The following is a 115,343-nucleotide window of genomic DNA, read 5'->3' on the forward strand; positions in this document are numbered from 1 at the left end:
CGGTCATCGAGCGACTGGACGTTGGCCGGCAGGTGCAGGCGCGGCACGCCAATGCCGGAGAGCGGCGTCGTGCCAACGACTTCGACGGTGGCGGTAGTAACGACAGTCTCGGCGGCGAAGACGGGAGAAAAGGCGGCTGAGATGGCAATGGCGACCAGCGAGCGCTGGGGAATTTGTCTCTTCATGTTGTTTTTTTGAGTTTGTAGTTGATGGGTACGACGACTTGAATTTCGTTGCTATCGAGCGCCTCAGGCAGCGGTGGCAGACTGGCCAGTGTTTCGAGCATGGCCATAGCGTGCTGGTCGAGGACATCGAAGCCGCTTGAGCGGTCGAGCACGACGCCGAGCAGGTTGCCCTTGCGGGCGACTTTCAGGCGCAGGCGGACTTCGCCTTCCCAACCGCGCATGGCGGCAACACGCGGGTATTCATGCTGACGGGCGAGCAGGTCGCCAAGGCGCTGCCGATAGATGTCGAGCAACTCGCTTTGCGGGCGCTGCGCTGCGACAGGTGCAGCCGGACGCACTACTTCAGCAACCGGCGCCGGGTGGATGGCGGCAGGCGCCACGGCTGCTTCACTCGCCACGGTCGCGGTCGGCGAGGGCATGGTAGCCGGCACATTGGCTGGCCCGGCAGTCTGAATTACGCGTGGCGCCAAGGGGCGTTCCGCACGTGGAGGGTTCTGCCGGGCCTTCTGGGGAACGGCTGCCGGCGCCGGTGTTGGGGCTGCGGCAGCAACGGGTTCGGATGCGGAGACATTGATCAGGCGGATCGAAGCAAGAATGGGTGGCAAGCTCACTGGCGACTGGCTGCGCTGCCACGACACGAGGGCAAACAGCGTCGCGTGGAGCAGTAGCGAAAATCCCAGAATTGCCCAGAATTTCCGGTCGACCGCGGGAGGCAGGAAATACCCTTGCTTGTCGAGCGTCATCATTTGTCCGCCCCCAGCGCGTCCTGCTCGGCGGCTGGAAAGAGATGGCCGACCGAACGACGATATTCCGCGGCGGCTACCGGCAAATTGGCAAACTCGGGCGGCAGCGGGCGGGCCAGCACGTCGTTCATGTCCAGCCCGGCCTTGGCCGAGTCGCGCATGGTAGCGGTCAGCCAGTTGAGCCAGGCACGCGTCTGGCGAATTGGTGCAGCATCACTTGTCGGCGCGCCGTGCCCGGGCAGCAAGGTCTTGAAGGAGGATTCGCGGGTCAATGCCTCAAGCTGATCAAGCGCCTTTAGCCAGTGCGCGACATCGGCGTGTGGCGTGGTCGGGGCACGGCCGTTGAAGACGAGGTCACCTGAAAACAGCACGCCGCTCGCTTCGTCGATGATGACGAGATCGGCGCCGGTATGACCGTCAAGCGCAACGAGACGCAGGCTGCGACCGGCGACTTCGATGCGGCCAGCTGTCAGTGTTTTGGTCGGCAGCTGGACTTCCGTGCCCTTCATCCAGTCGCCGCTCATCCGGTAGAGGTTTTCGGCAAAGGCGTTGCCATCGGCAGCGATACCGCTCCGCGTCTCGGCCAGCGCCGCGATCGGCACATCGGCAAAGGCCTGGTTGCCAAGGAAATGATCGGGATGGTGGTGAGTGTTGATGACCAACACGATGGGCTGGGCGGTGATCGCGGCCATTGCCCGGCGCATTTGCTGGCCGTAGCGCAGCGAAGGGCCACTATCGATGACGATGACGCCTTGCGCTGCGACGATGAAGGCGGTGTTGACGATGTTGCCGCCGTTGTCGGTGTTGAAATCCTCGGTCTTGCCGATGAAGGTGTAGACGTCCTTGGCCAGCGGCCTGGCGGCGAGGCGGTAATCGAAATCTGCGGCGCTGATCAGCGGCGAGGCTGCGAGCAGCATCAAAAACGCAGCGATCATCGGCAGGCTGAACAGGCGCTTCATTGGGCGATCCTCGCCTTGAAGAGATTGCCGTTGTTGTCGCGACCACTGGTCTCGACCGGGCCATCGGCAGCATTGCGATTCAGTGTGAAAACCGGATTCTCGCTGACCGGCTCGAAGGGCTGAACACGCATCAGGCGTTTGCCGGCAGAATCGGTAAAGTTGATTTCTTCAAGGTAGAAGGCCGGTGTCCCGGCGACCAGGCCAGTATCCATCGGATGCACGATGCGCATGCGAATCCGCCCGGCATTCGGGCCTTCGCTCCATTGACGGCCGCTCACCTCGTTCAGGTGCGTTTGCCAGTCCCTGGACGCACCGCCAGCCGATGGTGCCGTACAACCGCCACCTACCGTATTCACCCAGGTGCCACCAACGTGCCAGACGCCATCACGGGTGCGGGCCGCGGCGCGGACCGGTGACGATTGCTGCAGCTTGAGTCGGAAGCCGAGAAATGCCGGCGCCGCTTCGGGATAAAAACGCAGGACCTGCGTAATCGGGTTGAAATCGGCCACGACGACCACTTCCACCACCCCGGGCAAGGCGCTCGCGTCCACCGTCAGCGGCACCTGCATCGGATTCTCCGCCGTCGACGGCGCAAGCACCTTGACACGCGGATCGAAGACGAGGGGGGCATCGGCAAAATACTGCTTCTGGATGTCCGACCACCTCGCCGACGCCAGCGGATCACCGCTTTCGTCGAGCGCAGCCGCATCGGCCAGCGGCATCAGTGCCGCCAGTGCAATCGCTGCGATGGTCAGGGGATACTTCATGGTGTCTCGCTCCTCATTGCCGCTTGGGCTGTTTGATAAAACAGGTCGCAAACCGCGTGCCAAGCCCTGTCCAATCAGGACGACAGCCGCATGTCGCGGCAATCTGGCGGTTTGACTGCGCCTGCGGGCATCACCTGAACAAGCGAACTGTGCAACTTTGGAGCAAATGGTGACAATTGAAGCAGGCAGGCAGTCGCTGTCGCAGCCTGCGGAAATTAAAACAGGATGCCTCCATGAGGCCCACCAACAGGGCTATCGGCGGTTCCCCGGCTGCTTGGCACAGCCCTTGCGGTTCGGTCTCCTTGCCAGCGAGCTGATTCAGGGAATGGAGATGGCTCGCAGGCATGTCATTTCATCCTGCCATGGCGTGTGTTGCACGAAGGGCAGAGGTGGAACCATTGGATAAACAAGGAGACAATCCATGCACAGTCATACCCTCTTCAAGCGGAAAGCATTTACGCTGGCGCTGCTGACGGCAGCCGCATTTGCCGGCGGCGCTGCCAATGCCGGCGTTACCGACGCCGACATCCTCAACGATGCGAAGACCACTGGCGACGTCGTCAGCTTCGGCCTCGGCACCCAGGCCCAGCGCTTCAGCCCTTCCACGCAAATCAACACCAAATCGGTCAAGAATCTTGTGCCGGCATGGACCTCGTCGTTCGGTGGCGAGAAGCAACGTGGTCAGGAATCGCAACCCGTCATCAGCGAAGGCAAGATGTTTGTCACCGCTTCCTACAGCCGTCTGTTCGCCTACGATGTCAAGACTGGCGAGAAGCTGTGGAAGTACGAGCACCGCCTGCCGGACGGCATCATGCCATGCTGTGACGTGATCAACCGTGGCGCCGCGCTGTACGGCAACCTGGTGATCTTCGGCACGCTGGATGCGCAACTGGTTGCCCTGGACCGCGACACCGGCAAGGTAGTCTGGAAAGAGAAGCTTGAAGACTACGCCGCTGGCTACTCATCCTCTGCCGCCCCGATCATTGCCAAGGGCAAGCTGATCAACGGCGTCTCCGGTGGCGAGTTTGGTGTGGTTGGCCGCATCGATGCGCGCGACCCGATGACCGGCAAGCTGATCTGGACCCGTCCGACTGTCGAAGGCCACATGGGCTACAGCTTCGACAAGGATGGCACCAAGCATGAAAACGGCATTTCCGGCACCCTCAACGCCACCTGGGAAGGCGACCTCTGGAAGACCGGCGGCGCAGCTACCTGGAACGGCGCTACCTACGATCCGGAAACCAACCTGATCTTCGCCGGTACCGGTAACCCGGCTCCGTGGAACAGCTGGAACCGTCCGGGCGACAACCTGTTCTCGTCCTCGACCGTGGCAATCGATGCCGACACCGGCAAGATTGTCTGGCATTACCAGAACACTCCGCACGATGGCTGGGACTTTGACGGTGTGAACGAATTCGTTTCCTTCGACTACAAGGATCCGAAGACCGGCAAGATGATCAAGGCCGGTGGCAAGGCTGACCGTAACGGCTTCTTCTTCGTCAATGACCGGACCAACGGCAAGCTGCTCAATGCCTTCCCGTTCGTGAACAAGATCACCTGGGCCACCAGCATCAACCTGGAAACCGGCCGTCCGAACTACATCGAAGAAGGCCGTCCGGGCAATCCGGCGCTGGAAGCCGATGGCAAGAAGGGCAAGGTCGTCTTCTCTGCACCGTCTTTCCTCGGCGGCAAGAACCAGATGCAGATGGCCTACAGCCCGCAGACCGGCCTGTTCTACGTGCCGTCCAACGAGTGGTCGATGGACATCTGGAACGAACCGGTTTCCTACAAGAAGGGTGCTGCTTACCTGGGCGCCGGCTTCACCATCAAGGCGCTGAACGACGACTACATCGGCTCCCTGCGCGCCATGGACCCGAAGACCGGCAAGATGGTCTGGGAAAAGAAGAACTACGCTCCGCTCTGGGGTGGCGTTCTGACGACGGCTGGCGGCCTGGTGTTCTACGGTACGCCGGAAGGTTTCCTGAAAGCACTTGACGCCAAGACAGGCAAGGAACTGTGGTCCTTCAACGTCGGCACCGGCATCGTTGCACCGCCGGTTTCGTGGGAACAGGATGGCGAGCAGATGATCGCCGTGACGGCTGGCTGGGGCGGCGCTGTTCCGCTTTGGGGCGGCGACGTTGCCAAGCGTGTGAACTTCCTCGAACAGGGCGGTTCCGTCTGGGTCTTCAAGTTGCACAAGCAGCAGTAAAGTGTCTCCCCCTCGGGCGCTCCGGCGCCCGATTTACGCGGCGCGTCGGCTTTGGCCCTCGCGCCGTTTTTGCTTTTTGGCGAATTTTTCTGGTTGACCGCAGTAAGCCAGAAATTCATCTCCCCGGGCAAACCATTGCCCGTCGTCGCCGGGTTCCGCGTACCGCGAAAGGCACTGTTCGACTTTGCACCACTTGATTGCTTCGTTATGGAGCAACCCCGCCAGGGAGGGGAACAACAAACACCCGACATTGAAGGGTCCACCATTGACGGAAAGGTCTTCCCGACAAATGGCCAGCCCCGGCAACCCCCGAACGGACAACAGCCACGGCCACGCCCCTGGCGGCGCCCAATCATTCGCCGCAAACGCGATATCCCCGATACTGGCAAGGGAATTGCATTAGGAAACAGGGCAAGTGCCGTCAGCACCATCATTGCACGGCATATCCATATTCAACCCGGCAGCACGACACCGACCAGACACCGCCGATTCACTGAATCGATTTCGATACTGCAACAAAAGAGGGAGTAACGCCATGAAGCACCACCGTCTTACCATCACCCTGCTCGCCGCCAGCCTGCTCAGCCCGCTGGCCATGGCCGACGCCAAGAAAGATACCGAAATGCTCAAACTGGCGAGTGCCAGCGGCTGCATGACCTGCCACAGCATCGAAGCCGGCAAGCCGGGTCCTGACGGTCTGAAGCCGATCGGCCCACCATGGACAGAAGTGGCCAAGCAATACAAAGGCAAGCCTGGTGCCACCGAGTTTCTGACCCGCGTCGTCCTCGAAGGCTCCAGCCCCTACAGCAGCCACTGGAAGGGCAAGGTCAGCGGTCTCTCCATGCCGCCCAATGCCGTCGCCATTACCGAAGGCAATGCCCGTCTGCTGGTGAACTGGATTCTGGCGCTGTAAGCGGCAAAATTCGGAGCAACGCTACGAACCGGCCCGCGTGGCCGGTTTTTTATGGTGATGCGAAAACCCTCGACTGGTTCAACACAGGCATGGCGCCGGCTGACACCACAGCGGCTATACGAGCCACTCGGCGCGATTGCGACCATTTGCTTTTGCCTTGTAGAGCAATTGGTCGGCTTGACGGAAGATCTGCTTGATTTCACCCGTCGCCGAATCGATGCAGGAGGCCCCGACTGAAATGGTGACCACACCGTAATCGCCGCTTTTTTCATGGGCCATGCCCAAGGCGGCCACAGCCTCGACGAGACTGGCGGCCAAACCGGCATGCACGCCGGGTGCTGCATCAGGAATGATCACGGCGAATTCCTCACCGCCGTAGCGTGCGACGAAAGCCCCCGGGGCTGTCTGCTGATCGTTTGCCTGCTGAACCACCTGACCCAGACAAGCGGCGACGGATCGAAGACACTCATCGCCGGCGAGATGCCCGTAATGATCGTTGTATTTCTTGAAGTTATCGACGTCTATCATCAACAAACTGAACGGTCTCGCCAAGCTCAGCGCCTGCTCCCACAAACGGTCAACCTGAAGATCCATGGCCCGCCGGTTGAGCAAGCCTGTCAGCCCGTCGCGATTGGCCTGATCCTGCAATTTGCCATTGGCGATGGAGAGGCGCTTACGCAATGCAGCAATCCTCGACATTGCCTTCATTTTTGCCTGGAGGACGGCCTCCGGCACGGTCTTCGAGATAAAGTCATCCCCACCTGCCTCGATCGCTGTCACCAGGTTGGATGCGGTATCGGTCGCCGTCACAAAAATAATCGGGGTCCATGCCCAAGGCTCGTTCCCCTCCAGTGCACGCAGCCGGGTGGTTGTTTCAAAACCGTTCATACCCGGCATTTCGATGTCCATCAGGATCAGATCGAAATCCTCCTTCTGAAAGAGATCCAGCGCAACCTCGCCATTAATGGCGTGCAGGACTTGATGGCCAAACGACTCCAGACGAGCAGTTGTGACTATTGCAATGGCTCGAGAATCGTCCACCAGCATGATTTTCATTTTGATCCCAAAAATTCAGAATTACATCATCAAGAATACCTTCGCCACTACGCACTTACTACAACTTTCGGCATAGCCCAACCCACCGAAATCATGTTTTCCTCGCGATCTCGCCCTGAAGTTGTCCGTTCGCTGAACGATTGACCTGCTGGGTACAGGTTGCTGATCGGCCGTTGGTAGCACGCCAGCTATGGCGTGATACATGGCACCACCTCGCACAAACCAAAGTCAATCAGCGATAGCGGCTAGCCGATTTCCCTGCCACACAAATTGACTGCTCCATTACGGAGCACCTGTTAAGCAGTTGATCATGCAATCAGCCGTACAACGCAACAACGCATGCCGCATAACAAGCATAAGCAATTGAAATTATTGAACATTATGAGCAATCTTGTTAGCGCTGGCATGCTGGCACACGGCATGCACATTAGATGACACGAGTCACGGCAGGTCGTAGTCAGCACTTACGCGAATCAGCCGGCCTTGAGTTACCCGTTTGCTATCTCAATAGAACATTGGAGACAAATATGATTTATGCAGCCCCCGGCGCCGCTGGTGCCAAGATTACCTACAAGGCCCAGTACAACAACTTTATCGGTGGCAAGTGGGTCGCCCCGGTCAAGGGTCAATACTTCGATGTCATCACCCCGATCAGCGGCAAGGTCTATACCCAAGCCGCCCGCTCCACCGCCGAAGACATCGAACTGGCGCTGGATGCTGCCCACGCAATTGCTGATGCCTGGGGCAAGACCGCCCCGGCTACCCGCGCCAACATCCTGCTCCAGATTGCTGATCGCATCGAAGCCAATCTGGAAACCATCGCCTACGCTGAAACCGTAGACAACGGCAAGCCGATCCGTGAAACCCTGGCCGCAGACATTCCGCTCGCCGCCGACCACTTCCGCTACTTCGCCGGCTGCATCCGCGCCCAGGAAGGCGCACTGTCGGACATCGACGAAAACACCGTTGCTTATCACTACCATGAGCCGCTCGGCGTTGTCGGCCAGATCATCCCCTGGAACTTCCCGATCCTGATGGCCGCCTGGAAACTGGCTCCTGCCATCGGTGCCGGCAACTGTGTCGTGCTGAAGCCGGCCGAGTCGACCCCGATCTCGATTCTGATCCTCGCCGAAATCATTGGCGACCTGCTGCCGGCCGGCGTTCTGAACATCGTTAACGGTTTCGGTCGCGAAGCCGGCATGCCGCTCGCCAACAGCAAGCGCATCGCCAAGATCGCCTTCACCGGCTCCACCTCGACCGGCCGCGTTATCGGCCAGGCCGCTGCCAACAATCTGATCCCGGCTACCCTGGAACTGGGCGGCAAGTCCCCCAACGTCTTCTTTGCCGACATCATGGACAAGGATGATGCCTTCCTCGACAAGGCTATCGAAGGCATGGTGCTGTTTGCCTTCAACCAGGGTGAAGTCTGTACCTGCCCGTCGCGCGCCCTGATCCAGGAATCGATCTACGACAAGTTCATCGAACGCGTCCTGAAGCGCGTTGCCGCCATCAAGCACGGCAACCCGCTGGATACCGAAACGATGATGGGTGCCCAGTGCTCGGCCGAGCAACTGAGCAAGATCAGCTCCTACCTCGACATCGGCAAGCAGGAAGGCGCCGAATGCCTGATCGGTGGCGAGCCGGCTCAATTCGAAGGCGAACTGGCCGGTGGTTATTACGTCCAGCCGACCCTGTTCAAGGGTCACAACAAGATGCGCATCTTCCAGGAAGAAATCTTCGGACCGGTGCTGGCTGTGACCACCTTCAAGGACGAAGCCGACGCACTGGCCATCGCCAATGACACCATCTACGGCCTTGGCGCCGGCGTCTGGAGCCGTAACGGCAATGTCGCCTACCGCATGGGTCGCGCCATCAAGGCCGGTCGCGTGTGGACCAACTGCTACCACGCCTACCCGGCGCACGCTGCCTTCGGCGGCTACAAGGAATCCGGTATTGGCCGCGAGACCCACAAGGTCATGCTGGATCACTATCAACAGACGAAGAACCTGCTTGTCAGCTACAGCGAAAGCAAGCTGGGCTTCTTCTAAACCGAGCATCTCCTCCACTGGCCCAGTTTGCGGGCAACTCTTCGGGGGCGGGCAACCGCCCCCTTTTTTAGGAGAATGTAATGGTCGACCGCGTCATCGCCACCCCGGCAACGCTGGAGCTGATCGCGCTCCTGAAACAGCAATACGGCCCGGAGCTCATGTTTCATCAATCCGGCGGTTGCTGCGATAACAGCGCTGCCAACTGCTATCTGCCCACCGATCTCACCATCGGCGCTTACGACGTTCACCTTGGTGAAATCGGCGGCGTGCCCTTCTATATCAGTGCCTCGCAATACGAGTACTGGAAGCACACCCAACTGATCATCGATGTGGTAGAAGGCCACGGCGGCACCTTCTCGCTTGAAGGCAACACCGGCAAGGCCTTTCACACCCGTTCACGTCTGTTTACCGACGACGAATGGGCCGAACTGCAGGCGGCCGGGCTCGTTTAATACAAGGAAACCATCCCATGCACAAAAAACTTCACTTTACCCTGCTGCCCGTCGTCGCAGCACTCGCCTTGACTGTCGCCAACCCTGCCCGCGCGGCCGAAGGGGAAGCCATCATGAAAAAAGCCCGTTGTGTCGCCTGCCACGCCGTGGACCAGAAGCGGGTTGGACCGGCCTACAAGGATGTCGCCGCCAAATACAAAGGCGACGCCAAGGCCCCGGGTCATCTTTTTGACAAGGTACGCGCTGGCGGTTCCGGCAATTGGGGACAAGTCCCGATGATGCCCCACCCGGTTGACAAGATCAGCGACGACGACCTGAAAGCGGTCATTCACTGGATTTTGTCGCTGGAGTAAGCCAATCGCCGCGACGACATTGCCGACGCGGCCAAAGGGAGAACAGCAACTCCCCAACGAGAATGGCCACAGGCCATCCAGCACAAGCCACAGGGCGCCGAGCCGGCAAATAAGCCGACCGAGCGCCATGCCTCATTTTTAAAGGGGAAAACTAAGACGCCTGCGGTCAACCGGAAAAATCAGTCAAAAATGAAATTTTCCGGCCGACGACCAGACCACCGACGACAAGCCTCGCCATGCCGCCGCCCCCTTGGGCGACAACAACCAGCCCAACGCACCGCAGTTCACCAATACCGTCATCCAGAACATCACCTGGAATGAAGTCTTCTTCGACTTGTGACGCAGCAGTTTCTGGGCAAATAACGCACCCGGCCAGCCACCGATCAGCGCCAGCAGGTGCAGCGTACTTTCCTGGGTTCGCCACTCCCCGTTCTGGGCAGCCGACTTGTCCCAGGCATACACCGCAAAAGCAAACAGGCTGGCCACGACATAAATCACCGGCACCAGCTTCGGCAACTTGCCCAGCCACGTACAGCCCGCCACAAAAACGATGAAGAGGACGGCCAGCCACAACAGCTTTCGCGTCGGCTCGACGACCGATACTGATGAACGCGACTCGACGAACGCCACACCGTCGGCACGCGCCCTGCCCTTCGCATCAAATGCCAGATCGTAGGTCACAATCTCGCCATCGACCGGCCGCCGACCGCGCCGGGCAAACGACTTGATGTGCAAAAACACCGCCTCGCCACCGCCGTTCGGCACAATGAAACCAAAACCCTGCTCGTCTTTCCAGCGTGTGACTTTTCCCTGATAGCGCATATCGTTTTAGGCAAATTGAATAGCGCGATTTTCAGGCACCGGGCTGCGCAGGGCAAGCAAGTTAACATCTGGAACGACACAAAATTTTCGCCTGAATTTTCACCTTGACTTAGAGTGCACTCCAACAACTAGAGTGACATTCATGGAATCCAGCCTGACCATTAAGGACGTGTCGCAACGTACGGGGTTGAGCGCCCACACGCTGCGCTACTACGAACGCATCGGCCTGATTGCACCCGTTGCCCGCGCCACGGGTGGCCAGCGCCGGTACGCCGCCGCCGACATGGACTGGCTGGCATTCCTGCTGCGCCTGCGCACCACCGGCATGCCTATCCAGGGCATGCTGGAATTTGCCAGGTTACGAAGCGAAGGGAATGTCACCGCCCGTACCCGCCGGAAGATCCTCGAAAGCCACCTTGCCGACGTGCTCAGCAACATCGCGTCACTGCAGCAGTCCGCCGAGGCATTGCAAACGAAGATCGGGATTTATCGGCAGATTGAACATTCCTTCTCGCAAGACTCTCAACTTGTTGAAGGAAAAACCAATGACTCAAAATCGTTATGAACGGGGCCTCGCCAAACTGGAAGAAATCGACGGCCAGGCCGGCAGCAGGGTCATCAACAGCCTGCGTGACATCGCTCCGGATTTTGCCCGCTATCTGATCGAATTTCCCTTCGGCGATATCTACTCCCGTCCCGGCCTCGATTTGCGCGCCCGGGAAATCGCCGTCGTCGCCGCGCTGACAGCATTGGGCAACGCGACCCCGCAATTGAAAGTGCACATCGAAGGCGCGCTCAATGTCGGCGTCAGCCAGGAGGAAATCGTCGAAGTCATCATGCAGATGGCTGTCTACGCCGGGTTCCCGGCTGCCCTCAACGGTCTTTTTGCGGCCAAGGAGGTATTCGCCGAAAGAGCGACAGGCTAATGGCCATCGATATTTTTCGACATGGCCCGATGCATCTCGGACGCAGCCCGTCGCGTCTTTTCCCAACCGCATTCCAGATCGGGTAAAGTTGCCGTCAAGGAATGGCTGTGCCAGAAAAGGTCTGGTGCAAGTGAGCACACTTTTGGCAACCAGGGTTTGGCACAGGGCACATGTATTCGATTGAAGTAGTTCTCGCCATGTTGGCGGCGGTAGTAGGCAGTGGTTATCTGGTGCGCACCTTGCCGATATCCATCCCCCTGCCACTGGCGCAAATCGCCCTGGGGGCTGTCGTCGCGCTGGTGTCCGTGCACCGGGTCAGGCTCGATCCGGAAATATTCTTTTTGCTCTTCCTGCCGCCGCTGCTTTTCCTCGACGGCTGGCGCATCCCCAAGACCGGGCTGGTTCGCGACAAGGCGATCATCCTGTCGCTGGCCTTCGGGCTGGTCATCTTCACGGTCATCGGGGCCGGCTATCTGCTGCACTGGATGATCCCGGCCATGCCACTGGCCGTGGCCTTTGCGCTGGCCGCCATTGTGTCGCCAACCGACCCGGTCGCGGTATCTTCGATGGCCAAGCGCATCACCATTCCCAAGCGCCTGATGCACATCCTTGAAGGTGAATCGCTGCTCAATGACGCCTCCGGCCTGGTGTGCTTCAGATTTGCCGTAGTGGCGGCCACGACTGGCAGCTTCTCGCTGGGCACGGCATCGCTCACGCTGATCTGGGTCACGTTGTCGGGGCTGGCAGTGGGAGCGGGGGTCACCTACGGCATCAGTATCGCGCAACGCTGGATGTCGCGACATTTTGGCGAAGAAAGCGGTTCGCCCATCCTGGTCAATCTGCTGACCCCGTTCGCCGCCTACCTGATCGCCGAACACATCCAGACCTCCGGCATCCTAGCTGCCGTGGCCGCCGGCGTCACAATGAGCTACGTCGAGCTCTCGGGCCGCGCCCTGGCCACTACCCGCGTTCAACGGGCCGCAGTGTGGGAGACCGTGCATTTTTCGCTGAACGGCATCATCTTCGTGCTGCTCGGCGAACAATTGCCCGGCATCATGCAAAGCGCCGGCGCTTCAGTCGAAGACATCGGACACGTTTCCCGCTGGTGGCTGCTGGTCTATGTGCTGGCGCTGGTGGCAATCCTGATCGTGCTGCGCTGCTTCTGGGTCTGGGCGAACTGGCATGTCAGCCGCCATCTGGCGAGCCGCAAGGGTGAAACCCTTCCGCCCCCCAACTGGCGGATCATTGCGGCCATGTCGCTGGCCGGCGTCCGGGGTGCCGTGACGCTGGCCGGCGTGTTGACACTGCCATTATTGTTGCCGGATGGCTCGGAATTTCCGGCCCGAGACATCGTCATTTTCCTGGCTGCCTCGGTCATCCTGCTCTCGCTGCTACTGGCCAACGTCGGCCTGCCGCGCCTGCTGAACGGCCTGACCCTGCCCGAGGAAGCCGCCGACCGCCAGGAGGAAGACCTGGCGCGACGCGAGGCTGCCATTGCTGCCATCGCCGCCATCGAGGCAGCCCGCCATTCGCTGTGCGACGAGACCACGATGGCCTCGGAGCTCTACACCAACGCCGCAGTACGCGTGCTGGAAAACTACAAACATCGTCTCGACGATAGCGGCGCACCGGGCAGCGTCAACGCCGAACGCCTGCGCGAAGCCGACAGCGCCGAAGTCAAGCTTCGCCTGGCCGCCCTGCAGGCAGAGCGCGATACGATTTTCCGGCTGGCTCGGGAATCAGCGATATCCGACGAACTCTCCCGCAAACTGGTACGGCAGATCGACCTGATGGAAGCGCGTTATCGTTAAGGATTTTGGGCACGTAGATAACGTGAGCGGCCCAACACTCCAAGCAACGATGCCCAGCTGCCGATAAATTGCCATTCGCTTGAACGTGAATTTGCGTGTGGCACCTGAGCGCTGACAACGCGGGCTGGCGATGTTTCGCCAGCTAAGGACTGGACTGAACCCGATTCGGAAAATTATTGAAAAGCTTCCTGCAGAAAGCTTTCGGCCATAAAAAAACGCCACTCATCGGTGACGTTTTTGTTTTTGGCCGATTTTTCCGGTTGACCGTAGCAAATAGTATTACTTTAGTCAGAGCAGAGTTGCTCCATTGCGCAACAGCTGTTCAGTTCTTGATCAACCAGTCGGGCAACATCCGTTGCAGGGTGCCGTCCCGCATGAAAGCATGCTTGGCGGCGCCGGCAATGTGCAGCGCGATCAATGCTGCAGCACCCCAGACAAATGCTTCATGAGCCAGCTTGAAGACGCCGTTCAGTGATTCGTCCGGCCAGCCGAGCTTGGGAAGCTCCACACCAAAGAACTTGATAGCGTAGGGCGTAAAGGACGAAGCGAGGTAACCAGCCAGGGGCGCCATAAGCAGCACGGTGTAGAGCGCGTGATGCGTCGCAGTGGCCAGTTTGGCCTCCCAGCCACGAGTCATCTGGCGTGGCGCCGGGTGCTTGCTGCGCCATGCCATGCGAAGCAGGATCAGCATCAGCGCCACCAATCCAAGCGATTTGTGCAGGCTGTAGGCCGCACTGCGCTCGGCGCCTTTGGGCAGGTCGACCATGTTCCAGCCAAGCCATAACAACCACAGCACAACTGCCGCCTGTACCCAGTGCAGCAGCATGGCTGGCAGGGTGTAACGCTGGGCGGTCATCGGATGCTCACGCCCCACGGCAGTTCACCGACTTCAATATCGGCCAGCTTCCTGAAGCTGACCGTATCGATCACGGAAACACTGCCGGAACGGCCGTTGGCAACATAGAGCTTGGCGCCATCCGGCGTAATGGCCATGTTCCATGGACGCTTGCCGACTTCGATGGTGGCGATCACTGTATTGCTGACAACATCGATAGCCATGACCGACGGGTCACGGCCGTTGGAAACGAATACCCGCTTGCCGTCCGGATGAACCGCAATCCCGGCCGGATATTGTCCGGCTTTGATTTCCGCAATTACCCTGCGTTGGGCGACATCAATGACGAAGACCTTGCCGGTTACTTCGCTGGCGACGTAAGCCCGACTGCCATCCGGCAGAAAGCCGATGCCCCGCGGCCGCTTGCCAACCGGGATACTGCTCACCTGCTGGCGCGCCGAGACGTCAACGACATCGACCTGCTCGGCTTCTTCGGCACTGACATAGAGCCAGCGGCCGTCAGGGCTGAACACCGCGTGTTCCGGATTCTTGCCCTGCACCTTGATGCGGGCCAGTTCATTGCCTTGCGGTGCAGTCAGCAACACCACGCTATTGTCGTCCTCAACGGCAACAGCGAGTAACTTCCCATCGGCGGAAAGACTGATACCTTCCGGCGAATCCCCGACGCGTACAGTCTTGATCAGTTGGCCGGTCGTCGTATCGACGATCAGCAAGCTGCCAGTCTTGGCATCGGTCAGGTATACATAGCCGGGCCCCGCGGCAATACCGCGCGGACGCTGGCCAGCAGGAATGTCAGCCGAGCGTTGATCGGTGGCAGTGTCAATGACACTGACTGTGGCCGATTTTTCATTCGGCACGTAGGCCATTGGTGCGGCCAGCGCAACGCTGCCGACAGCGGCCAGCAGCGTTGCAATCAGAGAGCGGAAGAGTTGCATGTCCGCTTCAGGACGCCAGGTAGGAAATGCCGTGACTCTTGAAAATCGCGGCAATGGTGCCATCGCGCTTGAGGTCAGCCATCGCTGCCGCGAGCGCTTCAGCGAGCGCCAGATCCTCGGCCTTGACCGCCATGCCGAGCGGCCAGCTATCTATCTTGAGCTCTGCGAACTTGGTGCCGTCGAGCACGATGCCTTCCTGACCCTTGATGGCCTCTTCAAGTTCGGCGCGTTGAGCCAGCACGGCAGCCACCTTGCCTTCGGCCATGGCTTGTGCGGCTTCGGCCACCGTCTTGAAATGAACCACGTTTTCACGCAGCCTGCCGTTCATCACACCGAGCAGGAAAGAGTCAGCCAGCGAGGTCCCTTCGACGCCAACCTTTTCACGCGTGAATACCTCCAGAGCAACAGCCGCAGAACCCGTCGGGGCCTTCCGCACACGCGCCGGATTGCGCGCCATGGCTAGTGTTTCGCGATGATAGGCACCGAAAATACGGACTTTGTCATTAGCACGGGCCAGATATTCGTCCACCGGCACATGCATCATCATGTCGGAAGGCGGCGCGCCCAGATAATGCCCCTTCCAGACCATGTTGCGCAGGTCGTCGTTCATGTCTTCGCCGGCGTTATATCCAACAACCTGGGCGGTCAGCCCCAGTTTTCCGGCAATTGCCCGGGCGATGTCGGCGTCGATGCCCTTGCCACCTGAGGTGGCGTAAGGCGGGAAGTCGTTATAAACAGCGATGCGCAGACTGCCACGCTTGCGGATCGCCTCCAGCCCTTCATCAGCCAGAGCCGGCAGGACGCCCGCAAAGGGTAGCGCTGCCAGCGCCTTCAGCCAAAGTCGACGGTCATTCTTCATGGACGGTTTCCAGCCAGGTACGGATAGCCCACATGGCTTCCTGACTCAGGATACCCTCAAACGGGGGCATGTAAACACGGCCGTCACGCACAGCACCCTTGCGGATACGCGGCAGGAATACTTCGTCACCTTCGTCGCCGAGCGGCAGGTAGCGCAAGTCAGGTGCGATACCGCCGGAAATGGCACCGAGGCCGTGGCAGCGAGCGCAATTCTGATTAAAAGCTGAATCTCCTATCTTGATTGCGGTCTTATCTTTACGATAAGGATTACTCTTCAGGAAATCGGCACCGAGATCTTTCAGACCAGTGGTATCGACAGCATGCGGCACGACGTCGCCGTGAGCAAATGCCTGCGTTGCAGCCGTGCTGATGAGAAGGGCGGCGGCCACGGCGCCGATGTAGCGGAAGGGATGGGTCACAAATGTCTCCTTTTTGGATTGCGGGTTACAGCCTTTGTGAGCAGATAACTGCAAGCCCTGTGCCAGGTGGCCCGTGTTGGCCAAAGAGGCGCCGGGAACCTTGTGTGCTCGTAGCAAGGGCAAAAGATGGAAAGCAGACAGACAATTGGCACGCCAATTGCTAATCCTTGCAACACGTTGCTCGTTGCATTGCTTAGAAAAAGTGCAGGTGTTACGTTATGAAGCAACACAACAATAAAGATAAATAATTCTGGTCTAACCGGAGGAGAGATGGGACAAATTCAACTACTGGATGAGGTTCATGCCGAGCGCCTGCAACAGGCGCGGCACCTTTTCTTTGATCAGGGTGATTTGCCGGAAGGCTTGGTTGATCCGCTGATCGTTCGGTCGTGGGAGCGCTGTCGGCGTTTCGGCATCGGCGAAACGTCGATGACCCCGACCACCAATGCGATGGATCGCATTGCCCTGAAAACCGAGCAGGAGCGCAACCGTTTTTTGCTCGCCCAGGGGCGGCCGATCATGGAACACGTATTCGAGCAAATCCGTGAATCCGGCAGCATGGTCATCCTGGCCGACGCCAATGGCTTGTTGCTGGAAACGGTCGGCGATGCCGATTTCGTCAATCGGGCAGATCGTGTTGCTTTGGCGGCCGGCGCCTCGTGGGATGAGAACCTGCGCGGCACCAACGCGATCGGGACGGCACTGTCGGAAGAAGCCCCGGTAGCCGTACTCGGCGCCGAGCACTTTCTTGAACACAACAGTTTCCTGACTTGCTGCGCCAGCCCGATTTTCGGACCGGATGGCCGACTGCTTGGGGTCCTCGACATTTCCGGCGACTATCGCAGCCAGCAGCACCACACGCTGGGCCTGGCGCGGCTGTCATCGTCCATTATCGAAAAGCGGCTGTTCGAGTCAGTGCACGCCCGCGACATCCTGGTCTGCTTCCACAGCCGCGCCGATTATCTCGGCAGCCCAAAGGAAGGCATCGCTGCCGTCTCGCCGGACGGCCAGGTACTGGCAATGAATCGCGCCGGTACGGCAATCCTCGGCATCCGTCAGGTTGATGCGGTGCGTCGCGATTTCAGCATGGTTTTCGAAAACAACCTATCCTCGCTCGTCGACCGCATACGCAACGGTTCGCTAACAACCTGCGAAATCAACATCGGGGGAAAACCCGTTCAGGTTCAGTTGCGCGGCCAGTTGCCACCGATGGTCGTAGCAGGCCGAGTATTTGACGATGCCGTTCCGGCTCGCACTCAACGCCGGCCTGATACGCCGCCCGCTCCGACGCAGACACTGGACACCCTCAATACCGGCGATCCCCGGCTGCAGGCAGCGATTGACCGGGCTCGACGCATTATTGGCCGTGACATTCCCATCCTGATTCAGGGTGAATCCGGGGCCGGCAAGGAAATGTTTGCCAAGGGTTTTCACAACAGCGGACCGCGGGCAAGCAGCCCGTTCGTAGCACTGAACTGTGCCTCCATTCCGGAAACGCTGATCGAGTCCGAACTGTTCGGCTACCAGGGCGGCGCCTTTACCGGCGCCCGCAAGGAAGGCGCGCCGGGCAAAATCCAGCAGGCCCACGGCGGCACCCTTTTCCTCGACGAAATCGGCGACATGCCACTCAACCTTCAGGCACGCCTGCTACGCGTCCTGCAGGAACGTTGTGTCACGCCGCTGGGCAGCACCCGGGCGATCCAGGTCGATATCTCACTGGTCTGCGCAACCCACCGGAAGTTGCGCGAAGAGGTCGCTCGCGGCAGTTTCCGCGAAGACCTTTATTACCGACTGAACGGCATGAGCGTCACCCTGCCACCGCTGCGGGAGCGCACTGACATCCGGGCGCTGGTCGCCAAGATTGCCGAGGCGGAAACAAAAACCCGCCAACAGCCTGTCCGCTTTTCGGAGGGCGCTCAGCAAGCGATCGAAAACTACGGTTGGCCAGGCAATATCCGCCAGCTGTTCAACGTCATTCGGGTGGCAATTGCCCTGCTTGATGACGATGAAACGCTGATCACGGAAAGCCAGTTGCCGGAAGAGCTGTTCGAAGCCGATCCAATTGCTGCTGCCGGCAACCAGGCAGAGTTTGACCCATGGGCAGCCGCCCCGCTTGAAGGCGCCAGCAGCCTGGACGCCATCAGCCGACAGGCAGCCATGCGGGCGCTGGACGCTGCCGGCGGCAATATCTCCTCGGCTGCCCGTCAGCTCGGCATTAGCCGAAACACGCTGTATCGCAAGCTGGGGCGGATGTAAAAACCTAGAGTCCCAGCAGCGGGCTGCGCGTCAACGCAACGCTGACGATGTACAGATAGGCCAGCACCGCCAGGCCGAAGAAGCGCGCCCGGATCGCCATGGTCCGGCCGCGCTTCAGCGCCGTCATGCCCAGCAGGATGTAGGCGATCAGGCCGAACAACTTGGCCGTCAGCCAGCCATTCACGAATGGATACTGGCCACTCATCCAGGCCATGGTCAACGCGCTGCCAAGCAGCAGTGAATCAACCACATGCGGCAGAATTCTCGTCAGGCAATGCAGGCGTAGCGGCGATTCGTTCAGCATCCACCAGCCGCGCAAACAAAACCCCAGCCCGCTAAGCACAACACACGTGACATGGAGATGTTTCAGTACGTAGTAGCTCACAGCACAGCCAGCTTCAAGGTGATCTCGGCCAGATGGCTGCGATAGCGCCGTGTGGCAATCAACAGGTTCCACCACAACCAGCCATTGGCCAGGGCAAACGCCAGGCCGGCAGGCCTTGCCAGCCAGTCCGGAAAAAAAATAGCAGCCAGCAAAAGAGCAAAAGCAACGGTATAGGCGAGCATCTGCCGATGCATCTCAGGCTCGGCAAGGATTTTGTTCATGGCCGGTGCCGGCACTTTGGCCTGGCCATGATTTTGCAAATGCATCCAGGAGAGGAAAGGCACGATCTTGTAGAGCATGCCGATAATGAACGGCAAGAAACCACCTGCGATGAGCAGTATGCCAATCGCCAGTGCCCAGCCGTCGAATTCGGCCGCTGCCGGCCACAATGCTGCGGTCGACAGCAAAAAAGGGCAAAAATCGAAGAAATCAGCCCCAGTTGCCAGTAGCGATAAGTCGCATCCGGGCGCGCTCGACGTCGCTTGGCTTGCAGTCGCAAAGTCTGCACGGCGAAGGCCATGCCCGCCAGTGCAGCACCGAGCTGTCCAATTCGGACGACCATAGGCTCATCGAGCAGCACCGCTGAAGTCCACATCAACAACATGATCACCATGAATACCGGGAACCACCAACTGGAACGCGCCGGGTAGCCCGGTGTCAGCTGGAACATGGGCACGACCACATAGGCCATGGCGGCCATCAGAACGCCTGCCCAGCCACCCAGCCCCCAACCGGCGTGCAGATCGGCCAGCGCCGGTAAGGGCAACGACCACCCATAGGCCATGGCCAGCGACATGATGCTGCCGAGGCCAACCGTAACGAGCAGGCCGAACATTGCGAACTTGATGCCACGTATGGTCGGGCTGCTGCTCGGAACGCCATTCAGGGCGGAAGCCGTTGCTGTCAGAAATATCAGCGCGGTCAGCCCCAAAACGAAAGCGCCACCACTCAGCAATAGCGGCATGCCGACGAGAAGTCCGGCGGCGAGCAGCAGCGCACCGGCCGTCAGCCCGGCATGGACCAGCCGGGCAATCCATACTGGCTGCTTGATGTTGGCACCGGCAACCACGGGGAGAATCTGAATCAGCGCCCCCAGCATGACCTGCAGCATGAAGCCAACCGTCATCAGATGCGTCGCCGCCAGCGCACCAGGCATCCAGCGCGAAGCGAATATGTCTGCCCCTTCGACGGCTATCAGCAGTCCGGCAAGAAGCCCGAACAGCGGAGCCGTCAGGAAAAAGCGCAGCGGTGCGGTTAAAGGTGGCGCGTTTTCGAAGGCCAGCATCGCTTGCATGAGGGTAAATTGCCGGGTGGTAGCTGGATCAGCGCGAGATCAGGATTTCAAACGTGCCATCAGGCAATAACTCGATCTCGTAATCATGGCCGTTCTGGCGCAAGACCTTATAAAGCGGATGAGGCTCGCGAAACAACAGCAGCAACATCTTTTCGCCGACTTGCAAGGTGTCGAGCATTTCCATCGTTGCGACAAACGGGCCTGGTGGCTCCATATAGCGTGCGTCGACCACGTGCGGGGTCTTGGCGTGAGTCATTGTTCGCAGAGCTCGGCTTCGAGGCGTTCGAGAACGGTGGGCAGTTCATCGGACAAATGCTGGTCGCACATCGGATAGAGAATGTTCTCCTCCTTCATGTTGTGCTGTTGCATCATGATGACCAGTGTATCGGCCAGGCCCAGATAATCTTCCGATTTACCCGCTTTTAGCGCGTCGACCGCGTCATTCATCAAGCCACGAATCTGCTCGTGTTCCATGCGCATCATCCGGGTCGGTCCCGTGCTCATGCCGGTTTTGGCCTCGAAAGCCGTAAATAGCGTCTTTTCCTCGCCATCGAAGTGCGCCAGCATCGCTGACTGAAAACGCCCGAAAGCAGTACGGGCAAGCACCATGTCTTTCTTGGCAACGGCCTGCTCGGCCTCGGCAAAAAGATCATCGCAATGGCGATGATCATCGGTCATAAAGCTGCGAATGGTCGTCATGACAGGCTCGGTAACGGTTGATGACTCATTCTCGGGGCGCACCGGCTGACTAACCTTGACCGCGGTCAAAATTGCCAACAATCAGCTGCTGACAATGCCGACCTGCAACTCATCAAACCAGTTGATAAAACGCTGTACATCGGCCCCCTGATAGATGGCACCATGCTGCGGACAAAGCATGTCGATCTCCATTTGCGCCACCCGCTCGCACCAGCGGCGCTTGGCTTCATTCGAGCCCATCCAGCGTTTGTGGAAGCCTTCGGCATGGCGAATGTGCGTATCGAAATTTTCAACGAAAAGACCATCTTCGGCCGGCGGCAGCAGCGCTGCGCCAATGTCACCGGAAAACAGCACCTTGGCGACCTTGTCATAGAGATTGAAATTCCCTGAAGAATGCAGGTAGTGCGCCGGAACAGCCCGTAATATCAGGCCATCCAGCGAAATATCACTGCCTTCGTCGGGAATCATCGAGAACGTTTCGGCAGCACCGCCAAAGTGAGGAATGAAGCTCCCCCAAAGCCAGCTGACGTGGCAGCGCATCTTGGGATTGAATTCCAGCCACAGGGCCAGCGATGAACAGATATCCGGATCCTGGTGCGAGGCAAAAACGCCGGCCAGTGCTGAAGGGTCGAACTCCGACGACAGCGCCGAGAAAACCGCGGGGAAGATTTCGGCACCGCCCGGATCGAGCAGCAAACCTTGCCCGCCATGGGTGACCAGGTATTCGTTGGTGTCGATCAGGTAATTCGGCTTTTCAGGATCGCGAACGATGGCGATCCATTTGTGATTGCCTTCCTGAAAGATTGTTTTTGTCGTTTTCACGCATCCGCTCCCGTATTCTCAGTTTCCGGTAAAAAAGGCCGACCGGCGCAGCGATTCCAGCGAGGCGCGGATTTCTTCGACAATGGTATCGAACTCACCGGAAACCTGCGCCAGCGGCACCGCAAAGGATTGACCATAGGCCGCTTCAATCTTGGCCGACTTGGCGAGTACCCCGCCCAGCTCGACCATTTGAAAGGCATCTTCAAGCGCCCGCTTGAGCTGCTTGCGAAGGCTGGCCATCTTTTGGGTCTGCTTGGCATTTTTAAGCTCGCGGTCAGCCAGGACGGCAACCGCCTGCGATTTCGGCGACAACTCGGCGGCCTGCCGCAACAGACGTGTATGGCGGATGTCCTGCAGCACCAGCGAAACCTCATTGACGCAGCCATGAATCAGGCTGGTCAGCGACCCCATGCAGTCACGCAGGTCCTGCGAAAAAACGCGCAGCTCGTTGGAGAGCACCCCAAAGCCCCGCGCTGCCGTACCAGCCCGCTTGGCGAGAAAAATCGCGTTCAAGGCCATGATATTGATCTTGAACGCGACACCAACAACCGACTTGATTTCCTCGTTGATGCGCACGATGCGCAACAGGTCGACGCCCGCCTGCGGCGCCTTGCTTGCTGTCATGCTCAATACAGTGCTCATGGCTATCTCGCTGATATTTTTTTCAATCAGCGATCAATGTACCAATTTCAGCAAGTTAGAACCAGTGCATTGACGGATTTGCCAATTATTTTTCGTAAACGTAGGCACCCGGAGCAGCAGCCAGCGCCGGGAATTTGCGATTGGCCGCCGGGTAGGCATTGACCAGATTACCCGTTCGCTCGCCGAGCCAGCTCGTCCAGTCCTCCCACCAGGTACCCTGCTTTTTCTCGGCGCGTTCCAGCCAGTGTTCCCAATGCTCGTTACGCACCGGCTCGCCGATCCAGTAAGCGCGTTTCGGTGGGTTGGCGGGTGGATTGACGATGCCGAGAATATGACCGGACGTCGACAGCACGAAACGCACCGGCGCTGCCACATTGATGTACTTGCGGATGCGGTAGCACTGCTTCCACGGTGCAATGTGGTCGTCTTCGGCCGTTACCGCATAGAGCGGCTGAACAACTTCATCGAGGTCAATGGACTCGCCGGCAAGCGTCAGCTTGTCGCGCTTGATCAGGTTGTTTTCCAGGTAGAACTCGCGCAGGTAATAGGAGTGCATGGCCTGCGGCATGCGCGTCGTATCCATGTTCCAGAAAAGCACATCAAACGGCTTCAAGGGCTCGCCACGCAGATAGCTGTATTCCCAGTAATGCCAGATCAGCGGGTTCGAGCGCAACATGCGGAAGGAACTGGCCATTTCGCTGCCATCCAGATAGCCCTTCTTGGCCATCGAGTCTTCCAGCGCACCAATACAGGCTTCGTCGATGAAAACGTCGATATCGCCGGGATGGGCAAAATCGGTCAGGGTGGTAAACAAGGTCCAGTGCGCGACCGGCACATCGTCCTTGCCAAAGCGCTTGTTGGCCCACGCCATGTAGGTACTGACCAGCGTCCCACCGATGCAGTAGCCAACCAGATGCACCTTGGGCACCTTGCAGAATTCTCCGGCAACGCGCACCACCTCGTTTACCCCTTCGAGCAGATAGTCATCGAAGCGGATGTCGCCCAGATCCTCGCCAGGGTTCTTCCAGCTGGTGATGAACACGGAGAATCCTTGGTCGGTCAGGTGCTTGACCATGCTCTTCTTGGCCGTCAGGTCAAGAATGTAGAACTTGTTGATCCACGGCGTGATGATGACAATCGGCATCTCGCGAACTTTTTCCGTGGTCGGCGTGTAGTGAATCAGTTCAACCAGCCGATTGCGGAAAACCACCTTGCCCGGTGTCGTGGCCAGATCCTCGCCTACCTTGAAGGCATCGGGCTCGACCATCTGGATGTTCTTGGCCTCAAAGTCGCGCTGGAAATTTTCCCAACCCTGACGGAGGCTGTCGCCGTTGGTTTCAACAAAGCGGCGCATGGCGACCGGATTGAGCATGAAAAAGTTGGTCGGCGCCACCATGTTCAGCCAGTTGCGCAGCCAGAAGGCGGAGCGACGACGCTCCTTGTCGGACAGCCCCGGCGTCTCGAAATACATGTCCTCAAGACGGTGCGTAAAAGCGATATACCACTCCTTGACGATATCCCAAGTCGGCGACTCGGTCCAAATCGGATCGGCAAAGCGCGCATCGTCAACATTAGGCTGGATGACATCGGTCGACTGGATGCCCATTGCCCGGCGCAACACATGGGATTGCAGGGAGAGCAGGTCCCCTGACAGCGCATTACAGGCCCGCGCCAGTTCCTGCGGGTGCATCATCCAGGCCATCTGCGCATTGAGCATCGAGGTGGTGACACCATAGGGATCGATCGAGTTGCTAAAAATCTTGCCAAGCGACTCGACCGGGCTCAAGTGGCTGATATCGATTCCGTTGTGGTGGGTAGATCCATTGGACATACAACTAACCTCTTCCTGAATTTTCTGAAAAAACGAAATTAAAGCGTCACAAACTCACCGGGCTGCGGCAATTGCACATCCGTCCATCCCAACTGACCTTCGATCGCACGCTTGAAATTGGCCGAAGCCCCCGCCTCGCCATGAACCACAAATGTATGCCCCGGCGCTGAGTGAAATCCCCCCAGCCACTTGAGCAATGCCGACTGATCTGCATGCGCCGACAAACCACCGACCGTATAAATGCGCGCCCGAACCGGCACCGGCTGGCCAAAAATATGCACCAGTCGTGCCCCATCCACCAACCGCCGCCCCAGGGTTCCCGCCGCCTGGAAGCCGGCAATCAAAATGCTGCATTCGCTGCGTGGCAGGTTTTCGCGCAGGTGATACTTGATCCGCCCTGCTTCGCACATGCCACTCGCCGAGATAATCACCGCCCCACTACGAATGTCGTTCAGCGCGATGGAGCGTTCGACATCGGCCACCAGCTCAAGGTTCATCTGTTTTGGATGCGCCTTCAACCAGGCAATCAGCTCGCGCGTTTCCGGGTCGAGCAGATCCTGGTTGGCCAGGGTGATGCGCGTGGCAGCATTCGCCATCGGCGAATCGACATAAACCTTCAGCGGTGACAAACGCTTGCGGCGCACCAGATCGGCCAACATGTAGATGATTTCTTGCGTTCGCCCGACCGCAAAGGCGGGAATGATCAGGTTACCCTTCGCCGCACGGGTCCGCTCGAAGGCGGCAACGATTTCATCCTCCGTTTCCGGCAAGGAACGGTGCAGGCGATCACCGTAGGTCGATTCGATCAGCAGCACGTCGGCCTCAACAGGCGACGGTGCCGGGTCGCAGAGAACCGGCCGGTCGTACATGCCAATATCTCCTGAAAAGACCAAGTGGCGCGGCTTGCCTTCACCGGTAACAATCACCTCCAGCGAGGCGGAACCGAGAATATGCCCGGCATCGCGGTAAATCACATTGACGTTTTCGGCCGTTTTTTCCGGTTGACCGTAGCTGACCGGTCGCAGCAGCTTCAACGATGCCAGGGCCTGCGCCACGGTGTAGAGCGGCGGCTGAACGCCCCGCTCGTCCTTGCCGCCACGACGTCGATGGCGCAACTGCCATTCGGCTTCCTTTTCCTGAATGTGCGCGCTGTCCGGGAGCAGCACTTCGAGCAGGTCTATCGTTGCCTGCGTGGCATAAACCGGGCCGCGATAACCCAGCATGGACAGCCTCGGCAACAACCCTGAATGATCGATGTGCGCATGGGTCAGCAGGACAAAATCAATCTTCCGGACATCGAAACCGAAATTGAGCGCCTTCTGGTTCTTTTGTCGCGCCTCGCGGCCGCCCTGAAACATGCCGCAGTCGACCAGGAAACGGGCATTACCCGCTTCAACCAGGGTGCAGGAACCAGTCACTTCTCCTGCTGCTCCAAGAAATCCGAGACGCATGTTTTCATTCCTCACTACTTGGCGTAGCATGAACCTCAACAAGGCGTAATGCAACGCCAGCGGCCAATCCAGCGTTTTTCAAAGCGATGAAAATCCGCCGGATTGCCCCCCATAAGACCATCTCAGGAGGTTACGCATGTTCAAACATATTTTCGTTCCGACCGACGGTTCCGAACTCTCCCGTGCCACGGCGCAACGTGCCGTCTCCTTCGCCAAGGAAACCGGCGCTCGAGTCACCGTATTTTTTGCCAAGCCGGAATATCCGATCGCCTATTTTGGCGAAGGCGCTCTGATCGACCCGACGACGCCCGATAAATTCGCCGAACTGGCGGACCAGCAAGCGACCGAATATCTCGGCGAAGTCGAAAAAATGTGTGCCGATGCCGGCGTCCAGTGCAGCACGGTGACGGCAACCAGCGACGTGCCCTACGAAGCAATCATCGAAGCCGCCGAAAAATCCGGCTGCGACCTGATCTTCATGGCCTCGCACGGCCGGCGCGGCATCAGCGGCTTCTTGCTCGGCAGCGAGACCAACAAGGTGTTGACCCACTCCAAGGTGCCCGTCCTCGTCTACCGCTAAGCTAGCGGAGCTAGCCGCGAACCAGCAATCATCGGCCGGTACAGTGCCCCTGCCCCGGCCGGATACGGCAAAGCACCTTACCGCTGGCGGTATCGACAAATGTCACCTCCTCCAGCCGGCCGATGAGATAGCGCTTTTTGAGCGTGAAATCAGTGGGCTTTCCGTAAGTCGCCTTCCAGAACGTGGTGCTCTCGCTGATCACCGGCTCGATCAACCGTGCCTTCGCCCGCATGCCCACCCGCCCGGAAACTTCCGCCGGTACATCGGCTGAAAATCCCGCATCGTCGTCAACCGCGCGCGGATAAAACGCATAGAGGTTCTCGAAGGCCAGAAAGTAGTCGTAGCGCCAGATAACCTTCATCCGCTGCGGCGTACCCACTTTATCTTCGCCGGCATACTCGCCACGATCGACTTGTAGCGACTGCAAGGGCAAAAATTTGTACTGGTAATAGTCATCGACTGCCGGATCAGCCAGCGGTCGCCAGCTCCAGCCTTCGGCGATCTGGTTGAAGGCCATGCGGTAAAGCACTTTGGCGCGCTCGCCGTGCGTTTCGATGGTCAGGCCATCGCCGGGCGTCACATCAATCTCGACGACGTGTCCCACCTTGGCATTGATGTCGGCGGCTGGCAACTGAGCAATGGCGGCAAATTGCTGCTCGGCCGTTTCGACGGCATGAGCAGGGCTAAAAAAGACGGCGGCCGAAGCCGCCGTGAATACATATCTGAGGAAAAACATGTCGACCTGGAACGCTCCATGCGGCTACAAGTCAGTTGAATTGTCCTCGTCAAACAGGCGCGCGCCCATGATGCACATCAACAAAGTCTGATCATGCTCAGACCTGCGTCTGCGTCACGGCCTTGCGAAACCGCAGCAGCGCGATGGTAAAAAAGCAGGCACCAACCGCCGTCATGCCGAGCAGGTCGCGCCAGATGACATCCAGCCCGGCGCCTCGATAAAGAATGCCTTGGGCCAGACGGACGAAGTAGGTCGTCGGCGTTGCAGCCATGATGGTTTGGATCGCCGCAGGCATGCTTTCCTGCGGCGTCACGCCACCGGAAAGCAGTTGCAAGGGAACAATGGTGATGATGGTGAGCAGGCCGAATTGCGGCATTGAGCGCGCAAGCGTGCCGAGGAAAATACCGATCGACGCCGCTGAGAACAGATAAAACACGGTTGCCCCGAGAAATAGCGCCACCGAACCCATAATCGGCACCTGCAGAACTTGCCGAACCATGACCCATAACGCGAAGGCGACACCGACCAGCACGGCCAGTCCGTTGGCCCAGATCTTCGCCATCATGATCTCGAACGGCCGCAACGGCATGACCAGCAGGTGCTCGATCGTGCCGTGCTCGCGCTCCCGGATGAACGCGGCACCAACCAGAATGATGGTCAGCATGGTGACGTTGTTGATCGCCTCCATGACGCCGCCAAACCAGACACCAGTGAGGTTCGGGTTGAAGCGGGCGCGGGCGGTCAGGCGTATCGGCGACTCCTCGCTAGTACGTCGCCCGGTCAGGAATTCGCCCACCTCGCCAGAAACGATATTGTTGATGTAGCTGGCGCCGATGAAGGCCTGGCTGATCACCGTGGCGTCGATATTGAGCTGGATTTCGGGCTGCCGCCAAGCGCTGATGTCGCGCTGAAAATGGCTGGGAATGACCAGCACGAAAGAGTACAGGTTTCGGTTCATTGCATCGTCGACCTGCTCAAGCCCGATCAATTCGGGACGCCGGAAATACGGTGGATAGAGCGCATCGGCCAGCCGGGCCGACAGTGGCGACATGTCTTCGTCCACAATGGCGACCGGCGCATTGTTGAGCTGCTGCGACACTCCGGTGGCAGCCTCGTAGATGGCGCCCGAAAAGGCCCAGACGATCAGACCGAGCAGAACTTTGTCGGCGGCCAGGCTGCGCAGCTCCTTGAGGCCGAGGCGGAAGATGTTGCTCAGGGAAAAGCCGCCCATGCTATTTCTCCTGCTTCTTCAGCAAGACTACGCTGGCGATGGTCAGCAGCGGAATGAAGGCGGCCAGTGCGAGCAATGACTGCCAGAGGTCGGCGAAGCCCAGCCCCTTGGTGAAGGCACCGCGACAGATCAGGATGAAATAGGTCGCCGGATAGCCCTGCCCAATCCAGTATCCCACCCCTTCCAGGGCCTCGACCGGCGTGGTCAGGCCGGAGAACTGGATGGTCGGCAGCATGGTCACGATGGCGGTGCCGAAGAGCGCCGCAATCTGCGTTTTGGTGAAGGTGGACATCAACAGGCCGAGGCCGGTGGTCGCCGTGACGTAGAGCAAGGCACCCAGCGTCATCGCCGCGAAGCTGCCCTTGACCGGCACGCCGAATACGAACACCGCCTCACCCATCATCAGCAGATAGCTGGCCATGCAGACGGCGATGTAGGGCAACTGTTTGCCGATCAGGAATTCGAGCCGCGTCACCGGCGTCACGTACAGGTTGGTGATCGAGCCCAACTCCTTTTCGCGAACCACGCCGAGCGCCATCAGAATGGCCGGAATGAGCAGCAGGAGCAGCGGGATGACCGCCGGCACCATGGCATAGACGCTCTTGAAATCCTGGTTGTAGCGATAGCGCGATTCGATATTCAGCACCTGTGCCGGATCGTCGCCGGTCGCCTCGCGTACCCGCTGGCGAACGTAATCCCTGTGCACACCTTCCATGTAACCACGTATCGTCTCGCCGCGAAAAGGCATGGCGCCATCGACCCAAACACCGACTTCCGGATTGCGACCACGTCGCAGGTCACGGCCGTAGCCATCGGGAATATCGATGGCCAGCGACACCTCGCCGCTCTTCATGCGGCGATCGAGATCGGCATCGTCGGCCAATGCCGGGCGCTGCACGAAATAGCGCGAGCCGGCGACATTGGCGATGTAGTCGCGGCTCTCCGGGCTCTGATCGCGGTCAAGTGCCGCGAAGCGCAGCCCTTCGACATCGAAGGATAAGCCATGCCCCAGCACGAACATCATCACCACCGAGCCGAGCAGGGCGAAGGCCAGCCGGATGCCATCGCGCCGAAGTTCCAGCGCTTCGCGGTAGGCATAGCCGAGCAAACGACGCAGGCTGAAGGCGGAGGGTTGCTGATCGGCGGCGCCACGGGTAGAAGCGAGCGTCGGCGCACCAGCAGGAATTTCGGTTTTTGGCGCTTTTTCCGGGTTGACCGCGGAAGCCTGCCCGCTGACGCCGGTTGCCTCCTCCAGATAGCTGATGAAGGTTGCTTCCAGTGTTGCCTCGCCCCGCGTCTTGCACAGCCCCGCCGGCGTATCACTGGCCAGCACCTTGCCGGCGTGCATCAGCGAAATACGGTCGCAGCGCTCGGCTTCGTTCATGAAGTGGGTCGAGATGAAAATGGTCACGCCCTGCTGGCGGGACATCTCGACCAGCAAGGCCCAGAACTCGTCACGCGCGACCGGGTCGACGCCGGAGGTTGGTTCGTCAAGAATCAGCAGCTTCGGCTCATGGACCACGGCTACGGCCAGCGACAGGCGCTGGCGAATGCCCAGCGGCAAATCGCTCGCCGCCTTATTGGCATAAGGTTCCAGCCCGAAGCGCGCCATCAGTTTGGCTATGCGCGGGCCACGCCGGTCGTCCGGCAGGTGAAAAAGTCGGGCGTGCAGATCGAGATTGGCCGCTACCGTCAGTTCGCCGTAGAGCGAAAACGATTGCGACATGTAGCCCACCAGCTTGCGCGTCTCAAGGTCGCGCGCATTGACCACCTTGCCGAACAATTTGGCCACGCCTTCGGTGGGCGGCAACAAGCCGGTCAGCATTTTCATCGTGGTCGTCTTGCCGCATCCATTGGAACCGAGGAAGCCAAAAATCTCGCCGCGCTCGATCTTGAAACTGACGTGATCGACCGCCGTGAAATCACCAAAACGCTGCACCAGCCCGTCTGCCTCGATGGCGTAATCGCCCTCATCGCCAACCCGCGGCGGGATCACCAGCGCGTGGTGGGCCTGCCGGCGCGCCTCGGGCAACAGCTCGATGAAAGCGGCATCGAGGGTTTCCTGCCCCGTTTTCGCCAGCAACTCGGCCGGCGTTCCGGTGCCGATCACCGTGCCGCCATCCATCGCCACGAGCCAGTCGAAGCGCTGGGCCTCTTCCATGTAAGCAGTCGCCACCAGCACGCTCATGCCGGCCCGCCGGGCGCGGATGCTGTCGATCAGCTCCCAGAACTGGCGGCGGGAGAGTGGATCGACGCCGGTCGTCGGTTCGTCGAGAATCAATAAATCAGGATCGTGAATCAGCGCGCAGCACAGCCCGAGCTTCTGCTTCATGCCGCCGGACAGCTTGGACGCCGGGCGATCGCGGAAAGCCTCAAGGCCGGTGCTGGTCAGCAGTTCGGTAATGCGCTGCTCACGCTCACGCTTGCCCTGCCCGAACAGTCGGCCAAAGAAATCGACGTTTTCAAAAACAGACAGTGTCGGATACAGGTTTTTGCCCAAGCCCTGCGGCATGTACGCGATGCGCGGCTGCACCGAGGCGCGAAAGCGACGCTCGCCAATATCGCCGCCGAGCACCTCAACTTTGCCCGACTGGATCATCCGCGCCCCGGAGACCAGGGCCAGCAACGACGATTTGCCGACGCCATCCGGCCCGATCAGCCCGACCATGCATCCCGCCGGCAGCGAAATATCGACCGCCTCCAGCGCCACGACGGCGCCATAGCGGTGGCTGACTACAGTCAATCGGGCGACCGGCGCGCGGTCCATGGGGATTTACTTTCCGTTAACCTGCAGATTGGCGGGCCAGGCAGCACCTGCATCGACCTTCACATAGGCGACACCCGGCATGCCGCCCTTGGCCAGATCGCGGTGCGCTGCCAGCCAAGCTGCATCGGGCTTGACCTTGAGGCGGAACATCAGCTTTTCGCGCTCGGTGCGCGTCTCCACCTCACGCGGCGTGAACTGCGCCTTCGGTGCAACGAAACTGACACTGGCGGGAATCGCCTGCCCTGGCAGCGCGTCGAGCACGATGCGCGCCTCGCCGCCCAGCGCCACCTGCCCGGCCTTGTCGGTCGGCAGGTAGATGCTCATGAACATGTCGGACAAATTCACCAGCGTCAGCGCCTTACCACCCGCCGCCAGCACTTCGCCCGGCTCGGCCAGTCGGTACAGCACACGGCCGGCAATCGGTGCCTTCAGGGACGTATCGTTCAGCGTCACCCGAAGACTTTCGGCCTTGGCCTCGGCCGCCGCCACACCGGCATCGGCCTCGCCCACTTTGCCGCGTGCCTGAGCAATGCCGGCCATCGCGCCTTCCATGCCAGTCTTGTCCACATCCAGCTTGCTGCGGCTGATGAAACCACGACCGACCAGATCTTCGGAACGTTGCAGTGTCTTGCCAGCCAGCGACACGTCGGACTGCGACTTGCGCACCCCGGCGCGCGACTGATCTACCGCCCGCTGGGCCTGCACAATCTGCGCCTCGGCAGCCTGCAACTGGGCACGCAGATCATCGGCATCCAGTCGGGCCACCACCGCGCCGGCCTCGACATAATCGCCCTCGCGCGGCCCAAGTTCACTCAAGCGCCCGGCAACCTTGGTGGCGACATCAACCTCTACCGCCTCCAACCGACCGTTTCCGGATGCCAAACCCGCCGGCAAGCCGGCCGGACGCTGCAAATAAAGGTAAAAACCGATTGCTGCGGTCAACCCGAAAATAAGGGCAAAAACCAAAATCTTGCCAAGACGGGAACGGTTCATGAGGCACCCAATTCTTTACTGACCAATGAGTCATTATCTGATTGGATTATAGACTCTCATGCAGAATCCCGACACCGCGAATGTCTGTGATCCCCGAAATATGCCCTGCCATCGAATGCTGGATCGGGCGATGGGTATCAGGCGCTATCCTGTCACTTCTGACGCGGCGAACTGACCGTTCGAACGGTCACAAAAACCTTCTCTTCGCCACGTTGAACCAAGAGCGCAAGCGGCCCTTCCGCCCCCCCGGCGACGGCGCGGGCATGCTCTACGGAAGACAGCGGTTTGCCGTTGATTGAGAGCAGCACATCGCCTGGTTGTATGCCCGACTCTTTTGAAGAACCGCTGACCGCCTCGACCAACAAGCCCGACGCGGCACCGATGGCCAGGCGCTCTCCAGGCTGCAATAACCTGAGCTCCATACCGAATACGCTCTTCTTTGCCTTGTCCTGAGCAGGCACTTGTGAAGCAGTCGCAGTACCGGAGTCGCCCAGTTTGGCAATCAGATGCTTCATCTGCCCGTCGCGCCAAACGTCCATCTCCATCTTCTGACCCGGGACACCCATGGTAACCAGCGTGGACATGTCGCCAGAAAAGTTGATCGGCGCGCCATCCACTTTCAGAATGACATCGCTCGGTTGCAAGCCAGCGTTGGCGGCCGGGCTGGCTGGCCGTACTTCCAGAACGATTGCGCCCATCGGTTTCGGCAGTTTGAACGCATCGGCCAGCGACTGATCGACCTCTTGAACCGAAACGCCCAGCATGCCATGCGAGGCGTGCCCGGTCTTGGTGATCTGCTGCTGAACCTTCAGTGCCAGATCGATCGGAATTGCAAAACTCAGTCCCTGAAAGCCACCGGTACGGCTGTAAATCTGCGAGTTGATCCCCACCACTTCACCGCGGGCATTGAATAGCGGCCCGCCTGAATTCCCTGGATTTACCGCGGCATCTGTCTGGATGAACGGCACACCGCTGCCATCCGGCAATGACCGCCCTTTGGCGCTAACCACCCCCGCACTGACGCTATTTTCAAAACCATAGGGCGAGCCGATGGCCAGTACCCATTGGCCCACCTGCAATTCGGCCGGATTGCCGATGGCTACTGCGGGCAGATGATTGGCATCGATCTTGAGTACGGCAATATCGGTGCGCGGGTCGCTGCCCAGCACCTGGGCATGGAACTCGCGCCGATCCGTCAATTTGACGACGACGTCCCGGGCGTGGGCGATGACGTGCGCATTGGTGAGGATCAGGCCGTCCTCGCTGACAATGAAGCCCGAGCCCAATCCCCTGACCGGCACTTGCATGCTTGCCCCGGAGCCGCCAAATTGCTCCTGGAAGCGCCGCAGAAACAGCTGCATCTGGTCGGTATCCGCTGAGCTGCTGTCATTGCCCGCCGCGCCGGCCGCGCCGGAACCGGCTGAAACCTGGCGCATGCCGCTAATACTGATGTTGACGACGGAGGGACCGTAACGCTGTGTGATCAGGGAAAAATCAGGCACGCCCATGCTTGACACCAACGCGTCCGGGCCACGCACAGCAGTGACAGTTTGCGTTTCAGCGATGGCCGCTGAGGTCATAGCACCTGCACCCAGCATGCTCAGCACGGAAAAGATAGCGGCTGCGGTCGGGTTTGGCGCATGCGCACCTGAAGGACGAATTTTCATAATGTGGATCCGGCAAGAGATCCGTTCATGCTACCCGGTTTTGCCGACACTGCCCGAATAGCCAAGCCTGAAAAGTACTTCAGTACAGGGCGAGATGGCAACGCGGGAGGCGAGTCGATACGGCTCGCCTGTTGCCCTCAGTATTGCTTCAGCTGTTGAGTCCTCTCTGGGCAAAGGCGCTGCCCGACTCGGGTTTGGTCAAAGGATGACGGTAATTTCCTCGCGGCGGACCAGGTCCTGTTCCATTTGCAGGCCGTCCATATCGAGGGCATCGTGGGCTGCCAGCAGGCCGATTGGGTGCCCGGCGCGATCGACGACAGGCAAATGACGGAAACCACCTTCATACATCAGATGCAGCGCGTGACCGAACGGCTTGTCCGGGCCGACCGTCCGTGGTTCTTTGGTCATCACCGAAGCAACCGTGGTCTGCGCTGGATTGCAATCGCCAGCCACCACACGGAAAACGATGTCGCGCTCCGTGCAGATGCCGACCAGATAGTTGTTTTCGACGACGAGAATGGCGGACGAGTGCCACTCCTTCATGATGATTGCGGCATCACGAACCGAGGTGTTGTGAGTGGCGGTAGGAAAGGCCCGTTGACCTATGACTTCGCTAACTAGACGATTTGGCATGTTTGCTCCTCTTTTCTTGGTTAGGCCGCTTACGACCAAGTAAGTGTGACTGACGACGGCAACTAAAGTTCTATACAAATTCGCCTGGAATACTGGCTGATAACGGGTGCTGGCGTCAGGAGAGTTACGGACGCCGGGCAGTCGAAACATTTGAAATTCGGGCAATTTTTCCGGTTGACCGCAGCACCTCCGATTTGCCGGTGATCCCAATCGAGCGGAGCCATTCGGGCAACAAAATGCCCAAATGTCCCGGCGCCCGTCGATAGCCGGCGCAGCGTCGCGGCACCAACCACCCGGCCTAGTGCCGACCGCCCGAATATCGTCCCGGAGCAATGACATTATTCGGATCGAGCGCGGCTTTCAGACGCTGATGCAATTCGGCCTGCTCCGAGCCCTCATCTGCGCCGATCAGGTCCATGTAATCGACGCCCAGCCGGTACGGCGGCCAGCCGCGGCGCAGGCCGGCGGTGACGAGGTCGCGGTAGCAAGCTCTGGCCCGGGCGACCTCCGCCGAATTGGCCGGATCGAAGAGCAACGGAATGGTGGCCGACAAAACACGGGGTGAGCGTGAAGTGACCGCCAGCAGCGAATCGAAACCATGGCGGGCCAGCACTTCACCCATGATTTCGCGGTAACGGCGCACGGCCTGCGGGGTGAATGGCAGCAAGGGGGCGTACCACAGGATGCCCTGCCCATCCCGCGCCGGATGCGCTGAAAGATCGAGCGGCCGGGGATTTTTTTCCAGCGCGTAGGCAATGCGCAGGAAGGCGGTGATCGGCACCCCTTCGACGGTACCCAAAGCATTCACCAGCGAACCAAGGTGACGACGCAGGCTGGGGAAGAGCCGACCTGGCAGCATCTTGAACAAACGTTGCAGCAGACGAACTTCATGCGTACTGAAGCTCCAGATACGGCAGCCTTTGACGCGGCGCCGAATGTCACGCACGGCGCCCTTGACCGCCTGGCTTGAGCCATACAGCGTCCCCAGCGCCGTCCAGCTCGATATTTTGCGCCGCGTTGCTTCGCTGCTCAGGTAATCAACGCGCTCGACGCCACGACGCGACGTGGAGAGTGGCGCATCGGGTTGGGTGGCGAGGATGCGGAAGTCGTTCATCATGATGATGCCGCCAATGCCGGGAATATCTTCGACGATACGATTGAGCGCGGTCTGGCTGGCCTCGAATCGCTCGTCCGAAGCCCATTCGAAAATGAGAATGCGGCAATCCTCAGGCACGCGCGCCAGTTGCACGGTGGCCTGGGTAACAACACCAAAGCTGCCCTGCCGCAACAAGCCGCCCCAGTACGGGCCGGTACCGACGCGCCAGCGTTCAGCCAGGTCACTACAACTCAGATCCTTGTAGGCATGACGAAATGACTGGCCGTTACCCCAGAAGCCTTCGAGTTCTGAGACTGCTTCAAAATGATCTACGATGGGCGTCAGGCCATAGCCGCCATCCAGCGCGTTGCCAAGGATATTGCCGTTGGGGCCGACACCGGTGGTTGGCACCAGCAGGCGGGCGCCGGCACGTGCGATGGCCTGCTCCAGATCGTGCTGGCAAACCCCCGGCTGGATGCGCGCCACGGCGGCTTCGGTGTCGATCTCGATTTGTTTCAGCGGCGACATGTCGACCACGACGCTCCCCGATTTGACCGCTTGCGCCGTGCCATAACCAAAGTTGCGGCCGCCACTGATCGGCCACAAGGGCACGCTGTGGGCGTTTGCTGCCGCAATGATGCACGGCACGGCGGAGACCTCGGTCACGCGCAGCACACCAGCCGGATAACGCGTGGCGCCACCTGTGTCCGGACGATAAGGTTCAATCTCCTGCGCGCCATCCAGTACTGAAATACCGGGAACATGGCGCAGTGATTCATAGAAATTACTCAGCATGACAAACTCCTGTGGTTTAAAAAGGAGTCGTCATGAAATACGAAAGCAACAATATTTCAACTGTCATTCGAAAATTCCGGATTCATGGGTTTGCCTGGTGAAAAATCACCAAGTTTTCTTACCGGGCCGGGAATAATGTCAAATGTGCTAATCTGCACCGGCATTTTCTGATATACCCCTTGCCCCAACGCTTTCCGAGCTGCACGACATGACCCATCCCGTTGAAACCGCCTACCTTGGCCTGGCCCCCTTCCTGCGGCTGAACATCGCCGGCAGTGATCTCCGTCCCATTGCTCAGGCTCTGCTCGAAAAGGCGGAGCAAGACCAGGAAAATGCGTATCTGTGGATGAATCTTTCCACCGCTTTCTTCTGCATCGGCCAGCGGGAGCACGGTTTGCTGATCCAGCAACAGGCTTTGTGCATGCAGCGCTCATTCCGGATTGCAGCAGCCACTCAACCTGCCCGCTTTCGACTGTTGGTCCTGATGGTCGCCGGCGATATTTCGGAAAACACGCCGATTGATTGCCTGCTCGAAGGCAGCGACATTGACCTGCTGTATTACTACGCCACGGCAGATGCACCGTTGCCTGAGGACATTCCCGAACACGATGCACTGCTGGTCGCCATTTGCGACGCCGAAGCCAATCACCCGGTCCTGAAGGCGCTCACCCCGCTTCTGGCGCATTGGCCCACGCCGGTCATCAATGCCCCGCAACACATCACCAACACCGGACGCGACAGGGCCAGCGACCTTTTGCAGCACGTAGACGGCCTGCTCATGCCACCGACCCGTCAGCTGGATCGTGCAGCGCTGCAAGCGCTTGTTCGGGGCGACTCTCTGATCGACGAGGTATTTGACGGCTGCAAATTCCCCATCATCCTGCGGCCGGTCGGCTCGCATGCCGGCCGTGATCTGGACAAAATCGACGACCTTCAGGGAGTCAGCGCGTATCTCACCAGGGTTCCCGAGCCATCCTTTTTCATATCCCGCTTCATCGACTACAGTGGCACGGACGGACTGTTTCGAAAATTCCGCATCGCCCTGATCACCGGCCAGCCCTTTGCCTGCCACATGGGCATCTCGTCGCACTGGATGATTCATTACCTCAATGCCGGGATGTACGACGACGCCAACAAGCGCGCCGAAGAGGCACGCTTCATGGACAGCTTTTCCGAGTTTGCCGAGCGCCACAAGACGGCGTTGGCGGCGATTTATCAGCGCTCGAAAATGGATTACATCTGTATTGATTGCGCCGAAACGCCAACCGGCGAGCTGCTGATCTTTGAAATCGACCATGCCATGGTGGTGCACGCCATGGACCCGGAAGACCTCTTTCCCTACAAGCAAATACACATGGGCAAAGTCCGGCTGGCTTTCGAGGACTTCCTGTTCAGCCTGAATACCGAGGCACGCTGAATGAGCCAGTCACCAACAAACCGCCTCAATGGGCTGAATTTTTCCGGCGGCCCCGGTGTGCTGCCGGAAAGCGTACTGCGTCAGGTGCAGGAATCCATCCTGAGCGTGCCGGAGGTGGGGCTGTCCATTCTCGGTATCAGCCATCGCTCAGACTGGTTTGCCGCAGTGGTCGCCGAACTGGAAACGAACGTCCGCAGCTTGCTCGGGCTCCCTGAAAGCTATCACGTGCTGTTCCTGCAAGGCGGCGCGACGCAGCAATTTTCGATGTTGCCGATGACCCTGCTGGCCGGCAAGGCGCACCCGGCCGATTACCTGCACACGGGTTACTGGAGCGGCAAGGCGCTGCCCGAAGCGCGGCGCGAAGGCCCGGTGCGCGTCGTGTGGAGCGGCGAGAGCTGTGCCTTTGGACGCCTACCCACCGACGAAGAACTCGATTTCCACGCCGATGCGCCGTACATCCATTACGTCTCGAATGAAACAGTCGAGGGTCTCCAGTTTCACCGGATACTCGGGCGCGATGACGTGCCGCGCATCTGCGACATGTCCTCCGACTTTCTATCCGCCCCCGGCAACTTCGACCGCTTTTCGATGATCTATGCCCATGCGCAAAAGAACATAGGGCCCGCCGGCGTCACCGTCGTGGTCGTCAAGGATGAACTGCTCAAGGACGCCCCCGGCGACCTGCCCGGCTTTCTGGATTACCGCACCCAGATCAACGCGCACTCGATCTACAACACGCCGCCCGTATTTTCGATCTACGTCGTGTTGCTGGTCACCCGCTGGCTGCGCGACGAAATTGGCGGTCTGGCCGCGATGGACGGCATCAACACGCGCAAGGCCGAGACCCTGTATCAGGCGCTGGATGACAGCAAGGGCTTTTACACGGGGCGAGCGGCCCGCATCGATCGCTCCAAGATGAATGTTTCCTTCAACCTGCCGACGCCGACACTGGACGCAGCGTTTGCCACCACCGCCCTCGCTGCCGGCTTTTCCGGCCTCGCCGGCCATCGCAGCATCGGCGGCATTCGTGCCTCGCTCTATAACGGCCTGCAGTTACCGGCCGTCGAAGAACTGGCAAATTTCATGGCGGACTTCAGGACGCGCCACCGGTAAATCAGCCCGGCGCGGCAACGCTCCTCAGGCTTCCCTTGAGTTGTAGATGTGGCCGTGACTGGCCAGATAAAAATCAAGGACATCGGCCGCCTGCTGGCGCTCAACGTCAGTCATCACCTCAATGCCTCGCTCCCTGAGCGACGCAGCCCAATCGCCTGGCTTGGGGCCTTCGTCGAACCCGATTTTTCTGGCATCACTATCCTCAGCCCCAGTGACCACCCGCCGAACCCCCGACCACGGAATGGCGCCAAAACACATCGCACAAGGCTCGGTGCTTGCAAACAGATCGTGGCTCGGCAATGCCTTGCCGCCTAAATCGTAAGTAGCCAGCTTCTTTTGGGCGATGGTAATCGCCACCATTTCCGCATGCAGTATCGACAGCCGCTGCGTAGTGACCACATTTACTGCCAGCGAGACCAATGTCCCTGATGCGGACTCGAATACGGCTGCAGCAAAAGGCCCCCCGGTCTTCTCAACAATATTCTGGCGCGCCGCGGCGATAACGAAAGCCATCCGTTTTGAGAGATCTGTTGTGGCCACATAGGATTGAGAAAAAGCCTCGATCCATTGCGGTTGAACTATTTCAATGCCATTCGGTTGCTTGAACATGGATAGGCGCCGTTAAGGGAAGGCTTACAAGAAAAAATCACGTGTGCTGAAACAAATGCCAAAAAATGCGACCGCGGCCAACAAAAGCAACGAGGTCTTGAAGTATGGATCGCCCTTGGGTCCCGCCAAACGGTCTTGATTAAATCGGTCGGTAAGTCTATGCGGCTGATTCACGATCAGCTTGTCCTCGAATGCCTTTGCAATCGCAGCCGACTCATTGATGAAACGGCTGAACATTGAAATCTTGAGAACATATTGGATCGCCACGACGAACGAAATCACGTAGGAAATCAGCACGATCCAATGGCCAAAGTTTTGAGGATACGGGGCTGGCAATGGATGTTCGACAAGATACTTCGATGCGGTAAGAGCGACGCCGATAAAAGTACTGCACAGCGTGAGCCCTGAACTTGCCGATTGCAGACGAAGGCTGTCGGCACCCTGCAATGTCGTTCTGACGATCCGGTAATACTCGTGCTCTTCCTTGGTACCTGTGACCAGTTTTTCAGAAAAATCGCTTCCGCAATATCTGCACTTTTTCGCAGCGTCCAAAATTTCTTCCGCGCAGCTCGGGCAAGGTTTCATCACCCACCATCCTTAAAGCAAAACTTCAATTCAAATAGCAGCGTTCAGAATCTCATGTAACAGAATTTCGTTAAGCCTACATGGGGCCAACTCCAATGGCAACGCGCCATCAGCAAGTGGGAAGCATTGTCAAAGAGGCACCCGAGACTTGGGAGACGGATTGTTTGCCATACGAAGCTTCGCTATGCTTGCGTCCGCGTCGTCGCGCCACAGGAATCACCATGTTTTACATCGTTGAGAGCAGCAAATCATTTTACGAAGCCACCTTCGATCTGGCGCCTACCATTCAACGCCTTGGCTTTGTCGTTCTGGCTACCCACGATCTCGGCGAGATGCTGCAACGCAGGGATATCGAGCTCGATGACGATTGCCAGGTCTTCGATATCTGCAACTACCGCTACGTTGAAAAGCTGCTCGCCACTGATATGCGCCTCAGTCTGACGCTGCCCTGGCGGATTTCGGTATTCACCGAAAATGGCGCCACCAAGATAGGTGTCAGCCGGCCGGACACGACGGGTGAGAATGCGGAACTGGCACGTGTCATGGCGGAGATCGAGAGCAAACTGGTCATGATCGTGGACGAGGCACGCTAACCCAAAAATCGTCCCGCGCTAAACAGACACCCTTGTTCCTGCTTAGCGATTACGTGGCTGTTTGCGTGATTCATTCCAGCGGATCTTCCTTGGGAAGCACCGCGACTTCAAACCAATACTCCCTGAGGCGAGAAATTGCCTCGACAAAGCCCGCCATGCTGACGGGCTTCTGAACATAACTATTGGCACCTTCTGCATAACAGCGCTCAATGTCCTGTTCGGCATTTGAGGTCGTGAGAACGATGACCGGTATTTTTCGCCGCGTCGGGTCTGACTTGAGGACATGCAATACCTCTCGTCCATCAGTCCCTGGCAGGTTGAGGTCGAGCAATATGATGCCGGGGCTTCGCACCGTGTCCAAGGCAGCAAACTCTCCGCGATGATATAGATAGTCCAGAGCCTGGTCGCCCGTCACACAGCGCTTGATGGGGTTGCGCAGACCAGACTTCTTGAAGGCGCGCTCCGTTGCAAAGAAATCGTCATCGCTGTCTTCAACGATCAAGATGGTTTGGCTAGGGTTCAGTTGCATCAGAGGGCTCGACTCAAAGTGAAATGAAAAATGGTCCCTTCGCCAGGAACCGACGTCAGCCAGATGTTGCCGCCATGTTTTTCGATGATCTTTTTAACAATAGTCAGCCCGGCCCCCGTACCGCCACCATACCGGTTTTGCTCATGCAGCCGTTTAAAAATACGGAATACGTTCTCCTGATGCTGAAGCTCAATGCCGATTCCATTATCTCGCACATGAAAGACAGGGGGATTGGTCTTGTCGTCGCAACTGATTTCGACGATCCGCACATCCTTGTCGTTGTATTTGGCGGCATTGACAATCAGGTTTTGCAGCACTTCGCCGATACGTATGGCGTTGCAGACAAGCACCGGCAATCGCCCAGTGCGCTGCAGGTCAACGTGGTGTTCGATCAGGAACTCCGCCAGATCTTCGACGACATAATCCAGCAGGCGGTCGAGATCAACCGGCTCGGCCACAAGTTCGGTCTGGCCAATCCGCGCGTAGGTGAGTAGCGCATCCAGCAAGGCGGTTTGGCGCTCGGCGAGTCGCTGAATGCGCTCGATATAGCTACGCCCCTGACTATCGAGACGGTCAGCGTAGTCCTCCGCCAGAAAGCTGGCGTAGTTGTGCATGCCTCGCAGCGGCTCTTTCAGGTCGTGGGAAGCGATGTAGGCAAATTCGTCCAGTTCCCGATTGCTGCGCTCCAGGTTCGCCACAGACTTGGCCAATTCGACTTGGGCTGATTCGCGCTCCAGCATTTCAATGCCAAGCCGGTGGTTAGCGTCGGCCAGCACTGTTTTTTCTTGCTGCAATGCCTGTTCCGCCCGTTGCCTGGCATCTGTTTCACGCACGAGGCGCCAGATACCCAACCCGAGCAAGACCAGCAAGGCCGTGGCCCCCAGCGTGATCGGTAGCCAGGCATCACGCAACTTCCGGGTCATTTCACTGGATGAGAGATGTGCAACCACCATCCATTCCACCGGATTGACGTTGGCAGCATGCTCTGGTGTAACGGTGACCCTTTTCCAGAACCACAAGCCGGTATCCGTTTCGCGCTGCCCTTCGCGGATCGATGAAATTACTGTCCAGATTTCCGGATAGCGCGTGCCAAAAGTATCCGCTTTCCCCAACATGAAACCCCATTCGTCGTCGACGCTGGGACTGCTCAGCCAGTAGCCGTCAGCATTGAGGAGAAGCAGGTTGGCGCCCAGTGCATGAACGGCAAATTTATCCAGCATGTGGTGCGCAGAAATATTCAGGATGAACAGGCCGTTGGGCGTGCCGTCGCGGCGGAAGACACGCATACCGAGGCGAATCATCGGGTGATAGGGCAACTCGATCCGGCCATGTTCAACATTGAGATCTAGAGGCGACACAAAGACTTCGCCAGCTTTCTGTTTCAGGGTGTTACGAACGTAATACCGATCGCTCTTATCTTGGAGCTCGCTCAATGGGAGCACCCGACTGTCACCATCTGCGGCACGCTCTACTCTGACGCGTTCCATGCCGTCATCACCGATCCAACGGATCTGCGCATATTCAGGGTTGCGCGAGAGCAAGGAGCGGAAAGCGCTGACCATCTGGGTAAGGTCGGCAGCGCGCTGCGCGTCAACGACGTCCTGCACGATCTTTTCCCGTTGCGCCAGGCTTTGCAGATGATTGATCGGTCGGGAAACTTCATGCTCCAGCGCATCGCTGCCCAACTGCACGCTAATCCTTTGCGGAACGGCAAGCTCGCTCTTGATCTTCTCCGAAATCAAAAAAGCAAACAGCGCTGCTACAGCAACGATCATGGCTGCAATCGGGAGAAACCAGGAAGCAAACCTCCTGAGCTTCCTTTTTTTGCGCCCAACCGCATCGGCCAGAACACTGACGTTGGCTTCACGCGCGGCGGATTGCTGGAGCATGATGTGCGGCTTTGGCGCCCTACGACTGACTGGATTCGGTGATGCGGTTCAACACCCCGATATGGCTCTCAAGAACATTAATGTCGTTCCGAATTGCCGAGATAGTCAAATTGGCCAGAAACTCCTCACCGTCCTGACGCCGAATCCATAACTTGCCCTGCCAAAAATCTGTCTGACTGACGGCTTCTGACATGGCTTTGAAAAAGCCGGCATCGTGTCGCTCCGATCGCAGAATCTTCGGGTTTTCATTGTGCAACTGCTCCGCCGTATACCCCGTCAAGGCGCAATACGCCGGATTGGCCGAGACGATGTTGCCGAGCGGGTCGGTCACGACAACACCATCGGTGATATGGCGCAGCACGCTCTTCGCCAACCTGATTTCCTGCTCGGCATGACTTGCCGTGACGCGCGCCTCTGACTCATGCAATGCGCGCCTGATGGCCCACTTCAGTATCTTGCCGTGAGCGCCAAACATGTCCTTGACGTAAAAGTCGACGGCCCCCGCCTTCATGGCTTCAACGGCAATGGAAACATCGTTGGCCCCGGTCAGAACGATGACTGGCGGCGAGTTGGCAGTGTCAGCAATTTTGCTCAGAAAATCGATACCGGTGCCATCTGGCAGCCGAAAATCAAGGAGAACCACATCTGGCTTGGACGTTGCCAACAAGGCCAGTCCACTGGAGACAGTCGCTGCCTCGATCAGTTGCCAACCAGTCTCTGCCAAGGCACGCTGACAAATAATTCGATCATGTTCGTTATCGTCAACAATCAGCACTGTTTTAGGATTCATTTCAGGAGTTCCGCCTGTTGGTTCATGAGGAGAGGTCGAGCCAGCGCTCGCGCGGCCACACGAGCGGATCAACGCAACTTTTCGCCAACTGTTGTGTTTGTGACCTGTTTCTTACTAACGGGGAATAGTAACAAAGACAAAGTCGGTGCTGATAGCTGGATTTTTCCCCTGCGCCATGCGTCGCCAGCGCCTGATGGACAATTCAGCAGCAATCCTGGTTGCTACGGTCAACCGGAAAAAAGGCGCAAAAACAAAATGTCCATCAGGCCGTCACTAACCGTTCCCAGTCTGACAGTTGAGGATTCCGGCAGAGTAATTGCAGTAATTCGAAGGCGGCCTGCAGGTTGCCTTCAGCCGCAGCACTGAGCGGTTCGCCCAGTTCGAACTGCTCGCCGCAAACGCAGAGCACAAAGGCCGGCGGCGGTTCGGTTGACTCCGTTTGCACAAAAACCTGCAACACCGCTTCCGGCGGGAGTTCATGCGTCGTGTAGGCGACGCCGGTAGCCGGGGCAATGCGCCGAAAGGTGTATGGCCCCGGGGTGCGGGCACCGGCGTCGATAAACAGCGCCTGTTGGCGGCCCTGCAAATCGAGTACGTGTTCGATTTGCAGCTGGAAGTCTTCGATCAGCTCGAACTGATCGGACAAATTTTCATTTTTGAGCCATTTTTCCAGTTGACCGCAAAGCACCGGCCCAATGGCATCATCGCCGCGGCTGGGGTTGCCGACGGCAAAGACGACGACCGGCGCACTCATCCGTCGCGGCTCAGCGAGTGAACAACCTGCCCTTCGACATCGACCAGCTCGACTTCCAGCGGCATCTTGCCCAGCGCATGCGTGGCGCAGGACAGGCAGGGGTCGAAGGCGCGGATGGCGACTTCGATGTGGTTGAGCAAGCCCTCGGTCACTTCCCGCCCATGCAGGTAGCGCCGGGCAACGTGACGGATGGCTTCGTTCATCGCCTGGTTATTGTTAGTGGTTGAAACGATCAGGTTGGCCATCGTAATCAGGTCGTTTTCATCAACCCGGTAATGGTGGAACAGCGTGCCGCGCGGCGCCTCGATGACGCCAACGCCCTCCATCCGATGCTCGCCCTCGACCATCAGGTCATTGCCCAGCAGATCATCGTCGTGCAGCAACTCCTTGATCACCTCGGCGGCGTGCAGCATTTCAATCATCCGCGTCCAGTGATAGGCCAGCGGGGCGTGCATCGGCGTGCCGCCGGCGTAATCGACGAATTCCTTGCGCTCGTGCTCGGCAAACGGGGTCGAAATCTGGTCGCAATTCTGCACGCGAGCCAGCGGGCCGACCTTGTACCAGCCGTGCTCCTTGCCCAACGACTTGAAGAACGGGAACTTCATGTAGCTCCATGCCCGGACTTCTTCTTCGATGTACTTGTCGTACTGCTGGTAATCGACGCCGTCGAAGATCATCTTGCCGTTGTCGTCGCGGGCACGCAGCGTGCCGTGGTAGAAATCAAGATCGCCGTTATGACCGACAATGGACATGAAGTTTGAGCGGAAAATGCCGAAGCTGTTGTACAGGCCGGGGTCCTGCGTATGTACTTTTTGAATCAGGTGCACCGCATCGCGTGACCACTGGATGATGTGATAAACATCCTTGAGCAGTTCATCGCGCTCGGCAATTGTCAGCGACTTGTTCACGCCACCCGGCACTGCGCCAGTGCCATGCACGCGCTTGCCGGCCGTGACGCGAATCACCTCCTGGCCGAAGCGACGCAACAGCACGCCACGCTTGGCGGTTTCCGGGTGCGCCATGGCAACGCCGACGATGTTGCGCTTGGTCACGTCGCTGTCGAAACCGAAGAGCAGGTCTGGCGAACAGAGGTGGAAGAAGTGCAGCGCATGCGATTGCAGCATCTGGCCGTAGTGCATCAGGCGACGCAGTTTTTCGGCCGCCGGGGTCAGTTTTTTGGCGCCAACGATGATGTCGAGCGCCTTGGAAGCGGCCAGGTGGTGCGATACAGGGCAGATGCCGCACAAACGCTGGACCATGACCGGCACTTCCCAGTACGGCCTGCCCTGGATGAATTTCTCGAAGCCCCGGAACTCGACGATGTGCAAGCGAACCTGATGCACCTTGTTCTGATCATCAAGCAGGATCGTCACCTTGCCATGTCCCTCGACGCGGGATACCGGGTCGATCGCCACGCGGCGCAGGGTTTCGGGGTGGGCTGCAGTTTCCAGTTGGTAGGTCATGTTCTACCTCAGTCGTAATGCATTAAACCGTGGCCCAGCTCGGGCTCACGGCCAGCCAGAAGGTCCATCAGCACCTTCCAGATGGCGTCAGCCGACGGCGGGCAGCCAGGCATGAAGTAATCGATCTTTACCACCTCATGAATCGGGTGCACCTGATCAAGTGGCAAGGGCAGCTCCGGATCATTGGGAATCATGCCGTTGGCCAGCCCGTGGCTGGTGTGATAGACCTCTTCGAGAATGGTCGTCAATGGCAGATGGTTGCGCTGAGCCGGCAGACCACCGTTGATGGCACAGGCGCCCATGGCAATCAGGATTTTGCAGTTCTTGCGAAACTCGCGCAGGACATGCACGTTCTCGGCATTGCACAATCCCCCCTCGATGATGCCGATATCGCAATCTGGACTGCAATGCTTGATATCAGTCAACGGCGAGCGGTCGAACTCGATGTGTTCGAGCAGCGTAAACAGGCGCTCGTCGATGTCGAGGAAAGACATGTGGCAACCGAAACAGCCCGCCAGCGAGGTGGTAGCGACCTTCAGTTTTTTAGCGGCAGTCATCTCAATGCCCTCCCGTATCGGCATTGCTTACGCCGATGGGTGCCTTGTCATAGGTACGCTCGCCAATCGGCACGGCAAAACCCCGACGTTTCTTGAGAATGACGCCGACCGGGCAAACCTGTGCGGCCTTGTCAGTCAGCGAAAAATCAGTGTCGGCGAGCTGGCCGGACTTGGCATTGACGATCAGGTGGGTCGTGATGCCGCGACCTGAAAGCCCGAAGACATTCTTGCCATCGACATCGCGGCTGGCTCGCACACACAGCGAACAGAGGATGCAGCGGTTGAAGTCGAGCAAGACCTCGGGATGCGACGCATCAACCGCACGATTCGGGAAAAAGTGATCGTAATGCGGCGACATCATGCCGAGATGATAGGCCGTGGCCTGCAACTGGCAATCACCACTCTTTTCGCAGGATGGACAAAAGTGATTGCCCTCGACAAACAACATTTGCGTTAGCGCCCGACGCTCGGCGTTGATTTCTTCGGTCTCGCTCTCGACGACCATGCCAACCATCGCGCGCATGGTGCACGACGCCGTCTGCCGGCCATTGACCTTGACGGTGCACAGCTTGCATGAGCCGTGCGGCTTGAATTCCGGATGGAAGCACAGGTGCGGGATGAACACACCGGCCTGCGTGGCCGCCTGCATGATGGTTTGCCCCTCCTCGAAGGGAATGGTTTTGCCGTCGAGGGTAAAGGTATGGCTCATGCTGCACCTCCATGTTCGGTTGCCAAATGCGCCCCGGCATCGTCGCGGCCGGTCATCTGCCGCGCCGCCGAGAGCGCGCGATCAAGGTCGAAGGCTGGCGTGAAGTCCTGCTGCATCATCCGCTGGTCGTAGTAGGGCCGGAATTTGGCGATGGTATCGAGCACCGGGTTGCAGGCAGTGTGGCCCAGACCACAGTGGCTCATCGACTGCAGCAAGGTGTTTAGCTTCTCGATTTCGGCAAAATCGTAAGGAGAACCGGCACCGTTGTGCAGTTTGTCCATCAGGTTTTTCAGTAACGAGGTGCCGACCCGGCAAGGGGTGCAGAAGCCGCAGCTTTCATGCTGGAAGAAATGCACGTAATTGCGCGCCACCTGGAACATGTCGCGTGTCTTGTTGAACACGGTGAAGGCACCGGCCGTCGGGATGTCCTCGAAGCCGATGATGCGGTCAAATTCGTCTGCCGCCACGCAAACGCCGGACGGCCCGCTGACCTGTACCGCCTGGGTGTCTATCGCACCGCAATCTGCCAGCACCTGCCGGACGCTGACGCCGAACGGGTATTCATAGATGCCGGGACGTTCGCAGTCACCGGACACCGACAACAACTTGGTCCCGGCCGAATGCTTGGTACCGATGGCGGCGTACCACTCGCCACCCTTGAGCGCGATCAATGCGGCGGCAGCAAAGGTTTCGACGTTATTGACGATGGTGGGCTGGTCGAGATAGCCGTTGGTCACCGGGAATGGCGGCCGGTTGCGCGGCGTACCGCGCTTGCCTTCGAGCGACTCGATTAGCGCCGACTCTTCGCCGCACACGTAAGCGCCGGCCCCAAGATGAATTTCGATATCGAAATCCGCCCCCGGCAATCCAAGGATGTCCTTGCCGAGCAGACCTTCGCGACGACGATTGATCAAAATTGCGTTGAGGTGATCCAGCATGTAGCGATATTCGCCGCGGAGGTAGACGAAACCACGCGTCGCACCAATCGCATAGGCGGCCACGGTCATGCCTTCGAAGACCATTTCGGGACATCTCGACAGCAACACGCGATCCTTGAAGGTACCTGGCTCGCCCTCGTCGGCGTTGCAGACAACGATACGCTGGTGACCAGGCTTCAATTGTGCGTTGCGGCAGGCTTCCCATTTCAAGCCGGTGGTGAAGCCGGCGCCGCCACGGCCACGCAGGTTGGCCCACTTGATTTCATCGAGCGTCGCGGCCGGGCCACCGATACCGCTGGGCAGGCCTTCACGCCACGAACGCATGTTGGATGAATTCAGGCCATCGCTCGGCGCACGCGCACGGGCTGCCAACAAGGCGTCGCCGGGCTTGAAGTCGGCATTGAGCAGGATGTCGGCCCGGCGGATGTTGTCTTCAATTTTGAAATAGGCCGGCGGCCAGTCGGCCAGCGGTATCTTGTTGCGGATCAACTCGGCGATTTCGTCAATGCGTTCGGCGGTCAGGCCGGAAATCGCGTAATTATTGACCAGCATGCCCGGCCCCTGATCACACAAGCCGGTACAGGCTGTCTTGCCGACGCTGACCAGACCGTCTTCCGAGACCTTGCCACGCTCGACCCAAAGATTGTTGCAGAGACGCTCCATCATCGCCCGGTTGCCCTGCATGCGGTCGGTAATGTTGTCGGAAAACAACACTCTGTATTTGCCGCGCGGCTCGGTGTAAATGAAGGAATAAAAGCCGGCGACACCTTCGATTTTGGTCCGCGGCACACCGAGCACTGCCTGCATTCGGTCGATGGCTTCGGGTGGTATCCAGTCACAGGCTTCCTGCACCTCACGCAGGATCTGGAGCAGACAGGTTGGATCGCGACGATAACGCGTCATTACCCGGTCAACAATCCCGACCACCCCTTCAGCATGCATTTGATTGAATCCCACGACAATCTCCAAAATTGTCCATGACTTCAAAAGACTAGCACCTGAATATTTAGTTTTATTGTCCAAGGTCAACAACTGGACATTTGTCACACTCACGAAAATAAGAATGTGCAACAATGGTGTTGCGTTGCAGCATGAACAAAAACACCGCAGCATGGTCAAGTGTGTTTAGTGATTGACGCATCGCAACACTCCTTGACCTAACATGGAAGGAAAAACAGCATGAACACAATAAATGAACAATCCCCGCTGGTGCAGGCCGGCAACCATCTGCCGCTGGCAGGTAAAAAGGGATTGATAACTGGCGTCGCCAACGACAAATCGATCGCTTTCGCAGTAGCCAAGGCCATTCGCGCGCTGGGCGGTGAAATCGCCTTGACCTACCAGAACGACAAGACCGCCAAGTACACACAACCGCTGGCCGAAGCACTGGGCGCCAAGCTCTTCCTGAAACTTGACGTGACAGAAGAAGGCAGCCTTGAGGCCGCCATCAAGCAATGCGGCGACGAATTCGGCGAACTCGACTTCGCCATTCACTCGATGGCGTTCTGCAATGGCGACGACCTGCATGGCCGCGTCATCGACACCACTGAAGCCGGTTTCGACTCGGCCATGAACATTTCCTGCCACAGCTTCCTGCGCATGGCCAAGGCGATCGAACCCCTGATGGCCCACGGCGGCTCGCTGATCACCATGTCCTACCTCGGTGCCGAGCGCGTCGTTCGTAACTATGGCGTCATGGGCATCATCAAGGCAGCGCTTGAATCGGCCGTCCGCTACATGGCCTACGACCTCGGCCCCAAGGGCATTCGTGTCTTCGCAGTGTCGCCAGGCCCGATCATGACCCGTGCCGCCTCTGGCATCGCCAACTTCAACACCCTGCTCGAAAACGATGCTGCCAAGGCACCGCTTGGCCGCACCGTGACCATTGACGAAGTGGGTGCCCTGACCGCCTTCCTGTGCACCCCCGGTTCATCGGGCATGACCGGGCAGACGATCTACGTCGACGCAGGCGCTCATATCGTTGCCTGAGGCTTGGCCGTAGCGATTGCTGCGGTCAACCGGAAAAAAGGGCTAAATTTCAAATTGGCGGGCGCTCTGCCCGCCAATTTGAAACGATTTCGGAGAACTCGATGCCTGAAATTGATGGACTACTCCCTGATCCCGTGCCGGATCACACCCTGTTGCGTGGCCGCAAGGAAATCGGACGCGGCGAAAGCACCATCGTGCTCGAAGGCGATACTGTCGATGGCCACGAACGCGTATTCAAGGTGCTTTCATCGCCAACTGACTACGCCTACTACACCGCCGACGATCGGCCGACCGGCCAGCATTTCCCCATCGTCTACGCCGACCACGGCACCGTTGGCCGCTCCAGCCGCGGCTTCCCGTTCCATATCGTCGAAGTAGAGCGGCTCTATCCCTTGCCGGGCATCGGTGACGCCGCCGAAGTGGCAACCAAGCTATCAACCTCGTATTTCGACGCCTGCATGATGTGGCGCAATCTGGCCCAGGACATGGGACGCATCGCCCTGCATCATCTGGTCGTGACCCCGATGGGTTGGACGGATGCCCTCAAGGAGTCGCTGAAGGCCGTCGAGGATTTTTCGACGGAATACGGCGCCCTGCCCGACCTGATCAAGGCCGACAACCTGATGATGCGCAAGGATGGCACGCTGGTTTTCTCCGATCCGGTCTTCATGGAATGAAGCAATGACCATTCGTTCGGTCGAATACACCTCACGCAAACAGGCAGAACAATTACGCGGCACGCCTTTCGTCGCGGTTATTTCGATCACCGATCCAAGTACACCGACTGCCACACTTGACCCCTTGTTTCGCCATGTACTGCGTCTCGCCTTTTTCGATGCCGTGCCAGCCGACGAATACTTGCCGGCACCACTACCTGGTCTATTCGATTACCACATGGCAGGCTTGATCAGCGCCTTCATTGAAGAACTACACAGCGCCCCGGTCGACATGTCACTGATCGTCCATTGTGAATTTGGCGTCAGCCGCTCTGCCGCCGTCGCCCTGTTTGCCTCGGCCCTGACCGGTGCACCGCTAAAGGCTCGGGAATTCACCTACGAAGCCAACCAATGGGTGCTCGACCAGTTACTGCAACGCCACGCCGGTCTGGAGGTGGACGTGCCTTCGCCACTGATCAGTCGCGAACGCCGCACTTCCCCACGCCTGTGAGAGCGACCACGATGCTGAACATCCACCCGCTTGTCTCAGCTTGTTTGCTGCACCGCAGCATCCTATACTAGCCCATCGCTTGATGCACTGGAGCAAGTCCTCATGAACCACGAACCCGAACAACGCTACCTGGTCAATCGCACTTACGACGAAATCCATGTCGGAGATGCGTCCAGTCTCACTCGCGTGCTGATGCCGGAGGATGTGAAATTGTTCGCCATCCTGACCGGCGACCTCAATCCGGCAATGGTCGACCCGACCTATTCACAAAGCGGCCTGTTTCGCGAAGTCATTGCCCACGGCATGTGGAGCGGCTCACTGATTTCCACGGTCCTCGGCACCCAGTTTCCCGGTCCGGGCACCATTTTGATCGACCAGTCGCTTCATTTTGCCCGTCCGGTCACCATTGGTGACAGCATCACGATCACCATTACTGCCAAGCAAAAATTCGATCACAACAAGCACATCATTTTCGATTGCGTGTGTACCAATCAGGACGGCCTGCAGGTCGTGCGCGGCAGCGCCGAAGTGCTGGCCCCTGTAGAAAAGGTTTCACGGCTGCAGGAAGTGCATATGCCGGAGATCCGGATCGACGACAAACACGAGCGCTATATTCACCTGCTCGAGCGCGTCAAGGGTCTGGAACCGATCCCCACCGCCGTCGCCCATCCGTGTGATGAAGAATCGCTTAAAGGCCCCGTCATGGCCTTCCAGGCCGGCATTATCGAACCGATTCTGGTCGGCCCGGAAAACAAGATTCGCGCTGTCGCTGAAGAATTCGGCATCGATCTTTCCGGCATCCGCATCGTCAATGCTGCACACAGCCATGATTCGGCCGCACTCGCCGTCTCCCTGGTGCGTACCGGCGATGCCGAAGCCTTGATGAAGGGCAGCCTGCATACCGACGAACTGATGGGCGAAGTCGTCGCCCGCGCCAACGGCATGCGCACCTCGCGGCGGATCAGCCATGTTTTCCTGATGGACGTGCCGACCTACCACCGGCCACTGCTGATCACGGACGCCGCCATCAACATCGCGCCGACGCTGGAAGACAAGGCTGACATCATCCGCAACGCCATCGAACTGGCGCACATCATCGGCATCCCGGAACCCAAAGTGGCGATCCTCTCGGCAGTCGAGACGGTCAACCCCAAAATCCAGTCCACTCTCGACGCCGCGGCGCTGTGCAAGATGGCCGATCGCGGCCAGATCAAGGGTGGCATCCTGGATGGCCCGCTGGCCTTCGACAACGCCGTCTCTCTCATTGCCGCCAAGACCAAGGGCATCAAGTCCGCGGTTGCCGGCCATGCCGAAATTCTGGTCGTACCGGATCTCGAGTCCGGGAACATGATCGCCAAGCAGCTCGAATACCTCGCCAACGCATTGACCGCCGGCATTGTCCTGGGCACCAAGGTCCCGATTGTCTTGACCAGCCGCGCCGATTCCGCCGAAACCCGTACCGCATCGTGCGTCATTGCCGCACTGATCGCACACCACAACCGCAAAACTGGAACCGTCTGACATGAAGCAAGGCATCCTGACGATCAACGCTGGATCGTCCTCCATCAAGTTCGCCCTTTTCCCGCTCGCCCACCCGATTTCTCCCGATGCGGAAGTCTCCGGACAGATTGACGGTATCGGCACCAATGCCACCAAGCTGGTCGCCAAAGACAAATCCGGCCAGAAGATTGCCGACCAGGCCATTGTCGGCGAACAAGTCAGCCACGACCAGGCCTTCGACGCACTGCTGAAGTGGTTTATGTCCACCCATGCCGGCTGGCAGATCGTCGCGGTTGGACATCGAGTGGTTCATGGTGGCGAGCGTTATTCCCAACCAACCATCGTCGACGAAACCGTGCTTGGCCACCTGATCAGTTTTATCCCGCTGGCCCCCCTGCACGAACCGCACAACGTCGCCGGCATTCGCGCCTTGCAGGCCCTGCTTCCCGACGTGCCACAGATTGCCTGTTTCGACACTGCATTCCATCGCAGCCAGCCCGATGTCGCCCAGACCTTCGGCCTGCCCCGGGCGCTGACGGCTGAAGGCATCAAGCGCTATGGCTTCCATGGCCTGTCCTACGAGTTCATAGCCCGCGCCCTGCCCCAGCATTCGCATCGCGCCAATGGCCGCGTCGTCGTCGCCCACCTCGGCAACGGGGCCAGCATGGCGGCCATGGTCAATCGCAAGTGCGTCGCCACGACGCTTGGTTTTTCGACCATCGACGGCCTGCTGATGGGTACGCGCTGCGGCAATCTGGACCCGGGCGTCATTTTGCATCTGATGGAAACCAAGGGGCTGTCGGTCAAGGACATGACCAGGATGCTTTACAAGGAATCCGGTCTGCTGGGTGTCTCGGGCATCAGCCAGGACATGCGCACCCTGCTCGGCAGCGACAAGCCGGAAGCCCACGAAGCGGTTGACCTGTTCTGCTACCGCATCGCCCGCGAACTGGGTTCACTAGTAGCAGCAGCCAGCGGCGTCGATGCGCTGGTATTCACCGGTGGCATCGGCGAACACGCTGCCGAAGTCCGCCGTCGTGTCTGCATTCAGTCGGAATGGCTCGGCATTCGACTCGATCCGGAAGCCAATGCGCGCCACGATATCGTGATCAGCGCCGGTAACAGCAGCGTCGATGTGCTGGTCATCCCGACCAACGAAGAATGGATGATGGCGCACCACGCGCAGACGCTTCTCTCTCTCTGAATAAAAATATTTTCAGCCCGGGCCCCGGCTACCGAAAGGTGCCGGGGCTTTGTTTTTTCGGGCTTTTTTGCAATGACATTGTCACCAAGCAAAAACACACGGAACACCGTATCTAGTCAATATATTGCCTTGGCACACTAGATATAGTAGCTTTGCAACATTCGAAGATAAATAACCCAGTCCACCCGAGTTTTGTAGAGGAGCCCTTGATGAGCAAAATTTCCGAACAGCTTTCGCTGACAGACATTCCTGCACCGCCACAGTTTGCACCGCTGCCGGAGCAGGAAATTTCCGGTGAAGTTCTGATCGAGAAATACGCCAAGGGCAAGGAAACCAATGTACATGACGTTCGCCGTCGCGTTGCCTACGCACTGTCCCAAGTCGAACAGGAAGCCAATCGCGCCCATTGGGAATCCAAATTCCTGTGGGCTCAGGAAAACGGCTTCATTCCGGCCGGCCGTATCAATTCCGCCGCAGGTACCGACCTTCAGGCAACGCTGATCAACTGCTTCGTGCAACCAGTGGGCGACTCGATCGTCGAAAACACCGATGGCAAACCCGGCATTTATACCGCGCTTGCCCAGGCGGCCGAGACCATGCGTCGCGGTGGCGGCGTTGGTTACGATTTCTCCTCCATCCGTCCGCAGGGTGCCCGTGTCAAGGGTACGCAGTCACGCGCCTCCGGTCCGGTCTCCTACATGCGGGTCTTCGACCGCTCGTGCGAGACCGTTGAGTCCGCTGGTGCCCGCCGCGGCGCGCAAATGGGCGTGTTGCGTTGCGACCATCCGGATATCGAGGTATTCATCCACGCCAAGGACAAGGGTGACCTGACTAATTTCAATATTTCGATTGGCGTCACCGACCCGTTCATGGAAGCCGTCGATGCCGATGGCTACGTCGAGTTGTTGCATCGTGCCGAGCCGAACAGCGAAATGCGCGCCACCGGCGCCTACCAGCGTGAGGATGGCATGTGGGTTTACCGCAAGGTACGCGCTCGCGACCTGTGGGATCAGGTGATGAAATCCACTTACGACCACGCCGAGCCTGGCATCCTGTTCCTCGACCGCATGAACAAGGACAACAACCTCAATTACTGCGAAGTGATCGAGGCGACCAACCCCTGTGCCGAACAGCCGCTGCCGCCGTATGGCTGCTGCTGCCTGGGTTCAATCAACCTGACGCTGTACGTCAAGGATGCATTTTCCGAGCAGGCCACCTTCGATTTCGACGCCTTCGCCGAAGTCATCCGTATTTCCACCCGCATGCTCGACAATGTGCTCGATGCCACGCATTGGCCGCTCGAACGCCAGCAGCAGGAAGCCGCCAACAAGCGTCGCGTCGGCCTCGGCTACACCGGCCTCGGCGATGCGCTGGCCATGCTCCGACTGCGATACGACAAGCCGGAAGCCCGTGCGATGGCCGCCCGTATCAGCGAATTCATGCGCGACACCGCTTACCTGTACTCGGTTGAAATGGCCAAGGAGCGCGGTGCCTTTCCGTTGTTCAACGCCGAACTGTATTTGTCTGGTGGCAACTTCGCATCGCGCCTGCCGGCCGACATCAAGGCCGAGATCCGCAAGCATGGCTTGCGCAACTCGCACCTGCTGTCGATTGCACCGACCGGTACCATTTCGCTGGCCTTTGCTGACAACGCCTCGAACGGCATCGAACCTCCGTTTTCCTGGACCTACAGCCGCAAAAAGCGCATGCAGGATGGCACCCTCAAGGAGTATTCTGTCGAAGACTACGCTTGGCGCCTCTACAAGCATCGTGGTGGCGATGTCACCAAGCTGCCGGAATACTTTGTCACTGCACTGGAAATTTCCGCCCAAGCCCACAGCGACATGGTTGCCGCCGTCGCTCCGTTCATCGACACCTCGATCTCCAAAACCGTCAACGTACCGGCTGACTATCCGTACGCCGACTTCCAGGACCTCTATATGAGCGCCTGGAAATCCGGGCTCAAGGGCTTGGCCACTTATCGCCCGAACAGCGTGCTCGGCTCGGTGCTCTCCGTCACTGGTAGCGATACGGCCAAACCAGATGCAGCGGTCGACGCCAAGTCACCGCAGGATTTCGTCTCCGACGCCAATCGTCGTCTGTCGATCAAGAACTTGCCAGCGCCGGTACTGGCCAGCCTGCGCTGGCCAGGTCGCCCGAACCTGCCGGAAGGCAACCTGTGCTGGACTTATATGCTCGACTCTCCGATCGGCAAGTTTGCGCTGTTTGTCGGCCATGTCGAACCAGAAGGCCGCGCCTGGCCGTTCGAGGTCTGGGCCAATGGCCCGGCCGAACCACGCGGGCTTGGCGCTGTTGCCAAGACCCTTTCCATGGACATGCGCGCCAACGACCATGCCTGGCTCGAAATGAAGCTGGAAGCCCTGGCCAAGACGCCGGGCGACTCCTTTGAAATGCCCATGCCGCCGCATGGCGAGCGCAAGCGCGTCCCCTCCGTCGTCTCCGCCATGGCCCAAGTGATTAGCTGGCGCTGCGAACAACTGGGCGCCTTCAAGCACGAAGGCCCCACACCGGTGAAAGATGCCTTGTTCAGCGCCAAGGAACCAAAGACCGGCACGGACGGCACGCTCTCCTGGACGGTCGACATCAACAATCCATCGACGCGCGAGGAATTCGTCCTCGGCCTCAAGGAAATCACCCTGCCGGACGGCGTCACCCGCCCCTACTCGATGTGGCTCTCCGGCAATTATCCGCGTGCCCTCGATGGTTTGTCGAAGTTGCTGTCACTGGATATGCGCGTTCTGGATCCAGCCTGGATCGGCATGAAGCTGCGCAAGCTGGTCGATTACTCCGAGCCGCTCGGCGACTTCATGGCCTTCGTTCCTGGTTCGCGCAAGCAACAGACCTACCCATCAACCGTGGCCTACATTGCAAACCTGATCATTCACCGCTACGCCATGCTCGGCATCCTCGATGAAAGCGGCTTCCCGCTTCAACAGATGGGCATCCTGGAAGCCCCGGAAGACACCATCAGCAACAAGGTGCTGCCGACTCAGGGCAAGCTGTGCGGCGAATGCGGGAATCACACCATGATCCGCAAAGATGGTTGTGACTTTTGTACCGCTTGCGGGGCCGTCGGCACCTGCGGCTAAGCGTCTCCAGACTCAAAAAACGCCCCGGAAAAACCGGGGCGTTTTTTGTTGGTGCTCGGGATAAGCAAGACAGCAAATGATAAATTTTCTCTGTTCGTATAAGCCTTGGCCGGAAGAGATCAAATAGCCAAGCTACCTCCCGGCGCTCAATCATCAGCGATGAAATATTTCGATTTTCGTTATTTTTTTCCGGTTGACCGTGGCAGCAGGAGAAAACATCAGGGTTTGTCCAGCCAGAACAATGAAGTCACTGTCTTCGCGTCAGTAATCCGGCCATCCCAAACTGCCTGCTTCGCTTCAGCCGGAGAAACTTCTACAACCTCGAGAAACTCGTTGTGATCGAGTTCTTTTTCGCCAGCCAAATGCAAACCACGTGCGGCAAATATCTCAATACGTTCATCCGAATAGCCAATGCATGGGTGCATCACACCGAGATACTCCCACTCGCTGGCTACGTAGCCCGTTTCTTCCTTCAACTCACGCCGAGCTGTGTCGATGATCGCTTCGCCAGCGTCAATTTTCCCGGCGGGCAGCTCAAGAAATACGCGGCGCAATGGGTAACGAAACTGGCGCTCAAACAGCAGATTGCCATTAGAAAGGAAGGCCAGAATGACTACCGCGCCAGGATGAACAATATATTCCCGTATCGATTCCTTGCCATTGGGTAGCCGGACACAATCCTTGCGCACGTTGAGCAAGGCGCCTTTAAATATACTTTCACTTGAAATTTCTGACTCTATCAGGTGCGTGTCGTGTGACATTGCATCCCCCCGCAAAGTAAAACGCCCCGACATGCGGGGCGTTGTTTCGACCTAATTCAGCCTTGCATCAAAGCGAGCGCAACAAGGCGTAGGCGCAGAGCGACATGATCACTTGCGGGAAGATGCCGAGAAGCGCGACGGCCAAGCCGTTGGCAGAAATAAGAATACGCATGTCCAGCGGCGCAGTCAGCGGCGTATCGTCGACTGGTGCGTCGAAGTACATGATCTTTACCACGCGGAGGTAGTAGAAAGCACCGATCAGCGAGAACAGCACAGCTACGATAGCCAGCCACATATAGCCGGCGGCAACCACCGCCTGCAGCACTGAGAACTTGGCAAAGAAACCGATGAAGAACGGTACGCCAGCCATCGAGAACATCAGCATCAGCATGATGCCGGCAAACCATGGGCTGCGCTTGTTCAGGCCCTTGAAGTCATCAATTTCCTCAGCTTCAAAACCTGCCCGTGCCATGAGCAGGATCATGCCGAAGGTACCGGCACTCATCAGTACGTAGGCAATAACATAGAACATCGAAGAACTGTAGGCGTTCAATGCATAGCGTGCATCGCCACCAACCACGCCAGTAACGATACCCAGCAGCATGAAACCCATGTGCGAGATCGCAGAATAGGCGAGCATGCGTTTGAGATTGGTCTGGGCGATCGCGGCCAGATTACCGATTGCCATCGACAGCACTGACAGAATGATCAACATGGCTTGCCAGTCGGCTGCCATCGTGATCAGGCCGTTCACCAGCAAGCGCATGACGATAGCGAAAGCAGCCAGTTTCGGTGCAGAGCCGATGAACAAGGTAACCGATGTCGGTGCGCCTTGATAAACGTCCGGAATCCACATATGGAAGGGAACAACACCTAGCTTGAAGGCCAGACCACCAACCAGGAAGACCAATCCGAATACCAGCACGCTCTTGTTGACGCCACCACCGTAGAGACGCTCGGCAATACCGGTGATTTCGAGCGTACCGGTAGCACCGTAAATCATTGACATGCCGTACAGCAGCAAGCCGGAGGCCAAGGCGCCAAGGACAAAATACTTCATCGCTGCTTCAGTGGACGCCACAGAATCACGGTTCATTGCCACCATGGCGTAGAGTGAAAGCGACAGCAATTCGAGACCGATATAGATGGTCAGGAAATGGTTGGCAGAAATCATCACCATCATGCCCAAGGTCGCGAAAAGTGCCAGCACGTAGTACTCGCCCTTGTTCATTGACTCGCGATCAATGACGTAGCCCCGAGAATAGAACATCACAATGACCACAGTCATGTACAGGAACAGCTTCAGCAAATCCGACATCAGATCGTCGACAAACATATTGCTGAAGGTATAAGTAATTTCTCCGGTGCTTGTCGCGAACTGAATGGCTGCGCAGCCGACCAGGGTCAGTTGGGTCAGCACGAAGGTGACTGTGCGACGACTATCCTTGACCAGCAAATCGATCATCAGGATGGCCAGCGCCATCACCGCCAGAAAGAGCTCCGGGGCTGCGGGCAGGAGATTGGGGACAACGAAATTGTCGAACATGTCGGCTACCGTTTATTGAATCTTGCTGATGGCGACATGACGCAACAGGTCATTGACCGAGGCGTGCATGACTTCCGTGAAAGGCTGCGGGTAGAGACCCATCCACAGGGTGGCAATGGCCAGTACGCCCAGAATGGCAAACTCGCGCTTATTGATGTCTGACAGCTCTGCAACATGATGATTGGCAACATCGCCAAAGATCACCCGCTTGTACATCCACAGCGTGTAGGCGGCACCGATAACCATCGAGCTGGCCGCAGCAAAAGCCACCCAAAAATTGAATTTAACCGCACCAAGAATCACCATGAACTCACCAACGAACCCCGAGGTTGCCGGCAAACCTGCATTAGCCATCGAAAACAGCATGAACAGGGCCGCGAATTTAGGCATCGTATTGACCACGCCGCCGTAATCGGCAATTTGACGACTATGTACTCGGTCGTACATCACGCCAATACAGAAGAACATGGCACCCGACACAAAACCGTGAGAGACCATCTGAACCAAGGCTCCCTCGATACCCATGGCACTGAACATAAAGAAGCCGAGTGTCACGAAACCCATGTGCGCAATCGAAGAATAGGCCACAAGCTTCTTCATGTCCTCCTGAACCAAGGCGACGAAACCGATATAGACAACGGCGATCAGCGAGAGACCCAGAACAAGACCGGACAATTCATGCGAGGCATCAGGCAGGATCGGCAGGGAGAACCGGAGGAAACCGTATGCACCCAGCTTGAGGGCAATAGCTGCCAGTACGATTGAGCCACCGGTCGGCGCTTCAACGTGCGCATCCGGCAACCAGGTATGGACCGGCCACATCGGCACCTTGACGGCAAAGGCAATAAGGAACGCGAAGAATAGCCAAATCTGCGAACCAAGCGGAATCGGCAACTTGTGCCATTCCAGAATTGAGAAGCTACCACCGGACTGAATGAACAAATACATTAACGCAAGCAGGAAAAGCAGCGAACCAAAAAGTGTGTAGAGGAAGAACTTGAATGCGGCATATACGCGCTTTGGTCCTCCCCAGACGCCGATAATCAGATACAACGGAATCAGCGACGCTTCAAAGAAGACATAAAAGAGCACGCCATCAAGCGACGTAAAGATACCGTTCATCAGTCCCGACATGATCAGGAAAGCTGCGTTGTATTGCGCTACCTTGGTCTGGATGACTTCCCAACCAGCGGCGACGACGATGATGGTGATAAAGGCGTTAAGCACCACGAAGAGCATCGAAATACCGTCAACACCCAAGTGATAGTTGATGTTGAAACGCGGAATCCAACTACTCAGCTCGACGAACTGCATGCCACCGTTGGCGATATCGAACCCTGCCCAAAGTGGTAGCGTGACGAGGAAAGCCGCAACCGCACCCGCCAAGGATAGCATCCTGGCCAGCGGAGCATTCCGGTCACCCCCGGTGGTCAATATAACCAGACCGGAGAAGATCGGAATCCAGATTGCGAGAGATAGCAACGGGTAAGTCGACATGTTATTCCTTGCTTTTCTGCGAATAATTCACGCTAGGCGCGGTTGATCCACAGGGTCATCAGCACAAAGATGCCGATAATCATGGTGAAAGCGTAGTGATAAACGTAACCGGTCTGGAACAGTCGGGTTACGGAAGCAATCCATCCAACAACCTTGGCCGACCCATTCACGATCAGGCCGTCGATGATGGCGACGTCGCCGCCACGCCATAGCACCTTGCCAAGAAGGCGGGCACCACCGGCAAACACCAACTCGTTGAATTTATCAAAGTAGTACTTGTTCTCAAGCAAGGTTTGAATAGCCGAGAAGCGGTGTTGAATTGCAGCCGGGAAATCAGGACGCTTCATGTAGAAGAACCACGATACGACTACACCAGACAAGGCAAGAAGGAATGGCAGTGAAGTCAAGGAATGGATGCCCATTGCGACAGCACCGTGGAACTCTTCGGCCAGATGCTCCATTGCCGGGTGTGCTTCAGCATTGATAAAGATCACACCTTTAAAATAATCACCGTAGAGCATTGGCTCTATAGCTATGAAACCAATAAACATGGATGGAATGGCCAGCAACACCAAGGGCAACGTAACAACCCACGGCGTTTCATGTGGCTTCTGACCCGGTGCCAGACCATGGTGATGATCGTGAGAGGCCTCTTCATCATCGTGGTCGCCATGATGCTCATGATGATGGGCATCATCTGCCTTACCAAAACGCTCTTCGCCATGGAAGACCAGAAAGTACATGCGGAACGAGTAAAACGCGGTGATGAACACGCCAGCCAGAACCGAGTAATACGCAAATGCCGCACCCGGTTGACCATGATGATAGGCCACTTGCGCAGCTTCAATAATTGAGTCCTTGGAATAGAAACCGGACAGGAAAGGCGTACCAATCAAAGCAAGCGAACCGATGAGTGAAGTAATCCACGTAATTGGCATGTACTTGCGTAGGCCGCCCATATTACGAATATCCTGATCGTGGTGCATGCCAATAATCACAGAGCCGGCGCCAAGGAACAGCAGGGCCTTGAAGAAGGCGTGTGTCATCAGGTGAAAAATGGCGACTGAATAAGCAGATGCCCCCAACGCAACGGTCATGTAACCAAGCTGAGAGAGGGTGGAATAAGCTACGACCCGCTTGATGTCATTCTGAATGATGCCCAGGAAGCCCATGAATAGTGCAGTAATTGCGCCGATGACGATGACGAAGGACAGGGCAGTAGTCGACAACTCAAACAGTGGCGACATCCTGGCGACCATGAAGATACCCGCCGTCACCATAGTTGCAGCATGGATCAGGGCAGAGATCGGGGTCGGGCCTTCCATCGAATCTGGGAGCCAAACATGCAGGGGAACCTGCGCTGACTTACCCATGGCACCGATGAAAAGACAGATGCAGGTAACAGTCATCAATGACCAATCGGCAGAACCCCAGATATTGATCATTGCAGAAGCGAGTTCTGGAGCTTTTTCGAATACAGTTTTGTAATCAAGCGTACCGAAGTGAGCAAGCACCAATCCAATGCCCAATATGAAACCGAAGTCTCCGACACGATTGACCAGAAAGGCCTTCATGTTAGCGAAGATGGCGGTCGGACGGGTGTACCAGAAACCGATCAGGAGATAGGAAACCAGACCAACTGCCTCCCAACCGAAAAAGAGCTGCATAAAGTTGTTGCTCATCACCAGCATCAGCATGGAGAAGGTGAACAACGAGATATAGCTAAAGAAACGGTTATATCCAGGGTCTTCCTGCATGTAGCCAATGGTATAGATATGAACCATCAGCGATACGAATGTGACCACCAGCATCATCGTGGTGGTCAACGTATCTATCAGAAACCCAACCTCAAACTTGTATTCGCCGCTGGTCAGCCACGTATAGACGGCCCCGTTGTAGGTATGTCCTGCCTGAACATCCTTGAAGATAATAATGGACGCAATAAAGGCAATAGCGACACCTGCTATGGTTGCCGTATGAGCAACCCAGCGCGGGATAACCCGACAGAACAAACCTGCAATCATGGCGCCAATAAGCGGTGCCATGGGAACGAGCAGATAGAGTTTTTGCATTTCCATGTTTAACCCTTCAGGCTGCTCAGGTCATCCACATGGATGCTCTTGAGGTTGCGGAACAGCACGATCAGAATGGCCAGACCAATCGCCGATTCAGCAGCGGCAACAGTCAGGATGAAGAAGACGAAAATCTGACCGGAAAGGTCCTGAAGATAGTGTGAAAACGCCACAAAATTCATGTTGACCGCAAGAAGCATCAACTCAATGGCCATCAGTAACACTATCAGATTCTTCCGGTTCAGGAATATACCGACCACGCTGATCGCAAAAAGTATCGCGCCTAGAATCAGAAAATGGGATAAAGAGAGAGTTAACATGGGTTCCCCGGGGTTCAGTCTTTTTCAACCGGCATCTGCAGTACGCGAACACGATCTTTCGCCTTTACGAATACCTGCTGATTCGGGTTTGTAGCTTTGGACTTCTTCGGACCACGGTAAGTCAGCACGATCGCCGCAATCATGCCAACAAGCAGGATAAGAGAGGCTAGTTCGAAGGGATAAACAAAATCCGTGAACATCAGCGCACCGATGCTCTTCGTGTTTGACACACCAGCCGGAACGATCGCGTCGGCGGCAGGAATCTGGAAGTACTTGCTACCAAGCACCAAACTCATTTCCAGAGCCATCAACAGACCGAGCAACGCGCCAAGAGGAAGATAATTCCAGAAGCCTTGCCGAATGCGATCCATATTGATGTCGAGCATCATCACGACGAACAGGAACAAAACCATAACCGCGCCAACATACACAAGGATGATGGCAATTGCCAAAAACTCCGCTTGCAACAACGCCCAGATGCCGCCGCAGGTAAAAAAGGCAAGAATCAGGTGCAATGCCGCATGTACCGGATTACGCGCAGTAATGACGCGCAGCCCCGCAAATACCAGAATCGCAGACAAAAAATAGAAAACCGAGGTTTGAAAATCCATCGCTAGCACCTGTTATCGGTAAGAAGCGTCAAGTTCGCGATCCTTGGCGATCTGCGCCTCGTAACGGTCACCATTGGCAAGCAGCATCTGCTTGGTGTAGTACAGATCACCGCGCTTTTCGCCGTGGTATTCGAAAACTCGCGTCTCAACGATTGCATCGACTGGACAAGCCTCTTCGCAGAATCCACAAAAAATACACTTGGTAAGATCTATGTCATAGCGAGTCGTACGGCGTGAACCATCATCACGCGGTTCGGCCTCAATCGTAATTGCAAGCGCAGGGCAAACCGCTTCGCAGAGTTTGCATGCAATACAGCGCTCCTCACCATTCGGATAGCGACGCAAGGCGTGCAATCCTCTAAAGCGGAAGCTCTGAGGCGTTTTTTCTTCCGGATATTGAACAGTGATCTTCCTGGCAAAGAAGTATTTACCGGTGACCGACATTCCCTTCAACAATTCCTTGAGGAAGAGGCTGTTGAAGATTTCCTTCATCGAACCCATTAGTCTCTCCTCACTTCCAGATATTCAAAGGCGACATCATCCAGACGCCGACGACAACCAGCCAAATCAAACAGATCGGCACGAAAACTTTCCAGCCCAGACGCATTAGCTGATCGTATCGGTAACGCGGGAATGTTGCCCGGAACCACAAAAACAGGAAGAGAATTGCTGACATCTTTGCAAAAAGCCAAAGAATGCCGTCAGGGAGGAATCCAACAGGAGACAACCAACCGCCCAAGAACATGATCGAGGTCAGAGCTGAGACCAGAATCATGTTGGCGTATTCTGCAAGGAAGAAAACAGCGAAGGCCATACCAGAATATTCGACGTGGAACCCTGCAACAATTTCTGATTCACCTTCGGCGACGTCGAATGGAGCACGGTTAGTTTCCGCCACTCCAGAAATCAGATAGACCAAGAACATAGGAAACAAAGGCAACCAATTCCAAGATAAAAAGCTCAGTCCCCAGCCTGCGAAAAGGCCTTTATCCTGAATATTGACAATCTCAACCAAGTTAAGGCTATTGGAGACCATCAGTACACAAATCAGAGAGAAGCCCATGGAAATTTCGTAGGACACCATCTGTGCAGCAGAACGCATTGCGCCAAGAAACGCGTATTTTGAGTTTGAAGCCCAACCAGACAGAATGATCCCGTACACGCCCATCGAGGTAATCGCCATTATGTACAGCAAGCTAGCGTCGATATTCGCCAACACCAGCGAATCCGTGAAGGGTACGACAGCCCAAGCAGCCAAGGCCGGGGCGATTGCAAGCATTGGCGCAATGAGGAAAATCCCTTTATTGGAACCGCTCGGTACAATAATTTCCTTCAGCAAGAGTTTCAAGCCATCAGCAATTGGCTGAATCAAGCCCCACGGACCAACCCTGTTAGGCCCAATTCGAACTTGCATGTAGCCAATGACCTTACGCTCGAAATAGGTCAGATAAGCAACTGACAGCATCATAGGTGCGACGATCAGGACGATCTTTATCAGCGTCCAGACAGCAGGCCAAGCACCGCCAAATAACCCAGTACCGAAATTCATTAGTGCGTCCATTTATGCACGCTCCACGGAAATCGAACCAAACATCTCGCCCAGCATCGAAGTACTCACATGCGCCGCAGCAACTCGAATACAACCCTTCGGCACATTATTGTCAGTTTTGGCAACGAGTAATGCCTCACCACTGCCCTGCTTGACACGAACCAAGACATTTTCGGAAATGCCAATTTGTGACAAAGTCTCTTCGCAGATACGGGCAGTCGGAGCGACAGCATCAGCAGTTTGTTGTAGCGCAGGGGCTCTACGGGCTATTGGATCAGCGAAGTTAATCGGCACATCGGCGATACGTTGCAAGCAATCACTATTAATTTCCCGAAGTGAAATGGCAACGCCACTCAACTCATTGCTCAAACCCGAAACGAATTCAACGCCCTTGCCTAGAACTTCGTCCCGAATTTCTTCGCTGGATGAGTACGCGAAACCATCCAGATTCAGCACATTTCCGAGCACACGTAGCAGCTTCCAAGCCGGTCGTGCATCACCCCGTGGCTTTGTCACGCCATTGAAACTCTGGACTCGCCCCTCTGTATTGATGAAAGTGCCTGACGTTTCCGTATAAGGAGAAATTGGAAGCATGACATCAGCGAACTCAAAGGCTGGTGCATGCTTGAAAGCGGACATATAGACTACCAGATTTGCCTGCTTCAACGCCCCTAGCGCCAATTGCGGATTAGTACAATCAAATTCTGGCTCTACGCCCATAAGAACGTAGGCCTTTCGCGGCTGCTCAAACATCTCGCGAGCATTTGCCCCTGACACTTGCTTGAGGGCGATGTGCCCCCCCACCGAATTGGCACCCTCACCCAAGAACCCGATGTTTGCGCCCGTCAGTTTACCCAGCTCCAAAGCTAGGGCATGCAATTGAACAGCATCAACGGACTGAGTAGCAACGTTGCCGAGGAGTACTGCACGTTTGTCGCCATCGACCAAGCTCTGCGCAATCTTATGGCTCGTCTCACAGACAACCACAGACTCAAGACCATCCCGAACCTTTGCGCCGGTGATCTCAGCCGCCGCCTTGACGACAGCGGCCAAGGCGAAAGCCAATTGATTCGGGGCCACAGTCAGCCTGGCGTGCAAGTTGATTAGCTGATCGTCACCAGCAACCGACAGCAACGTGACCTTGGTGAACTTCTTGGATGCCTGACGAAGACGCTGGGCAATCAGCGGATGATCCTTACGCAGGAATGAGCCCACCACCAAGACGCCATCAAGATCTTTAATCTCAGACAAACGCATGCCCATCCATGGAGCACCAGCTCGCTTCAAATCCGCAGAGAAATCATTCTGACGAGGACGGAAATCAACATTGCCACTACCGAGGCCTTTCATCACCTCACCGAGCAAAAAAAGCTCCTCAAGTGTTGAGCTTTGTGCTGCCAAGGCGGCTATCGCATTTCCACCGTGTTCGCGGGAAATATCTTTCAGACCATGCGCGACATAATCGATTGCGACATTCCAATCGACTTCCTTCCATTCACCACCCTGCTTAACCATGGGCTTTGTCAGACGCTCTTCGGAACTCAGCGCCTGATAGGAAAAACGCTCTTTGTCAGAGATCCAGCATTCGTTTACGTCTTCGTTTTCACGTGGCAGAACGCGCATTACGCTGTCGTGCTTAACCTGAACAACAAGGTTCGCCCCCACTGAGTCATGCGGACTAACGGACTTGCGTCGCTGCAATTCCCAAGAACGGGCGGTGTAGCGGAAAGGCTTGGAGGTCAAAGCCCCAACCGGACAAAGGTCGATCATATTGCCTGACAACTCGGAGTCAACCGTACGACCAACAAATGTCATGATCTCGGAGTGCATATTACGGTTACCCATGCCGAGCTCCATGACACCGGCAATTTCCTGACCGAAGCGAACACAACGGGTACAGTGGATGCAGCGGTTCATTTCCTCCATGCCTACCAGCGGGCCGACATCCTTATGGAAAACAACACGCTTTTCTTCCGAATAGCGACTTTTCATCGGACCATAGCCGACAGACATGTCCTGCAACTGGCACTCGCCCCCTTGATCGCAGATCGGGCAATCCAGCGGGTGATTAATGAGCAGAAACTCCATCACCCCTTTTTGTGCTTTGATAGCCAGTTCTGAGTGGGTAAAAACCTTCATACCGTTCGTCACCGGTGTAGCACAGGCCGGCAAGGGTTTCGGTGCCTTCTCTACCTGCACGAGACACATGCGGCAGTTGGCGGCAATCGAAAGTTTTTTGTGGTAACAGAAATGCGGAATATAAACACCCACTTGCTGCGCGGCATCCATCACCGTGCTGCCATCGGGCACTTGCGCTTTTTTGCCGTCGATTTCGATTTCTAGCATGTCGCTACCTTGTAGCCAGTTCTTTCGTTACAACCCGTAGCCTGTCAGGCCGGAATCTTGTGGAAGCCACTGCCCGCCCATTGAACATCCTTGGGAACCAGACATGTCTTGTTTTCAATGTGATACTCAAATTCCTTGCCGAAGTGCTTAATGAAGCTTTGCACCGGGAAGGCTGCCGCATCGCCCAATGCACAGATCGTGCGACCCGCAATATTACCAAGCACGCTGTTCAGCAAATCCAGATCTTCAGGTTTGCCAAGGCCATTTTCGATGCGATGCACAACCTTGTACATCCAAGAAGTACCCTCGCGACAAGGCGTACATTGACCGCAGGACTCTTCGTAATAGAAGAATGACAGTCGCTCCAGCGCCTTGACCATGCATACCGTTTCATCCATGACGATAACAGCACCAGACCCGAGCATTGAGCCACCTTTGCTGATGGAGTCATAGTCCATGGTGCAATCCATGATGACCTCACCAGGCATGACAGGGGCCGAAGAACCGCCAGGGATGACCGCCTTTAGCTTGCGCCCGCCACGCATCCCGCCACACATCTCCAGCAGGGTTGAAAACGGCGTGCCGAGTGGAATCTCGTAATTACCAGGGCGATTTACATGACCTGAAACAGAGAACAGCTTGGTACCACCGTTATTCGGCTTACCAAGGTTGAGGAACTCTTCACCGCCCATTTTCAAAATAAACGGAATGGCGGCGAACGTTTCTGTGTTGTTAATGGTTGTTGGCTTGCCATATAAACCAAAAGACGCCGGGAACGGCGGTTTGAAGCGCGGCTGGCCCTTTTTTCCTTCAATCGACTCGAGCAACGCGGTTTCTTCGCCACAAATGTATGCACCATAGCCGTGATGGGCAAACAATTCAAAATTGAATCCGGATCCCAGAATATTCTGACCGATGAATCCAGCGGCACGCGCTTGGTCAAGAGCCTCTTCAAAACGCTTGTATTCTTGCCAAACTTCGCCGTGAACATAGTTATAGCCGCGGTTCGCACCCATGGCATAGGCCGCGATCGCCATTCCCTCAATCACCGAATGCGGGTTAAAACGCATGATGTCGCGGTCTTTGAATGTACCGGGCTCACCTTCATCGGTATTGCAAACAACATATTTATCACCAGGGAAGGAGCGCGGCATGAAAGACCACTTCAATCCTGTCGGGAAGCCAGCGCCGCCACGACCGCGCAACACAGACTTCTTGACCTCACTGATGACGTCTTCTTGGGTCATCTTGCTTTCAAGAATACGCTTCAGCTGCGCATAACCACCGCGAGCAACATAGTCCTTCAGACTCCAGTTGTTGTCACCGTCAAGGCCTTCCATTAGAACGCCGTTTATCGAACCAAGCATAGCCATTATTTGCACTCCTCAAGCAGCTTGTCGATTTGCTCAGGGTGCATATGACTGCACATTGAACGATTATTGACGATGAAGACGGGCGCATCACCACACGCCCCCATGCACTCGCCCTCTTTCAATGTGAATTTTCCATCAGGCGTAGTTTCGCCGTACCCAACACCCAATTTTTTCTGGAGATACTCGCCTGCGTGGTAACCGCCAGACAGAGCACACGGCAGATTGGTACAGACGGTAATCTTGTACTTACCTATGGGCTTCAAGTCATACATGTTGTAAAACGAAGCCACTTCGTAGGCAGCAATCGGCGGCATACCAAGATAGTTGGCGACCGCTTCAATGGACTCAGGGGCCAACCAACCTTTTTCTTCTTGGGCATGAGCGAGACAAGCCATAGACGCAGACTGTTTCTGATCTGCGGGGTACTTGGCGACCTCGCGGGCAAACTTCTGGAGGGTTTCAGCGGAAAACATCAGCGGTCAATCTCGCCAAAAACAATATCTTGGGAACCGATAATCGTAACGACATCGGCGATCATGTGGCCTCTGGACATTTCGTCCAGACCTGCCAGGTGAACAAAGCCCGGAGCACGAATTTTCATTCGGTAAGGCTTGTTTGCACCATCTGAGACAAAGTAGATACCGAACTCACCCTTCGGATGCTCCACAGCTGCATAAGCTTCACCAGCCGGAACATGAATACCTTCGGTAAAGAGCTTGAAGTGGTGAATAAGCTCCTCCATATTGGTCTTCATGTTTTCACGTGGTGGCGGCGCGACCTTGTTGTTATCAGTGATCACCGGACCGGGATTCTTGCGCAGCCAAGCGATACATTGCTTGATTATATTGTTCGACTGGATCATTTCTTCCATACGAACCAAGTAGCGGTCATAGCTGTCACCATTTACACCAACCGGCACATCAAAATCCACTTTATCGTAGGCAGCATACGGCTGCTTCTTGCGCAGATCCCATGCGATACCCGAACCGCGCAGCATAGCGCCGGTAAAGCCCATCTGAAGGGCGCGCTCTGGCGACACAACGCCGACGTTGACCAGACGTTGCTTCCAAATCCGATTATCGGTAAGCAAGGTATGGTACTCGGCATGATATGTTGGGAAACGGATCGCAAAATCTTCGAGAAAATCAAGCAGCGAACCACCGCGATTTTCGTTTCTCTCAGCGGCTTTCTTGGCGTCAGTCCAAGTCGACTCCTGATACTGTGGCATCCTATCCGGAAGATCACGATAGACACCGCCCGGGCGATAGTAGGCGGCATGCATACGAGCTCCAGAAACCGCTTCGTACACATCCATCAAATCTTCACGTTCGCGGAACGTATAAAGCGCCATAGTCATGGCACCGACGTCAAGCGCGTGACAGCCAATCCACAGAAGATGATTAAGAATACGGGTCACTTCATCAAACATGACCCGAATGTACTTTCCGCGCTCCGGAACCTCAATGCCGAGCAACTTTTCAGTCGCAAGACAATAGGCATGCTCGTTACACATCATCGAGACGTAATCCAGACGATCCATATATGGTACAGACTGAACCCAAGTGCGGGTTTCAGCAAGCTTCTCAGTTGCTCGGTGCAGAAGACCGATATGCGGATCAGCCCGCTGGACCACTTCACCATCGAGCTCAAGCACCAGTCGCAAAACGCCGTGCGCTGCTGGGTGCTGCGGACCAAAGTTCAGTGTGAAATTTCGGATATCAGCCATGTGCCGGATCCCCGTAAGTATCTTCGCGCACAATGCGCGGGGTGTTTTCGCGAGGCTCGATGGTCACTGGTTGATAGATCACTCGCGCCTGATCAGGGTCATAGCGCATTTCAACATGACCGGAAATCGGGAAATCTTTGCGGAACGGGTGCCCGATAAAGCCATAATCGGTCAGAATGCGCCGTAGGTCATCGTGACCAACGAACGCAATACCATAGAGATCAAAAGCTTCGCGCTCAAACCAGTTAGCGCTGGCCCACACCCCGGCGATCGAAGCAACCGACGGAAAGCCCTCATCTTCGGCAAAAACCCGAACACGCAAACGCCAGTTATGTGCCACCGAGAGGAGATGGACGACGACAGCAAAACGCTCCCCCTGCCAAGCCCCATCGCCATACGCCGAATAATCGACACCACAGAGATCAACCATCTCTTCAAAACCGAAACCAGACTCATCGCGTAATGAAGTCATTACGCCAAGATAGTCAGCCGCGCCGACCTCGATGGTTACCTCACCCAGCGAGAGCCTCAAGGAATCTAATTTATCCCCAAAGAACTCTTGCAGGTTTTGACTAAGCGTTTCCAGCTTGGCAGACATATCAAATCAGCCTTGGCAATTAACGAGCGATGGTGTTAGTACGACGAATCTTGTTCTGTAGCTGAATGATCCCGTAGATCAAGGCCTCAGCAGTCGGGGGGCAACCCGGAACATAGATATCGACAGGAACGATGCGATCACAGCCGCGCACAACAGAATACGAATAATGGTAGTAGCCACCGCCATTGGCACAAGAACCCATGGATATAACCCAGCGAGGCTCAGCCATCTGATCATAAACCTTGCGCAAAGCCGGAGCCATCTTATTGGTCAAGGTGCCAGCAACAATCATTACATCAGACTGACGCGGACTGGGACGAAACACAACGCCAAATCTATCCAAGTCATAGCGAGAAACGCCAGCATGAATCATTTCCACCGCACAACACGCCAGACCAAACGTCATTGGCCACAGCGACCCAGTACGCATGTAATTGATCAGCTTATCAGCCGTGGTGGTGACAAAACCTTCCTGGAGAACGCCTTCAATAGCCATATGCGAACCCTATTCCCATTCCAGCGCGCCTTTGGCCCAGGCATAAACATAGCCAATGACCAGAATGGCAACAAATACAAGCATTTCGACAAAACCAAACAGCTTTATCGACTCTGTCGCAACAATGTCTTTAAAGATCGACGCCCATGGAAACAGGAACGCAATTTCCAGATCGAACAAAATAAAAAGAATTGCAATCAGATAAAACCGCACATCAAATTTCATGCGCGCATCTTCGAATGCCTCGAAACCACACTCGTAGGGAGAGAGCTTTTCCGGGTCCGGACGACTGGGGGCTAGAATAAAACCCATCGCAACAGGCAGAACGCCCACCGCAACCCCAACCAGAACGAACATCAGAATTGGAAAGTAGTTTTCCATTATCCGCCGCCAATATTCAGCTTCTTGTTCGAAACAGCGCACCTTACGGCCACTGCCCCCATGTCTTGGTGCCGACGGCGAGACTCGAACTCGCACAGCTTGCGCCACTACCCCCTCAAGATAGCGTGTCTACCAATTTCACCACGTCGGCACATCTTCTTGAACCCCTTGGCGAGGACTTATTACCAAGAGACTCGCAATACATTACTTCGGAATATCTTTTGCTTTCGAATCAGGAGCAGCCACCGCCCCTGAAGATTCACCACCCACCAATGCAGGCTGCGAAACAGGCTGCGATTGTAACGGTTCTTGCATCACACTGCCAGTCGTTTTTGGCTTACTGGATGCCACATATGCCAACGTAAGACTGGTCGCAAAAAACACCGCCGCAAGAACCCCCGTCGCACGACTAAGAAAGTTAGCAGATCCAGTCGCCCCAAAAAGACTACCCGAAGCACCACTACCAAATGCAGCCCCCATATCCGCCCCCTTGCCATGCTGCATCAGCACGAGCCCGATGATAGATATTGCCACAATGATATGCACAGTAAGGACAAGTGAGAAAAACCAGTTCATTTATCAGCCTATCAATTTGCCGCAAGGCAAATTTCCAAAAAATCGTCAGCAACCAAGGCAGCTCCGCCGATTAACCCGCCATCGATATCGGACTGCCCAAACAACTCCTGCGCATTCTGCGGCTTGACGCTACCGCCATAAACAATACGCAACTCATTCCCTATCGCCATATCCAAACCTGAAACCTGAGCACGTATAGCCACATGCACCTCTTGAACCTGCCCCGGGGATGCCGTCAATCCAGTGCCGATAGCCCAAACTGGCTCATATGCAATCACAGCCTTAGCCATTGCAGAAACACCATATTGCGAAAGAACTCCCGACAATTGCCTTGCAACCACGACACAGGTTTCGCCTGCTTGACGCTCAGCAAATGTTTCACCAACGCATAATACAGGCGTCAACCCAGCCGCTAGCGCAGCACCAAACTTTGCAGCAACCACCTCATCAGTTTCTCCGAAACACGTACGACGCTCCGAGTGCCCAACCAGCACATACCTACACCCAAAATCAAGAAGCATATATGCAGAAACCTCTCCGGTATATGCCCCAACAGGGTACTCACTAAGCGACTGCGCCCCCAAATTCACCGAGGAGCCATCAAGAATCGACTGAGCCTGCCCAAGGTATGGATAGGGTGGACACACCACCACATCACATGTCAGTTCAGATACTCCCGCCTTTATACGCTCAAGCAATACTGCGTTTTGCTGGTATGTGCCATTCATTTTCCAGTTACCGGCAATAAGCTTTCTACGCATGGGCTTGGCACTTCCTTTGGAGAAAACCTGAGGATTATAGCGACCTGTTGTTTTTTCGGTCAATACGATTCAACAAAGAAAGAGTCCTACTCTGCAACGCTCCGTACAACATTTGCCAGTTTTTCAGCGGCATTCCCTACTTCTACAGGGTCCTCGCCCTCAACCATTACTCTCAACAGCGGCTCCGTCCCCGATGCACGCAACAGAACCCTACCTCGCCCAGACAGATGCTCCTCCGTCGCCAACAAGGCCGCGACGATCGCAGGGTGATCCTTCCACGGGAACCCCCGGACCACAGGAATATTTATAAGCTTTTGCGGATAAAGAGTTAATCCGCCAAGCACCCCTTTTAAATCATCTCCCGTTTCGCGCAATCCAGCCAAAACTTGCAAAGCTGCGACGATGCCATCACCTGTGGTATGCCGGTCCATAGCGAGTATGTGTCCTGAATTTTCACCGCCATATAGCCAACCTTTTTCATTAAGCATCTCAACAACATATCGATCGCCAACAGCTGCACGAGCAAAGGGAATGTCGATTTTACCCAACGCATGCTCTAATGCGAGATTGCTCATCAAGGTACCAACCACACCCTTAACTTTAGCGGTGCGAGCACGGCTACGAACAATTGCATACAGAAGTTGATCGCCATCGTAGAGAGTTCCTTCTGCATCGACCATCTGAAGGCGATCTGCATCTCCATCGAGCGCAATCCCAAGATCAGCCTGATTGGCAATTACTGCCTCACATAAAGCCTTGGGTGCTGTAGCACCAACACCATCATTAATATTCAGGCCGTTTGGTTCAGCACCGATGGTAACAACATCTGCGCCTAACTCGTGGAATACGCTCGGTGCAATCTGGTACGCAGCCCCATGCGCACAATCGACGACTATCTTGAGACCGCGTAGATCGAGATCATTCGGGAACGTGCTTTTGCAGAATTCTATGTAGCGCCCACGAGCATCTTCAATTCGGCGAACCCTGCCGAGATCGGCCGGAGCGGCGCATTGCATTGGCTGATCTATACCATCTTCGATGGCACGCTCAACGTGATCTGGCAGTTTTGTACCTTGCGCAGAAAAAAATTTAATCCCATTATCGTAATACGGGTTGTGTGATGCAGAAATAACGATCCCTGCCTGTAAACGCAAGGCACGCGTAAGGTAAGCGACCGCTGGCGTAGGCAGCGGTCCAACCAAAATGACCTCAACACCTGCAGCAGAAAATCCCGCCTCCAAGGCAGACTCGAGCATGTAACCGGACAAGCGTGTGTCCTTACCGATTAGCACCGCAGGACGCTCACCTACCGGCATAGTGTGCTGATCCAGCAAGGCCTTGCCGGCAGAATAGCCCAGGCGCATCACAAAATCCGGGGTAATAGGAGACTGACCAACTCGCCCTCGAACCCCATCCGTACCAAAGTATTTTCTGCTCATATTTGACTCCCCTGTTGTATTGCCAACCAGACTGCCAACGCATCTCTGGTCGCCGCAACATCATGCACACGTACAATTTTGGCACCTTTTTGCACCGCAATCAGCGCAGCGGCCACACTGGCTGCCATTCGCTGACCTACTGGATTGCCAGTTATGGTACCTAGCATCGCTTTTCTTGAAACACCAACGAGGACAGGCAGCCCAACCGAACATATCTCGGACAACGCGCGAAAGAGCGCCAAATTATGCTCAAGCATCTTTCCAAAGCCGAATCCCGGATCAACCACGAGACGATCATTGCTAACACCTGCCAACTGACATCGTTCAACCGCAGCAGTCAAAAAGGAGTTTACTTCGGCAACCACATAGCCGTAGTCCGGCCTTTCTTGCATCGTCCCTGGCTTACCTTGCATATGCATGACACAGACCGCGCAATCGCTACTCGCGATAGCAGCCAATGCTCCTTGGTTTGTCATACCCGTAATGTCGTTGATCATCGCCGCTCCAGACTCGAGCGCAGCGCGCATAACCGCTGGCTTGTAGGTATCAACAGAAACAGGAACTCCCCAGCATGTTATTTCCTTGAGAACGGGCAACAAACGTTGCAACTCATCCTTCTCTGAAGTCGGAATCGCTCCCGGTCGAGACGATTCTGCCCCGATATCCAGAATATCGGCGCCGGCTTCGAACTGCTGACGTGCATGCGCTATGGCACGATCAATATTACCAACTACCCCGTCACCTGAGAATGAGTCCGGCGTGAGGTTCACGACCCCCATTATCAGAGGCCTTGCCAGCGAGAGATGAAAAGCTCCACAACGCAGTGTATTCATAGACCAGAAAGAAAAAAGCCGGGAGAAAGCTCCCGGCTAATTTAAAGTTCAAAAATCAGGCCGTCGCAGCAGCTGTTGGCTCTGACCCAGGCGTATCGCTGGGATTGCTCGTACTCGTCGTCGACTGCGATGGCTTCGGCTGCCGTGGCGGCTTGCCAGCCATGATATCGTTGATCTGCTCTGCGTCGATGGTTTCCCATTCAAGCAGCGCCTTGGTCATCGCTTCAACCTTATCGCGATTTTCGTCAAGCAGTTTGCGAGCAAGCGCGTATTGCTCATCGATAATCCGACGTATTTCGGCATCCACCTTCTGCATCGTCGCCTCAGAAACGTTCTTATGCTGAGTGACAGAGCGGCCAAGGAATACCTCGCCTTCGTTCTCACCATAAACCATCACACCAAGATCCGACATGCCGTAGCGCGTGACCATATCGCGCGCCATGGCTGTTGCACGCTCGAAATCGTTAGACGCGCCGGTGGTCATCTGATTCATGAATAGCTCTTCGGCTATACGGCCACCGAACAATACTGCGATACGACTCATCAGGTACTCGCGATCATAAGCATAGCGATCCTGCTCCGGCAATTGCATGGTCAAACCCAGAGCTCGGCCACGCGGGATAATCGTCACCTTATGAACTGGATCTGACTTCGGTACAAGCTTGGCAACCACCGCATGACCAGACTCATGGTAGGCAGTGTTCCTTTTTTCTTCCTCGGTCATGACCATGCTACGGCGCTCTGCGCCCATCATGATCTTGTCTTTGGCCATCTCGAAGTCATCCATGTCAACCAAGCGCTTGTTACGGCGAGCAGCGAACAGAGCAGCCTCATTAACCAGATTGGCCAGATCGGCGCCCGAAAAGCCGGGTGTGCCGCGGGCGATAACGTCAGCCTTGACGTCGCCTGCAATCGGCACCTTTCGCATGTGCACTTTTAGAATCTCTTCGCGACCACGAATATCTGGCAACGGGACGACCACTTGGCGATCAAAACGTCCTGGACGCAGCAATGCCGGATCAAGAATATCAGGACGATTGGTTGCAGCGATAACGATGATACCTGTATGCCCTTCGAATCCATCCATTTCGACCAGCAACTGGTTCAGCGTCTGCTCACGCTCATCGTTGCCACCACCCAAACCGGCGCCACGATGACGGCCAACCGCATCAATTTCATCAATGAAGATGATGCATGGGGCGTGTTTCTTGGCATTTTCGAACATGTCACGGACACGAGCAGCACCCACGCCAACAAACATTTCGACGAAGTCAGAACCCGAAATACTGAAGAACGGGACCTTCGCCTCACCGGCGATAGCCTTGGCAAGCAGCGTCTTGCCAGTACCGGGATTGCCAACCATCAGCACGCCCTTCGGGATTCGCCCACCAAGTTTCTGGAATTTTGAAGGATCGCGCAGGAAATCAACGATCTCTTGAACCTCCTCCTTGGCTTCATCACAACCGGCAACATCAGCGAAGGTCACAATATTTTGTGCCTCCTCCGTCATCCTGGCGCGCGACTTACCGAAGGAAAATGCCCCACCCTTGCCCCCCCCTTGCATCTGGCGCATGAAGAAGACCCAAACGCCGATCAGCAATAGCATTGGGAACCAGCTGACGAACAGATTCATCAGGAAAGATGGCTCCTCTTCAGGCCGCGCCTCGATCTTGACACCATTCTTGAGAAGATCGGAAACCAGCCAAAGATCAGGCGGCGCATAGGAAGTAATGCGCTTTCCTTCGCTCGTCGTCGCCTTCAGCGTTCGGCCTTCCATAACCACCTTGGAAATCCGCCCAGCCTTCACCTCGTCGATGAACTGAGAGTATTCGACAGCACCGGTCGCAACCTGGCGATTGTTAAACTGATTAAATACAGTCATCAGGACCAAGCCAATGACCAGCCAGATTGCGAGGTTTTTGAACATGTTGTTCAAGCTTGCTCTCCTTCTACAACGCCGAGCGATAAAAATACCATTCTAAACAAAAGTCTTAGCGCAATGTACGTCCGAGCAAATAAAGCTCGGCACTACGATCGCGAGAAGCATCCGGTTTCCGCACCACGACAGTTTTGAATGTTTCACGCATCTGGCGCAGAAATGTTTCGTAATCCGTTCCTTGAAACACTTTGACCAGAAAAGCGCCCTCCAGTTTCAAGTGAGCCTTGGAAAACTCCAGCCCCAATTCTGCCAGGTGCATAACGCGCGCCTGATCGACCAGAGGAACCCCTGACATATTGGGGGCCATATCCGACATTACAAGCCCCACGCGACGATCACCCAATTGTTTTTCCAATTGTTCCAGCACGTCGTCCTCGCGGAAATCACCCTGAATGAAGTGAACGTTGTGAATCGGATCCATTTCGAGCAAGTCAAGCGCAAGCACCATTCCAGCATCGCCGACACGCTTGGAAGCCACCTGGGACCAGCCACCGGGCGTTGCACCAAGGTCGACTACCACCTCACCACGCTTCAGCAGTTTGTCCTTGTCGTCGATCTCGAGCAGCTTGAAAGCAGCGCGAGAACGCCAGCCTTCCTTCTTGGCAAGCTGGACGTACGTATCATTCACATGCTCGCGCATCCAAGCTTTGCTGGTTCTGGTTCTTTTCATTCGGTAAAATGCCGTTTTTGAAAGGTTTACTATGCTGCAAATATCATCAGCCCAACGCAGGGAACTCCGCGCCAAGGCCCACGACCTGAATCCTGTCGTCTCGATTGCCGAGAACGGCCTAACCGAAGGCGTTCTCAAGGAAATCGAAACCAATCTTAACGCCCACGAACTGATCAAAATTCGCGTTTATGGTGACAGCCGCGAAAATCGGCTGGCTTATTATGAGCAGATCTGCACCCAGTTGGGCGCAGCCCCCGTTCAGCACATCGGCAAGCTGCTGGTGATTTTTCGACCAATGCCCGCTGAGATTGCTGCGGTCAACGCGAAAAAAGCCCCAAAAACGAGACGTCCGATTCCGGCTGCACCACGTAAAAGCAAGCGCGCCTTCCAGGGCTGATCACTTCAATCCGCGGCCATTCCACACTACAAGCCACACTCCCAGCAAACTCTGTACGAGATAGAGAATGCTGGAGATTCCGTGCCACGTAGCAAAACGGTCGCGAAAAACACTTTCCATAACCTCGCGCGGCAGTGCATCAGCCTTCAGCTGAGCCATCAGCGGCAGAATGCCAAACTGGCTGGCCGTCGCCATCAGCGCCATCACCAACACTAGCCAGAATATGGCGCTTTTGAAAATCCGCCCACCCCAACGCGAAAGCAGAAAAACAAAAAGGTATGCGGCACAACCAAGTCCGATCCAACCAATTAGTGCGAACAGCTTTCCAGCCACCATGCCGGCAAGTTGCCTGTCGCCAAGACTTGCAAACAACACCGGTGCCGCCAGATAACCGACGGCCCACATGCCCCCCACCCACAAAGTGATGGCCACAAGATAAAAAGCCTCGGAGAAGCGCCGCACGACTTTATTCGTAGCGAACGTCGATCACTTCGTACTCGCGGATGCCGCCTGGCGCTTGGACCTGCGCGATATCCCCGGCGAACTTGCCGATCAGCGCCCGGGCAATCGGGGAGTTAACCGAAATTTTGCCACCCTTGATGTCGGCTTCGTCCTCGCCAACGATCTGGTAGGTCACTGCATCACCGGTATCTTGATCCTCAAGATCCAGTGTCGCACCAAATACGCAGCGACCATCAGCATCGAGTAGCTTCGGATCGATAATTTGGGCATGTGACAGCTTGCCCTCGACTTCCTGAATACGCCCTTCGATGAAGCCTTGGCGCTCCTTGGCTGCATCGTATTCTGCATTCTCTGAAAGATCGCCATGTGCTCGCGCTTCGGCAATGGCACCGATCACCCACGGACGATCAACCGTCTTCAGACGATGCAGTTCTTCGCGCAACTTTTCAGCGCCCTTAACGGTCAGTGGAACTTTGCTCATATCATATCCAGCAAAAGCAAAACCGCCGGCGCCCAAGGGCTACCCGGCGGTTTCAGGTTTGTTTCAGTGTAGTTGGGTGTGCAAGGCCTGTATCGGATATACCACCAACTCACCCAAATTACGAATCCCTTCGGCCGCAGCCTCGGCACCCCAGATAGTCGTGTACATCGTGACACGAGCCTGCAGGCCAGATGTACGAATATTGCGCGAATCGTTTACCGCTTGGCGTTTCTCTTCAACGGTGTTGATAATCAACGAAATTTCGTTGTTTTTTATCATATCAACAATGTGCGGCCGACCTTCAGTAAATTTATTGACCGTCTGTACCGGCAAGCCTGCCGCCTCAATGGCGTGCGCCGTTCCGCGCGTGGCAACCAGTTGAAAGCCTGCTTCAAGCAAATGACGAGCTATCTCTATCGCCTTGGCCTTGTCACTATCCTTGACTGACATGAAAACCTTGCCAGAGACAGGGAGTTTGACACTGGCGGCCAACTGGGATTTTACGAACGCCTCGGCAAAGGTCACACCAACGCCCATAACCTCCCCCGTCGACTTCATTTCTGGGCCAAGAATGGTATCAACGCCCGGGAACTTGACGAAGGGAAAGACAGCCTCCTTGACAGAGAAATACGGAGGAATCACTTCCTTGGTAATTCCCTGATCTTTCAGACTGCGCCCTGCCATGCAGCGCGCCGCAATCTTGGCCAGCTGCAAACCGGTCGCCTTGGAAACAAACGGGACGGTACGCGAGGCGCGCGGGTTTACTTCGAGAACGTAAACATCTTCGTCCTTGATAGCAAACTGCACATTCATCAGGCCACAAACATTCAGCGCCTTGGCCATCAATTTGGTCTGACGACGCAACTCTTCCTGCACAAGCTTGCCCAGCGAATACGGTGGCAACGAACAAGCAGAGTCTCCGGAATGAACTCCGGCCTGTTCAATGTGCTCCATAACGCCACCGATAATTACCTCATCACCATCGGACAGCGCATCGACATCACATTCAACTGCATCATTCAGAAAACGGTCAAGCAGCACAGGTGAATCATGCGAAACCTTGACTGCTTCGCGCATGTAGCGCTCCAGATCCTTCTGCTCATGAACGATTTCCATCGCCCGACCACCCAACACATAGGACGGACGAACCACTAGCGGGTAACCAATTTCCTGCGCCAGCCGCAGCGCATCCTCTTCAGTACGCGCCGTGCGATTCGGTGGCTGCTTGAGTCCCAGGTCATGTAACAATTTCTGGAAGCGTTCACGGTCCTCAGCAATGTCGATGGACTCCGGGCTGGTACCGATGATCGGCACGCCGTTGGCTTCCAGTGCCAGCGCCAATTTCAACGGGGTCTGGCCACCGTACTGGACGATGACGCCGACCGGTTTCTCGATGGCGACGATTTCCAGCACATCCTCCAGGGTCAGCGGCTCGAAGTACAGGCGATCAGAGGTATCGTAGTCGGTGGAAACGGTCTCAGGATTGCAATTGACCATAATGGTTTCATAGCCATCCTCACGCATCGCCATCGCGGCATGAACGCAGCAATAGTCGAATTCAATACCCTGACCGATACGGTTCGGGCCACCGCCCAGAACCATGATCTTCTTGTTACTGGTCGGGTTGGCCTCACATTCATCCTCGTAAGTCGAGTACATGTAGGCCGTATCAGTCGAAAACTCGGCAGCGCAAGTATCCACTCGCTTATAAACCGGGCGGACACCCAGTTCATGACGACGGTTGCGGAAGTCGGTTTCACTCGTCTTGAGCAGGTAAGCCAGACGACGGTCGGCGAAACCCTTGCGCTTCAGGTAACGCAGCTCTTCCGCGGTCAACGAGGAAAATTCGCGTTTTTCCAAAGCCAGTTCGAGATCGACAATTTCCTTGATCTGTACAAGGAACCACGGATCAATCTTGGTCAGTTCGAACACACGTTCAACCGACATGCCAATCCCAAAAGCGTCAGCGACGTACCACAGGCGATCCGGAGTTGGACGAGCCAGCTGTTCGTCGATCGTTGCCGGATCAACCGTTTTCAGGTTAAAGCCGTCAACACCGACCTCTAGGCCGCGCAAAGCTTTTTGCAGAGACTCCTGGAACGTACGGCCGATAGCCATCACCTCACCAACCGACTTCATCTGCGTGGTCAGCGTGTCATCCGCTTGCGGGAATTTCTCGAAGGCAAAACGCGGCACCTTAGTAACGACGTAGTCGATCGAAGGCTCAAACGACGCCGGTGTCTTGCCGCCGGTAATGTCGTTGGACAACTCGTCCAGCGTATAGCCAACCGACAACTTGGCGGCAATCTTGGCAATCGGAAAACCGGTGGCTTTGGAAGCCAGCGCCGAAGAACGCGAAACACGCGGATTCATCTCGATGACGATCATCCGACCGTCTTTAGGATTGATCGAGAACTGGACGTTGGAGCCGCCTGTATCAACACCAATCTCGCGCAGCACGGCGATCGAGGCATTTCGCAGGATCTGGTATTCCTTGTCGGTCAGCGTCTGAGCCGGGGCGACGGTGATCGAGTCACCGGTGTGCACGCCCATCGGATCGAGGTTTTCGATCGAACAGATGATGATGCAGTTGTCCGCCTTGTCACGGACCACTTCCATCTCATATTCCTTCCAGCCGAGCAGCGATTCCTCAATCAGCAACTCGTTGGTTGGCGAAGCCTCGAGACCGCGCTTGCAGATGGTCTCGAACTCTTCCATGTTGTAAGCAATACCGCCACCTGTACCGCCCAGTGTGAAGGACGGACGAATAATGGTCGGGAAGCCAATGGCCGCCTGCACCTGGTAGGCCTCTTCCATGCTGTGCGCGGTTGCAGAGCGGGCAGAACCGAGACCAATCTTGGTCATCGCATCCTTGAACTTCTGGCGATCCTCGGCCTTGTCGATAGCCTCCTTGGACGCGCCGATCAACTCGACATTGAACTTGGCAAGCACACCTTCGCGGTCAAGATCGAGCGCGCAGTTCAGGGCAGTCTGCCCCCCCATGGTCGGCAACAAGGCATCCGGGCGTTCCATCTCGATGATCTTGGCAACCACCTGCCAGGTGATCGGCTCGATGTAGGTCACATCTGCCATCTCCGGATCAGTCATGATGGTCGCCGGATTGGAATTAACCAGGATGACCCTGTAACCCTCTTCGCGCAGGGCCTTGCAGGCCTGGGCGCCGGAGTAGTCGAATTCGCAGGCTTGACCGATGATGATCGGGCCGGCACCAATAATCAAAACACTTTTTATGTCTGTACGTTTCGGCATTTCTTTACTCTCGCCTTGTCAGGCTTTGTTCAGCGCCGCGACACCACGCGTCATGGTGTCGAGGAAGCGGTCAAACAGGTAGGCAACATCGTGCGGACCAGGACTGGCTTCCGGGTGTCCCTGGAAGGAGAAGGCTGGCACATCGGTGCGGGCAATACCCTGCAACGAGCCATCAAACAGCGACACATGGGTCACACGCAGGTTTTTCGGCAACGACTCCGCGTCGACCGCAAAACCGTGGTTCTGGCTGGTGATCAGCACCTGTCCGGTATCCATGTCCTTAACCGGGTGGTTGGCCCCGTGGTGACCGAACTTCATCTTCAGCGTCTTGGCACCGGAAGCGAGGGCCAGCAACTGGTGGCCAAGACAGATACCGAAAGTCGGAATACCGCGATCAAGAAATTCACGAATGGCGGCAATGGCATAATCGCACGGCTCCGGATCACCCGGCCCATTCGACAGGAAAACGCCATCCGGCTTCATGGCCAGCACTTCGGCAGCTGGCGTCTGGGCCGGCACAACGGTCAGCTTGACGCCGCGCTGAGCCAGCATGCGCAGAATATTTTTCTTGACGCCGAAATCATAGGCAACCACATGAAAGCGCGGCGCAGGACCCTGGACATAACCCTTCAGCGTCCACTCACCTTCGGTCCAAGCATAGCTTTCCTTGGCAGAAACCACTTTGGCCAAATCCATGCCATTCAAACCCGGGAATGCCCGAGCCATGGCCAATGCCTTGGACACATCACCCTCTCCGGCCAGAATGCAACCTGCCTGGGCGCCTTTTTCCCGCAGAATGCGGGTCAGCTTGCGCGTATCAATGCCGGCAATGGCAACAATACCGTGCTTTTTCAGGTAGAACGACAGGTCTTCCTGAGTACGCCAGTTCGACGCAAGCAGCGGCAGGTCACGAATAACCAGACCGGCAGCATAATTCGCATTGGATTCAAAATCCTCGGCATTGCAACCCGTGTTGCCAATATGAGGATAGGTCAGCGTGACGATCTGACGGCAATAGGATGGATCGGTGAGGATTTCCTGATAGCCAGACATGGCAGTGTTGAACACTACCTCACCGCTGGTAACGCCATCTGCGCCGATGGATTGGCCCTTGAAAACCGTTCCGTCGGCGAGGGCGAGAATGGCGGGTATAAATGAGGGCAACAACGACACGACCGGCTCTCCTAGAATTTCTAATTATTCATGTGCCGAGCGGGAAGGCTTGCGCCTCCCCGCTCGTGCTTTTTAACCTTTCTATTCTAGCCGAAAAGCACCTTTTCAGGCAAATTCAAGGGATTACACGAGTCTCAACGTAGCGCTCAAGATCCGGTTTGATCTGAGACATTTCATCGACAAGCGCGGCATAGAGCCGTACGCAGTTTGGCCAGTCGACGTTTGCGTTGGCCATGGCCGCCAACTCAATTTCCATCGCGCGACGTCTGGACTTTTCGGCATGAAACATGGCCAGCAGGCTCTTGACGGTATGCGCATGCATCCGCACTTCGTGTGAATTACTGCTTTCAATCGCACTCTTGAGGCGATCAAGATGGGTATCCCATTCGTTCAGGAACATGCCGGTCATCGTGGCGAACAATTCTGGCTCACCAATATCCCGAAGCGCAGCGGCGAGATCCAGCTGCCCACCCATCTGAATAGGTGCCACACCGAAGATGATTGACTCTTCGCCCCCGCCACCACCACGCGCTCGCTCCAGCGCCGAAAATAATTCGGCTGGACGCAGTGGTTTGGCCACGTAGTCGTTCATCCCCGCTTCCAGGCAACGGTCTCGATCACTGGCCATGACGTTGGCTGTCATGGCAATAATATAAACAGGGCGAAGCTCATGGGAGACGACCCAACTGCGTCGCATTTCGCGAGAACGGATCGCTTCAGTTGCTTCGATGCCGCCCATGACGGGCATCTGCATATCCATCAAAATGACGTCGAAATGTCCGCTATCGAACAAATCAACGGCTTCCGCACCATTGTTGGCAAGCGTTACCTGATGCGAGCGACGTTCGAGCAAACGGGTCGCCAGCTCCTGATTGACCGGATTATCTTCGACCAATAGAATTTTTAGCGCCGCGCCCTGATCGGAAGAAGCATCCAGATCGATCTGGGCGAGTAAAAATTCGCCCTGCCCCGCCCCCCCCGGCCCCTCGGCCAACGCCAGTGCATCCACCAAATCAGCGCCCCCCACCGGTTTGACGAGGTGTGCAGAAACACCGATTTCGCGCAAACGATTGAGGTCATGGCGCTGGTTTTCAGTGGTCAGCATCATCAATAGCTTTTCCACTCGACCGGATTTTTGCCAGGTTTCCGCCAGGGCAAACCCCGCCGGTGAGTCCATATTCGCATCAACGATGACATAATCATATGGGAAATCAACCGCACGACTTTGGTCGATCGCAGCAAGCGCCGCCGTCGCATCAGAAGACAGGGACGCCTGAATGCCAAGACGTTCCAGAAGCTCAACCAGATAACGACCGACAGTTGGATTGTCATCAATGATCAGGGCGCGCCGACCGCCAAATCGGGAGCCCGGCGCCAGCGCCTGGGTTTGCATGAACACGGATGGCTCAACACCAAATCGACCGGTGAATGAGAAGACTGATCCCCGCCCAAAGGTACTTTCGAGAGAAATTTTGCCATCCATCAACTGCACCAGCCTCGCGCTGATGGCAAGTCCAAGGCCCGTGCCGCCAAAGCGACGCGTCGTCGAGACATCAGCCTGGGAAAACGCCTCAAAAATTGCTTGCTGCTTATCCGGTGGCACGCCAATACCGGTATCACGGACGGCAAAGCGCAAATACGCCGAGCGCTCGGTCACCTGGTCAACAGTGACCTCCAGCACCACTTCGCCTTGCTCCGTAAATTTGATGGCATTCCCGATCAAATTGATGATCACCTGGCGCAAGCGCGTCGGGTCGCCCACGATGCGCAATGGCACATCCGGCTTAACGTCCGCTACCAGCTCAAGGCCCTTCTTGTGGGCGCTAACCGCAAGCACCCGAACGGCTTCCAGCACCGTATCCTGAATCGAAAAGGCAAGGGACTCGAATTCCATCTTGCCTGCCTCGATTTTTGAAAAATCGAGAATGTCATTGACGATGGTCAGCAGCGCTTCAGCCGAAGACTTCACCGTTTTCAGGTAATGGCGCTGCTCGGCATCCAGCTGAGTATCCAGCGCCAGCTCCGTCATCCCGATGATGCCGTTCATTGGCGTGCGGATTTCATGGCTCATATTGGCGAGAAAGGCGCCGCGCGCCTTGTTGGCGGCTTCGGCCGCCTCTTTCGCAGAAATCAGCGCTGCCTCAGCTGCCATGACCTCACTGATATCGCGCTGCAAAACCAGCATGCGAACCGGCTTTCCGTCAGCTTCTCGTGCCGCTATGGCACCGCGCAGCAGAAACCAGCGCCACTGGCCATCTCGTGCCTTGAAGCGGCATTCCGCCTGAAAAAATGGATCCTGACTCTGCACGTGCGCTGTGATCCGCGACTGAAGCAGGCGCAGATCGTCCGGATGCACCATACGCTCCCACTGGCTGATCGAATTGTCGAAATCACCTTCGGTAAATCCGAGCATTTCCTTCCACTGACGACCGGTTTCGATCGTGCCGGCGCGGAGATTCCAGTCAGCCAGGACATCACCCGACAATTTTGAATGCCAGGCACTCAGATTGAGCCCGGCGTAAGCACGGTATGTCGAATCGACGACACCGATCAACTGATCAACGCCGTCTGCCAAACCATGCTGCTGGCCGGCGCGCGCCTGCTCAATCAATTGCCGGAAGCGGGGCTCACCCTCCCCGCCGAAGACTTCCTGAAGCTGTTTCGCGAGCAGCCGGGATTTCATCAAGTTAGCGTAGGCCGAGGACGTCCTGCATGTCAAACAAACCGTTCTTGCGCCCCGCCGTGAAGCATGCAGCGCGCAGACTGCCGAGGGCGTAAGGCATGCGGCTGCTAGCCTTGTGTGTTATTTCGACACGTTCGCCGATACCGCAGAACATGACCGTATGGTCGCCAACAATATCGCCGCCACGCACGGTGGCAAAGCCAATCGTCGATGGATCACGTTCGCCGGTAACGCCTTCGCGCCCATACACTGCGCACTCTTCAATATCTCGTCCAAGCGCGGCAGCGACCACCTCACCCATGCGCAGCGCCGTACCCGACGGCGCATCCACTTTCCGGCGATGGTGGGCTTCGACCACTTCGATGTCATAGCCCTGATTCAAAATGCGTGCCGCGGTGTCGAGCAACTTGAAGACAAGATTGACGCCCACTGCCATGTTAGGCGCGAAAACGACAGGAATATCGCTGGCTGCCGCCGCTATGGCCGCCTTGCCGTCAGCATCGAAACCCGTAGTACCGATCACCATGGCTACGCCGGCAACGCGACACATCTCGAGATGAAGCAGCGTACCTTCCGGCCGCGTGAAATCGATCAGGCAATCGATATTTTTCAAGCCGGCGGCAACGTCCTCGGTGACGAGCACATCACAGGACATGCCGACCAATTCACCGGCAGTTTTCCCGACGAACGGGCTGCCCGATACTTCGAAGGCGGCGCCGAGCGCCAGCTGGTCATCCTTCAGCGTTGCTTCGATCAACATGCGACCCATGCGGCCGCCCGCCCCTACCACGCCAATACGAGTTGCGCTCATTCTCTAAAATCCCAACATGTTCATTAAACGACGGAAAAGACCCGGCGGTTCGCGCGGCGGCAGCGGCTTGTCGGCAGCTTCATCGGATAGTGTGCCAAGATCGATAAGACGACTCTTGTTAACCGGCGCATTCAATTCGCCGGGATCGGCTACGGCGGTATCTCCGTCAACCCGCTGCAATTTGCCGTCCGCATCGAAAAACACCGTTAACTTGCGCGAATCAACTTTGCCAGTCTTCCCGTCCTTGTAGCGATATACATAATCCCAACGCTGCTGGTGAAAAATATCGGTCACGAGCGGCGTGCCAAGCAGAAAGCGGACTTGATCACGCGTCTGCCCCGGCTTGAGCTGGGCAACCAATTCCTGAGTCAGGACGTTACCTTGCTGGACATCGATCTTGTATTCATTGATAAAGCCTGGCTTGTAGGAACAAGCGGCAATCAGCGCGCAGGAAGCGGCTACGAGCAATAGACGGGAACGGCGCATTCAGGTTTCCGGAGTTTTTCAATCGGCTTTGAAGCGGTATATCATACCCGAAATCAGCATTTCGCCTGATCGAACAATTTCTGGAACTTTCCTGATGAGCGATCCGCAAAGCCTTAAGAATATGGGGCTGAAAGCCACCTTTCCCCGCCTGAAGATTCTTGAGCTTTTCGAAAAGAGCACCTTGCGCCACATGACGGCGGAGGATGTCTACAAAATGCTGATTGCGGAAAACATGGACATTGGTCTGGCCACCGTCTATCGCGTCCTCACCCAGTTCGAACAGGCCGGCCTGCTGGAGCGCCACTTCTTCGAGTCCGGCAAGGCAGTTTTCGAAATCAATCACGGCAAGCATCACGACCACCTGGTCTGCATCAATTGCAGCCGTGTCGAAGAGTTTTACGACCCCGAAATCGAAAAACGGCAGAACGCCATCGCCGAGGAGCGCGGCTTTGCCATTCAGGATCACGCGCTCTATCTCTACGTGCAATGCACCAAGACCGAATGCCCGCACCGCAACGCCGCCAACGTAAAATCCTGAGCCGCTGAATTTCCCCGATGTCTGACATTGCAGCCGTGGCGCCGGCCGCCTGGTTCTCCTCGGCCGGCGCCACCTTCCTGCTGATTGCGCTGGCCGAAATCGGTGACAAGAGCCAACTCGTTTGCATGACACTGGCCGCGCGCCATCGCGGACTGCCGGTGGTGCTCGGCGCCATTACCGCCTTTGCCGTCCTCAACCTGCTCGCCGTGCTGTTTGGTGCAGCCGTTGCTGCGTGGTTGCCGACATGGGTCGTCACCGCGGCGGTTGCCATGCTGTTCGCGGTCTTCGGCATCAGCGCCCTCCGCTACGAGGAAGACGATGGGGACGAGGAAATTGAAGAAAAGCCCGGCCACGGCATTTTCGCGACCACCTTCCTGATGATTTTTCTCGCCGAATTCGGCGACAAGACGCAGATCGCCGTTGCCGGACTGGGCAGCACCGCGAGCGCCACCGCCACCTGGGTCGGCGCCACGCTAGCGCTGAGCGTGACCTCAATCCTCGGCGTTTTCGCCGGGCGTCACCTGCTCAATCGCCTGCCTTTGCGCTGGATTCACCGGATCAGCGGTGTTTTTTTCCTGTTGCTGGCCTTGCTCGCGGCATTACACCTGCTCGGAATATTTTGATTTTCGGCTTTTTTTCCGGTTGACCGTGGCAATCGGAAAAACCTGCTTCAAGCCGTTAGGCGGAGCAATTCCCGGGCATGCTGCAAGGTGATCTCGGTAATCTCGACCCCGCCCAGCATGCGGGCGACTTCCTGAACTCTGCCATCGTCGTTTAGCGGCTGTATGGCACTCAGCGTCACGCCATCCCGCGTTGACTTACTGACCTGCCATTGCCAGTTGGCCTGCGCTGCGACTTGCGGCAAATGAGTGACGCAAAGCACCTGACGTTCACTACCCAGTTCACGCAACAAGCGTCCGACAATTTCAGCGACGCCGCCGCCAATGCCGACATCGACCTCATCAAAAATCAGCGTCGGCACACTGGCCGAGCGCGAAGTCAGCACTTGAATGGCCAGGCTGATGCGCGAGAGTTCGCCGCCAGAGGCGACCTTGGCCAGTGGCTTGGCTTCGTTGCCGGCGAGGCCGCCGATGCGGAATTCGACCTGTTCCAGCCCGTAGACTGCACCGTCTGCAAGCATTGGCAAGGCCACTTCGAAACGACCGGACGACAGTGCCAGCTGACGCATGATTTCGCTCACCGCCTTGCCCATCTCGATGGCGGCATTCTTGCGGCCGACCGAGAGCTTTTGGGCAATCGTCAGATAGGCCGCTTTGGCGGCGACAAGCTTGGTTTCCAGTGCCGCCAAATCGGCCGACTCATCGAGCTCGGCCAAGCGCTGCCGCCAACCGGCCAGTAATCCAGGCAGCTCCGGCGGCTGCACACGATTTTTGCGGGAATGAGTCATCACCGCTTCCATGCGGCGCTCAACCTGGGCCAGACGGGCCGGGTCCAGATCAGCCCGGTCGGCATAACGGCGCAAGGTCGACACGGCGTCGGATAGCTCTGCCTGCACGGAGCCGATCAGATCGGCCACCTCTTCCAGCGCCGGATCGTATTCCGCCAGATTGGACAGGCGGGTGGCGACGCTATCGATCTGCCGTTCACAGGCGGCGTCATCTTCCGAGAGCACAGCCAGCGCGTATTGGGCGCCTTCGATCAGGCTGGCGGCATGGCCGAGGCGGCGGTGCTCAACATCGAGCGTCGCCCATTCGTCTTCGCCAAAGGCCAGCGCATCGAGTTCACCGATTTGCCATTGCAACTGATCACGTTCGCGCTGCAAGGAGTCGGCGCTTTGACTGGCCGTGCGCAGCATTTGCTCGGCATCGCGCCAGACTTTCCAGGCGGCGCTGACTTCACGCGCTTGTCCGATCAAGCCGGCGTGCGTATCGAGCAGCGTGCGTTGGGCTTCCGCACGCAACAGCGACTGATGGGCATGCTGGCCGTGGATATCGACCAACCATTCGCCGACTTCGCGCATCTGCTGGACGGTGGCCGGCGAGCCGTTGATGTAGGCACGGGAACGGCCACCGGCATCGACGACGCGGCGCAGCAGCAATTCGCTATCGCGGTCGAAATCGTTGGCCGACAACCACTCACCGACCTGCGGCAAGCCGGCGATGTCGAAAGTCGCCGCCACCTCGGCCTTGTCGCAGCCGGAACGGACGACAGCTGCATCGGCGCGCTCGCCAAGGGCCAGCGCCAGCGCGTCGATCAAAATTGACTTACCGGCCCCGGTTTCCCCGGTCAACGCGCCAAAACCGGCCAAAAACGAAAGTTCCAGCCGGTCGACAATGACGAAATCACGAATAGTCAGGTGCTGCAGCATCAGGTGCCTCTTGGCCGCTCACTCCACTGCAGTTTCTGGCGCAGCATGGCGAAATAGCTGTAGCCCGGCGGATGCAGGAAACGGATGGCGTGCTCGGAACGACGCAAGCGGACGCAATCGTTGCGCTCAAGGTCGAGCGTCACCTGGCCGTCGAAGTGCACGCGCGGGTCGTCGGCGCTGGCAATGCGCAATTCGATGTCGGCACTGTCGTTGACGATAATGGGCCGGTTGCTCAAGGCATGCGGGCAGAGCGGCACAAGGGCGATGCCGGCGGTGGTCGGATGCAGAATCGGACCGCCGGCCGACATCGAATAGGCGGTCGAACCGGTTGGCGTCGACACGATCAGGCCATCGGAGCGAAGGTTGTAGATAAATTCGCCATCGATGAACAACTCGAATTCAATCAGCCGTCCAATAGCTCCCTTGTCGACCACGACATCATTCAACGCCATGTTCGAGGCGATTTCCTTGCCGTCACGTGTCACCTCGGCGGCCAGCAGCATTCGGTCTTCTGGTGTAAAGCGGCCGTCGATCAGATCGTCCATGCAGGTCAGCATATCTTCGCGGGCAATGTCGGTCATGAAACCAAGGCGACCCTGATTGACACCAACCAGCGGTACACAATAGCGGGCCAGACGGCGCGCCGCATTGAGCATGGTGCCATCGCCGCCGAGCACGATAGCAAGGTCGGCATGGGCGCCGATGTCGTTGAAGCCGCAGGTTACCCAACGCGACAGATCGACCTTTTTGCCGATATGTTCCGCCGTCTCGCGTTCAATGAACACGGTAATCCCGCGCTCATAAAGATATTCGGCCAGACGACGCAACGACTCGGCAATCTCCATGCTATGGTATTTGCCGACCAGTGCGATGGTCCTCGGGGAACTAGCGGAAGCGAAGCTTCTATTCATGGGATCGAATTCTTGCATAAAAAACGTCTTGCGGCGCTTACGCCAGATTTTTGTACAATCCATCCATGCTTGATGAACGCGCGCGCACCCTCCTGAAAACCCTGGTCGAACACTATATTGCCGACGGGCAACCGGTTGGCTCGCGTGCGCTGTCCAAATTTTCCGGCCTCGATCTGTCCCCGGCCACCATCCGCAATGTGATGGCCGACCTTGAAGAAGCCGGCTTCGTCGCCAGCCCGCACACCTCGGCCGGACGCATTCCCACGGCGCGCGGTTATCGGCTATTTGTCGACACCTTGCTCACGGTGCAACCGCTCGAAGCGCGGCAGATGGGTCAGATGGAGGAAGCGCTGCATGGCCGACCATCCAGCCAGATCATCGCCAGTGCCTCGCAACTGCTCTCCAGCCTGTCACATTTTGCCGGTGTCGTTATCGCGCCGCGACGCAAGGCCAGCCGTATCCGCCAGATCGAATTCCTCAGCCTTTCCGAAAAGCGCATCCTGCTCATCATCGTCACGGCTGACGGCGACGTGCAGAACCGCATCGTGACGACTGACAAGGCTTATTCGTCTTCCGAACTGGTCAGCGCCGGCAATTACCTGACACAAAATTTCGCCGGCCTCGATTTCGAGCAGATTCGGCATCGCCTGTCGGCCGAAATCCAGCGATTGCGCGAAGACATCAAGCCGCTGATGGCGCTGGCGCTCGATGCCGGTGACGCGGCAATGGCTGAAAACTCTGCCCCTTATGTCATTTCCGGCGAGCGCAACCTGCTTGATGTGGAAGAGTTATCGTCCAACATGAAGCGCCTGCGGGAGCTGTTTGATCTTTTCGAGCAACGCTCCAGCCTGATCGGCCTGCTCGACATTTCCAACCGCGCCGAGGGCGTGCAAATTTTCATTGGCGGGGAATCGGGCATCGCCCCGCTCGACGAATGCAGCGTCATCGCCGCCCCCTACTCGGTCGACGGCATGATCGTCGGCTCGGTCGGCGTCATCGGCCCTACGCGCATGGCCTACGAGCGCGTCATCCCCATCGTCGACATCACCGCCCGCCTGCTTTCCAGCGCCCTCTCCTACAAGACTGATCACTAATGCCCCGTTTCCTCCCCGAACCACCGCATCGCCACGGCACTGCGGCCAGCACCGCTGTCGTCCTCGTCAATCTCGGCACGCCGGATGCACCGACCGCGCCGGCCTTGCGGCGTTACCTGAAGCAGTTTTTGTCCGATCCGCGTGTTGTTGAAATCCCCAAGCCCATCTGGTGGCTGATCCTCAACGGCATCATCCTCAACATCCGACCGAAAAAATCGGCCGCCAAGTACGCCACCGTCTGGATGCCGGAGGGCTCGCCGCTGCGCGTCCATACCGAACGTCAGGCCAAACTGCTCAAGGGCCTGCTCGGCCAGCGCGGCCATCACCTGACCGTTACCTCGGCCATGCGTTACGGCTCGCCGTCGATACCCGACACCCTCGCCCACCTGAAGGCCGAAGGCGCCAGGCGCATTCTGATTGTGCCGATGTACCCGCAGTACGCCGCCAGCACCACGGCAACCGTGGTCGACGATGCCTGCAACTGGCTGACCACGATTCGCAACCAGCCAGAAATGCGCTTTACGCGAAATTTCCATGATGACGAAGGCTATCTGGCCGCACTCGAAAAATCCGTGCGCAAGCATTGGCAGACCAATGGCACCCTAGGCGACAAAGACCGCCTGCTCATCAGCTTCCACGGCCTGCCGAAACGCAGCCTGGATCTTGGCGACCCGTATTTCTGCGAATGCCACAAGACGGGCCGCCTGCTGGCCGAACGCCTGAACCTGAAGCATGAGCAATTCCAGATCTGCTTCCAGTCCCGTTTCGGCAAGGCTGAATGGCTGCAACCCTACACCGCGCCGACGCTGCACGAATGGGCCCAGAAGGGCATTCGCCGCGTCGATGTCATCTGTCCCGGTTTCGTCGCCGATTGCCTGGAAACACTGGAGGAAATCGCCCAGGAAGGCCGCGATGACTTTATCAAGGCCGGTGGCAAGGAATACCACTACATCCCCGCACTCAACGAGGACGACGCCTGGATCAAGGCACTGGCCGACATCACCGAACAACATCTGGCTGGCTGGTCGACCAAGAGCGTCATCGATCCGCACGCGCTGGAAACCAGCGCTCGACAAGCGATCAAGTTCGGCGCCCGCTCTTGAAATATCCGAAACACCACAAATATAAGTACGACCTGATATTTGGAGTTCGCGATGTCTGAAGAAAGCCTTCACCTCGTCTGCCCGCACTGTTCCACGGTCAACCGGATTTTTGCGCAAAAATTGAAAGATTCGCCGAACTGCGGCCATTGCAAACAGCCACTGTTCAACGGCGAACCTGCCGAATTGACCGCCGCCAATTTCGACCGCCACATTTCACGCAACGATTTGCCGGTCGTCGTCGACTTCTGGGCACCATGGTGCGGCCCTTGCCGGCAGATGGCGCCCAACTTCCACCAGGCCGCCATCGATCTGGAACCATACGCACGCTTGGTCAAAGTCGATACCGAAGCTGAACAGCAGCTCGCCGCCCGCTTCAACATCCGCAGCATCCCAACCCTGGCCATCTTCAAAAACGGTCGCGAAATCGCCCGCCAGAGCGGCGCACTTGATCTCGGTTCACTGAAGCGCTGGATACAGCCCCACCTCGACAAGCCCTGACGCTCTCCTGCGGGCGCCGAGATCGAATACACCATCAAAGCCGTCAGCGCCGGCCTGCATCTGCCTGATGCAGCTGCCTGAACGGCTAACCCCAGCCCCCGAAATCAGCCCCGGTGCAGCGAGTTAACCGCAGTCGCGTCAAGCCACATCACTGCACCGCCTGCCCTCACAAAAAGCCCTATAGAAAATTTGAGAAAGTTCGCATTTATAGAATATTTTTGCAGTAAGCGACGAGTGCTGGCACAATTCAGAAAATTGATCTGACTGCCTGATCGCAAGGCAGCTTCCGTGAGGGGACATGATGCTAAGATTTTCTGATTTGAGGATCTGGATACGCCTCACTGCTGCTATCTGGGTAGTTCTCGCCATCATTTGGGCAAGCGCCATCGTCTGGACCACACAGGTCAATCGCGAAACGGCCATCCGTCAGGCTCACGATTTTTCCAAAAGCATCCACGAAATGACCATGGCCGGCCTGACCGGAATGATGATCACCGGAACCGTCGGCCAGCGCGAAGTCTTTCTTGACCAGATCAAGCAATTGTCGATCATCAAGGACTTGCAGGTTGCCCGCAGCGACGCGGTCATCAAAATGTTCGGCCCGGATACCAAGAGCACACGACAACTCACCCCGCTTGAGAAACAGGTCATGAGCACCGGCACGCCTTACATGTCGGTCGAAACCGCAAATGGCAGCTCATTTCTCAACGTCATCAACCCGACGAAAGCCTCTCAAAACTACCTCGGCAAGGACTGCATTGCCTGCCACCAGGTTCCCGAAGGCACCGTGCTCGGCGTTGTCAGCATGAAGGTTTCGCTGGACTCCGTCGAAGCCGAAGTGTCGGCCTTCCGGCTGAAGATTGCCGGTGCTGCCATCGTTGCGCTGGGAGCCCTGCTCGTCATCATCTACCTGATCACCAATCATTTCGTCACCACCCCGCTCGAAAACCTGCGCAAGGGACTGAGCGATATCGCCCGGGGTGAAGGTGACCTGACCTGTCGACTCCCCGTCAAGGGCAAGGACGAGGTTGGCCAGGCAGCCCTCGTTTTCAACGAAATGATGGAAAATTTCAACCAACTGGTCCGCCAAGTCCGGGAATCCGCCAGCCAGGTTACCGTCCGTGTTGCCGCGCTGTCCGAGAGCGCTGACCGGGTGACGCAAAGCTCGCACCAGCAGAATGAAAAATCGAATGAGGCGGCAACGGCCGTCGAGCAACTGGTGTCCAGTATTTCATCGATTGCCCGTAGTGCGGAACACGTCCAGCATCAATCGCAGGAGAGTCTGTCGCGGGCTAACGAAGGCAGCCGCAACCTCACTGTATTGCTCGGCGAAATGACCGTCGTCGAACGCGCCGTCAAGGAAATGGCTGACTCGGTCAATAATTTCGTGCGCAATACCGAGGCAATCACGATGATGACCCGTGAAGTCAAGGACATCGCCGAACAGACCAACCTGTTGGCCCTCAACGCTGCCATTGAGGCAGCAAGGGCGGGCGAACAGGGGCGCGGCTTTGCAGTCGTCGCCGATGAAGTACGCAAGCTGGCTGAAAAGTCATCTCGCTCAGCCACGGAGATCGACACCATCACGGCCAGCCTTAGCGCCCAGTCGGTAGCCGTTCGGCGCAGCATCGAGGCCGGTTTGTCCCATCTGGAAAGCAGCCAGGCTGCGGTCACCTCGGTGTCCAGCATCCTGGAAGCGACCAATGGGTCAGTCACCGAGGTCGGTCACGGCCTCGATGCCATCGCCGAGGCGACCAATCAGCAACGTCGCTTCTCGGGAGATGTCGAAAGCAGTATCGAAGCCATTGCCGGCATGGCGCGCGAAAACACGGGAACGGTTGAACAGACAGCCGGAGCAGCACATGACCTGAAGCAACTGGCTGAAGGGCTATCAACACTGGTCGGACGCTTCAAGGTCTAATCCGGCAAAACCCACCAAAACCGCCCAACAAGGCGGTTTTTACATCGGCGCCAGCTCCATGTCCAAGCCGCCGGGTCGCGACGAAGAACCCGGTGCTGAATCACTGGTACTCTGCACAGCCGGTGTCCCGTGGGTAGCGGCAATTCGATTGACTTCCCGCATGCGCTTGATCAGCTTGGACAACAAACCGCTGCGCATGCGTTCGAGCAGCTCTTCCGACGACAAGGCCAGCGCTGCCGCGTTGATTTCCAGGAAATGGGTCGGCTCCAGCGTGACCACCGTCGAATGGCGAAGGTCATTCGTTGGGTGGAGATAGGCGACCTCGCCGATCGGCTCGCTGGGACCAAGCCGGCACAGCGCCTTGCCATCGATCGACACTTCGACAGAACCGGACAGGATGATGCCGAAAAACTTGTTACGGTCGCCCTGGCGGATCAGCGCCACGTTGGGCAACACTTCACGCCACACCGAAACCCGCAGCACCTCCCAGATTTCAACGTTCTCAAACTCGGTGAAGAAATCGAGCCGGCGCAGCATCTCGAAATGACTGGTGTCGTTGACCGTCTCGTCCTCGTCGAGAATCTGGTAACGCACTGCCGACAGGTCCTTGGCGAACTCGGTGCCATTGCGGTAGCGACTGTAGAGATCTTTCTCCAGCGCCCGACGCATGATGCCGTTGAGGCCTTCCGGGAGGTTCGGATTGAGCGCCGTGACAGCCGGCGCATCGGTATTGATAATGCGATAGATCAATGTCGCCTGATTATTGGCACGAAACGGCAGGCGGCCAGTCAGCAACTGGAACATCAGGACGCCGAGCGAATAGAGGTCGGTCTTCTGGTTGAGCGGATAGCCCTTGATCTGCTCCGGCGACATGTAGGCAGGCGAGCCGACCCCCATGATGAAGGTCGAGTCGCGATCCATGTCCTTGTTCATGTTGAGTGCAAGGCCAAAGTCGGCAATTTTCGGCTCATCACCGGCCGCTATCATGATGTTGGCCGGCTTGATGTCACGGTGGATGATGCCCTGCCGATAAGCAGCATCGAGCGCCATGGCGCATTTGAAGATAATGCCGATCACCCGGTGCATGGGCAGCAACTTGTCGATTCGGCAATTCTCTTCGAGCGTGAAACCGTTGATGTACTCCATGGCCAGATAAGCGAAATCATCTTCAACGACGGCTTCGTAAACCTGAACAATATTGGGGTGATTGAGGCGCTTGGAGACCATGCCCTCGTTCTGGAACAGCTTGCGCATGCGGCGCGACATGGCCGCACAATCCTGCCCGAAGCTGATCACCTTGACGGCGACCTGGCGATCGGAATCCGGGTCATCACAGAGGTATACCGTGGCGGTCGCGCCCTTGCCGAGCTCGCGAACCACCCGATATTTGCCGATTTTTTCCATTCAGGATGCGCTATAGAAACTCATTAATTTATCGTAGCACGCGAGCAATCCGAGGAACATCAATTTTGCCGCTCAAAAAAAGCCTCGACTAACTCTTGAAACGCGCGGAATCACCCCCAGATGCTTTGCAGATTTTTGGGAGAACCACGCATGACGAACACCGAAAGCAATCAGGAACCCGCCCTGGGTAATGAACCGCTCGTTGAAGCAAACGTTGAAACGACCGCTGGACCAAGCGTTGATGTACATACGGACACCCTGCCGAGCGTCGAGGAACAATTCCGCGCCCTCGAATTGAAGGCAGCAGAACACTACGATGCCTGGCTGCGCGCCAAGGCGGAGGGCGAAAACATTCGCCGCCGCGCCCAGGATGACATTTCCAAGGCGCACAAATTTGCCGTCGAGCGTTTCGCTGGCGAACTGCTGGCCGTCAAGGACAGCCTTGAGGCCGCTTTGGCCGTGCCGGAACAAACAGTTGACAGCTTCAAGTCCGGCGTTGAACTGACCCTGAAGCAACTGAGCGCCGCTTTCGAAAAGAATGCGCTGAACGAAGTCAGCCCGGCTGGCGAGAAGTTCGATCCGCACAAGCACCAGGCCATCGGCATGGTGGATTCCGAGCAGGAAGCAAACACCGTCGTCACCGTGCTGCAAAAGGGCTACATGATCGCCGACCGCGTGCTGCGTCCGGCCCTGGTCATGGTCGCCAAGGGCAAATAAACAAATTTCATTTTGGGGCGTTTTTTCCGGTTGACCGCAGGAATTCAGAACCCAGCGGCTTGAAATCAGGACCAAAGCCCCCAACTCACGAACATCAGCAATTCACTTTAAGGAACGAATCATGGGCAAGATCATTGGTATTGACCTCGGCACCACCAACTCCTGCGTCGCCATCATGGAAGGCGGCCAGCCGAAGGTTATCGAAAACGCCGAAGGCGCACGCACCACGCCGTCCGTCATCGGCTACACCGAAGATGGCGAAATCCTGTGCGGCGCCCCGGCCAAGCGCCAGGCTGTCACCAACCCGAAGAACACGCTGTACGCAGTCAAGCGCCTGATCGGCCGCCGCTTCGAAGAGAAGGAAGTACAGAAGGACATCGCCCTGATGCCTTTCAAGATCGTCAAGGCCGACAACGGCGACGCCTGGGTTGAAGCGCGCGACAAGAAAATCGCCCCGCCGCAGGTGTCTGCCGAAGTGCTGCGCAAGATGAAGAAGACCGCCGAAGACTACCTCGGCGAAGAAGTGACCGAAGCCGTCATCACCGTGCCGGCCTACTTCAACGACAGCCAGCGCCAGGCGACCAAGGACGCCGGCCGCATCGCCGGTCTGGAAGTCAAGCGAATCATCAACGAGCCGACCGCTGCTGCCCTCGCCTTCGGCATGGACAAGACCAGCAAGAGTGACCGCAAGATCGCCGTTTATGACCTCGGCGGCGGCACGTTCGACATCTCGATCATTGAAATCGCCAATGTCGACGGCGAAACGCAGTTTGAAGTGCTGGCCACCAATGGCGACACCTTCCTCGGCGGCGAAGACTTCGACCAGCGCCTGATCGACTACATCATCGACGAATTCAAGAAGGAATCCGGCGTCAACCTGAAGGCCGACGTCCTGGCCCTGCAGCGCCTGAAAGAAGCCGCTGAAAAGGCCAAGATCGAGCTGTCCTCCAGCCAGCAGACCGAAATCAACCTGCCTTACATCACCGCTGACGCCTCAGGTCCGAAGCACCTGGCCCTGAAGGTCACCCGCGCCAAGTTCGAATCGCTGGTCGATGAACTGGTCGAGCGTACCGTTGCCCCGTGCGTCATGGCACTGAAGGATGCCGGCTGCAAGATCAGCGACATCGACGACATCATCCTGGTCGGCGGTCAGTCCCGCATGCCCAAGGTGCAGGAAAAGGTCAAGGAAATCTTCGGCAAGGAACCGCGCAAGGACGTCAATCCTGACGAAGCCGTTGCCGTCGGTGCTGCCATCCAGGGCGGCGTGCTGCAAGGCGAAGTCAAGGACGTGCTGCTCCTTGACGTCACCCCGCTGTCGCTCGGTATCGAAACCCTGGGCGGCATCATGACCAAGCTGATCCAGAAGAACACGACGATCCCGACCAAGGCCTCGCAAGTCTTCTCGACCGCCGATGACAGCCAGTCTGCCGTGACCATCCACGTGCTGCAGGGCGAGCGCGAAGTCGCTTCCGGCAACAAGAGCCTGGGCCAGTTCAACCTCGAAGGCATCCCGCCGGCACCGCGTGGTACGCCGCAGATCGAAGTCACCTTCGACATCGACGCCAACGGCATCATGCACGTGACCGCCAAGGACAAGGCCACCGGCAAGGAAAACAAGATCACGATCAAGGCCAACTCCGGCTTGAGCGAGGCTGAAATCCAGGCCATGGTCAAGGATGCCGAGCTGCACGCCGAAGACGACAAGAAGGCGCACGAACTGGCCGATGCCCGCAACCAGGCCGACGGCATGGTGCACATGGTCAAGAAATCGCTGACCGAGTACGGCGACAAGCTCGACGCGGCCGAAAAGGCCACCATCGAAGCCGCCATCAAGGATGTCGAGGACGTGCTGCGCGAAGGCGACAAGGAAACCATCACCGCCAAGACCGAAGCCCTGTCGGCTGCCGCCCAGAAACTGGGTGAAAAGATGTATGCCCAGCAGCAACAGGCTGAAGGCGCTGCCGCTGATGCAGCGGGTCAGCAACAGGCTGGTGGCGAAAAGACCGTCGAAGGCGATGTCGTCGATGCCGAATTCACCGAAGTGAACAAAGACAAGAAGTAATTTCCGGCCACACGGCCCGGCGCCGAGCCTACCGGAACTTCCGGCGGCGCTCGGCGCCTTTGTCACTTGACGGGTAGAACAAATGTCAAAACGCGATTTTTACGAAGTGCTTGGCGTCAATCGCGACGCCAGCGAAGACGAGATCAAGAAGGCCTACCGCAAGATGGCCATGAAACATCACCCCGACCGTAACCCGGACAATCCGGCGGCCGAGGAGAAGTTCAAGGAAGCCAAGGAAGCCTACGAAATCCTGTCGGATAGCCAGAAGCGTGCTGCCTACGACCAGTATGGTCACGCCGGCATCGAGCAGCAGGCGGGCATGGGCGGCGGCGGCGGTGGATTTGCCGACGCTTTCGGCGGCATCTTCGACGAAATTTTCGGTGGCCGCGGTGGCGGCGGCGGTGGTCGTTCCAACATCTATCGTGGTGCCGACCTGCGCTACAACCTGGAAATCACGCTGGAACAGGCTGCCCACGGCACGGAAACGAAGATTCGCATTCCGACCATGGAAGTCTGCGAGCCCTGTCACGGCAGTGGCGCCAAGCCGGGCACCCAACCCAAGACCTGCCCGACCTGTGGCGGCTCTGGCCAGGTGCGACTGCAGCAAGGTTTTTTCTCGATCCAGCAGACCTGCCACAAGTGCCACGGTACTGGCCGCTTCATTGCCGACCCTTGCAAGAGCTGCGACGGCGCTGGCCGCGTCAAGCAACACAAGACGCTGGCTGTAAAAATCCCGGCCGGCGTGGATGAGGGCGATCGCATACGTTTGTCCGGCGAAGGTGAACATGGCGTCAATGGTGGCCCCTCGGGCGACCTGTACGTACAGATTCATCTCAAACAGCACGCCGTCTTCACCCGTGACCACAACGACCTGCATTGCGAGATGCCAATTTCCTTCACCGCGGCAGCACTCGGTGGCGAAATTGAAATCCCGACACTGGACGGTGCCGCGGCCATCAAGATTCCGGCTGAAACCCAGTCGGGGCGTGTCTTCCGTCTGCGTGGCAAAGGCATCAAGGGCGTTCGCAGTCACACCCATGGCGACCTGTTGTGTCACGTGGTTGTCGAAACGCCGGTCAATCTGACCGACCGCCAGAAGGAACTGCTGCGCGAACTGGAAGAATCGAGCCACGATACCGGCAAGCACAATCCACGCTCCAAATCGTGGATGGACAAGGTTAAGGACTTTTTCGCCGAATGATGCGCGTTCCTGGTCGTGGCAAACCGCCACTGCTAGTGAAGAAAGCCAGCCCCGGTCAGCCAAAGTTTTCGGCCCCGGGGCTTTTTCATTTTTGGCCATTTTTTCCGGTTGACCGTGGCACCCGGAAATTCACCACTGAGAGCCGTGATCCCGCCCCCTGCGCGACTTTTGACTGATAGAATCATCGGGTTAAAGCGAAAACTGGGGTAGATACATGCGAGTCATCAAACGACTGGCCGCGATTGGCGCCATGGCTTTTTCTGCGTTGTGCTGCGCGGAACCCGGCATTACCGCCAGCACCATCACCCTCGGCATGTCTGCGCCCTTCACCGGGCCAACTGGCGCTTACGGCATCGACATGCGGCAAACCATCGAGGCCTATTTCAACCAGATCAACAAGGCAGGCGGCATCAATGGTCGCAAACTGGAACTGATTGCCCTGGACGATGGTTATGAAACCGAGCGCACGGTCGCCAACACCAAAGCACTGATCAAGGACAAGAACGCTTTTGCACTGCTCGCCTACTACGGCTCCAGCCCGACCACCGAAGCCATGAACACGGTCTTCGGTCCCGCCGGCGTACCGCTGGTGGGCACCATATCCGGCGCTGCCTCCTTGCGCGAACCGGTCAGCAGCAATCCGAATTCGCGTTATATGTTCAACGTCCGCGCCAGCTATGCCGATGAAACGCAAGTCATCATCGACCAGATGGTCTCCATCGGCCTGAAAAACATCGCTGTCTTCTACCAGAACGATGGTTTCGGCAAATCCGGTCTCGATGGCGTGACAGCGGCACTCAAGAAGCACAAGCTCGCCCCTGCAGCCGTCGGCACCGTCGAGCGCAACTCGCTGGATGTCACCAAGGCGGTCGAAACCATCGCCAAGACAAACCCGCAAGCAGTGGTCATGGTCACCCTCTACAAACCAACCGCCGCCTTCGTCAAAGCCATGAAGAAGGCTGGCCAAAATCCAATGCTGACGACCTTGTCACCCATTGGCCCCGCCTTCTTGACGGCAGAACTGGGCGCAGACGCCCGCGGAATCGGCATTTCCCAGGTGGTTCCCTACCCATGGAACAACGTCGTCCCGGTCGTTCGCGAGTATCAAAAGCTGTCGGCCAAAACCGCCTACTCCTACTACGGTCTGGAAGCCTACCTGATGGCCCGGACCATGGTCGAAGGCCTGAAGCACGCCGGCAAGGATCTCACCCGCGAGAAACTGGTCACGGCACTGGAAGGCCTGAACAACACCGATTTGGGCGGCTACCAGCTCAGCTATGACAGCAATTCACGGCCCGGATCCCGTTTTATCGAACTGACGGTCATCGGTGCAGGCGGCAAGATCCTGAAATAAGGCATCAAGAGACCAATAAAAAGCCAATAAAAATCGGCCCGGTAAAGGGCCGATTTTTTTACTTCTCTCGCCTCGGCCTGATCAGGCTCGACGCCAGCTTGTTCCCTGGGCGCTGTCATCCAGCGCGATGCCAGCCGCCTTCAGCACGTCACGAATGCGATCCGACTCGGCAAAATTCTTTGCCTTCTTGGCCGCGGCACGGTCGGCTATCATTTGCTCGATGGCCGCCTCGTCCAGCCCCCCGGCAGCGGCTCCACCCTGCAAATACGCCATGGGCTCCCGTTCAAGCAGGCCGATCAAGCCACCCAGCATCTTCAAGAGCCCGGACAACTCGCCACTTTTCTGTCGATTCGCCTCGGCCGCCAACTCAAAGAGCACGGCCACTGCACCATGCGAGTCGAAATCTTCGTTCAGCGCAGCGGCAAAGCGCGCGGCGAAGTCATTTGTCCAGTCAATGGCAGCTATCACCGGCGGCACGTCACGCAAGGTGAAATACAGGCTGTCCAGGCTGCGCTTTGCGTCGTCGAGATGCGCATCGGAATAGTTCAGCGCACTGCGGTAATGGGCGCGCAGGATGAAATAGCGCACCACTTCGGCATCGAACTGCTCAAGTACGGTACGAATCGTGAAGAAATTGCCCAGCGACTTCGACATCTTCTCGTTGTCGACACGAACGAAGCCGTTGTGCATCCAGTAATTGACGTAGTCGCAGCAATTCGCCCCTTCGGACTGGGCAATTTCATTCTCGTGGTGCGGGAACTGCAAATCCTGACCGCCTCCATGAATGTCAAAATGCTTGCCGAGTATCGTCGAGCTCATGGCCGAACACTCAATGTGCCAACCCGGACGCCCTTCGCCCCAAGGCGATTGCCATGCTGGCTCACCCGGCTTGGCATGCTTCCACAACACGAAATCAAGCGGGTCCTGCTTGGCCGAATCGATTTCCACCCGCTCACCGGCACGCAAATCGTCAAGCGACTTGCCAGACAGCTTGCCGTAACCGGGAAACTTGCGCACCGCATAATTTACGTCACCATCCACCGCCTGATAAGCCAGACCGCTGGCTTCCAGCTTGCCGATCAGGTCAAGCATTTCCGGCACATAATCCGTCGCCCGCGGCTCGTGATCAGGGCGCAAAACACCGAGCGCATCGGCATCTTCGTGCATGTAGCCGATAAATCGATTGGTCAGTTGCTGAATCGTTTCGCCATTCTCGGCCGCCCGCTTGATGATCTTGTCGTCAATATCCGTAATGTTGCGGACATAGGTAACGTCGTAACCCGAGGCCCTCAACCAGCGATACACCATGTCGAAAACAACCATGACCCGGGCATGCCCGAGGTGGCAGTAATCATAGACAGTCATGCCGCAGACATACATGCGAACCTTGTTGGGTTCGATCGGGGTGAAAACCTGTTTTTCGCGCTTGAGGGAGTTGTATATCTTGAGCATGCCGGGAGCAATTCAGGGCGGCGCCGGTTTGCGAATCCCTATGGAATCACCGACGTTTTTGGTAGAATCGTTGGATTGTATAACCCCGAAAAGTATAGCATAGCGATGACCTCTATTTCCCTGCTCCAGCCCCGTTTTCAGCAGCTCAAGACGCTGCGTGCACTGGCGATCGGCTTGGCCATCGGTTTTGGCGCCCCCGCTTTTGCCGACAACCTGCCGGAAGTACAACGTCTGATCAAGCAAGGGCAGTACCCGCAAGCACTGGAAAAAGTGGATGCCTATCTGAGCAACAAGCCCAAGGATGCCCAGGGTCGCTTTCTGAAGGGACTTATCTATACCGAGATGAACAAGCCGGCCGATGCCATTGGCGTGTTCACCAAGCTTTCGGAAGACTATCCGGAGCTGCCGGAGCCTTACAATAATCTGGCGGTGCTTTACGCCCAGCAAAAACAATACGACAAGGCTCGCACGGCGCTTGAAATGGCAATAAGGACTCATCCGTCATATGCCATTGCCTACGAAAACCTCGGCGATGTCTACGCCAAGCTGGCCAGCCAGGCCTACGACAAGGCGCTGCAACTGGATAACGCCAATTCGGCGACCCAGAACAAGCTGGCCCTGATCCGTGACCTGATCACCACGTCCGGCAAGGGCAATGTCAAGCCGCAAGCAACGCCTGTCGTGGCGGCCGCTCCCATTGCGCCTCCCCCGGTCGCACCAGCTGCCGCGCCCGTACCGACGCCCCCGGTTGTCGCAAAGCCAGCGGCGCCGACGGCGCCGGCAACCGCCACGATCATCGCCTCCACGCCGGGCGCAGCCGCAGCCACCACTTCGACGGCTGTAGCACCGGCAACCAAGCCGGCACCGGCACCAACGCCAGCTCCGACCAAGGCAGCCGCCGGCAGCGACGAAGTCATCAAGGCCATCTCGGCATGGGCTGATGCCTGGTCACGCAAAGACATGAGAGGCTATCTGAACGCCTACGCCAGCAGCTTCGACACGCCTAACGGCATGAGCCGCAAAGCTTGGGAAAAAGAACGCGAACAGCGTATTGCCGGCAAGGGTGGGAAGATCTCCGTCACCTTCGACGACCCACAAGTCACCATCAATGGCGACAAGGCGACAGCCAAGTTTCGCCAGCACTACAAGGCATCCAGCCTGAGCAGTTCCACCACGAAAACACTGGTCTTTGTACGCTCGGGTAGCAAATGGCTGATCAAGGAAGAAAACGCACGGTGAAATTCAGCCGTAAATTCATTCTCCCCGGGCTGGCGGTGCTACTGGCCGCCGGTGCAGCAGCACGTTTGTCAGAAAGGCCGACGGCCTCCGCCGTCACCGTAAACGAACTATCAACGATTGCGCTAACGCGGCAAACGGCTGAGCAGAACAGCACCGAATCTGCATTTTCGGCCGTTGTTTCGGACTCCGGTCCGGAAGAAACCCTGGCTAGAATTTTCAAGGAAATTGAAGCCAATCGCCTGAACAACGCGCTGCAGCTCACCGAATCACTGCTGCGCCAGCATCCGAATTACCGTCTGGCGAACCTGATCAAGGGTGACCTGCTGCTCGCCCGTACGCAACCGATTCGCTCCTTTGGCGCACTAAACGACGCACCCGCCGACAAGGTTGCCGACCTGCGCGCTGAAGCCATTGCCCGTCTCAATGCCTATCGCGAAAAGCCGCCGACCAATTTCGTGCCGCGCTATCTGCTGCAGATGCAGCCGGATCAGCATTTCGCCATCGTGGTCGACACTAAACGCTCACGGCTGTATCTGTATGAGAACGACAAGAGCAATGGCGGACGACCACGATTTGTTGCCGACTATTACATCACCCAGGGCAAGCTGGGTGCCGAAAAGGTCAGTGAAGGCGACAAGAAGACCCCGGTAGGGGTTTATCACGTTACCGCCAATCTTCCCAAGCAGAAGCTGGCCGACCTGTACGGCAGCGGCGCCTTCCCACTCAGTTATCCCAATGAGTGGGACAAGCATCAAGGTCGCAGTGGCAGCGGCATCTGGCTGCACGGCACGCCTTCCAACACCTTCGCCCGTCCGCCTCGCGCCTCTGACGGTTGTGTTGTGCTGACCAATCAGGATCTGGATGTAGTCGCCAAGGATTTGCAGGTGGGCCTGACCCCCGTGATCATCAGCCCCTCGGTCGAGTGGCTTTCACTGGATGACTGGGCCAAGGAACGCGGCGAACTGAACAAGACGATCGAAACCTGGCGTGCCGACTGGGAAAGCCGCGATACCGAGCGCTACCTGAAGCACTACTCGAAGCGCTTCAAATCCGGCAACCAGAGTTTTGACGAATTCGCCGCCCAGAAAATGCAGGTCAATGCCAGCAAGGAATGGATCAAGCTGAAGGTAGACAACCTGTCCGTCTTCCGCAATCCGGGCAAGGAAGAAGTCGTCGTCGTCACTTTTGACCAGGATTATCACAGCAATAATCTGGACAATCAGATGAAGAAGCGCCAGTACTGGCTGCGTGAAGATGGACAGTGGAAAATCATTTATGAAGGAAGTGCCTGATGTTGAAACAAGTTTCTGCACTCGCTGCCGGCCTGCTGGCCTCGCTGGCCGTGTGGGCAGCCCCGACCGTCGAGATGACGACCAACCTGGGAACATTCACGCTTGAGCTGTTTCCGGAAAAAGCGCCGAAGACCGTCGAAATGTTCCTGTTCAACGCCAAGCACGGTTTTTACGAAGCAACCATTTTCCATCGCGTCATCGACGGTTTCATGATTCAGGGCGGCGGTTTCAACCGGGCCATGGAAGAAAAGAAAACCTTGACCCCGGCGCTGCAGAACGAAGCCACCAACGGCCTGAAAAATGAGCGGGGCACCGTTGCCATGGCCCGTACACAGGACCCGCATTCAGCCCGCGTCCAGTTCTTCATCAACCTGAAGGACAACGACTTCCTGAATCACAAAACCTCCGGCGACCCGCGCGGCTGGGGCTATGCCGTCTTCGGCAAAGTTACCCAAGGCATGGATGTCGTCGACAAGATTGCCAAAGTGCCGACAGGCAACGCTGGCTATTACGAAAACGTTCCGACCACCCCAGTCGTCATCCAGAACGTCAAAATCATCTCCGAAAAATAAGGATTACCCAATGATCAAGCTCACCACCAATCACGGTGTCATTACCCTCAACCTCGACGCCGAGAAGGCCCCGAAGACGGTCGCCAACTTCATTTCCTATGTTGAAGCCGGTCACTACAACAACACCGTCTTTCACCGCGTCATCAAGAACTTCATGATCCAGGGCGGCGGCATGGAGCCGGGCATGAAGCAGAAGGAATGCAAGGCGCCGATTGAGAATGAGGCTGGCAATGGCCTGAAGAACAAGCGCGGCACCGTCGCCATGGCCCGCACCAACGATCCGCATTCAGCCACCGCACAGTTCTTCATCAACACCGTTGACAACGATTTCCTCGACTTCAAGGCGCCTTCGGGCCAAGGCTGGGGCTACTGCGTGTTCGGCGAAGTTGTCGATGGTCTTGATGTGGTCGACAAGATTCGCGCCGTCAAGACCGGCACCAAGGGTTTCCATCAGGACGTACCGGCTGAGGATGTGATCATCGAGAAGGCCGAGATCGTTTGATCTTCTTCATCTCTGATCTGCACCTGTCGCCCCGGTCACCCGGGGCGACTCGTTTGTTCCTCAGCTTTCTTGCCGGTCGTGCCCGTCAGGCCGAGGCGCTGTACATCCTTGGCGACCTTTTCGAGGTCTGGGTCGGCGACGACATCAACGATCCTTACGCGGCGCAGATCACTGCCGCCTTACGCGCTGCCAGCGATGCCGGGCTGAAAACCTACTTCATGCATGGCAACCGCGATTTCGCCATCGGCGAACAGTTCACTGCGGCGGCCGGCATGACGCTACTGCCCGACCCTTACGATCTGGTATTGCCGGAATGGTCCTTCGTGCTGTCGCACGGCGATGCTCTGTGTCTCGATGACCACGCCTATATGGCCTACCGCGCCAAGGTGCGCAATCCTGAATGGCAGCGGAAAATGCGCGCCAAACCGCGTTTCCTGCGCAGCCTGCTCGGCCGCTACATCCGCTGGCGCAGCGCCCGGCGCAAGCGCAGCGAAAACTATGTTTATGCCGATCTTAATGGCCCGGCGACTGACGATTTCCTGCGCGACCACGGCTATTGCACCTTCATTCACGGCCACACGCATCGACCGGAAAAACACGATCACATCGTTGATGGCATTCATGTCGAACGCTGGGTTCTGTCGGACTGGCACGAGGACCGGGCCGAAGCGCTGGTCTGGGATGGCGAGTCACTGAGTCGCGAAGCCATCCAGTGAACATTTCAATTTTGACCAAAATTTCCGGTTGACCGTGGAAAACCCTTCCGCCCTCGCCATTCTGCGCGACGTCTTCGGCTACCCGGCTTTTCGTGGTGCGCAGGCCGAGATCATCGACCATATCGGCAACGGTGGTGATGCACTCGTCCTCATGCCGACCGGCGGTGGCAAGAGCCTGTGCTATCAGATTCCCGCCCTGCTCCGTCCCGGCTGCGCCATCGTCGTCTCGCCGCTCATCGCGCTGATGCAGGATCAGGTCGATGCTCTGACCCAACTCGGCGTCAAGGCTGCCTGCCTGAACTCGACGCTGGACTGGCGCGAAGCGCAGGCCATCGAACAGCAGATGTTTGCCGGCCAGATCGACCTCGTGTACATCGCGCCGGAACGCCTGCTCGTCGACCGTACCTTGTCGATGATCGATGCGCTATACGAAGCCGGCAAGCTGGCCCTGTTCGCCATTGATGAAGCGCACTGCGTTTCTCAGTGGGGCCACGATTTCCGCCCGGAATACCTGCAGCTGTCGACGCTGCACGAACGCTACCCGAATGTCCCGCGTATTGCGCTGACGGCCACTGCCGACAAGGCAACGCAGCGCGAAATGCTGGTCCGTCTAGGCCTGACCGCTGCACGCGTTTTCCTGTCCAGCTTTGATCGCCCGAACATCCGTTACACCGTGGTCGAGAAGGACAACGCCAAGAAGCAGTTGCTGGGCTTCCTGGCCGGGCGCAAGGGCCAGGCCGGCATCGTCTATTGCCTGTCGCGCAAGAAGGTCGAGGAAACGGCCGAATGGCTGTCGGCCCAAGGCTACCCGGCCCTGCCCTACCACGCCGGCCTGCCCGCCCCGACGCGCGCAGCCAACCAGCGCCGCTTCCTGCGCGAAGAAGGGCTGATCATGTGCGCCACCATCGCCTTTGGCATGGGCATCGACAAGCCGGACGTACGCTTCGTCGCCCACCTCGATTTGCCAAAGAGTATTGAAGCCTACTACCAGGAAACCGGCCGCGCCGGCCGTGATGGCGAGCCGGCCGAGGCCTGGATGGCCTACGGCATGCAGGACGTCGCGCTGCAGCACGCACGCATCGCCGAATCCGGCGCTGGCGAAGGCCAGAAAATTCTTGAAGCGCAACGCCTGACCGCCCTGCTCTCCTACTGCGAAGCGCCGCGCTGCCGACGTCAGGTACTACTCAATTATTTCGCCGAAGAGCGTGAGCCTTGCGGCAACTGCGACGTCTGCATCGAACCTCCGGAACTGTGGGATGGCACGCAGGCGGCGCAAAAAGCGCTGTCGGCCATTTTCCGCACCGGTATGCGCTTCGGCGTAACCCATCTGACCGACGTCCTGCGCGGCAAGGCGACTGACAAGATCAAACAGTGGCATCACGACCAGTTGCCGACCTTCGGCGTTGGCGCCGATCTCGACGACCATGGCTGGAAGAGCGTCTTTCGTCAGCTTGCCGCAGCCGGACTGGTCCATGTCGATATGGCCGAACATGGCGCGCTGCAGCTCACCGATCCCGCTCGTGAAGTGCTGAAAGGACAGCGCAAGGTGCAATTGCGCCGGCCGGCCAAACGCAAGGCAACATCGTCGTCTCCACGCGGCAGTAGCACCGTGGTGCATAGCGAACTGTCTTCGGCTGATGAGGTGCTTTTCCAGCTCTTGCGCAGTTGGCGCAGCGATACGGCCAAGGAACAAGCTGTCCCCGCCTACGTTATTTTGCACGACAAGACCTTGCGCGAACTGGCCGAGGTCCGTCCAACCAGCCATGGCATGCTGGCCGGCATCACCGGCATGGGGAGCGCCAAGATTGACCATTACGGCGCAGAATTGCTCGATCTGATTCGCAACGAGGGCTGACATGGATAGCCGGAACCTGCTCAATGCTTCGCTGGCCACCATCGTCATCGCCGCGCTGGTCATTTCCGGCATCGCCCCGTTCGACCGGGCAACCTGGGTGATGGAAGTGGCGCCAGTTTTGATCGCGCTGCCGCTGATGATCGTCACCCGTAAAAGCTACCCGCTGACCACGCTGCTCACGGTACTGATCACCGCCCACGCGCTGGTATTGATTGCCGGCGGCGCGTATTCCTACGCTCGTGTGCCACTCGGTTTCTGGATGCAGGATGTGCTCGGCACCAGCCGCAACCCCTACGACAAGCTCGGCCACTTCATGCAGGGCTTCGTGCCGGCATTGGTCGCCCGTGAAATCCTGATCCGCGATGGATACGTGGTCGGACGCAAGATGACCGGTTTCCTGTGCATCTGCATCGCCATGGCGATCAGTGCCAGCTACGAGTTAATCGAATGGGCTGCGGCCGTGAGCATGGGCCAGGGCGCCGATGAATTCCTCGGCACCCAGGGCGATCCTTGGGATACGCAGTCGGACATGTTCATGGCGCTGATCGGCTCCAGTACGGCGATAGCGCTGCTCGCCGGCTGGCATGACCGGCAACTAAATCGATTTATTTCAAAATCAGGAGAAATTTCCGGTTGACCGCAGGATGACGGTCAGCCGGCAGATATCAGACCTTTTTACATGCCCAGCGACTTCAGGAAGGCGTCCTGGTCGCTATCGCTAGTGCCTGCATCTTCCTTGGGCATCGTAGCGGTGCTTGCCGTATTATTGGCCTGCTCGATCAAGGTATCCGGGTCGAGTTCTTCGCTCTCGAAGTCATGCAGTTTGATGAACTCGGTCCGGTCGATCGCCAGCTCCAGATAAAAGATGTTATTGCGGCCGGTAAAGAAGGTCACACGGCGTGCTTCCGGCTTGTCGAGATTGGTGTCGACGCTGAGCATGACCTGCTTGGTCAGGGCCAGCATCTTGGGCTGGTTCTGCGTGATGTGCGTTTGCAATTCACGCGCCACCTTGCCGGTGAAGTCGCCGACAATCTGGTTCATCAACTCACCCATGACATTCGACACCTCATCCGAGGTATGCGAACTGGCCAGATCGGCCTTGGCCATGCCCATACTCAGCATGTAGCTCTCGTAGATTTCCATCGCCGCCGCCGCTGAAAAGTTGGTGACCACCAGGCCGGAGAAGCCACCATCGAACAGCACAAAGCAACCGATGTCGGGCTTCAGACAGGTCTTGGTAATGCGCTGGACCATACCCGAGTAGTGAATCTGGCTCTGGGTAGCAATGCTCAACACCTTGGTCATCGAATTGCACAGGCTGCGCAGGATGTCTTCAGTGCCGTAGACAACGGGGCTTTCGTGTTGGCTCATGGTCGTTCTTCTGGGTAAATGAACAGTCGAGATAGATAAAGCAAGCGCAGCCAGACCGCGCTCGCTACGGATTTACATGCACAAGGCGCCGGGATCAGCCCGCATCAGGCGCTTGTTCATCTTGCCGACACTGGTCTTAACCAGCGTCTTGACGAAGCTGACCTGGAGCAGCACGCCATAGCGTGACACGCCGGTTGCCTCGATGGCGTGGGCGGCGTAGTTGCGCAGCGCGTGCTCCGTCACCTTGCCGACGAATTCTTCCTTGAGCAGCACCAGCGCCAGCGGACGTTCACCCCATTTGTCGTCGGGCACGCCAATCACCGCCACCTCGTTCACGGCTTCGTGCTTGGCGATGATGTCTTCGAGTTGCAGCGATGAGGTCCATTCGCCACCGGTCTTGATGACATCCTTGATGCGATCCGTCACCTTCAGATAGCCGGCCGGATTGATGTTGCCGATGTCAGCCGTGTGCAGGTAGCCACCGGCCCACAAGTCTTCCGAAGCATCGGGGGCGCCGACGTAACCCTGCGTCAGCCACGGCGCACGGACCACCACTTCACCCGTCGCCTTGCCGTCATGGGCCACCTCGGCCATCTCCGGATCGACAATACGCATATCAACCAGTGGCAGTGGCCGCCCCGTCTTGGCGCGAATCGCCGCCTGCTCTTCCAGCGACAGCTTGAGATCAGCACTGTCCAGATGTGCCAGACTCAGCACCGGACAGGTTTCCGACATGCCGTAGCCGGTGAATAGGTCCATGCCGCGCTTCTGGGCCGAAATGGCCATCGCTTCCGGCATCGCCGCGCCACCGATGAGAATTTTCAGGCCGGTAAAATCGGTGGTCCTGGCTTTGGGATGGCTGAGAATCATGTGCAAAATGGTCGGCACGCAATGCGAGAAGCTGACGCCTTCCTCGCTGATCAAGCGGCAGATCACGTCCGGCTGGTAACGGCCCGGATAAACCTGCTTGACGCCCATCATGGTCGCCAGATACGGGAAGCCCCAGGCATGGACGTGGAACATCGGTGTCATCGGCATGTAGACATCTTCGCGATGGATATGCCCCTGCGCCTTGGCGCCGCCCAGCGCCGCAGCACAACCCAGCGTATGCAACACCAACTGACGATGACTGAAATAGACGCCCTTCGGATTGCCCGTCGTGCCAGTGGTATAGAAAGTGGTCGCTTGGGCGTTTTCGTCGAAATCCGGGAAGTCGTACTCGGGTGAAGCCTCGGCCAGCATGGTTTCGTATTCGGCCGACATCGCCACAGGCGCGGCCGGCATATCGGTCTCGTCCGAAAAAAACACGAAAGTCTTGACCGTTTCCAGCCCGCCGGCAATCTGCGCCAGGATCGGGAAGAACTCGCCGTTGACCAGCAGCACATCGGCCTTGGCATGGTTCAGCGTATAAAGGATCTGCTCGGGACTGAGACGAACATTCACCGTCTGCAGAATCGCCCCCATCATCGGCACGGCGAAGAAACATTCCAGATAGCGATGGCTATCCCAATCCATCATCGCCACCGTCTGCCCGGCCTCGACGCCCAATCCGGAGAGACCGTTGGCCAGCCGGCCGATCCGCTCATTCAGCGTCCTGTAGCTATAGCGCAGCTTGCCCTGGTAGGTAATTTCCTGATCCGGCGCGATGGCCAGCGGGGTCAACAACAACTGCTTGATCAGCAGCGGATACTGGTAAGCAGAAGCCGCAGACTGGACAAGTTTGACCGGCATGTTTGTCTCCATGATTTTTATGTTTTTACTGGCACCAAATTTTTCGCCAACTGCAAGAATTTTACTAGCAGGATGAATTGGTTTGGCACTTCAACCTCAGTTCTGGTAAGCCTGCAAACGCTTCTAGCATCCACGCGCTTTCCGCTTCTACACGCCGGCCAGATCAGTTCAAATGCTGCTGCGCAACCGCCGCCAAATCGGCTGACAAGGTGTTGGTTGCCACGCTGCGACGGAAAGCGTCCCTGGCCTCCGCCTGCTTTCCATCCGCCTCCAGCGCCAGACCCAGACCCAGCCACCAACGACCCTCATTGGGCGCCAGACGAGCCGCCCGCTGATAGTGAGTAACCGCTTGGCGGTGAGCACCCAGACGCGATTTCAGATGCCCCTGAAAGCCAGCATAGTCGGCGTTGGCCTCGGCATAGGCCTGCGAACGGGCCAGTGTTCGATCAGCCGCGGTCAGATCATTGTGTTCCAGTTGCAGGCGAGCCAGCGACATGGCCCAGCCGGTCTGGGCCGGCTGGAGTTCGATACCTTCCTGAAGGATTTGCATCGCCTCCGTTGACTTGCGCACTTCAAGCAACTGGCGCAGTAACATCTGACGTGCCTGCACGTAGAACGGGTCCTGTTTCAGCGCCGCCCGAAAGCCCTCGATGGCCTCGGCGCTGCGTCCGGCGGTCATCGCATTTTCAGCACGGCGGTATTCCGCTTCGGCACGATCACGCGGGGTTGCCAGCACCGGACTTTTTTCGATCCTGACCGGCCCGCTCGTCAAAACCGGCGCAGCCTTCGGCGCCTCGGGCGCGGCAGCCAGCGTCGGCGAGGCAGGCACAACGGGGTCGGGAACCGGCAGAACGGGTGCGGCGAGCGTGGGCAACACGGCCAGATTCGATGCCAGTCGCAGATCATTTTCGAAAATCGGCTCTTTTTTCCCGTCGACCGTAGCAATCACCGGTGCGGTGGCTGGTACGGGCTGGGGTGCCACAACAGGCGTCGGCGCAGCAGCCAGGATAGGCAACTTCTCGACGCGCGCTGTCTCAACTCCCAGTAGTGGCAACAAAAGGCCATTGAGGTGCAGCACGCCGGCAGCCGCCAGCAGCAGTCCGGTCAGCACCAACAGC

At 57.3% G+C, this 115,343-nt stretch carries 109 protein-coding genes and 1 tRNA gene (2 of these 110 running past the window's edge); 38 read left to right on the forward strand and 72 right to left on the reverse strand.

The features are described 5' to 3' along the window. The 4 genes in view from IPJ12_04305 to IPJ12_04320 are tightly spaced (each overlapping or abutting the next) and all read right to left on the reverse strand, a layout consistent with a single transcriptional unit that may run on beyond the window. A protein-coding gene (locus tag IPJ12_04305) for a TonB-dependent receptor (GenBank protein ID MBK7646389.1) crosses the window boundary here: on the reverse strand, positions 1-185 show its 5' end (the start). The gene continues 2,149 nt to the left of window position 1, outside the view; 185 of the gene's 2,334 nt are visible here — the first part of the coding sequence; the start codon lies at positions 183-185; its stop codon lies off the left edge, out of view. Then, positions 182-931, reverse strand: coding sequence for an energy transducer TonB (locus IPJ12_04310; protein MBK7646390.1), 750 nt, complete (start codon positions 929-931; stop codon positions 182-184). The genes IPJ12_04305 and IPJ12_04310 overlap by 4 nt, the downstream gene beginning before the upstream one ends. After that, complete coding sequence (locus tag IPJ12_04315; GenBank protein MBK7646391.1) at positions 928-1,887, reverse strand: quinoprotein relay system zinc metallohydrolase 1; 960 nt, start codon at positions 1,885-1,887, stop codon at positions 928-930. The genes IPJ12_04310 and IPJ12_04315 overlap by 4 nt, the downstream gene beginning before the upstream one ends. After that, a complete protein-coding gene (locus IPJ12_04320) occupies positions 1,884-2,654 on the reverse strand; it encodes a quinoprotein dehydrogenase-associated SoxYZ-like carrier (GenBank protein ID MBK7646392.1) in 771 nt (256 codons plus the stop codon). The genes IPJ12_04315 and IPJ12_04320 overlap by 4 nt, the downstream gene beginning before the upstream one ends. Before the next feature lie 421 nt (positions 2,655-3,075). Here IPJ12_04320 and IPJ12_04325 point away from each other — a divergent pair, with 421 nt between their 5' ends. The 3 genes from IPJ12_04325 to IPJ12_04335 are packed head-to-tail and all read left to right on the forward strand — an operon-like array spanning position 3,076 to position 5,776. After that, positions 3,076-4,863, forward strand: a complete 1,788-nt coding sequence (locus IPJ12_04325) for a PQQ-dependent methanol/ethanol family dehydrogenase (protein ID MBK7646393.1) — start codon at positions 3,076-3,078, stop codon at positions 4,861-4,863. Between the two features lie 51 nt (positions 4,864-4,914). Beyond that, the gene (locus IPJ12_04330; protein MBK7646394.1) at positions 4,915-5,394 is read left to right on the forward strand and encodes a hypothetical protein; all 480 of its coding nucleotides are present in this window, start codon (positions 4,915-4,917) and stop codon (positions 5,392-5,394) included. 4 nt (positions 5,395-5,398) lie between these two features. Beyond that, positions 5,399-5,776, forward strand: a complete 378-nt coding sequence (locus IPJ12_04335; protein ID MBK7646395.1) for a c-type cytochrome — start codon at positions 5,399-5,401, stop codon at positions 5,774-5,776. Between the two features lie 114 nt (positions 5,777-5,890). On the opposite strand, the gene IPJ12_04340 is transcribed toward IPJ12_04335, so the two are convergent. Beyond that, complete coding sequence (locus IPJ12_04340) at positions 5,891-6,832, reverse strand: diguanylate cyclase (protein MBK7646396.1); 942 nt, start codon at positions 6,830-6,832, stop codon at positions 5,891-5,893. Between the two features lie 527 nt (positions 6,833-7,359). Here IPJ12_04340 and IPJ12_04345 point away from each other — a divergent pair. The 3 genes from IPJ12_04345 (at position 7,360) to IPJ12_04355 (ending at position 9,685) form a co-directional block, all read left to right on the forward strand. Then, the gene (locus IPJ12_04345; protein MBK7646397.1) at positions 7,360-8,880 is read left to right on the forward strand and encodes an aldehyde dehydrogenase; all 1,521 of its coding nucleotides are present in this window, start codon (positions 7,360-7,362) and stop codon (positions 8,878-8,880) included. Positions 8,881-8,960: 80 nt separating this feature from the next. Further along, positions 8,961-9,332: a DUF779 domain-containing protein gene (locus tag IPJ12_04350; GenBank protein ID MBK7646398.1), complete on the forward strand. Its 372-nt coding sequence runs from the start codon at positions 8,961-8,963 to the stop codon at positions 9,330-9,332. Positions 9,333-9,349: 17 nt separating this feature from the next. After that, the gene (locus IPJ12_04355; protein MBK7646399.1) at positions 9,350-9,685 is read left to right on the forward strand and encodes a c-type cytochrome; all 336 of its coding nucleotides are present in this window, start codon (positions 9,350-9,352) and stop codon (positions 9,683-9,685) included. Positions 9,686-9,868: 183 nt separating this feature from the next. Here the strand turns inward: IPJ12_04355 and IPJ12_04360 are convergent, their stop codons facing one another. Beyond that, positions 9,869-10,507 (reverse strand): cold shock and DUF1294 domain-containing protein, encoded by a 639-nt coding sequence (locus IPJ12_04360; GenBank protein ID MBK7646400.1) that lies wholly within the window; start codon positions 10,505-10,507, stop codon positions 9,869-9,871. 142 nt (positions 10,508-10,649) lie between these two features. Here IPJ12_04360 and IPJ12_04365 point away from each other — a divergent pair, with 142 nt between their 5' ends. The 3 genes from IPJ12_04365 (at position 10,650) to IPJ12_04375 (ending at position 13,244) form a co-directional block, all read left to right on the forward strand. Continuing rightward, a complete protein-coding gene (locus tag IPJ12_04365) occupies positions 10,650-11,072 on the forward strand; it encodes a MerR family transcriptional regulator (protein MBK7646401.1) in 423 nt (140 codons plus the stop codon). After that, on the forward strand, positions 11,053-11,433 hold the full coding sequence (locus IPJ12_04370; GenBank protein MBK7646402.1) for a carboxymuconolactone decarboxylase family protein: 381 nt from the start codon (positions 11,053-11,055) through the stop codon (positions 11,431-11,433). The genes IPJ12_04365 and IPJ12_04370 overlap by 20 nt, the downstream gene beginning before the upstream one ends. A gap of 170 nt (positions 11,434-11,603) precedes the next feature. After that, positions 11,604-13,244, forward strand: a complete 1,641-nt coding sequence (locus IPJ12_04375; GenBank protein ID MBK7646403.1) for a Na+/H+ antiporter — start codon at positions 11,604-11,606, stop codon at positions 13,242-13,244. A gap of 322 nt (positions 13,245-13,566) precedes the next feature. Here IPJ12_04375 and IPJ12_04380 read toward each other — a convergent pair whose 3' ends face one another. From IPJ12_04380 to pedF, 4 genes are read right to left on the reverse strand one after another with little or no spacing between them, the layout of a single operon-like run. Next, a complete protein-coding gene (locus IPJ12_04380) occupies positions 13,567-14,100 on the reverse strand; it encodes a cytochrome b (protein ID MBK7646404.1) in 534 nt (177 codons plus the stop codon). Then, the gene (locus IPJ12_04385) at positions 14,097-15,035 is read right to left on the reverse strand and encodes a beta-propeller fold lactonase family protein (protein ID MBK7646405.1); all 939 of its coding nucleotides are present in this window, start codon (positions 15,033-15,035) and stop codon (positions 14,097-14,099) included. Before IPJ12_04385 ends, IPJ12_04380 begins: the two co-directional genes overlap by 4 nt. A 7-nt stretch (positions 15,036-15,042) precedes the next feature. Further along, positions 15,043-15,894, reverse strand: a complete 852-nt coding sequence (locus IPJ12_04390; protein MBK7646406.1) for a transporter substrate-binding domain-containing protein — start codon at positions 15,892-15,894, stop codon at positions 15,043-15,045. Continuing rightward, the gene (gene pedF / locus IPJ12_04395) at positions 15,884-16,312 is read right to left on the reverse strand and encodes a cytochrome c-550 PedF (GenBank protein MBK7646407.1); all 429 of its coding nucleotides are present in this window, start codon (positions 16,310-16,312) and stop codon (positions 15,884-15,886) included. The genes IPJ12_04390 and pedF overlap by 11 nt, the downstream gene beginning before the upstream one ends. A 270-nt stretch (positions 16,313-16,582) precedes the next feature. Here pedF and IPJ12_04400 point away from each other — a divergent pair, with 270 nt between their 5' ends. Continuing rightward, a complete protein-coding gene (locus IPJ12_04400; protein ID MBK7646408.1) occupies positions 16,583-18,568 on the forward strand; it encodes a sigma-54-dependent Fis family transcriptional regulator in 1,986 nt (661 codons plus the stop codon). Positions 18,569-18,572: 4 nt separating this feature from the next. Here IPJ12_04400 and IPJ12_04405 read toward each other — a convergent pair whose 3' ends face one another. The 9 genes from IPJ12_04405 to IPJ12_04445 all read right to left on the reverse strand — a co-directional run bounded on the left by IPJ12_04405 (position 18,573) and on the right by IPJ12_04445 (position 25,692). Continuing rightward, positions 18,573-18,953, reverse strand: coding sequence for a SirB2 family protein (locus IPJ12_04405; GenBank protein ID MBK7646409.1), 381 nt, complete (start codon positions 18,951-18,953; stop codon positions 18,573-18,575). Continuing rightward, complete coding sequence (locus IPJ12_04410; GenBank protein MBK7646410.1) at positions 18,950-19,174, reverse strand: hypothetical protein; 225 nt, start codon at positions 19,172-19,174, stop codon at positions 18,950-18,952. The genes IPJ12_04405 and IPJ12_04410 overlap by 4 nt, the downstream gene beginning before the upstream one ends. Beyond that, positions 19,171-20,247: a hypothetical protein gene (locus IPJ12_04415; protein MBK7646411.1), complete on the reverse strand. Its 1,077-nt coding sequence runs from the start codon at positions 20,245-20,247 to the stop codon at positions 19,171-19,173. Before IPJ12_04415 ends, IPJ12_04410 begins: the two co-directional genes overlap by 4 nt. A 28-nt stretch (positions 20,248-20,275) precedes the next feature. Continuing rightward, positions 20,276-20,503 carry a sulfurtransferase TusA family protein gene (locus IPJ12_04420; protein ID MBK7646412.1) on the reverse strand — a complete coding sequence of 76 codons (228 nt, stop codon included), beginning with the start codon at positions 20,501-20,503 and terminating at the stop codon, positions 20,276-20,278. Continuing rightward, positions 20,500-20,946: a hemerythrin domain-containing protein gene (locus IPJ12_04425; GenBank protein MBK7646413.1), complete on the reverse strand. Its 447-nt coding sequence runs from the start codon at positions 20,944-20,946 to the stop codon at positions 20,500-20,502. The genes IPJ12_04420 and IPJ12_04425 overlap by 4 nt, the downstream gene beginning before the upstream one ends. An 81-nt stretch (positions 20,947-21,027) precedes the next feature. Then, positions 21,028-21,768: an MBL fold metallo-hydrolase gene (locus IPJ12_04430; protein MBK7646414.1), complete on the reverse strand. Its 741-nt coding sequence runs from the start codon at positions 21,766-21,768 to the stop codon at positions 21,028-21,030. An 18-nt stretch (positions 21,769-21,786) separates the two neighbouring features. Beyond that, complete coding sequence (locus IPJ12_04435) at positions 21,787-22,410, reverse strand: chemotaxis protein (GenBank protein MBK7646415.1); 624 nt, start codon at positions 22,408-22,410, stop codon at positions 21,787-21,789. An 85-nt stretch (positions 22,411-22,495) separates the two neighbouring features. Next, a complete protein-coding gene (locus IPJ12_04440; protein ID MBK7646416.1) occupies positions 22,496-24,241 on the reverse strand; it encodes an alpha/beta fold hydrolase in 1,746 nt (581 codons plus the stop codon). A 38-nt stretch (positions 24,242-24,279) separates the two neighbouring features. Then, a complete protein-coding gene (locus IPJ12_04445) occupies positions 24,280-25,692 on the reverse strand; it encodes an MBL fold metallo-hydrolase (protein ID MBK7646417.1) in 1,413 nt (470 codons plus the stop codon). Between the two features lie 136 nt (positions 25,693-25,828). On the opposite strand from IPJ12_04445, the gene IPJ12_04450 reads away from it, so the two are divergent. Beyond that, positions 25,829-26,272 (forward strand): universal stress protein, encoded by a 444-nt coding sequence (locus IPJ12_04450; GenBank protein ID MBK7646418.1) that lies wholly within the window; start codon positions 25,829-25,831, stop codon positions 26,270-26,272. 28 nt (positions 26,273-26,300) lie between these two features. Here IPJ12_04450 and IPJ12_04455 read toward each other — a convergent pair whose 3' ends face one another. The 7 genes from IPJ12_04455 to IPJ12_04485 form a co-directional block, all read right to left on the reverse strand. After that, positions 26,301-27,008: a hypothetical protein gene (locus IPJ12_04455; GenBank protein ID MBK7646419.1), complete on the reverse strand. Its 708-nt coding sequence runs from the start codon at positions 27,006-27,008 to the stop codon at positions 26,301-26,303. Between the two features lie 97 nt (positions 27,009-27,105). Next, a complete protein-coding gene (locus tag IPJ12_04460; protein MBK7646420.1) occupies positions 27,106-28,239 on the reverse strand; it encodes an ABC transporter permease in 1,134 nt (377 codons plus the stop codon). A 1-nt stretch (position 28,240) separates the two neighbouring features. Next, positions 28,241-31,006: a ribosome-associated ATPase/putative transporter RbbA gene (gene rbbA / locus IPJ12_04465; protein MBK7646421.1), complete on the reverse strand. Its 2,766-nt coding sequence runs from the start codon at positions 31,004-31,006 to the stop codon at positions 28,241-28,243. A 6-nt stretch (positions 31,007-31,012) separates the two neighbouring features. Continuing rightward, positions 31,013-31,999, reverse strand: a complete 987-nt coding sequence (locus IPJ12_04470) for an efflux RND transporter periplasmic adaptor subunit (GenBank protein ID MBK7646422.1) — start codon at positions 31,997-31,999, stop codon at positions 31,013-31,015. A 152-nt stretch (positions 32,000-32,151) separates the two neighbouring features. Further along, a complete protein-coding gene (locus IPJ12_04475) occupies positions 32,152-33,666 on the reverse strand; it encodes a Do family serine endopeptidase (protein ID MBK7646423.1) in 1,515 nt (504 codons plus the stop codon). Positions 33,667-33,864: 198 nt separating this feature from the next. Next, positions 33,865-34,299: a CBS domain-containing protein gene (locus IPJ12_04480; protein ID MBK7646424.1), complete on the reverse strand. Its 435-nt coding sequence runs from the start codon at positions 34,297-34,299 to the stop codon at positions 33,865-33,867. Between the two features lie 298 nt (positions 34,300-34,597). Next, positions 34,598-36,190 carry an FAD-binding oxidoreductase gene (locus IPJ12_04485; protein ID MBK7646425.1) on the reverse strand — a complete coding sequence of 531 codons (1,593 nt, stop codon included), beginning with the start codon at positions 36,188-36,190 and terminating at the stop codon, positions 34,598-34,600. Between the two features lie 208 nt (positions 36,191-36,398). On the opposite strand from IPJ12_04485, the gene IPJ12_04490 reads away from it, so the two are divergent. Together IPJ12_04490 and IPJ12_04495 are read left to right on the forward strand one after the other, a co-directional pair. Next, a complete protein-coding gene (locus IPJ12_04490; GenBank protein ID MBK7646426.1) occupies positions 36,399-37,607 on the forward strand; it encodes a hypothetical protein in 1,209 nt (402 codons plus the stop codon). Further along, positions 37,608-38,720, forward strand: coding sequence for a phosphoserine transaminase (locus IPJ12_04495; GenBank protein ID MBK7646427.1), 1,113 nt, complete (start codon positions 37,608-37,610; stop codon positions 38,718-38,720). Between the two features lie 24 nt (positions 38,721-38,744). Here the strand turns inward: IPJ12_04495 and IPJ12_04500 are convergent, their stop codons facing one another. After that, a complete protein-coding gene (locus tag IPJ12_04500) occupies positions 38,745-39,329 on the reverse strand; it encodes a nucleoside deaminase (protein ID MBK7646428.1) in 585 nt (194 codons plus the stop codon). A 24-nt stretch (positions 39,330-39,353) separates the two neighbouring features. Then, positions 39,354-39,914 carry a hypothetical protein gene (locus IPJ12_04505; protein MBK7646429.1) on the reverse strand — a complete coding sequence of 187 codons (561 nt, stop codon included), beginning with the start codon at positions 39,912-39,914 and terminating at the stop codon, positions 39,354-39,356. A gap of 95 nt (positions 39,915-40,009) precedes the next feature. On the opposite strand from IPJ12_04505, the gene IPJ12_04510 reads away from it, so the two are divergent. After that, positions 40,010-40,507 carry a DUF302 domain-containing protein gene (locus IPJ12_04510; protein MBK7646430.1) on the forward strand — a complete coding sequence of 166 codons (498 nt, stop codon included), beginning with the start codon at positions 40,010-40,012 and terminating at the stop codon, positions 40,505-40,507. 70 nt (positions 40,508-40,577) lie between these two features. On the opposite strand, the gene IPJ12_04515 is transcribed toward IPJ12_04510, so the two are convergent. The 8 genes from IPJ12_04515 to IPJ12_04550 all read right to left on the reverse strand — a co-directional run bounded on the left by IPJ12_04515 (position 40,578) and on the right by IPJ12_04550 (position 49,078). Then, complete coding sequence (locus tag IPJ12_04515) at positions 40,578-41,036, reverse strand: response regulator (GenBank protein MBK7646431.1); 459 nt, start codon at positions 41,034-41,036, stop codon at positions 40,578-40,580. Then, complete coding sequence (locus IPJ12_04520) at positions 41,036-42,925, reverse strand: hypothetical protein (GenBank protein MBK7646432.1); 1,890 nt, start codon at positions 42,923-42,925, stop codon at positions 41,036-41,038. The genes IPJ12_04515 and IPJ12_04520 overlap by 1 nt, the downstream gene beginning before the upstream one ends. 19 nt (positions 42,926-42,944) lie before the next feature. Next, a complete protein-coding gene (locus tag IPJ12_04525) occupies positions 42,945-43,715 on the reverse strand; it encodes a response regulator (protein MBK7646433.1) in 771 nt (256 codons plus the stop codon). A 262-nt stretch (positions 43,716-43,977) separates the two neighbouring features. After that, the gene (locus IPJ12_04530; protein ID MBK7646434.1) at positions 43,978-44,469 is read right to left on the reverse strand and encodes a hydrogenase maturation protease; all 492 of its coding nucleotides are present in this window, start codon (positions 44,467-44,469) and stop codon (positions 43,978-43,980) included. Continuing rightward, positions 44,466-45,932 (reverse strand): Ni/Fe hydrogenase subunit alpha, encoded by a 1,467-nt coding sequence (locus IPJ12_04535; protein ID MBK7646435.1) that lies wholly within the window; start codon positions 45,930-45,932, stop codon positions 44,466-44,468. Before IPJ12_04535 ends, IPJ12_04530 begins: the two co-directional genes overlap by 4 nt. A gap of 8 nt (positions 45,933-45,940) precedes the next feature. Further along, positions 45,941-46,489, reverse strand: coding sequence for an NADP oxidoreductase (locus tag IPJ12_04540; GenBank protein ID MBK7646436.1), 549 nt, complete (start codon positions 46,487-46,489; stop codon positions 45,941-45,943). A gap of 1 nt (position 46,490) precedes the next feature. Beyond that, positions 46,491-47,198, reverse strand: coding sequence for a (2Fe-2S)-binding protein (locus tag IPJ12_04545; GenBank protein MBK7646437.1), 708 nt, complete (start codon positions 47,196-47,198; stop codon positions 46,491-46,493). Then, the gene (locus IPJ12_04550) at positions 47,195-49,078 is read right to left on the reverse strand and encodes an NAD(P)H-dependent oxidoreductase subunit E (protein ID MBK7646438.1); all 1,884 of its coding nucleotides are present in this window, start codon (positions 49,076-49,078) and stop codon (positions 47,195-47,197) included. The genes IPJ12_04545 and IPJ12_04550 overlap by 4 nt, the downstream gene beginning before the upstream one ends. Positions 49,079-49,315: 237 nt before the next feature. Between IPJ12_04550 and fabI the strand changes: the two genes are divergently transcribed. The 6 genes from fabI (at position 49,316) to IPJ12_04580 (ending at position 57,106) form a co-directional block, all read left to right on the forward strand. Next, a complete protein-coding gene (fabI, locus tag IPJ12_04555; GenBank protein MBK7646439.1) occupies positions 49,316-50,125 on the forward strand; it encodes an enoyl-ACP reductase FabI in 810 nt (269 codons plus the stop codon). Positions 50,126-50,226: 101 nt separating this feature from the next. Continuing rightward, positions 50,227-50,802 (forward strand): hypothetical protein, encoded by a 576-nt coding sequence (locus tag IPJ12_04560; GenBank protein ID MBK7646440.1) that lies wholly within the window; start codon positions 50,227-50,229, stop codon positions 50,800-50,802. 4 nt (positions 50,803-50,806) lie between these two features. After that, positions 50,807-51,292 (forward strand): hypothetical protein, encoded by a 486-nt coding sequence (locus IPJ12_04565; protein MBK7646441.1) that lies wholly within the window; start codon positions 50,807-50,809, stop codon positions 51,290-51,292. Positions 51,293-51,394: 102 nt separating this feature from the next. Next, positions 51,395-52,813, forward strand: coding sequence for a bifunctional enoyl-CoA hydratase/phosphate acetyltransferase (locus IPJ12_04570; GenBank protein ID MBK7646442.1), 1,419 nt, complete (start codon positions 51,395-51,397; stop codon positions 52,811-52,813). 1 nt (position 52,814) lies between these two features. Then, positions 52,815-53,996 carry an acetate/propionate family kinase gene (locus IPJ12_04575; GenBank protein MBK7646443.1) on the forward strand — a complete coding sequence of 394 codons (1,182 nt, stop codon included), beginning with the start codon at positions 52,815-52,817 and terminating at the stop codon, positions 53,994-53,996. 209 nt (positions 53,997-54,205) lie between these two features. Continuing rightward, positions 54,206-57,106, forward strand: a complete 2,901-nt coding sequence (locus tag IPJ12_04580) for an adenosylcobalamin-dependent ribonucleoside-diphosphate reductase (protein ID MBK7646444.1) — start codon at positions 54,206-54,208, stop codon at positions 57,104-57,106. Positions 57,107-57,324: 218 nt separating this feature from the next. On the opposite strand, the gene IPJ12_04585 is transcribed toward IPJ12_04580, so the two are convergent. The 22 genes from IPJ12_04585 to rlmE form a co-directional block, all read right to left on the reverse strand. Next, positions 57,325-57,867: an NUDIX hydrolase gene (locus tag IPJ12_04585; protein MBK7646445.1), complete on the reverse strand. Its 543-nt coding sequence runs from the start codon at positions 57,865-57,867 to the stop codon at positions 57,325-57,327. A gap of 67 nt (positions 57,868-57,934) precedes the next feature. Next, the gene (gene nuoN, locus IPJ12_04590; GenBank protein ID MBK7646446.1) at positions 57,935-59,413 is read right to left on the reverse strand and encodes an NADH-quinone oxidoreductase subunit NuoN; all 1,479 of its coding nucleotides are present in this window, start codon (positions 59,411-59,413) and stop codon (positions 57,935-57,937) included. Between the two features lie 12 nt (positions 59,414-59,425). Continuing rightward, on the reverse strand, positions 59,426-60,910 hold the full coding sequence (locus tag IPJ12_04595; protein MBK7646447.1) for an NADH-quinone oxidoreductase subunit M: 1,485 nt from the start codon (positions 60,908-60,910) through the stop codon (positions 59,426-59,428). Between the two features lie 32 nt (positions 60,911-60,942). After that, complete coding sequence (gene nuoL / locus IPJ12_04600; protein ID MBK7646448.1) at positions 60,943-62,988, reverse strand: NADH-quinone oxidoreductase subunit L; 2,046 nt, start codon at positions 62,986-62,988, stop codon at positions 60,943-60,945. Between the two features lie 2 nt (positions 62,989-62,990). Then, positions 62,991-63,302 (reverse strand): NADH-quinone oxidoreductase subunit NuoK, encoded by a 312-nt coding sequence (gene nuoK, locus IPJ12_04605; protein MBK7646449.1) that lies wholly within the window; start codon positions 63,300-63,302, stop codon positions 62,991-62,993. Positions 63,303-63,316: 14 nt separating this feature from the next. Further along, positions 63,317-63,913 carry an NADH-quinone oxidoreductase subunit J gene (locus IPJ12_04610; protein MBK7646450.1) on the reverse strand — a complete coding sequence of 199 codons (597 nt, stop codon included), beginning with the start codon at positions 63,911-63,913 and terminating at the stop codon, positions 63,317-63,319. A 12-nt stretch (positions 63,914-63,925) separates the two neighbouring features. Then, complete coding sequence (gene nuoI / locus IPJ12_04615) at positions 63,926-64,414, reverse strand: NADH-quinone oxidoreductase subunit NuoI (GenBank protein MBK7646451.1); 489 nt, start codon at positions 64,412-64,414, stop codon at positions 63,926-63,928. 10 nt (positions 64,415-64,424) lie between these two features. Further along, positions 64,425-65,474, reverse strand: a complete 1,050-nt coding sequence (gene nuoH / locus IPJ12_04620) for an NADH-quinone oxidoreductase subunit NuoH (GenBank protein ID MBK7646452.1) — start codon at positions 65,472-65,474, stop codon at positions 64,425-64,427. Continuing rightward, positions 65,475-67,808: an NADH-quinone oxidoreductase subunit G gene (locus IPJ12_04625; protein MBK7646453.1), complete on the reverse strand. Its 2,334-nt coding sequence runs from the start codon at positions 67,806-67,808 to the stop codon at positions 65,475-65,477. It abuts the gene before it with no gap. Between the two features lie 44 nt (positions 67,809-67,852). Further along, on the reverse strand, positions 67,853-69,181 hold the full coding sequence (gene nuoF, locus IPJ12_04630; GenBank protein ID MBK7646454.1) for an NADH-quinone oxidoreductase subunit NuoF: 1,329 nt from the start codon (positions 69,179-69,181) through the stop codon (positions 67,853-67,855). Then, positions 69,181-69,654: an NADH-quinone oxidoreductase subunit NuoE gene (nuoE, locus tag IPJ12_04635; GenBank protein ID MBK7646455.1), complete on the reverse strand. Its 474-nt coding sequence runs from the start codon at positions 69,652-69,654 to the stop codon at positions 69,181-69,183. The genes nuoF and nuoE overlap by 1 nt, the downstream gene beginning before the upstream one ends. Further along, complete coding sequence (locus tag IPJ12_04640) at positions 69,654-70,907, reverse strand: NADH-quinone oxidoreductase subunit D (GenBank protein ID MBK7646456.1); 1,254 nt, start codon at positions 70,905-70,907, stop codon at positions 69,654-69,656. Before IPJ12_04640 ends, nuoE begins: the two co-directional genes overlap by 1 nt. Beyond that, the gene (locus IPJ12_04645; GenBank protein ID MBK7646457.1) at positions 70,900-71,505 is read right to left on the reverse strand and encodes an NADH-quinone oxidoreductase subunit C; all 606 of its coding nucleotides are present in this window, start codon (positions 71,503-71,505) and stop codon (positions 70,900-70,902) included. The genes IPJ12_04640 and IPJ12_04645 overlap by 8 nt, the downstream gene beginning before the upstream one ends. A gap of 19 nt (positions 71,506-71,524) precedes the next feature. Further along, positions 71,525-72,001 carry an NADH-quinone oxidoreductase subunit B gene (locus IPJ12_04650; protein ID MBK7646458.1) on the reverse strand — a complete coding sequence of 159 codons (477 nt, stop codon included), beginning with the start codon at positions 71,999-72,001 and terminating at the stop codon, positions 71,525-71,527. 9 nt (positions 72,002-72,010) lie between these two features. Continuing rightward, positions 72,011-72,385 carry an NADH-quinone oxidoreductase subunit A gene (gene ndhC, locus IPJ12_04655; GenBank protein MBK7646459.1) on the reverse strand — a complete coding sequence of 125 codons (375 nt, stop codon included), beginning with the start codon at positions 72,383-72,385 and terminating at the stop codon, positions 72,011-72,013. 63 nt (positions 72,386-72,448) lie between these two features. Continuing rightward, a tRNA-Leu gene (locus tag IPJ12_04660) sits at positions 72,449-72,533 on the reverse strand. A 53-nt stretch (positions 72,534-72,586) separates the two neighbouring features. Beyond that, a complete protein-coding gene (gene secG / locus IPJ12_04665) occupies positions 72,587-72,958 on the reverse strand; it encodes a preprotein translocase subunit SecG (protein ID MBK7646460.1) in 372 nt (123 codons plus the stop codon). Positions 72,959-72,969: 11 nt separating this feature from the next. After that, positions 72,970-73,719, reverse strand: a complete 750-nt coding sequence (locus IPJ12_04670; GenBank protein MBK7646461.1) for a triose-phosphate isomerase — start codon at positions 73,717-73,719, stop codon at positions 72,970-72,972. Positions 73,720-73,805: 86 nt separating this feature from the next. Next, positions 73,806-75,158 carry a phosphoglucosamine mutase gene (gene glmM, locus IPJ12_04675; GenBank protein ID MBK7646462.1) on the reverse strand — a complete coding sequence of 451 codons (1,353 nt, stop codon included), beginning with the start codon at positions 75,156-75,158 and terminating at the stop codon, positions 73,806-73,808. Then, positions 75,155-75,991: a dihydropteroate synthase gene (gene folP, locus IPJ12_04680; GenBank protein MBK7646463.1), complete on the reverse strand. Its 837-nt coding sequence runs from the start codon at positions 75,989-75,991 to the stop codon at positions 75,155-75,157. Before folP ends, glmM begins: the two co-directional genes overlap by 4 nt. Positions 75,992-76,046: 55 nt before the next feature. Next, entirely contained in the window at positions 76,047-77,918 is a 1,872-nt protein-coding gene (ftsH, locus tag IPJ12_04685) for an ATP-dependent zinc metalloprotease FtsH (GenBank protein MBK7646464.1), read from the reverse strand. A 64-nt stretch (positions 77,919-77,982) separates the two neighbouring features. Next, positions 77,983-78,600, reverse strand: a complete 618-nt coding sequence (gene rlmE, locus IPJ12_04690) for a 23S rRNA (uridine(2552)-2'-O)-methyltransferase RlmE (GenBank protein ID MBK7646465.1) — start codon at positions 78,598-78,600, stop codon at positions 77,983-77,985. A 31-nt stretch (positions 78,601-78,631) separates the two neighbouring features. Here rlmE and yhbY point away from each other — a divergent pair, with 31 nt between their 5' ends. Continuing rightward, positions 78,632-78,997 (forward strand): ribosome assembly RNA-binding protein YhbY, encoded by a 366-nt coding sequence (gene yhbY / locus IPJ12_04695; protein ID MBK7646466.1) that lies wholly within the window; start codon positions 78,632-78,634, stop codon positions 78,995-78,997. Here the strand turns inward: yhbY and IPJ12_04700 are convergent, their stop codons facing one another. The 7 genes from IPJ12_04700 to IPJ12_04730 all read right to left on the reverse strand — a co-directional run bounded on the left by IPJ12_04700 (position 78,998) and on the right by IPJ12_04730 (position 88,363). After that, a complete protein-coding gene (locus IPJ12_04700; GenBank protein ID MBK7646467.1) occupies positions 78,998-79,459 on the reverse strand; it encodes a DUF4149 domain-containing protein in 462 nt (153 codons plus the stop codon). It lies immediately after the preceding gene. A gap of 4 nt (positions 79,460-79,463) precedes the next feature. Further along, positions 79,464-79,940 carry a transcription elongation factor GreA gene (greA, locus tag IPJ12_04705; protein ID MBK7646468.1) on the reverse strand — a complete coding sequence of 159 codons (477 nt, stop codon included), beginning with the start codon at positions 79,938-79,940 and terminating at the stop codon, positions 79,464-79,466. 63 nt (positions 79,941-80,003) lie between these two features. Further along, positions 80,004-83,210, reverse strand: a complete 3,207-nt coding sequence (carB, locus tag IPJ12_04710) for a carbamoyl-phosphate synthase large subunit (GenBank protein MBK7646469.1) — start codon at positions 83,208-83,210, stop codon at positions 80,004-80,006. An 18-nt stretch (positions 83,211-83,228) separates the two neighbouring features. Next, positions 83,229-84,377: a glutamine-hydrolyzing carbamoyl-phosphate synthase small subunit gene (gene carA, locus IPJ12_04715; protein ID MBK7646470.1), complete on the reverse strand. Its 1,149-nt coding sequence runs from the start codon at positions 84,375-84,377 to the stop codon at positions 83,229-83,231. 121 nt (positions 84,378-84,498) lie between these two features. After that, positions 84,499-87,066, reverse strand: a complete 2,568-nt coding sequence (locus IPJ12_04720) for a response regulator (protein MBK7646471.1) — start codon at positions 87,064-87,066, stop codon at positions 84,499-84,501. Between the two features lie 4 nt (positions 87,067-87,070). Next, positions 87,071-87,877, reverse strand: coding sequence for a 4-hydroxy-tetrahydrodipicolinate reductase (gene dapB, locus IPJ12_04725; protein ID MBK7646472.1), 807 nt, complete (start codon positions 87,875-87,877; stop codon positions 87,071-87,073). A gap of 3 nt (positions 87,878-87,880) precedes the next feature. Then, the gene (locus IPJ12_04730) at positions 87,881-88,363 is read right to left on the reverse strand and encodes an outer membrane protein assembly factor BamE (protein MBK7646473.1); all 483 of its coding nucleotides are present in this window, start codon (positions 88,361-88,363) and stop codon (positions 87,881-87,883) included. Between the two features lie 94 nt (positions 88,364-88,457). Between IPJ12_04730 and fur the strand changes: the two genes are divergently transcribed. After that, positions 88,458-88,901, forward strand: a complete 444-nt coding sequence (gene fur, locus IPJ12_04735; GenBank protein ID MBK7646474.1) for a ferric iron uptake transcriptional regulator — start codon at positions 88,458-88,460, stop codon at positions 88,899-88,901. 17 nt (positions 88,902-88,918) lie between these two features. After that, positions 88,919-89,524: a TMEM165/GDT1 family protein gene (locus IPJ12_04740; protein MBK7646475.1), complete on the forward strand. Its 606-nt coding sequence runs from the start codon at positions 88,919-88,921 to the stop codon at positions 89,522-89,524. 47 nt (positions 89,525-89,571) lie between these two features. Here IPJ12_04740 and recN read toward each other — a convergent pair whose 3' ends face one another. Together recN and IPJ12_04750 are read right to left on the reverse strand one after the other, a co-directional pair. Further along, positions 89,572-91,230, reverse strand: coding sequence for a DNA repair protein RecN (recN, locus tag IPJ12_04745; protein ID MBK7646476.1), 1,659 nt, complete (start codon positions 91,228-91,230; stop codon positions 89,572-89,574). Beyond that, the gene (locus IPJ12_04750) at positions 91,230-92,159 is read right to left on the reverse strand and encodes an NAD kinase (GenBank protein MBK7646477.1); all 930 of its coding nucleotides are present in this window, start codon (positions 92,157-92,159) and stop codon (positions 91,230-91,232) included. Before IPJ12_04750 ends, recN begins: the two co-directional genes overlap by 1 nt. Positions 92,160-92,206: 47 nt before the next feature. Between IPJ12_04750 and hrcA the strand changes: the two genes are divergently transcribed. The 4 genes from hrcA (at position 92,207) to IPJ12_04770 (ending at position 96,757) form a co-directional block, all read left to right on the forward strand. After that, positions 92,207-93,235, forward strand: a complete 1,029-nt coding sequence (gene hrcA, locus IPJ12_04755; GenBank protein ID MBK7646478.1) for a heat-inducible transcriptional repressor HrcA — start codon at positions 92,207-92,209, stop codon at positions 93,233-93,235. Then, positions 93,235-94,338: a ferrochelatase gene (locus IPJ12_04760; GenBank protein MBK7646479.1), complete on the forward strand. Its 1,104-nt coding sequence runs from the start codon at positions 93,235-93,237 to the stop codon at positions 94,336-94,338. Before hrcA ends, IPJ12_04760 begins: the two co-directional genes overlap by 1 nt. 51 nt (positions 94,339-94,389) lie before the next feature. Then, positions 94,390-94,836, forward strand: coding sequence for a thioredoxin TrxC (gene trxC / locus IPJ12_04765; protein ID MBK7646480.1), 447 nt, complete (start codon positions 94,390-94,392; stop codon positions 94,834-94,836). A gap of 301 nt (positions 94,837-95,137) precedes the next feature. Further along, positions 95,138-96,757, forward strand: coding sequence for a methyl-accepting chemotaxis protein (locus tag IPJ12_04770; GenBank protein MBK7646481.1), 1,620 nt, complete (start codon positions 95,138-95,140; stop codon positions 96,755-96,757). A gap of 39 nt (positions 96,758-96,796) precedes the next feature. On the opposite strand, the gene IPJ12_04775 is transcribed toward IPJ12_04770, so the two are convergent. Next, on the reverse strand, positions 96,797-98,161 hold the full coding sequence (locus IPJ12_04775; GenBank protein ID MBK7646482.1) for a protein kinase: 1,365 nt from the start codon (positions 98,159-98,161) through the stop codon (positions 96,797-96,799). 150 nt (positions 98,162-98,311) lie between these two features. Between IPJ12_04775 and grpE the strand changes: the two genes are divergently transcribed. The 4 genes from grpE (at position 98,312) to IPJ12_04795 (ending at position 103,495) form a co-directional block, all read left to right on the forward strand. Then, a complete protein-coding gene (gene grpE / locus IPJ12_04780) occupies positions 98,312-98,878 on the forward strand; it encodes a nucleotide exchange factor GrpE (GenBank protein MBK7646483.1) in 567 nt (188 codons plus the stop codon). A 121-nt stretch (positions 98,879-98,999) separates the two neighbouring features. Then, positions 99,000-100,940 carry a molecular chaperone DnaK gene (gene dnaK, locus IPJ12_04785; protein ID MBK7646484.1) on the forward strand — a complete coding sequence of 647 codons (1,941 nt, stop codon included), beginning with the start codon at positions 99,000-99,002 and terminating at the stop codon, positions 100,938-100,940. Between the two features lie 82 nt (positions 100,941-101,022). Further along, a complete protein-coding gene (gene dnaJ, locus IPJ12_04790) occupies positions 101,023-102,141 on the forward strand; it encodes a molecular chaperone DnaJ (protein MBK7646485.1) in 1,119 nt (372 codons plus the stop codon). Between the two features lie 214 nt (positions 102,142-102,355). After that, positions 102,356-103,495, forward strand: a complete 1,140-nt coding sequence (locus IPJ12_04795; GenBank protein ID MBK7646486.1) for an ABC transporter substrate-binding protein — start codon at positions 102,356-102,358, stop codon at positions 103,493-103,495. A gap of 81 nt (positions 103,496-103,576) precedes the next feature. On the opposite strand, the gene IPJ12_04800 is transcribed toward IPJ12_04795, so the two are convergent. Further along, a complete protein-coding gene (locus IPJ12_04800) occupies positions 103,577-104,947 on the reverse strand; it encodes a cysteine--tRNA ligase (GenBank protein ID MBK7646487.1) in 1,371 nt (456 codons plus the stop codon). 105 nt (positions 104,948-105,052) lie between these two features. Here IPJ12_04800 and IPJ12_04805 point away from each other — a divergent pair, with 105 nt between their 5' ends. The 7 genes from IPJ12_04805 (at position 105,053) to IPJ12_04835 (ending at position 111,760) form a co-directional block, all read left to right on the forward strand. Beyond that, positions 105,053-106,186: a tetratricopeptide repeat protein gene (locus IPJ12_04805; GenBank protein MBK7646488.1), complete on the forward strand. Its 1,134-nt coding sequence runs from the start codon at positions 105,053-105,055 to the stop codon at positions 106,184-106,186. Between the two features lie 116 nt (positions 106,187-106,302). Next, positions 106,303-107,478, forward strand: a complete 1,176-nt coding sequence (locus IPJ12_04810) for a L,D-transpeptidase family protein (GenBank protein MBK7646489.1) — start codon at positions 106,303-106,305, stop codon at positions 107,476-107,478. After that, positions 107,478-108,050: a peptidyl-prolyl cis-trans isomerase gene (locus IPJ12_04815; GenBank protein MBK7646490.1), complete on the forward strand. Its 573-nt coding sequence runs from the start codon at positions 107,478-107,480 to the stop codon at positions 108,048-108,050. The genes IPJ12_04810 and IPJ12_04815 overlap by 1 nt, the downstream gene beginning before the upstream one ends. A 10-nt stretch (positions 108,051-108,060) precedes the next feature. After that, positions 108,061-108,552: a peptidyl-prolyl cis-trans isomerase gene (locus IPJ12_04820; protein ID MBK7646491.1), complete on the forward strand. Its 492-nt coding sequence runs from the start codon at positions 108,061-108,063 to the stop codon at positions 108,550-108,552. After that, positions 108,549-109,268, forward strand: a complete 720-nt coding sequence (locus tag IPJ12_04825) for a UDP-2,3-diacylglucosamine diphosphatase (GenBank protein MBK7646492.1) — start codon at positions 108,549-108,551, stop codon at positions 109,266-109,268. The genes IPJ12_04820 and IPJ12_04825 overlap by 4 nt, the downstream gene beginning before the upstream one ends. Before the next feature lie 58 nt (positions 109,269-109,326). Continuing rightward, positions 109,327-111,123 (forward strand): DNA helicase RecQ, encoded by a 1,797-nt coding sequence (recQ, locus tag IPJ12_04830; GenBank protein ID MBK7646493.1) that lies wholly within the window; start codon positions 109,327-109,329, stop codon positions 111,121-111,123. A gap of 1 nt (position 111,124) precedes the next feature. Next, positions 111,125-111,760, forward strand: a complete 636-nt coding sequence (locus IPJ12_04835; GenBank protein MBK7646494.1) for a DUF2238 domain-containing protein — start codon at positions 111,125-111,127, stop codon at positions 111,758-111,760. A 38-nt stretch (positions 111,761-111,798) separates the two neighbouring features. Here IPJ12_04835 and IPJ12_04840 read toward each other — a convergent pair whose 3' ends face one another. The 3 genes from IPJ12_04840 to IPJ12_04850 form a co-directional block, all read right to left on the reverse strand. Further along, a complete protein-coding gene (locus IPJ12_04840) occupies positions 111,799-112,494 on the reverse strand; it encodes a DUF3334 family protein (protein MBK7646495.1) in 696 nt (231 codons plus the stop codon). Positions 112,495-112,566: 72 nt separating this feature from the next. Beyond that, a complete protein-coding gene (locus IPJ12_04845; GenBank protein MBK7646496.1) occupies positions 112,567-114,225 on the reverse strand; it encodes a fatty acid--CoA ligase in 1,659 nt (552 codons plus the stop codon). A 163-nt stretch (positions 114,226-114,388) separates the two neighbouring features. After that, positions 114,389-115,343: the 3' portion of a tetratricopeptide repeat protein gene (locus IPJ12_04850; GenBank protein MBK7646497.1), read on the reverse strand. It continues 128 nt past the right edge of the window; only the last 955 of its 1,083 coding nucleotides appear in the window; its start codon lies beyond the right edge, outside the window; the stop codon is at positions 114,389-114,391.

This window comes from Betaproteobacteria bacterium, assembly GCA_016709965.1.
GTDB classification, from domain to species: Bacteria; Pseudomonadota; Gammaproteobacteria; order Burkholderiales; family Rhodocyclaceae; genus Azonexus; species Azonexus amarohabitans.

Excerpts from the sequence above, each read along its gene's own strand:
- IPJ12_04310 (MBK7646390.1), bottom strand. The coding sequence starts at position 931 with ATGATGACGCTCGACAAGCAAGGGTATTTCCTGCCTCCCGCGGTCGAC.
- IPJ12_04315 (MBK7646391.1), bottom strand. The coding sequence starts at position 1,887 with ATGAAGCGCCTGTTCAGCCTGCCGATGATCGCTGCGTTTTTGATGCTG.
- IPJ12_04320 (MBK7646392.1), bottom strand. The coding sequence starts at position 2,654 with ATGAAGTATCCCCTGACCATCGCAGCGATTGCACTGGCGGCACTGATG.
- IPJ12_04325 (MBK7646393.1), top strand. The coding sequence starts at position 3,076 with ATGCACAGTCATACCCTCTTCAAGCGGAAAGCATTTACGCTGGCGCTG.
- IPJ12_04335 (MBK7646395.1), top strand. The coding sequence starts at position 5,399 with ATGAAGCACCACCGTCTTACCATCACCCTGCTCGCCGCCAGCCTGCTC.
- IPJ12_04340 (MBK7646396.1), bottom strand. The coding sequence starts at position 6,832 with ATGAAAATCATGCTGGTGGACGATTCTCGAGCCATTGCAATAGTCACA.
- IPJ12_04345 (MBK7646397.1), top strand. The coding sequence starts at position 7,360 with ATGATTTATGCAGCCCCCGGCGCCGCTGGTGCCAAGATTACCTACAAG.
- IPJ12_04350 (MBK7646398.1), top strand. The coding sequence starts at position 8,961 with ATGGTCGACCGCGTCATCGCCACCCCGGCAACGCTGGAGCTGATCGCG.
- IPJ12_04355 (MBK7646399.1), top strand. The coding sequence starts at position 9,350 with ATGCACAAAAAACTTCACTTTACCCTGCTGCCCGTCGTCGCAGCACTC.
- IPJ12_04360 (MBK7646400.1), bottom strand. The coding sequence starts at position 10,507 with ATGCGCTATCAGGGAAAAGTCACACGCTGGAAAGACGAGCAGGGTTTT.
- IPJ12_04365 (MBK7646401.1), top strand. The coding sequence starts at position 10,650 with ATGGAATCCAGCCTGACCATTAAGGACGTGTCGCAACGTACGGGGTTG.
- IPJ12_04370 (MBK7646402.1), top strand. The coding sequence starts at position 11,053 with ATGACTCAAAATCGTTATGAACGGGGCCTCGCCAAACTGGAAGAAATC.
- IPJ12_04375 (MBK7646403.1), top strand. The coding sequence starts at position 11,604 with ATGTATTCGATTGAAGTAGTTCTCGCCATGTTGGCGGCGGTAGTAGGC.
- IPJ12_04380 (MBK7646404.1), bottom strand. The coding sequence starts at position 14,100 with ATGACCGCCCAGCGTTACACCCTGCCAGCCATGCTGCTGCACTGGGTA.
- IPJ12_04385 (MBK7646405.1), bottom strand. The coding sequence starts at position 15,035 with ATGCAACTCTTCCGCTCTCTGATTGCAACGCTGCTGGCCGCTGTCGGC.
- IPJ12_04390 (MBK7646406.1), bottom strand. The coding sequence starts at position 15,894 with ATGAAGAATGACCGTCGACTTTGGCTGAAGGCGCTGGCAGCGCTACCC.
- IPJ12_04400 (MBK7646408.1), top strand. The coding sequence starts at position 16,583 with ATGGGACAAATTCAACTACTGGATGAGGTTCATGCCGAGCGCCTGCAA.
- IPJ12_04410 (MBK7646410.1), bottom strand. The coding sequence starts at position 19,174 with ATGAACAAAATCCTTGCCGAGCCTGAGATGCATCGGCAGATGCTCGCC.
- IPJ12_04415 (MBK7646411.1), bottom strand. The coding sequence starts at position 20,247 with ATGCAAGCGATGCTGGCCTTCGAAAACGCGCCACCTTTAACCGCACCG.
- IPJ12_04420 (MBK7646412.1), bottom strand. The coding sequence starts at position 20,503 with ATGACTCACGCCAAGACCCCGCACGTGGTCGACGCACGCTATATGGAG.
- IPJ12_04425 (MBK7646413.1), bottom strand. The coding sequence starts at position 20,946 with ATGACGACCATTCGCAGCTTTATGACCGATGATCATCGCCATTGCGAT.
- IPJ12_04435 (MBK7646415.1), bottom strand. The coding sequence starts at position 22,410 with ATGAGCACTGTATTGAGCATGACAGCAAGCAAGGCGCCGCAGGCGGGC.
- IPJ12_04440 (MBK7646416.1), bottom strand. The coding sequence starts at position 24,241 with ATGTCCAATGGATCTACCCACCACAACGGAATCGATATCAGCCACTTG.
- IPJ12_04445 (MBK7646417.1), bottom strand. The coding sequence starts at position 25,692 with ATGCGTCTCGGATTTCTTGGAGCAGCAGGAGAAGTGACTGGTTCCTGC.
- IPJ12_04450 (MBK7646418.1), top strand. The coding sequence starts at position 25,829 with ATGTTCAAACATATTTTCGTTCCGACCGACGGTTCCGAACTCTCCCGT.
- IPJ12_04455 (MBK7646419.1), bottom strand. The coding sequence starts at position 27,008 with ATGTTTTTCCTCAGATATGTATTCACGGCGGCTTCGGCCGCCGTCTTT.
- IPJ12_04460 (MBK7646420.1), bottom strand. The coding sequence starts at position 28,239 with ATGGGCGGCTTTTCCCTGAGCAACATCTTCCGCCTCGGCCTCAAGGAG.
- rbbA (MBK7646421.1), bottom strand. The coding sequence starts at position 31,006 with ATGGACCGCGCGCCGGTCGCCCGATTGACTGTAGTCAGCCACCGCTAT.
- IPJ12_04470 (MBK7646422.1), bottom strand. The coding sequence starts at position 31,999 with ATGAACCGTTCCCGTCTTGGCAAGATTTTGGTTTTTGCCCTTATTTTC.
- IPJ12_04475 (MBK7646423.1), bottom strand. The coding sequence starts at position 33,666 with ATGAAAATTCGTCCTTCAGGTGCGCATGCGCCAAACCCGACCGCAGCC.
- IPJ12_04480 (MBK7646424.1), bottom strand. The coding sequence starts at position 34,299 with ATGCCAAATCGTCTAGTTAGCGAAGTCATAGGTCAACGGGCCTTTCCT.
- IPJ12_04485 (MBK7646425.1), bottom strand. The coding sequence starts at position 36,190 with ATGCTGAGTAATTTCTATGAATCACTGCGCCATGTTCCCGGTATTTCA.
- IPJ12_04490 (MBK7646426.1), top strand. The coding sequence starts at position 36,399 with ATGACCCATCCCGTTGAAACCGCCTACCTTGGCCTGGCCCCCTTCCTG.
- IPJ12_04495 (MBK7646427.1), top strand. The coding sequence starts at position 37,608 with ATGAGCCAGTCACCAACAAACCGCCTCAATGGGCTGAATTTTTCCGGC.
- IPJ12_04500 (MBK7646428.1), bottom strand. The coding sequence starts at position 39,329 with ATGTTCAAGCAACCGAATGGCATTGAAATAGTTCAACCGCAATGGATC.
- IPJ12_04505 (MBK7646429.1), bottom strand. The coding sequence starts at position 39,914 with ATGAAACCTTGCCCGAGCTGCGCGGAAGAAATTTTGGACGCTGCGAAA.
- IPJ12_04510 (MBK7646430.1), top strand. The coding sequence starts at position 40,010 with ATGGCAACGCGCCATCAGCAAGTGGGAAGCATTGTCAAAGAGGCACCC.
- IPJ12_04515 (MBK7646431.1), bottom strand. The coding sequence starts at position 41,036 with ATGCAACTGAACCCTAGCCAAACCATCTTGATCGTTGAAGACAGCGAT.
- IPJ12_04520 (MBK7646432.1), bottom strand. The coding sequence starts at position 42,925 with ATGCTCCAGCAATCCGCCGCGCGTGAAGCCAACGTCAGTGTTCTGGCC.
- IPJ12_04525 (MBK7646433.1), bottom strand. The coding sequence starts at position 43,715 with ATGAATCCTAAAACAGTGCTGATTGTTGACGATAACGAACATGATCGA.
- IPJ12_04530 (MBK7646434.1), bottom strand. The coding sequence starts at position 44,469 with ATGAGTGCGCCGGTCGTCGTCTTTGCCGTCGGCAACCCCAGCCGCGGC.
- IPJ12_04535 (MBK7646435.1), bottom strand. The coding sequence starts at position 45,932 with ATGACCTACCAACTGGAAACTGCAGCCCACCCCGAAACCCTGCGCCGC.
- IPJ12_04540 (MBK7646436.1), bottom strand. The coding sequence starts at position 46,489 with ATGACTGCCGCTAAAAAACTGAAGGTCGCTACCACCTCGCTGGCGGGC.
- IPJ12_04545 (MBK7646437.1), bottom strand. The coding sequence starts at position 47,198 with ATGAGCCATACCTTTACCCTCGACGGCAAAACCATTCCCTTCGAGGAG.
- IPJ12_04550 (MBK7646438.1), bottom strand. The coding sequence starts at position 49,078 with ATGCATGCTGAAGGGGTGGTCGGGATTGTTGACCGGGTAATGACGCGT.
- fabI (MBK7646439.1), top strand. The coding sequence starts at position 49,316 with ATGAACACAATAAATGAACAATCCCCGCTGGTGCAGGCCGGCAACCAT.
- IPJ12_04560 (MBK7646440.1), top strand. The coding sequence starts at position 50,227 with ATGCCTGAAATTGATGGACTACTCCCTGATCCCGTGCCGGATCACACC.
- IPJ12_04565 (MBK7646441.1), top strand. The coding sequence starts at position 50,807 with ATGACCATTCGTTCGGTCGAATACACCTCACGCAAACAGGCAGAACAA.
- IPJ12_04570 (MBK7646442.1), top strand. The coding sequence starts at position 51,395 with ATGAACCACGAACCCGAACAACGCTACCTGGTCAATCGCACTTACGAC.
- IPJ12_04575 (MBK7646443.1), top strand. The coding sequence starts at position 52,815 with ATGAAGCAAGGCATCCTGACGATCAACGCTGGATCGTCCTCCATCAAG.
- IPJ12_04580 (MBK7646444.1), top strand. The coding sequence starts at position 54,206 with ATGAGCAAAATTTCCGAACAGCTTTCGCTGACAGACATTCCTGCACCG.
- IPJ12_04585 (MBK7646445.1), bottom strand. The coding sequence starts at position 57,867 with ATGTCACACGACACGCACCTGATAGAGTCAGAAATTTCAAGTGAAAGT.
- nuoN (MBK7646446.1), bottom strand. The coding sequence starts at position 59,413 with ATGTTCGACAATTTCGTTGTCCCCAATCTCCTGCCCGCAGCCCCGGAG.
- IPJ12_04595 (MBK7646447.1), bottom strand. The coding sequence starts at position 60,910 with ATGTCGACTTACCCGTTGCTATCTCTCGCAATCTGGATTCCGATCTTC.
- nuoL (MBK7646448.1), bottom strand. The coding sequence starts at position 62,988 with ATGGAAATGCAAAAACTCTATCTGCTCGTTCCCATGGCACCGCTTATT.
- nuoK (MBK7646449.1), bottom strand. The coding sequence starts at position 63,302 with ATGTTAACTCTCTCTTTATCCCATTTTCTGATTCTAGGCGCGATACTT.
- IPJ12_04610 (MBK7646450.1), bottom strand. The coding sequence starts at position 63,913 with ATGGATTTTCAAACCTCGGTTTTCTATTTTTTGTCTGCGATTCTGGTA.
- nuoI (MBK7646451.1), bottom strand. The coding sequence starts at position 64,414 with ATGGGTTCGATGAAGGAAATCTTCAACAGCCTCTTCCTCAAGGAATTG.
- nuoH (MBK7646452.1), bottom strand. The coding sequence starts at position 65,474 with ATGGACGCACTAATGAATTTCGGTACTGGGTTATTTGGCGGTGCTTGG.
- IPJ12_04625 (MBK7646453.1), bottom strand. The coding sequence starts at position 67,808 with ATGCTAGAAATCGAAATCGACGGCAAAAAAGCGCAAGTGCCCGATGGC.
- nuoF (MBK7646454.1), bottom strand. The coding sequence starts at position 69,181 with ATGGCTATGCTTGGTTCGATAAACGGCGTTCTAATGGAAGGCCTTGAC.
- nuoE (MBK7646455.1), bottom strand. The coding sequence starts at position 69,654 with ATGTTTTCCGCTGAAACCCTCCAGAAGTTTGCCCGCGAGGTCGCCAAG.
- IPJ12_04640 (MBK7646456.1), bottom strand. The coding sequence starts at position 70,907 with ATGGCTGATATCCGAAATTTCACACTGAACTTTGGTCCGCAGCACCCA.
- IPJ12_04645 (MBK7646457.1), bottom strand. The coding sequence starts at position 71,505 with ATGTCTGCCAAGCTGGAAACGCTTAGTCAAAACCTGCAAGAGTTCTTT.
- IPJ12_04650 (MBK7646458.1), bottom strand. The coding sequence starts at position 72,001 with ATGGCTATTGAAGGCGTTCTCCAGGAAGGTTTTGTCACCACCACGGCT.
- secG (MBK7646460.1), bottom strand. The coding sequence starts at position 72,958 with ATGAACTGGTTTTTCTCACTTGTCCTTACTGTGCATATCATTGTGGCA.
- IPJ12_04670 (MBK7646461.1), bottom strand. The coding sequence starts at position 73,719 with ATGCGTAGAAAGCTTATTGCCGGTAACTGGAAAATGAATGGCACATAC.
- glmM (MBK7646462.1), bottom strand. The coding sequence starts at position 75,158 with ATGAGCAGAAAATACTTTGGTACGGATGGGGTTCGAGGGCGAGTTGGT.
- folP (MBK7646463.1), bottom strand. The coding sequence starts at position 75,991 with ATGAATACACTGCGTTGTGGAGCTTTTCATCTCTCGCTGGCAAGGCCT.
- ftsH (MBK7646464.1), bottom strand. The coding sequence starts at position 77,918 with ATGTTCAAAAACCTCGCAATCTGGCTGGTCATTGGCTTGGTCCTGATG.
- rlmE (MBK7646465.1), bottom strand. The coding sequence starts at position 78,600 with ATGAAAAGAACCAGAACCAGCAAAGCTTGGATGCGCGAGCATGTGAAT.
- yhbY (MBK7646466.1), top strand. The coding sequence starts at position 78,632 with ATGCTGCAAATATCATCAGCCCAACGCAGGGAACTCCGCGCCAAGGCC.
- greA (MBK7646468.1), bottom strand. The coding sequence starts at position 79,940 with ATGAGCAAAGTTCCACTGACCGTTAAGGGCGCTGAAAAGTTGCGCGAA.
- carB (MBK7646469.1), bottom strand. The coding sequence starts at position 83,210 with ATGCCGAAACGTACAGACATAAAAAGTGTTTTGATTATTGGTGCCGGC.
- IPJ12_04720 (MBK7646471.1), bottom strand. The coding sequence starts at position 87,066 with ATGAAATCCCGGCTGCTCGCGAAACAGCTTCAGGAAGTCTTCGGCGGG.
- dapB (MBK7646472.1), bottom strand. The coding sequence starts at position 87,877 with ATGAGCGCAACTCGTATTGGCGTGGTAGGGGCGGGCGGCCGCATGGGT.
- IPJ12_04730 (MBK7646473.1), bottom strand. The coding sequence starts at position 88,363 with ATGCGCCGTTCCCGTCTATTGCTCGTAGCCGCTTCCTGCGCGCTGATT.
- fur (MBK7646474.1), top strand. The coding sequence starts at position 88,458 with ATGAGCGATCCGCAAAGCCTTAAGAATATGGGGCTGAAAGCCACCTTT.
- IPJ12_04740 (MBK7646475.1), top strand. The coding sequence starts at position 88,919 with ATGTCTGACATTGCAGCCGTGGCGCCGGCCGCCTGGTTCTCCTCGGCC.
- recN (MBK7646476.1), bottom strand. The coding sequence starts at position 91,230 with ATGCTGCAGCACCTGACTATTCGTGATTTCGTCATTGTCGACCGGCTG.
- IPJ12_04750 (MBK7646477.1), bottom strand. The coding sequence starts at position 92,159 with ATGCAAGAATTCGATCCCATGAATAGAAGCTTCGCTTCCGCTAGTTCC.
- hrcA (MBK7646478.1), top strand. The coding sequence starts at position 92,207 with ATGCTTGATGAACGCGCGCGCACCCTCCTGAAAACCCTGGTCGAACAC.
- IPJ12_04760 (MBK7646479.1), top strand. The coding sequence starts at position 93,235 with ATGCCCCGTTTCCTCCCCGAACCACCGCATCGCCACGGCACTGCGGCC.
- trxC (MBK7646480.1), top strand. The coding sequence starts at position 94,390 with ATGTCTGAAGAAAGCCTTCACCTCGTCTGCCCGCACTGTTCCACGGTC.
- IPJ12_04770 (MBK7646481.1), top strand. The coding sequence starts at position 95,138 with ATGCTAAGATTTTCTGATTTGAGGATCTGGATACGCCTCACTGCTGCT.
- IPJ12_04775 (MBK7646482.1), bottom strand. The coding sequence starts at position 98,161 with ATGGAAAAAATCGGCAAATATCGGGTGGTTCGCGAGCTCGGCAAGGGC.
- grpE (MBK7646483.1), top strand. The coding sequence starts at position 98,312 with ATGACGAACACCGAAAGCAATCAGGAACCCGCCCTGGGTAATGAACCG.
- dnaK (MBK7646484.1), top strand. The coding sequence starts at position 99,000 with ATGGGCAAGATCATTGGTATTGACCTCGGCACCACCAACTCCTGCGTC.
- dnaJ (MBK7646485.1), top strand. The coding sequence starts at position 101,023 with ATGTCAAAACGCGATTTTTACGAAGTGCTTGGCGTCAATCGCGACGCC.
- IPJ12_04795 (MBK7646486.1), top strand. The coding sequence starts at position 102,356 with ATGCGAGTCATCAAACGACTGGCCGCGATTGGCGCCATGGCTTTTTCT.
- IPJ12_04800 (MBK7646487.1), bottom strand. The coding sequence starts at position 104,947 with ATGCTCAAGATATACAACTCCCTCAAGCGCGAAAAACAGGTTTTCACC.
- IPJ12_04805 (MBK7646488.1), top strand. The coding sequence starts at position 105,053 with ATGACCTCTATTTCCCTGCTCCAGCCCCGTTTTCAGCAGCTCAAGACG.
- IPJ12_04815 (MBK7646490.1), top strand. The coding sequence starts at position 107,478 with ATGTTGAAACAAGTTTCTGCACTCGCTGCCGGCCTGCTGGCCTCGCTG.
- IPJ12_04820 (MBK7646491.1), top strand. The coding sequence starts at position 108,061 with ATGATCAAGCTCACCACCAATCACGGTGTCATTACCCTCAACCTCGAC.
- IPJ12_04835 (MBK7646494.1), top strand. The coding sequence starts at position 111,125 with ATGGATAGCCGGAACCTGCTCAATGCTTCGCTGGCCACCATCGTCATC.
- IPJ12_04840 (MBK7646495.1), bottom strand. The coding sequence starts at position 112,494 with ATGAGCCAACACGAAAGCCCCGTTGTCTACGGCACTGAAGACATCCTG.
- IPJ12_04845 (MBK7646496.1), bottom strand. The coding sequence starts at position 114,225 with ATGCCGGTCAAACTTGTCCAGTCTGCGGCTTCTGCTTACCAGTATCCG.